Origin of the sequence: Syntrophomonas zehnderi OL-4 (assembly GCF_000983115.1) — a bacterium.
In the GTDB taxonomy this organism is placed as follows: Bacteria; Bacillota; Syntrophomonadia; order Syntrophomonadales; family Syntrophomonadaceae; genus Syntrophomonas_B; species Syntrophomonas_B zehnderi.
Window position 1 is genome coordinate 1 of the sequence record NZ_CGIH01000027.1, and the last position, 115,343, is coordinate 115,343.

Annotated in this window: 108 protein-coding genes and 1 other RNA gene (1 of these 109 running past the window's edge); 99 read left to right on the plus strand and 10 right to left on the minus strand. The window is 44.7% G+C overall.

The features are described from left to right. Window positions 1-210, minus strand: a 210-nt coding sequence (locus tag AAV90_RS07360; protein ID WP_207642033.1) for a helix-turn-helix domain-containing protein, incomplete at its 3' end; no start/stop codon positions are given. A 133-nt stretch (window positions 211-343) separates the two neighbouring features. Between AAV90_RS07360 and AAV90_RS07365 the strand changes: the two genes are divergently transcribed. Further along, complete coding sequence (locus tag AAV90_RS07365) at window positions 344-538, plus strand: hypothetical protein (protein ID WP_046497248.1); 195 nt, start codon at window positions 344-346, stop codon at window positions 536-538. A gap of 218 nt (window positions 539-756) precedes the next feature. Here the strand turns inward: AAV90_RS07365 and AAV90_RS07370 are convergent, their stop codons facing one another. The 5 genes from AAV90_RS07370 to AAV90_RS07395 all read right to left on the minus strand — a co-directional run bounded on the left by AAV90_RS07370 (window position 757) and on the right by AAV90_RS07395 (window position 8,606). Further along, window positions 757-1,587, minus strand: coding sequence for a formate dehydrogenase accessory protein FdhE (locus tag AAV90_RS07370; RefSeq protein ID WP_046497250.1), 831 nt, complete (start codon window positions 1,585-1,587; stop codon window positions 757-759). Window positions 1,588-1,688: 101 nt separating this feature from the next. Further along, window positions 1,689-2,375 carry a formate dehydrogenase subunit gamma gene (locus tag AAV90_RS07375; RefSeq protein WP_046497252.1) on the minus strand — a complete coding sequence of 229 codons (687 nt, stop codon included), beginning with the start codon at window positions 2,373-2,375 and terminating at the stop codon, window positions 1,689-1,691. Next, window positions 2,375-3,175 carry a 4Fe-4S dicluster domain-containing protein gene (locus AAV90_RS07380; protein ID WP_046497255.1) on the minus strand — a complete coding sequence of 267 codons (801 nt, stop codon included), beginning with the start codon at window positions 3,173-3,175 and terminating at the stop codon, window positions 2,375-2,377. Before AAV90_RS07380 ends, AAV90_RS07375 begins: the two co-directional genes overlap by 1 nt. A gap of 2 nt (window positions 3,176-3,177) precedes the next feature. Then, window positions 3,178-6,378 (minus strand): formate dehydrogenase-N subunit alpha, encoded by a 3,201-nt coding sequence (gene fdnG, locus AAV90_RS07385; protein ID WP_084691510.1) that lies wholly within the window; start codon window positions 6,376-6,378, stop codon window positions 3,178-3,180. A 308-nt stretch (window positions 6,379-6,686) separates the two neighbouring features. Beyond that, a complete protein-coding gene (locus tag AAV90_RS07395; RefSeq protein WP_046497266.1) occupies window positions 6,687-8,606 on the minus strand; it encodes a molybdopterin biosynthesis protein in 1,920 nt (639 codons plus the stop codon). A gap of 324 nt (window positions 8,607-8,930) precedes the next feature. On the opposite strand from AAV90_RS07395, the gene AAV90_RS07400 reads away from it, so the two are divergent. Continuing rightward, a complete protein-coding gene (locus AAV90_RS07400) occupies window positions 8,931-10,139 on the plus strand; it encodes a molybdopterin molybdotransferase MoeA (protein ID WP_046497272.1) in 1,209 nt (402 codons plus the stop codon). Window positions 10,140-10,178: 39 nt separating this feature from the next. Here the strand turns inward: AAV90_RS07400 and AAV90_RS07405 are convergent, their stop codons facing one another. Then, window positions 10,179-11,276 (minus strand): hypothetical protein, encoded by a 1,098-nt coding sequence (locus AAV90_RS07405; protein ID WP_052729663.1) that lies wholly within the window; start codon window positions 11,274-11,276, stop codon window positions 10,179-10,181. 277 nt (window positions 11,277-11,553) lie between these two features. On the opposite strand from AAV90_RS07405, the gene recJ reads away from it, so the two are divergent. The 13 genes from recJ to AAV90_RS14075 all read left to right on the plus strand — a co-directional run bounded on the left by recJ (window position 11,554) and on the right by AAV90_RS14075 (window position 27,383). Continuing rightward, entirely contained in the window at window positions 11,554-14,370 is a 2,817-nt protein-coding gene (gene recJ, locus AAV90_RS14070; protein ID WP_052729664.1) for a single-stranded-DNA-specific exonuclease RecJ, read from the plus strand. A gap of 5 nt (window positions 14,371-14,375) precedes the next feature. Continuing rightward, the gene (locus tag AAV90_RS07415) at window positions 14,376-16,550 is read left to right on the plus strand and encodes a RelA/SpoT family protein (protein WP_046497274.1); all 2,175 of its coding nucleotides are present in this window, start codon (window positions 14,376-14,378) and stop codon (window positions 16,548-16,550) included. Window positions 16,551-16,552: 2 nt separating this feature from the next. Next, window positions 16,553-17,002 (plus strand): D-aminoacyl-tRNA deacylase, encoded by a 450-nt coding sequence (gene dtd / locus AAV90_RS07420; RefSeq protein WP_046497278.1) that lies wholly within the window; start codon window positions 16,553-16,555, stop codon window positions 17,000-17,002. A gap of 13 nt (window positions 17,003-17,015) precedes the next feature. After that, the gene (locus AAV90_RS07425) at window positions 17,016-17,636 is read left to right on the plus strand and encodes an MBL fold metallo-hydrolase (protein ID WP_046497281.1); all 621 of its coding nucleotides are present in this window, start codon (window positions 17,016-17,018) and stop codon (window positions 17,634-17,636) included. A gap of 139 nt (window positions 17,637-17,775) precedes the next feature. After that, window positions 17,776-19,038 carry a histidine--tRNA ligase gene (gene hisS, locus AAV90_RS07430; protein ID WP_046497284.1) on the plus strand — a complete coding sequence of 421 codons (1,263 nt, stop codon included), beginning with the start codon at window positions 17,776-17,778 and terminating at the stop codon, window positions 19,036-19,038. A gap of 20 nt (window positions 19,039-19,058) precedes the next feature. Continuing rightward, window positions 19,059-20,819 (plus strand): aspartate--tRNA ligase, encoded by a 1,761-nt coding sequence (gene aspS / locus AAV90_RS07435; RefSeq protein WP_046497287.1) that lies wholly within the window; start codon window positions 19,059-19,061, stop codon window positions 20,817-20,819. A 133-nt stretch (window positions 20,820-20,952) separates the two neighbouring features. After that, a non-coding RNA gene (gene ssrS / locus AAV90_RS14445) (6S RNA) lies at window positions 20,953-21,127 on the plus strand. A gap of 123 nt (window positions 21,128-21,250) precedes the next feature. Next, entirely contained in the window at window positions 21,251-21,982 is a 732-nt protein-coding gene (locus AAV90_RS07440; protein WP_046497290.1) for an endonuclease III domain-containing protein, read from the plus strand. Beyond that, window positions 21,945-23,246 carry a phenylacetate--CoA ligase family protein gene (locus AAV90_RS07445; RefSeq protein ID WP_046497292.1) on the plus strand — a complete coding sequence of 434 codons (1,302 nt, stop codon included), beginning with the start codon at window positions 21,945-21,947 and terminating at the stop codon, window positions 23,244-23,246. Before AAV90_RS07440 ends, AAV90_RS07445 begins: the two co-directional genes overlap by 38 nt. Before the next feature lie 15 nt (window positions 23,247-23,261). Beyond that, complete coding sequence (locus tag AAV90_RS07450) at window positions 23,262-23,690, plus strand: ACT domain-containing protein (RefSeq protein ID WP_046497294.1); 429 nt, start codon at window positions 23,262-23,264, stop codon at window positions 23,688-23,690. A gap of 215 nt (window positions 23,691-23,905) precedes the next feature. Further along, on the plus strand, window positions 23,906-24,400 hold the full coding sequence (locus tag AAV90_RS07455; RefSeq protein WP_046497295.1) for a hypothetical protein: 495 nt from the start codon (window positions 23,906-23,908) through the stop codon (window positions 24,398-24,400). Window positions 24,401-24,416: 16 nt separating this feature from the next. Beyond that, window positions 24,417-26,372, plus strand: a complete 1,956-nt coding sequence (locus AAV90_RS07460; RefSeq protein ID WP_046497297.1) for a hypothetical protein — start codon at window positions 24,417-24,419, stop codon at window positions 26,370-26,372. Between the two features lie 30 nt (window positions 26,373-26,402). Then, window positions 26,403-27,383, plus strand: a complete 981-nt coding sequence (locus AAV90_RS14075; RefSeq protein ID WP_052729665.1) for a copper amine oxidase N-terminal domain-containing protein — start codon at window positions 26,403-26,405, stop codon at window positions 27,381-27,383. A gap of 104 nt (window positions 27,384-27,487) precedes the next feature. Here AAV90_RS14075 and tsaA read toward each other — a convergent pair whose 3' ends face one another. Continuing rightward, window positions 27,488-27,910 carry a tRNA (N6-threonylcarbamoyladenosine(37)-N6)-methyltransferase TrmO gene (gene tsaA / locus AAV90_RS07470; protein WP_046497300.1) on the minus strand — a complete coding sequence of 141 codons (423 nt, stop codon included), beginning with the start codon at window positions 27,908-27,910 and terminating at the stop codon, window positions 27,488-27,490. 456 nt (window positions 27,911-28,366) lie between these two features. On the opposite strand from tsaA, the gene modA reads away from it, so the two are divergent. From modA to AAV90_RS14080, 25 genes are all read left to right on the plus strand, one after another. Continuing rightward, window positions 28,367-29,182, plus strand: coding sequence for a molybdate ABC transporter substrate-binding protein (gene modA / locus AAV90_RS07475; RefSeq protein ID WP_046497302.1), 816 nt, complete (start codon window positions 28,367-28,369; stop codon window positions 29,180-29,182). A gap of 123 nt (window positions 29,183-29,305) precedes the next feature. After that, window positions 29,306-30,010 (plus strand): molybdate ABC transporter permease subunit, encoded by a 705-nt coding sequence (modB, locus tag AAV90_RS07480; protein WP_423229770.1) that lies wholly within the window; start codon window positions 29,306-29,308, stop codon window positions 30,008-30,010. A gap of 67 nt (window positions 30,011-30,077) precedes the next feature. After that, window positions 30,078-31,064, plus strand: coding sequence for an ABC transporter ATP-binding protein (locus AAV90_RS07485; RefSeq protein ID WP_052729666.1), 987 nt, complete (start codon window positions 30,078-30,080; stop codon window positions 31,062-31,064). Window positions 31,065-31,445: 381 nt separating this feature from the next. Next, window positions 31,446-31,877, plus strand: coding sequence for a division/cell wall cluster transcriptional repressor MraZ (gene mraZ / locus AAV90_RS07490; protein ID WP_046497307.1), 432 nt, complete (start codon window positions 31,446-31,448; stop codon window positions 31,875-31,877). A 2-nt stretch (window positions 31,878-31,879) separates the two neighbouring features. Then, window positions 31,880-32,806 carry a 16S rRNA (cytosine(1402)-N(4))-methyltransferase RsmH gene (gene rsmH / locus AAV90_RS07495; protein ID WP_046497310.1) on the plus strand — a complete coding sequence of 309 codons (927 nt, stop codon included), beginning with the start codon at window positions 31,880-31,882 and terminating at the stop codon, window positions 32,804-32,806. 27 nt (window positions 32,807-32,833) lie between these two features. Continuing rightward, window positions 32,834-33,319 carry an FtsB/FtsL family cell division protein gene (locus tag AAV90_RS07500; protein WP_046497312.1) on the plus strand — a complete coding sequence of 162 codons (486 nt, stop codon included), beginning with the start codon at window positions 32,834-32,836 and terminating at the stop codon, window positions 33,317-33,319. A 28-nt stretch (window positions 33,320-33,347) separates the two neighbouring features. After that, the gene (locus AAV90_RS07505; protein ID WP_046497313.1) at window positions 33,348-35,468 is read left to right on the plus strand and encodes a stage V sporulation protein D; all 2,121 of its coding nucleotides are present in this window, start codon (window positions 33,348-33,350) and stop codon (window positions 35,466-35,468) included. A gap of 35 nt (window positions 35,469-35,503) precedes the next feature. Beyond that, the gene (locus AAV90_RS07510; protein ID WP_046497318.1) at window positions 35,504-36,949 is read left to right on the plus strand and encodes a UDP-N-acetylmuramoyl-L-alanyl-D-glutamate--2,6-diaminopimelate ligase; all 1,446 of its coding nucleotides are present in this window, start codon (window positions 35,504-35,506) and stop codon (window positions 36,947-36,949) included. Continuing rightward, window positions 36,946-38,340, plus strand: a complete 1,395-nt coding sequence (locus AAV90_RS07515; RefSeq protein WP_046497322.1) for a UDP-N-acetylmuramoyl-tripeptide--D-alanyl-D-alanine ligase — start codon at window positions 36,946-36,948, stop codon at window positions 38,338-38,340. The genes AAV90_RS07510 and AAV90_RS07515 overlap by 4 nt, the downstream gene beginning before the upstream one ends. A 42-nt stretch (window positions 38,341-38,382) precedes the next feature. After that, a complete protein-coding gene (gene mraY / locus AAV90_RS07520; RefSeq protein WP_046497325.1) occupies window positions 38,383-39,357 on the plus strand; it encodes a phospho-N-acetylmuramoyl-pentapeptide-transferase in 975 nt (324 codons plus the stop codon). Window positions 39,358-39,371: 14 nt separating this feature from the next. After that, the gene (gene murD / locus AAV90_RS07525; protein ID WP_242847506.1) at window positions 39,372-40,739 is read left to right on the plus strand and encodes a UDP-N-acetylmuramoyl-L-alanine--D-glutamate ligase; all 1,368 of its coding nucleotides are present in this window, start codon (window positions 39,372-39,374) and stop codon (window positions 40,737-40,739) included. Between the two features lie 415 nt (window positions 40,740-41,154). Then, the gene (ftsW, locus tag AAV90_RS07530; RefSeq protein WP_046497330.1) at window positions 41,155-42,255 is read left to right on the plus strand and encodes a putative lipid II flippase FtsW; all 1,101 of its coding nucleotides are present in this window, start codon (window positions 41,155-41,157) and stop codon (window positions 42,253-42,255) included. 1 nt (window position 42,256) lies between these two features. After that, window positions 42,257-43,372, plus strand: coding sequence for an undecaprenyldiphospho-muramoylpentapeptide beta-N-acetylglucosaminyltransferase (gene murG / locus AAV90_RS07535; protein WP_242847507.1), 1,116 nt, complete (start codon window positions 42,257-42,259; stop codon window positions 43,370-43,372). Window positions 43,373-43,647: 275 nt separating this feature from the next. Then, on the plus strand, window positions 43,648-45,033 hold the full coding sequence (gene murC, locus AAV90_RS07540; RefSeq protein WP_046497336.1) for a UDP-N-acetylmuramate--L-alanine ligase: 1,386 nt from the start codon (window positions 43,648-43,650) through the stop codon (window positions 45,031-45,033). Window positions 45,034-45,059: 26 nt separating this feature from the next. Then, on the plus strand, window positions 45,060-46,316 hold the full coding sequence (gene murA / locus AAV90_RS07545) for a UDP-N-acetylglucosamine 1-carboxyvinyltransferase (protein ID WP_198142835.1): 1,257 nt from the start codon (window positions 45,060-45,062) through the stop codon (window positions 46,314-46,316). A gap of 104 nt (window positions 46,317-46,420) precedes the next feature. Further along, entirely contained in the window at window positions 46,421-47,170 is a 750-nt protein-coding gene (locus tag AAV90_RS07550; protein ID WP_046497342.1) for a cell division protein FtsQ/DivIB, read from the plus strand. Window positions 47,171-47,174: 4 nt separating this feature from the next. Beyond that, entirely contained in the window at window positions 47,175-47,879 is a 705-nt protein-coding gene (locus AAV90_RS07555) for a DUF881 domain-containing protein (protein ID WP_046497344.1), read from the plus strand. 16 nt (window positions 47,880-47,895) lie between these two features. After that, the gene (locus tag AAV90_RS07560) at window positions 47,896-48,231 is read left to right on the plus strand and encodes a small basic family protein (RefSeq protein WP_046497346.1); all 336 of its coding nucleotides are present in this window, start codon (window positions 47,896-47,898) and stop codon (window positions 48,229-48,231) included. Between the two features lie 113 nt (window positions 48,232-48,344). Continuing rightward, window positions 48,345-49,541: a cell division protein FtsA gene (ftsA, locus tag AAV90_RS07565; RefSeq protein ID WP_242847508.1), complete on the plus strand. Its 1,197-nt coding sequence runs from the start codon at window positions 48,345-48,347 to the stop codon at window positions 49,539-49,541. 19 nt (window positions 49,542-49,560) lie between these two features. After that, the gene (gene ftsZ, locus AAV90_RS07570; RefSeq protein ID WP_046497351.1) at window positions 49,561-50,628 is read left to right on the plus strand and encodes a cell division protein FtsZ; all 1,068 of its coding nucleotides are present in this window, start codon (window positions 49,561-49,563) and stop codon (window positions 50,626-50,628) included. A gap of 204 nt (window positions 50,629-50,832) precedes the next feature. Further along, complete coding sequence (locus tag AAV90_RS07575) at window positions 50,833-51,714, plus strand: sigma-E processing peptidase SpoIIGA (protein WP_046497353.1); 882 nt, start codon at window positions 50,833-50,835, stop codon at window positions 51,712-51,714. A gap of 57 nt (window positions 51,715-51,771) precedes the next feature. Then, window positions 51,772-52,455 (plus strand): RNA polymerase sporulation sigma factor SigE, encoded by a 684-nt coding sequence (sigE, locus tag AAV90_RS07580; protein WP_242847515.1) that lies wholly within the window; start codon window positions 51,772-51,774, stop codon window positions 52,453-52,455. 133 nt (window positions 52,456-52,588) lie between these two features. Beyond that, entirely contained in the window at window positions 52,589-53,359 is a 771-nt protein-coding gene (gene sigG / locus AAV90_RS07585) for an RNA polymerase sporulation sigma factor SigG (RefSeq protein ID WP_046497357.1), read from the plus strand. Between the two features lie 22 nt (window positions 53,360-53,381). Beyond that, on the plus strand, window positions 53,382-53,543 hold the full coding sequence (locus tag AAV90_RS14890) for a hypothetical protein (RefSeq protein ID WP_157609510.1): 162 nt from the start codon (window positions 53,382-53,384) through the stop codon (window positions 53,541-53,543). A gap of 631 nt (window positions 53,544-54,174) precedes the next feature. Next, window positions 54,175-55,611 (plus strand): DNA methyltransferase, encoded by a 1,437-nt coding sequence (locus AAV90_RS14080; RefSeq protein WP_084691513.1) that lies wholly within the window; start codon window positions 54,175-54,177, stop codon window positions 55,609-55,611. Between the two features lie 43 nt (window positions 55,612-55,654). Here the strand turns inward: AAV90_RS14080 and AAV90_RS14895 are convergent, their stop codons facing one another. Both AAV90_RS14895 and AAV90_RS14900 read right to left on the minus strand, forming a co-directional pair. Continuing rightward, window positions 55,655-55,819, minus strand: coding sequence for a hypothetical protein (locus AAV90_RS14895; protein ID WP_157609511.1), 165 nt, complete (start codon window positions 55,817-55,819; stop codon window positions 55,655-55,657). A gap of 13 nt (window positions 55,820-55,832) precedes the next feature. Then, window positions 55,833-56,009: a hypothetical protein gene (locus AAV90_RS14900; protein ID WP_157609512.1), complete on the minus strand. Its 177-nt coding sequence runs from the start codon at window positions 56,007-56,009 to the stop codon at window positions 55,833-55,835. Window positions 56,010-56,193: 184 nt separating this feature from the next. Between AAV90_RS14900 and dprA the strand changes: the two genes are divergently transcribed. The 59 genes from dprA to nusA all read left to right on the plus strand — a co-directional run. Continuing rightward, complete coding sequence (dprA, locus tag AAV90_RS07595) at window positions 56,194-57,282, plus strand: DNA-processing protein DprA (protein WP_046497359.1); 1,089 nt, start codon at window positions 56,194-56,196, stop codon at window positions 57,280-57,282. 433 nt (window positions 57,283-57,715) lie between these two features. Beyond that, window positions 57,716-59,788: a type I DNA topoisomerase gene (topA, locus tag AAV90_RS07600; protein WP_046497361.1), complete on the plus strand. Its 2,073-nt coding sequence runs from the start codon at window positions 57,716-57,718 to the stop codon at window positions 59,786-59,788. Between the two features lie 25 nt (window positions 59,789-59,813). Beyond that, entirely contained in the window at window positions 59,814-61,124 is a 1,311-nt protein-coding gene (gene trmFO, locus AAV90_RS07605) for a methylenetetrahydrofolate--tRNA-(uracil(54)-C(5))-methyltransferase (FADH(2)-oxidizing) TrmFO (protein ID WP_046497364.1), read from the plus strand. A 63-nt stretch (window positions 61,125-61,187) separates the two neighbouring features. Further along, the gene (xerC, locus tag AAV90_RS07610) at window positions 61,188-62,105 is read left to right on the plus strand and encodes a tyrosine recombinase XerC (RefSeq protein ID WP_046497366.1); all 918 of its coding nucleotides are present in this window, start codon (window positions 61,188-61,190) and stop codon (window positions 62,103-62,105) included. A 4-nt stretch (window positions 62,106-62,109) separates the two neighbouring features. Then, the gene (gene hslV / locus AAV90_RS07615) at window positions 62,110-62,643 is read left to right on the plus strand and encodes an ATP-dependent protease subunit HslV (RefSeq protein WP_046497368.1); all 534 of its coding nucleotides are present in this window, start codon (window positions 62,110-62,112) and stop codon (window positions 62,641-62,643) included. Window positions 62,644-63,016: 373 nt separating this feature from the next. Beyond that, window positions 63,017-64,420: an ATP-dependent protease ATPase subunit HslU gene (gene hslU / locus AAV90_RS07620; RefSeq protein WP_046497370.1), complete on the plus strand. Its 1,404-nt coding sequence runs from the start codon at window positions 63,017-63,019 to the stop codon at window positions 64,418-64,420. A gap of 12 nt (window positions 64,421-64,432) precedes the next feature. After that, window positions 64,433-65,215 (plus strand): GTP-sensing pleiotropic transcriptional regulator CodY, encoded by a 783-nt coding sequence (gene codY / locus AAV90_RS07625; RefSeq protein ID WP_046497372.1) that lies wholly within the window; start codon window positions 64,433-64,435, stop codon window positions 65,213-65,215. A 359-nt stretch (window positions 65,216-65,574) separates the two neighbouring features. Continuing rightward, entirely contained in the window at window positions 65,575-66,015 is a 441-nt protein-coding gene (gene flgB, locus AAV90_RS07630) for a flagellar basal body rod protein FlgB (protein WP_052729668.1), read from the plus strand. Window positions 66,016-66,019: 4 nt separating this feature from the next. Continuing rightward, the gene (gene flgC / locus AAV90_RS07635; RefSeq protein ID WP_076982623.1) at window positions 66,020-66,472 is read left to right on the plus strand and encodes a flagellar basal body rod protein FlgC; all 453 of its coding nucleotides are present in this window, start codon (window positions 66,020-66,022) and stop codon (window positions 66,470-66,472) included. A 10-nt stretch (window positions 66,473-66,482) separates the two neighbouring features. Next, entirely contained in the window at window positions 66,483-66,782 is a 300-nt protein-coding gene (gene fliE / locus AAV90_RS07640) for a flagellar hook-basal body complex protein FliE (protein ID WP_046497375.1), read from the plus strand. A gap of 28 nt (window positions 66,783-66,810) precedes the next feature. Continuing rightward, window positions 66,811-68,442, plus strand: a complete 1,632-nt coding sequence (fliF, locus tag AAV90_RS07645; RefSeq protein ID WP_046497378.1) for a flagellar basal-body MS-ring/collar protein FliF — start codon at window positions 66,811-66,813, stop codon at window positions 68,440-68,442. Between the two features lie 4 nt (window positions 68,443-68,446). Beyond that, window positions 68,447-69,457, plus strand: coding sequence for a flagellar motor switch protein FliG (gene fliG / locus AAV90_RS07650; protein ID WP_046497381.1), 1,011 nt, complete (start codon window positions 68,447-68,449; stop codon window positions 69,455-69,457). After that, a complete protein-coding gene (locus tag AAV90_RS07655; protein ID WP_046497384.1) occupies window positions 69,450-70,232 on the plus strand; it encodes a FliH/SctL family protein in 783 nt (260 codons plus the stop codon). The genes fliG and AAV90_RS07655 overlap by 8 nt, the downstream gene beginning before the upstream one ends. After that, on the plus strand, window positions 70,225-71,550 hold the full coding sequence (gene fliI, locus AAV90_RS07660) for a flagellar protein export ATPase FliI (protein WP_046497387.1): 1,326 nt from the start codon (window positions 70,225-70,227) through the stop codon (window positions 71,548-71,550). Before AAV90_RS07655 ends, fliI begins: the two co-directional genes overlap by 8 nt. 16 nt (window positions 71,551-71,566) lie before the next feature. Further along, complete coding sequence (gene fliJ, locus AAV90_RS14085) at window positions 71,567-72,022, plus strand: flagellar export protein FliJ (RefSeq protein ID WP_052729669.1); 456 nt, start codon at window positions 71,567-71,569, stop codon at window positions 72,020-72,022. A 14-nt stretch (window positions 72,023-72,036) separates the two neighbouring features. Next, window positions 72,037-72,615: a MotE family protein gene (locus AAV90_RS07670; RefSeq protein ID WP_046497389.1), complete on the plus strand. Its 579-nt coding sequence runs from the start codon at window positions 72,037-72,039 to the stop codon at window positions 72,613-72,615. Window positions 72,616-72,661: 46 nt separating this feature from the next. Then, the gene (locus AAV90_RS07675) at window positions 72,662-74,332 is read left to right on the plus strand and encodes a flagellar hook-length control protein FliK (protein WP_046497390.1); all 1,671 of its coding nucleotides are present in this window, start codon (window positions 72,662-72,664) and stop codon (window positions 74,330-74,332) included. Window positions 74,333-74,346: 14 nt separating this feature from the next. Continuing rightward, a complete protein-coding gene (locus AAV90_RS07680; protein WP_046497393.1) occupies window positions 74,347-74,871 on the plus strand; it encodes a flagellar hook capping FlgD N-terminal domain-containing protein in 525 nt (174 codons plus the stop codon). A gap of 108 nt (window positions 74,872-74,979) precedes the next feature. Continuing rightward, entirely contained in the window at window positions 74,980-75,138 is a 159-nt protein-coding gene (locus tag AAV90_RS14905; RefSeq protein WP_157609513.1) for a hypothetical protein, read from the plus strand. A 4-nt stretch (window positions 75,139-75,142) separates the two neighbouring features. Next, window positions 75,143-75,520 (plus strand): TIGR02530 family flagellar biosynthesis protein, encoded by a 378-nt coding sequence (locus AAV90_RS07685; RefSeq protein ID WP_046497395.1) that lies wholly within the window; start codon window positions 75,143-75,145, stop codon window positions 75,518-75,520. Between the two features lie 82 nt (window positions 75,521-75,602). Continuing rightward, the gene (locus AAV90_RS14090) at window positions 75,603-77,330 is read left to right on the plus strand and encodes a flagellar hook protein FlgE (RefSeq protein ID WP_052729670.1); all 1,728 of its coding nucleotides are present in this window, start codon (window positions 75,603-75,605) and stop codon (window positions 77,328-77,330) included. A 52-nt stretch (window positions 77,331-77,382) separates the two neighbouring features. Next, window positions 77,383-77,577 carry a flagellar FlbD family protein gene (locus AAV90_RS07700; RefSeq protein WP_046497397.1) on the plus strand — a complete coding sequence of 65 codons (195 nt, stop codon included), beginning with the start codon at window positions 77,383-77,385 and terminating at the stop codon, window positions 77,575-77,577. Between the two features lie 27 nt (window positions 77,578-77,604). Continuing rightward, the gene (locus tag AAV90_RS07705) at window positions 77,605-78,081 is read left to right on the plus strand and encodes a flagellar basal body-associated FliL family protein (protein ID WP_242847509.1); all 477 of its coding nucleotides are present in this window, start codon (window positions 77,605-77,607) and stop codon (window positions 78,079-78,081) included. 22 nt (window positions 78,082-78,103) lie between these two features. Further along, window positions 78,104-79,096 (plus strand): flagellar motor switch protein FliM, encoded by a 993-nt coding sequence (fliM, locus tag AAV90_RS07710; RefSeq protein WP_046497400.1) that lies wholly within the window; start codon window positions 78,104-78,106, stop codon window positions 79,094-79,096. Further along, a complete protein-coding gene (gene fliY, locus AAV90_RS07715; RefSeq protein WP_046497402.1) occupies window positions 79,089-80,258 on the plus strand; it encodes a flagellar motor switch phosphatase FliY in 1,170 nt (389 codons plus the stop codon). Before fliM ends, fliY begins: the two co-directional genes overlap by 8 nt. Window positions 80,259-80,278: 20 nt before the next feature. Further along, window positions 80,279-80,641, plus strand: coding sequence for a response regulator (locus tag AAV90_RS07720; protein WP_046497404.1), 363 nt, complete (start codon window positions 80,279-80,281; stop codon window positions 80,639-80,641). Between the two features lie 25 nt (window positions 80,642-80,666). Further along, the gene (locus AAV90_RS07725) at window positions 80,667-81,302 is read left to right on the plus strand and encodes a flagellar biosynthetic protein FliO (RefSeq protein ID WP_046497406.1); all 636 of its coding nucleotides are present in this window, start codon (window positions 80,667-80,669) and stop codon (window positions 81,300-81,302) included. Further along, a complete protein-coding gene (gene fliP / locus AAV90_RS07730; RefSeq protein ID WP_046497408.1) occupies window positions 81,295-82,071 on the plus strand; it encodes a flagellar type III secretion system pore protein FliP in 777 nt (258 codons plus the stop codon). The genes AAV90_RS07725 and fliP overlap by 8 nt, the downstream gene beginning before the upstream one ends. Window positions 82,072-82,105: 34 nt before the next feature. Next, entirely contained in the window at window positions 82,106-82,360 is a 255-nt protein-coding gene (gene fliQ, locus AAV90_RS07735; RefSeq protein WP_046497628.1) for a flagellar biosynthesis protein FliQ, read from the plus strand. 362 nt (window positions 82,361-82,722) lie between these two features. Next, window positions 82,723-83,487, plus strand: a complete 765-nt coding sequence (gene fliR / locus AAV90_RS07740; protein ID WP_052729671.1) for a flagellar biosynthetic protein FliR — start codon at window positions 82,723-82,725, stop codon at window positions 83,485-83,487. A gap of 4 nt (window positions 83,488-83,491) precedes the next feature. After that, window positions 83,492-84,601, plus strand: a complete 1,110-nt coding sequence (flhB, locus tag AAV90_RS07745) for a flagellar biosynthesis protein FlhB (protein ID WP_046497410.1) — start codon at window positions 83,492-83,494, stop codon at window positions 84,599-84,601. A 22-nt stretch (window positions 84,602-84,623) separates the two neighbouring features. Beyond that, window positions 84,624-86,687: a flagellar biosynthesis protein FlhA gene (flhA, locus tag AAV90_RS07750; protein ID WP_046497412.1), complete on the plus strand. Its 2,064-nt coding sequence runs from the start codon at window positions 84,624-84,626 to the stop codon at window positions 86,685-86,687. Next, entirely contained in the window at window positions 86,684-87,838 is a 1,155-nt protein-coding gene (gene flhF, locus AAV90_RS07755; protein ID WP_046497415.1) for a flagellar biosynthesis GTPase FlhF, read from the plus strand. The genes flhA and flhF overlap by 4 nt, the downstream gene beginning before the upstream one ends. Then, window positions 87,835-88,749 carry a MinD/ParA family protein gene (locus tag AAV90_RS07760; RefSeq protein WP_046497417.1) on the plus strand — a complete coding sequence of 305 codons (915 nt, stop codon included), beginning with the start codon at window positions 87,835-87,837 and terminating at the stop codon, window positions 88,747-88,749. Before flhF ends, AAV90_RS07760 begins: the two co-directional genes overlap by 4 nt. Window positions 88,750-88,766: 17 nt before the next feature. Continuing rightward, entirely contained in the window at window positions 88,767-89,417 is a 651-nt protein-coding gene (locus AAV90_RS07765; protein ID WP_046497419.1) for a flagellar brake protein, read from the plus strand. Window positions 89,418-89,448: 31 nt separating this feature from the next. After that, window positions 89,449-90,570: a protein-glutamate methylesterase/protein-glutamine glutaminase gene (locus tag AAV90_RS07770; RefSeq protein ID WP_046497421.1), complete on the plus strand. Its 1,122-nt coding sequence runs from the start codon at window positions 89,449-89,451 to the stop codon at window positions 90,568-90,570. Window positions 90,571-90,617: 47 nt separating this feature from the next. Beyond that, entirely contained in the window at window positions 90,618-92,645 is a 2,028-nt protein-coding gene (locus AAV90_RS07775; protein ID WP_046497633.1) for a chemotaxis protein CheA, read from the plus strand. A 14-nt stretch (window positions 92,646-92,659) separates the two neighbouring features. Further along, window positions 92,660-93,136 carry a chemotaxis protein CheW gene (locus AAV90_RS07780; RefSeq protein ID WP_046497423.1) on the plus strand — a complete coding sequence of 159 codons (477 nt, stop codon included), beginning with the start codon at window positions 92,660-92,662 and terminating at the stop codon, window positions 93,134-93,136. 15 nt (window positions 93,137-93,151) lie between these two features. Continuing rightward, window positions 93,152-93,778 carry a chemotaxis protein CheC gene (locus tag AAV90_RS07785; protein ID WP_046497424.1) on the plus strand — a complete coding sequence of 209 codons (627 nt, stop codon included), beginning with the start codon at window positions 93,152-93,154 and terminating at the stop codon, window positions 93,776-93,778. Further along, on the plus strand, window positions 93,778-94,263 hold the full coding sequence (locus AAV90_RS07790; RefSeq protein WP_046497427.1) for a chemotaxis protein CheD: 486 nt from the start codon (window positions 93,778-93,780) through the stop codon (window positions 94,261-94,263). The genes AAV90_RS07785 and AAV90_RS07790 overlap by 1 nt, the downstream gene beginning before the upstream one ends. After that, window positions 94,264-95,034: a FliA/WhiG family RNA polymerase sigma factor gene (locus tag AAV90_RS07795; RefSeq protein WP_046497429.1), complete on the plus strand. Its 771-nt coding sequence runs from the start codon at window positions 94,264-94,266 to the stop codon at window positions 95,032-95,034. 132 nt (window positions 95,035-95,166) lie between these two features. Next, window positions 95,167-96,630, plus strand: a complete 1,464-nt coding sequence (locus AAV90_RS07800; RefSeq protein ID WP_052729672.1) for a DUF342 domain-containing protein — start codon at window positions 95,167-95,169, stop codon at window positions 96,628-96,630. Between the two features lie 106 nt (window positions 96,631-96,736). Then, window positions 96,737-97,057: a hypothetical protein gene (locus AAV90_RS07805; protein WP_046497431.1), complete on the plus strand. Its 321-nt coding sequence runs from the start codon at window positions 96,737-96,739 to the stop codon at window positions 97,055-97,057. Window positions 97,058-97,151: 94 nt separating this feature from the next. Continuing rightward, window positions 97,152-97,940: a translation initiation factor IF-2 N-terminal domain-containing protein gene (locus AAV90_RS07810; protein ID WP_198142836.1), complete on the plus strand. Its 789-nt coding sequence runs from the start codon at window positions 97,152-97,154 to the stop codon at window positions 97,938-97,940. A gap of 418 nt (window positions 97,941-98,358) precedes the next feature. Further along, a complete protein-coding gene (rpsB, locus tag AAV90_RS07815) occupies window positions 98,359-99,060 on the plus strand; it encodes a 30S ribosomal protein S2 (RefSeq protein ID WP_046497434.1) in 702 nt (233 codons plus the stop codon). A gap of 452 nt (window positions 99,061-99,512) precedes the next feature. Then, window positions 99,513-100,163 carry a translation elongation factor Ts gene (gene tsf, locus AAV90_RS07820; protein WP_423229771.1) on the plus strand — a complete coding sequence of 217 codons (651 nt, stop codon included), beginning with the start codon at window positions 99,513-99,515 and terminating at the stop codon, window positions 100,161-100,163. Window positions 100,164-100,202: 39 nt separating this feature from the next. Further along, the gene (pyrH, locus tag AAV90_RS07825; protein ID WP_046497437.1) at window positions 100,203-100,934 is read left to right on the plus strand and encodes a UMP kinase; all 732 of its coding nucleotides are present in this window, start codon (window positions 100,203-100,205) and stop codon (window positions 100,932-100,934) included. Continuing rightward, on the plus strand, window positions 100,924-101,481 hold the full coding sequence (frr, locus tag AAV90_RS07830; protein ID WP_046497439.1) for a ribosome recycling factor: 558 nt from the start codon (window positions 100,924-100,926) through the stop codon (window positions 101,479-101,481). The genes pyrH and frr overlap by 11 nt, the downstream gene beginning before the upstream one ends. 224 nt (window positions 101,482-101,705) lie before the next feature. After that, entirely contained in the window at window positions 101,706-102,455 is a 750-nt protein-coding gene (locus AAV90_RS07835; RefSeq protein WP_046497441.1) for an isoprenyl transferase, read from the plus strand. A gap of 3 nt (window positions 102,456-102,458) precedes the next feature. Continuing rightward, window positions 102,459-103,244 (plus strand): phosphatidate cytidylyltransferase, encoded by a 786-nt coding sequence (locus AAV90_RS14095; protein WP_052729673.1) that lies wholly within the window; start codon window positions 102,459-102,461, stop codon window positions 103,242-103,244. 196 nt (window positions 103,245-103,440) lie between these two features. Further along, window positions 103,441-104,565 (plus strand): sporulation integral membrane protein YtvI, encoded by a 1,125-nt coding sequence (ytvI, locus tag AAV90_RS07845; protein ID WP_052729674.1) that lies wholly within the window; start codon window positions 103,441-103,443, stop codon window positions 104,563-104,565. Further along, window positions 104,558-105,715, plus strand: a complete 1,158-nt coding sequence (dxr, locus tag AAV90_RS07850) for a 1-deoxy-D-xylulose-5-phosphate reductoisomerase (RefSeq protein ID WP_084691515.1) — start codon at window positions 104,558-104,560, stop codon at window positions 105,713-105,715. The genes ytvI and dxr overlap by 8 nt, the downstream gene beginning before the upstream one ends. A gap of 90 nt (window positions 105,716-105,805) precedes the next feature. Beyond that, window positions 105,806-106,840, plus strand: coding sequence for an RIP metalloprotease RseP (gene rseP, locus AAV90_RS07855; protein WP_046497443.1), 1,035 nt, complete (start codon window positions 105,806-105,808; stop codon window positions 106,838-106,840). A 226-nt stretch (window positions 106,841-107,066) separates the two neighbouring features. Next, a complete protein-coding gene (gene ispG, locus AAV90_RS07860; protein ID WP_046497444.1) occupies window positions 107,067-108,122 on the plus strand; it encodes a flavodoxin-dependent (E)-4-hydroxy-3-methylbut-2-enyl-diphosphate synthase in 1,056 nt (351 codons plus the stop codon). Window positions 108,123-108,213: 91 nt separating this feature from the next. Continuing rightward, window positions 108,214-109,920 carry a proline--tRNA ligase gene (locus AAV90_RS07865; protein ID WP_046497445.1) on the plus strand — a complete coding sequence of 569 codons (1,707 nt, stop codon included), beginning with the start codon at window positions 108,214-108,216 and terminating at the stop codon, window positions 109,918-109,920. Between the two features lie 194 nt (window positions 109,921-110,114). After that, window positions 110,115-110,780: an MgtC/SapB family protein gene (locus AAV90_RS07870; protein WP_046497447.1), complete on the plus strand. Its 666-nt coding sequence runs from the start codon at window positions 110,115-110,117 to the stop codon at window positions 110,778-110,780. A gap of 21 nt (window positions 110,781-110,801) precedes the next feature. Continuing rightward, complete coding sequence (locus tag AAV90_RS07875; protein ID WP_052729675.1) at window positions 110,802-114,455, plus strand: PolC-type DNA polymerase III; 3,654 nt, start codon at window positions 110,802-110,804, stop codon at window positions 114,453-114,455. A 152-nt stretch (window positions 114,456-114,607) separates the two neighbouring features. Continuing rightward, window positions 114,608-115,060 (plus strand): ribosome maturation factor RimP, encoded by a 453-nt coding sequence (locus tag AAV90_RS07880; RefSeq protein ID WP_046497449.1) that lies wholly within the window; start codon window positions 114,608-114,610, stop codon window positions 115,058-115,060. Between the two features lie 12 nt (window positions 115,061-115,072). After that, window positions 115,073-115,343 carry the 5' portion of a transcription termination factor NusA gene (gene nusA, locus AAV90_RS07885; protein WP_046497451.1) on the plus strand. It continues 794 nt past the right edge of the window, so only the first 271 of its 1,065 coding nucleotides appear in the window; its start codon is at window positions 115,073-115,075; its stop codon lies beyond the right edge, outside the window.

A 115,343-nucleotide genomic window follows, 5' to 3' on the forward strand; every position in this document is an offset into this window, starting at 1 on the left:
CTCCAGGAACTGTTCCATTTCCTCGGGAGTCATGTCCAGGTATTTATACACTGTTGTTCGGGATAGATCCAAACGCCGGGATATCTGACTTATGTTAAAATGTTTGGCTTTTAGGTCCTGGATATCTAAATACATATTCCACCCTTCTGCTACGTTCATTTCTTCCTCCTCTGCTATGATCAAAGCTGTTTTTATTTCCAGCTCAATCATAGCCTTTTTGGAGGATTGTGGTAAATACTGTTCATTCTTATTTGTTGTTTTCTGTCCAATTTAGTTTAGCGGTTACAGCAATGCGCAAATGTAAACCTTGCCATGTCGTTTGTATGCGGGAAGGGGTGTTATTATGATAAAAATTCAGATAGTATGTCAACAGTGTGGAGCCAACATGGAATTATGTCAGAGAACGCCGCAAGAAGTATATTTCGATAATTTCGGCTATGCGGAAGAAAATAAACTGGAAGCGCTTGATGTGACTTTATATCAATTACAAATGGATATAGAAAGCAAGGAATTTAATTGTTTTGAGTATAGTCTTTAATTGTTATTTTTTTTATATGTATAACTTACAGATAAAATGAGCGGGTTTGTGCCTGCCGGCCTGATTATTCTGGGTTCGGGCAGGTTTTTTTTGGGGATATGTTTACAGTTAAAAAAAAGCCCCCTATCAGAAAATGATGGGGGACCGTTTATACGTATTTTTATACGGGTGGTTGGCAATTAACCATTTCTTTTCAAGATATTTGCCAGATGCGTTTTTTATTCATAATCATGTGTTACATAGCCCTTCTGTTGAGCCAGAATATCCAGGTAGATGGTTTCAATGTTGGCAATAAAAAGATCCGTAGTCTTGCCGCTTTCGCGTTCATCATAGGTCTTCAGGTAACCTTTGCACTTTTCGCAGGTATAGAGCTGATAGGAAGGGTCGTTTTCAATAGTCATATAATTGATGGTATTGGGTTCATCATTGCCGCAATGAACACAGTAAAGGTTGGGGGATTCCCATTCGGTAAAGCAGCGGTCACAGAACATGAACCTCCTGCCATCATCCAGGCGCAAGCGACTAAAACGTGACTTGCTCCCGCAGAAAGGGCAGATCGTTGGCTGATTCCAGTGGCGGAAATCATCGTTAGTAAATGCCTGATAATAGGGTTGGGCGAATAACCTTAATATGGGGCGCAAAGCATGGTCGACTGTAAAGACCAGCAACTCTGGCGGAACGTCCAGTCGGGAGGCCAGCGATGAAAAATAATTCTCATCATCATCCAGCAGCTTTCCAGGCAGTTCTGCAAAATCTAAGTTATGGGCCGCTTTTGTTAGATGGTTAAGGGTTTCAGTAATCCCCGATCGGTGTATTTTAAGTAATTCCAATAATGATAAGTAATTATTCTTGTATTGTTGCGGATCAATCACAAAGCGATAGAGTTTCATTAAGGACTTATTACTGTCGGCAATTTGCTGGACATCATGGACTGCTTCCGGGGAAAAGGTTTGTTTTAGTCTAATCTCTTGTTCGTTTTGCCAGTTCTCCAGATGCTTATAGAATTCAACATAGCCTTCGGGAAGGTCTACTGGAAATTCCCTGGTCATAATAATCCCCCTCTTAAATAATGTAAAAATATTTACTGCCTGGCAATAGCTTGATTAAAAATGAAGGGGAGTATTACTCCCCTTTTAAGATTTGATTATTTCTACTCTTTTTCTGCCGCCTTATCGCCATATGTTTCTTCGTACCAAATGGAATGGTGATGTTGGGCCCAATCTTCTCTAACGGTACCTTTCCACATTCCCCAGAAGGATTCACCTGATCCGGGATGGAAGGAGCCCAGATAACCGTGCATACATACCATGAAGGTAGCCAAAATCATGGCTATGTCATGGGTAGGATAAGCAACTCTTACCAGACCTGCAGGGAATAAGCTGGGGAACCACATGATATACCCGCTAATTACCAACAGAATAACCATGGTAGGAGTCAACATGGAGTTGCCTTTTTCACCCCCATTGAAACGGGTCTGGGGTGGCATTTTAACAGGAAAACCTAAAAACTCCAAGGGAAACTTCAGCACAAAGATAATATCATTGACCCCAAAGCGAAGGATATCTTTGATCCAATTGATGATTCCTTTGAAGTCAAATATGATAAAGAACACAATTATTAAAGTCATAAATACGGCTGATATCCTGTGCACCAAACCGGCAGCGGCATATCCGCCAAAAATAGCGGCCAGCCAGTCTACGCTATCCAGAAACAGAACCAGACCGGTAAAAAGACACAGCAAGAAGGTCACCGTATGACCCCAATGCGTAAAACGAGCCACGAAGTTAAAACGCTCGACTCTTTTTACATCTTCTCTATATTCGGGAACCAATTGCATTACTCATGCCCCCCTTCCTCGTGTCCACCGTGTTTGTTAGCTAATACACGTGTGCTTACAAAACTGAATGCTGATCCTGCCAGTGCCAGCGGAATTAACCAGCCAAAATAAGGTTGAATGATATTTTGCCAAGCGGTGATGTTCTTAGGTATATGCGGATTTACGGGTAAATCAAATTTATCTGGGGTATCGGTTAATACGTACAATTTGTTTAACCCACCCAATTCAAGTTTTCCGTAAATAGTTGCATTGGGGAAGCCGCTAGCCCGCAGATATTTAACCCTTTCTTCAGCTATTTGCAGAAGTTCTTCTCGGTCGCCGAATTTTAATGCTCCAGTAGGGCAAGTCCTGGCACAGGCTGGTTGCAAACCTTCGGCAGTCCGGTCGGCACACAGGGTACACTTGGAAACTTTGTCCTCTCTCTTACGATACTTGGGTATCTGGAAAGGACAGGCATAGGTGCAATACTGACAGCCAATACATCTATCGGGATCATGAACGGTAGCACCGGTATCGGTTTTGGTATAAGCACCCCGGGGACATACCTTTAAACAAGCCGGGTCAAAGCAGTGCATGCATTGGTATTTGATAAAGTTCCATTGTACACCGCTATATGCATCTTCCATTTCCAGAAACTTTACGATGGTATAGGTATCCCCATTAGTATCTTCATGGGTTTGGTAGTTACCTTTAAAAGGTTCAATTACAGCCGGAAGCTGGTTCCAATCCTTGCAGGCTACTTGACAACCGCGACAGGCTGTACATTTGCTAACGTCGTAGAGATTTGTCATATTAGCCATAGTTAAGCCCTCCTTATGTCGCATAGCCATGCTTTATATTCCGGACACATAGCATTAGCATCACCAATATGCGGGGTAAGCCGGTTGGCTGGATCGCCGGTAGCATAACCCTTGAAACCAAACTGCCATAATAAACCAATCTGATGTATATATTGGCCGTTAATGTTAAAAGGCTTGAAACGTTTGGTAACACAGGCAACTGCCTTAACATCGCCGCGGCTGGTGGAAATAACTACGTTGTGGCCGTTTTTAATCCCTTTTTCCTTGGCCAATTCTTCGCTTAGCTCAACCATCATGTCGGGCATTAATTCAGCCAGCCAGGGCAGGTTGCGGGTTAGAGCGCCAGTCTGCCAGTGTTCAACTACCCGGTAGGTCGTACCAATAATCGGATATTTATCGCGGGTACCCTGTTTGTCAGGTTCCCAGACTTTAACAGCCGGATTAAGGTTCTGTTTATTCATTATATTAACAGTGGGGCTTTCCCAGGGCTCATAATGCTCCGGAAAAGGCCCGTCTTTTAATGAGTTTTTAGCTGCAAACAAACAGCCCTTACCTTCCGGTCGCATGATAAAGGGGCTGGTAAAGGCTGCCTTATCCGGGCCGGTAGTCTTGATGAAGTCAGGCACGTCTACCCCCACCCAGCTTCCCAAGGAGGTTGGGTTTTTGGGATCGGCCAGGGCTAGGGGATCCCATTTGACCAACTGACGTTTAGCGTCACCCGGCCAGGGAGTTACTCCATCCGGTTGCACTGAGCAACGGTTGTATACTATACGGCGGTTCATAGGCCATGCCCAGCCCCATTCGGGATGGATTCCCAGGCCGCTGGGATCGTCTTTTTTACGCAGTTGTGGTTTATATATATTCTTTCCATCCTTGAAGGTCATGGCTCCGCAGTATACCCAGCAACCACAGGCAGTGGAACCGTCATCAGCCAGCTTGGCAAAACCTTCGACCGGTTTGCCATCGGCGACGTTATAGCCGCACAGCTCCAGGGCAACTTTCATAATATCATCGTGGCCATGTTCATCATCATAATCCCAGGTCATGTTAACTATGGGTTCGTCTTCCTTGCGCTTACTGGCGCCATATTTTTGCTTGATTTTTTTTACCAGCTCATTGTAAATCCAAAGGTCGGATTTGGAATCTCCAACGGGTTCGGCGCCCTTCCAGCGGTATTGTACCCAGCGGCCGGTTTGAGCAGCCGTTCCTTCTTTTTCATATACAGCTGCAGCCGGCAGGAAGAATACTTCTGTACCGATTTCAGCCGGTGTCATCCTAGGAACGTCAGGGTTTTTAACCGGTCTGTCCCAGGCTTGATGAGTCCAGAACTCGGCGGTTTCGTTGGCCCATAGATCAATTGACACCATCCATTTGAGTTTGGTCAAGGCCTCTTGTTCCTTATTGGAATTTGGGCCACCTACAACCGGATTGGAACCGTTTACGAAAAGGCCCTCGATCTCGCCTCTATGCATAGCTTCAAACATGGCGATATGAGAATAGTTTTTCTTTTCATCCCGTTTGGGAAGATAATGGTAGGCGAAGTCGTTCCCGGGTGTGGCGGCCTTTCCATACCAGGCTTTAAGCATACTGACCACCCATTTGGAGGTATGGATTTTCCATCCGGAGTTGGGGAATCCAGCCTTGACCAGTTCTCTGAACTCTGCCAGATTGGTAAACGGCAGTTTCGCAGCCCCCGGGGTAACTTTACGTATAAAGGAAATGAGATCTTTATTATCTGCAGTATTCATAGGTGAATCAACATAACCAGGGATGATATGGAACAATAAGGCCATATCGGTTGCCCCTTGAACATTGTTTTCACCGCGCAGGGCATTGATTCCGCCGCCCGGCCTGCCCATGTTGCCCAGCAATAGCTGCACAATTGCGAAAGCCCTGATGTTCTGAGCACCGACCGTATGCTGGGTAATCCCCATGGCATACAATATGGTACCGGTTTTGTCTGGGGCACCAGTGGCACAGAACGTTTTTAAGACTTCCAGATATTTGTTTTTGGGAGTACCGGTAATCTTGCATACTGTATCAATGTCATAACGTTCATAATGTTTTTTCATGAGTTGAAAAACACAACGGGGGTTCTGCAGACTGGGATCGGTTAAGGGTAAGCCGTTGGCATCTGCCTGGTAGTCCCAACTACTTACATCGTATTTTTTATTTTCTTTATCCCAGCCGGAGAAAAGGCCGTCATGGAAGTCAAACTCATCTTTGATCAAATATGAAGCGTTGGTGTAGTTGACCACGTAATCCCGGTGATAGAGTTCGTTATCAATAATATATTTTATCATTCCGCCCAGGAAAGCAATATCGGTTCCCGATCTTAAAGGCGTATAAAGATCAGCCCGGGCTGAAGTTCGGGTGTAACGCGGATCCACATGGATAATTTTGGCACCCCGAGTGTCGCGGGCTTTTAACAGCCAGCGCATGCTAATGGGATGGTTTTCCGCAGCATTACTGCCCATAATTAAAGCACAATCAGTATTTTTAAGGTCAACAATATGATTGGTCATAACACCACGACCAAACGAAGGTGACAGTCCTGCCACCGTGGAGGAATGTCAGATACGGGCCTGGGTTTCTAAATATACAACACCCAGGGAGCGCATCATTTTAGAAAGCACATAGGCTTCTTCATTATCCAGCCCTGAGCCGCCTAAAGATGCTATTTTTTCAGTACGGTTTACAATAATTTCACTGCCATCAGCAATTTTTTCCTTATGGATAAAGCTGCTGTCGCGGGTCTCTTTTATCCGGTCAGCGATTTTATCCAGCATCCAATCCCAATCTTTTTCTTCCCATTTGTCACTGCCTGGAGCTCTGTACATTGGTTTTTGCACCCTTTTGGGGTTAATAACCTGCTTGCCGGTCCCTTCTTCGTAAATCTCCCTAAGGTTGAACATGGCTGCACCTTTAGAACATGCTCCTCCTTGGTTAATAGGATTGTCCGGGTCTCCCTGCACACTCAACAATTTCACAAATCTGCCGGCTGCGTCCCGCTCGGAATAAACCATGAGGCCGCATCCTGAAGCACAATAGGGGCAAACTGTCGGTGTGGGAGTGACGTTTCTAGTTCTTACTCCCTTGATCGCACTGGCGGTAGCCGTCATGTCAAAACCTAGATCCACTACTGCCAGGGAAGCCGCAGTTGCTCCGGTTACCTTTAGGAACTGTCTACGGGTAACCCTCATTTGTGTAACACTCTCCTTCCCCCTGTTATTAAATTTTCTGAGCAAAATCCCACATTTTAAGTATATCATCCAGGAGACAATATAAAAACCAGCATTTAGAATAAATCGGCCTATTATAAAATATATCCCAATAAATGCTGGTTTTTCTTGAACAGTTTTTCCACCTCCTTATGTGATTATAGTTAGCTGCATTTTTGTGTGAAACATATCTTATTTGAAAATCTTAAATTTTATATTCGACATAAACAAAAAAAATCCTCGCTAAATATAAATGCAAGGATTTTTCATATAATTATGTAACACCATAATTACAAATCGTGCCTATATAATATTTGGCCGCATAAATCCAACTCATAACCACCGCAGATATTGACCTGTTTTTTGAATTCATCGCTGCGGATAGCCGCCAGCAAGCTATCTAACTGGTCGGGACTTACTAAATCAGCTAAGATACAAAGGTCGTAACGCTCTACGGCAATAGGGACAAAATCCAGTCCCATGGCTTTAGCGCTTGCATAAACGGCCAGCCCGGTGTCGCAACCATCATTTTTAACTGCTGCGGCAACGGCTAGATGGGTGTATTCTTCGCGGTTATAACCGTTAATTGCGCTTGGATGCAAGTTAGCCTTTTTTAACAGGTAATCCAGCAATATTCTGGTTCCGGCACCTTTCTGACGGTTAATATAGAGAACCCTTTTATCTGCTAAATCTTGGATATTTTTAATTCCCAGGGGATTGCCAGGGGCAACGATGAGCCCCTGATGCCTTTTAACCAGATTAACGAGCAGCCATTTTTGATCAGGTAAATATTTTTGCAAATAACTGGTATTATAGTCCCCGGTCTCATAATCCAAAAGATGCAGTCCGGCAAAATGTGTTTCTTTGCGCCTTAAGGCCATAATTCCTCCCATGCTCCCCACGTTGGCAGAAACCAGACGAACACCGTGTTCTTTGCCCAGAATATCGATTAGAAAATCAATTGTGAGGTCATGACTGCCTAGGGTTATCAGGGTGCGTTCAATTTCCTGGGGAGAACGATTTAAAATGATGTTGCAATTCGCCCCTGCTTCAAGGCCTTCCTGGCCTCTGGCAATATGCAGTACTCCGTCTGATTTTACCAGGGTGCTGCTTATGCCGGCGCCCCGGTTTAAGGGATAGGCCACGAGCCGGTCTTCAATTCGAGCGACATTAACCAGAACATATTCATCCACTCCCATAGGGGAGGGAATCTTTTTAGATATGGAACAGTTGAGCTGGTCATCCTCAGGGATTGCAACCCCCATTTTCTTATATAATATGGGGCGGGCCAGCAGGGAAAAGATTAACTGGGCGGAAACGGGATAGCCCGGAACGCCGATCACCGGTTTCTGGTCAATTACGCCTAATATGGCTGGTTTGCCTGGTCGGATGGCTAGTCCATGAACGAGCAGCTCACCCAACTCGCTTACTACAGCCGATGTATAATCCTCCCTGCCTGCCGAAGAGCCGGAGCAGATCACGATTAAATCAGCATCGGGCAATACATCTAGAACTGCTTGTTTAATAAGGAGCTGATCATCAATAACGATGTCATGGCGGATAGCGATGGCTCCCCATTCCTGGCAGAGCGACATAAGCATATAACTGTTGGATTCAACAATTTCGCCTGGAAGCATGTGCGGGGCGGCCTCTTCGATTAGTTCGCTCCCAGTAGGAATAATTGCTACCCGGATTTTTTTAACCACCGTTACATTATCAACTCCGGCTGTAATTAAAGAAGACAGTTCATAAGGCCCGATGCGGGTAGAACTAGGTATAATCATATCTCCTTCCACCAGGTCTTCGCCGATGGAACGAATATACTGCCAGGGAAAGGCTGCTTTTATGATCTGAATTCCTTCCGGCAGGAAATTTACATCTTCCACCATGATTACCGCATCATATTCTTTAGGAACGTAATCACCCGTATCTACTTCCAAATATTCATCAGACGGTATGATTATGGGATTGGTTTCGGTGGCCCCAAAGGTAGAACTGGATTTTACAGCCACCCCGTCCATGGCCGATGCTACATAGTGAGGTGATGATCTTCGAGCCATAACCGGTTTAGCTGTGATTCTGCCCAAGGCGTCTTTTACCGGAATATTTTCACTGTCCTGAGAAAACCAATTGCAGTTTTGCAGTTTTTCTGCAAAAAGTTGTTGGGCTTTTTCAAGCGGCATGTTGCTGATGTAGACATTTCTCTCCATAAGGTTTTATCCCCCCACATTTAGTAAAGTAAACAGATTTTAATTGACACAGATAACACAGATAAGACAGATTTGCACTGATTAATCTTTTATTAACGAAAAGCTATTAAAAGCATCACTGCATATGCCCCAAAACCTGATAATTTTGATTAGGAACCCTTGGTAAAATAGCGTAGCGGAAGCTTTAGCTTGCGGAAGGGAAGCAAGGCTTTCCCTCCGTATCATTAGCACCGTTCGACATCCTGCAAAATTTGTAGATGATATCTCGTTTAAGTATAATTGATTGATGATAACTAAACAAAATATTACTTAAGGGGTTTTATAATGGGGGAGTTCTTAAAGGTATTAACTTACCAACAAGCTCGGGATTTGCTCAATCAAAATTTTAGCTGGGCGGCTACAGAATTGTTGCCAATTGAGAAATGCGGTGATCGGCTTCTGGCCCAGGATATAATTAGCCCAGAGAATATTCCGGCATTTATCAGGTCTTCGGTTGATGGTTATGCGGTCGATTGTGAGGATACTTTCGGGAGCAGCGAAAGTCTGCCTGGGATGTTGGAGCATGCCGGAGAGATTTTGATGGGCAGCGGCTCGGATTTGACCATCGGTTCCGGGCAGTGCGCTTGGATTCCTACCGGGGGTATGCTCCCATCCGGCAGCAACGCCGTCATTATGGTGGAATACACTGAAAAACTGGATGATAAGACTATTTTGACATTCCGTCCGGTGGGGCCTTGGGAAAACGTGATGCAAACCGGGGAAGACATCGCCACAGGAGAACTGGTGTTTACCCGGGGAAAAAGACTGCGACCCCAGGATATTGGACTTTTGGCTTCGCTGGGAATCCATGAAGTTGAGGTTTCTAAACAAAACCGGGTAGGGGTTATATCAACCGGTAATGAAGTGATTCCTATACAACAAAAACCCGACCTGGGGCAGGTCAGGGATGTTAACTCCTATGCCATAAGCGCGGCTATACAATCCTGTGGTGCAATTGCGGATGTTTATCCGATTGTTCCCGATAGTCCGGCAGCCCTTAAAGATACGATGGCTCGTGGCCTAACGGAAAATGATCTGTTACTGGTATCGGGGGGGAGTTCGGTGGGTATTGCCGATTATACCCTGGATGCGATGCTGTCTTTCCCTGATTCAGATCTGCTGTTTCACGGTATTGCAATGAAACCAGGCAAGCCAACCCTGGCGGTACGCGTTGGCCAGCAGTTGATTATTGGTTTGCCCGGACATCCGGTTTCAGCTTTAATGGTATTTCACATAGTGTGTGCTTCATTATTGAGTTCGTTTAGACGGCAAACGGTTCAGGGGAGGCTGTTGCAAAATATCGCTTCCCAGGCTGGACGTGATGATTTCATTCCGGTACGGTTAATACCCAACGAACATGAGCTGACAGTTCAACCCCTACTGGGCAAATCCGGCTTAATGAACATTTTGGCCCAGGCAGATGGTTTTATTCATATAGAATATGAAAAACAGGGGTTATATAATTCGGAAATGGTTACGGTGACTTTATTCTAAATAGATTGGGGTGATTAGATGAATTGCCTGCTTTAGTGCCTATCCGGCCAGGTTTTTTAGCAAGGCTTCCGCTGTTTCCTGGCTTAATTCTTCAACCCTGGCAAAGTCCATGGCCGGAACATAATAAGTTTCCAATTTATCGTGGCAGGTCTTAGCGGTGTTAATAAAACTAACGGCCTCTGAAATTCCAACCGTAAAGCGTTCGCGGCACATAGCCATAAGTTTAGCATAGGGGTTTAGTATTTGCTTATCCAGGAACTGATCGAAATCCAGGAAACGTTTGAATTTACGATTAGGCAGGATTTTTTCGTAGTCGACTACATGAGATGAGATATCTATCAGAATCGATTTGTTTTCAGGGATAATGATCATGTCAATTTTTTTCGGATCAAAGGGACAGTGGTAGATTTCAGCATAGATGCCTTCTAACTGCAAACGCTTTTCTACATACGTAAACAGATCTTTACAGCCGCCGCCGGGACTGCCTTTAACTCCTGAGATGGCATAATCAGGATCTATCAGGCTGTCTGCCTTGGTAACTACTCCTTCGGGGCTTATGGCGGCGGCAAAAAGATGTCGAGGCGCAGCAGGTGCTTTGGAGCTATGCAGAAAATCTTCACCTAAGGCCAGTACATTACGATTTACTGAGGCATAGTCACAGGCTTCCTTTATATAGGTCTGCCATTCTTCCAAGGCCAAACGGGCTTCACTCAGCCGATTGTAGGCACGCTGAAAGCAAAGACCGATGTGGTCGGTCAAACCGATGATGCTGGCGCGGTTAGCGGCAATAATATCTTTATCCCAAAATTCTCCTAAATTAATTATGCGATCTACGGCTCCCGGATAACGCGGATCAACCACGTGCGGACTAGTTCCATCCAAAACACAAACCTGACGATTACCTCCTACCACGCCGTCCAGGGAATGATTGTCCGATGAACACCAGTGATACTCAACATCTATTTGCTGCTGGGTTAATATCTCCCCAATCTTTTTCATAAAAGTAGATTTTCCGACTCCCGGGCCGCCTTTGAGTATAATTTTTTGGTTGACAGTTTCAGGGACTATATGATTATAAAAAGAGAAAAAACCATAACAACTGTTGCCCCCCGGAAACATATTTCTGACTTTTGCCAAACGAGTCACCTCCGTAATATAATTTGCCTTTTTGCCCCTGATTTTAAAACAAAAACAGCCGAAATGAGATTTTTATTCAGCCAACATTATTAAATATGTAGGATATTTTGATTTATGTCTCTAATTAAATGGTTAATAATGGTATTAAGATTGGCTAGTCAATTAAAATGCTCCCTATAGAATATTTAGTAGTATATAATTTATTGGAAAGCTGCTAGTAAAACCTTAATTACCTGCAAGATTCAATACTTAAACCAGTATTCAGGAGGAAATACAAATGAACAGCATTTGGCTTTTAAATACTTGTGATGACCAGTTGGCACGAAAAATCAGTACTGACCTTAATATTTCCCTTATATTAGCTCGGCTTTTGGTTCAGCGGGGCATAGCCAGCCCGGAGGCAGCCAGGAAATTTTTGAATCCAGATCTAGTGAACTTGACCGATCCCCTGACAATGAACGGTATGCAGGCTGCGGCAGACATCATACTAAAAGCTCTGCATAATAAAGATAAAATCGTTATTTACGGTGATTACGATGTTGATGGAGTCTGCAGTGTCGTTATTATAAAAGAATGTCTACAGCGGCTGGGCTACAATGCTGACTACTATGTGCCCGATCGTTTTTTGGAAGGGTATGGGTTAAATAAGGAGGCGATCCTGGAACTGGCCGGGCTGGGCTATAAACTCATCATCACGGTAGACTGTGGGATAGCCTCAGTTGAAGAAACAGAATTGGCTCGCCAATTGGGTATGGATTTGATTATTACCGATCACCACACACCTCCGCCGGATCAACCCAATGCTAACGCAATTATTAATCCCAAGAATGATAATATACCCGCTATAAATGATCTAGCCGGGGTTGGGGTCGCTTATAAACTGGCTTGCGCTCTGCTGAATCTCCAAGGTAAGGGAGTTGGACAGGAATGGCTTGAGCTGGTGGCTCTGGCTACAGTGGCCGATATGGTACCACTTATTGAGGAAAACCGCATTTTAGTCAAATACGGACTTAAAGCCCTGGAGAAAACTGAGCGGCCGGGTTTACAGGCTTTAATTAACAAGACGTCATTATGCGGAAAAGAATTAGAAACCTGGCATGTTGGCTTTATGCTGGCTCCCCGTCTAAATTCTGCCGGTCGGCTGGATTCTGCCCGCACCAGTATAGAACTTCTGCTAAGTCGGGAAGAATCCCAGGCTGACCAATTAGCAGCCCGACTCTGTGCCCTAAATGATGAGAGAAAAACGATTGAAGATTCAATTTACCAGTTGGCTGTAGCTGATATTGAGAGCAATAAGGCGTATGTCAGTAAAGGCTATATAATTACGGGGGGGGAACACTGGCATGAAGGGGTTATCGGCATAGTAGCCTCACGTCTGGCAAATCATTATAATCTTCCGGCAATCGTCATTTCCTGGGATGGGGATAAAGGCAGGGCATCGGCCCGCAGCTCGGCTAATGTAAACCTCTATCAAGCCCTGACGCACTGTCAGGATACTTTGGAAAAATTCGGCGGGCATAAGATGGCGGCCGGTTTGAGCCTCAAGAAGGAGAATTTGGCTGCTTTTGAGCAAGCTTTCCGGGAATACCTAAACGATGTGGAATCAGGAAGACTTGATGGGGTAATTTATACGGTGGATATGGAACTTGATCAGGCTGCGATAAACCCGCATTTAATTAAAGAAATTAAGAGTTTAAGACCTTTTGGTGAAGGCAACCCAGTGCCCCGATTCATTTTAAGGGGCAGCGAAATACATGAGCCCACTTTGGTAGGAGCGCAAAAAGAACACTTTAAATTTAAAACCGGCAGCAATTATGTGGAGTCCATTGCCTTTCATAGATCAGATTTGATGACTCCGGTAATAAAAACCTGTAAACACGATATGGTATTTGAGTTAAGTGAAAACGTCTTTCGGGGACGCACCAGCATACAGTTAAAAATAAAAGATATGAAGAGTTCCTGCTGTCCGGATTACTTTCCAGGCAAGGATAATAAATCTTTGGAGTTATTGTCAGCCATTCAGCGGTCAGCTTACGAACTTGCTAAGGATCATCCGGTGCTTTTTGTCTATCCCGGTTACCGCAGCCTCAGAAAACATATTGATCTTTTGCAGGGATTAATAAAAGCGGATCAGTTAAAGGAAATGCATGGGTTATTGCCAGCGGGACAACGTAATTCTATCCAAAATCAGTTTGAATCCGGTCAGACCAAAATCTATCTGACTACCCAAGCCTTTTTGAATTATTACTGTGACCATAACCGGCTGCCGGAAAAGCTGCGCTACACAGTCTTTTTATGGACAACCGAAAAACCTAAGCTAGAGGCTTTTCAGAACACCTTTACGGAGATCTTTATTATCAACAATCATCAGCCCGAGATTTTAATATCACCTTCGGATTGGAATTCCCTTCCGACTGATCGAACGGTCATATATGCGAACCGCCCCTCTACAATCAAGAAGTTGTTTAAATCCCAAAATGGGATGATGATAGAATCAGGTTTAACTGATGTGTGGCAAAGGATGACAGTTAGGCAAAGGTTTAGCAAGGCTACAGCCGGGATGCTCCTGTTTGACGGAACTCACCCTACAGGCCTTGCGCAAATAGGGAAGATTGACAATTTTATTTTGGCCGACAGTCCTTTTGGCCACTATGAACTGGCGGCGGTGGCTGATTATTGGGATGGAGACGAGATCCCGCTTAAATTGTCTTTTACGAAACAGGATTTGCAAAAAAACCGAGCCTTTTTGGAGCGGATGTATCCGGAAGGCGAATTGGTAGAAAGAGTGTGGCGGCAGTTACGGCGTCAAATAAAAACCAAGCTGCGGATCACCGAAGCAGAACTGGCGGGGCGCCTTGAAAAAGATCTGCACAGGCCAATACATCCCCTGGAACTGAATTCAATACTGTGCATACTGGCTGATCTGGACTTGTGCCAATTTGAGAAAAGCGGTAGTATTATGGAAATAAAGCTGTTGCCAACCGATTCGGCTAAACGAAGCCTGCAGGAATCCCCCTACTACTTGGAAGGACGGGAAGAAAAAAAGCTGTTGGTAAAATGGGAACAACATATTAATACTAATCTGGTACGGTGATATTATTGGGAGTTCAGCTAATTAACGACAAAGTAAAGCAATATGATAGCAATGCCAATTTTGAGTTGATTGAGAAAGCCTACTACTATGCTGAAGCTGCTCATTTGGGTCAAAAGCGGATTTCCGGTGAGCCCTATTTTATTCATCCGGTTGAAGTGGCACTCGTTTTGACGGAAATTGAAATGGATACGGCTTCAATCTGTGCTGCTCTTTTGCATGATGTAATAGAAGATACTCACTACAGTTACCGTGACCTGGAGGAAGAATTCGGCGAGGAGATTGCCTTGCTGGTAGAAGGGGTTACCAAGCTTAGCCGCATTGAGTTCAAATCCCGGGAGGAAGCCCAGGCCGAAAACCTGCGCAAAATGTTCATTGCTATGGCCAAGGATATTCGGGTTATCCTTATAAAACTGGCTGATCGTCTGCATAATATGCGCACCCTGTCATATCAACCTGAACACAAGCAAAAGGAAATTGCCCAGGAAACCATGGATATATTCGCCCCCTTGGCTCACCGTCTTGGAATATTCAAATTCAAGTGGGAACTAGAAGACCTGTCCTTTTTATATCTCGATCCTGAAATGTACTATGAAATTGCCCGGCGTCTCAAAGCTAAACGTCGGGATAGAGAAGCATATGTCAACGAGTTGATTGCGCGTATTTACACAGGTTTAGATCAAATCGGCATTAAGGCGGATATTGCCGGCCGTCCGAAGAATATTTACAGCATTTATAAAAAAATGCTCAAACAAAACAAGAATATTGATGAAATATACGACAAAATCGCCATTCGGGTCATCGTAGACCATGTCCGGGATTGCTACGGGGTATTAGGGATTATTCATACCATGTGGAAGCCCCTGCCGGGTCGTTTCAAGGATTATATCGCTACACCCAAACCTAATATGTATCAATCCCTGCATACTACCTTGATCGGGCAGGGAGGAGAGCCTTTCGAGGTACAGATTAAAACCTGGGAGATGCACCGCACGGCGGAAACAGGTATAGCCGCCCATTGGAAGTATAAAGAAGGCGAGACCAGCAAAGATAAAAAATTTGATGAAAAGCTGGCCTGGCTGCGCCAGATTTTGGAATGGCAGCAGGATGTTAAGGATACCAGCGAATTTATGGAATCCTTAAAGATTGACCTTTTCGATGATACCGTCTTTGTCTTTACCCCTAAAGGGGCGGTTTTTGAATTGCCCAAAGGTTCCTGCCCGGTTGATTTTGCTTACCGCGTCCATACCGAAGTCGGACATAAATGTATCGGTGCCAAGGTAAACGGCAGGATTGTTCCTCTGGATTATATATTGAGCAATGGCGATATCGTTGAAATATTGACTTCTAAAAATTCCAATGGCCCCACCCCGGACTGGCTTAATTTTGTCAAAACTTCTTCGGCTAAAAACAGGATAAAGCATTGGTTTAAGCGGGAAAAACGCCAGGATAACATTATAAAAGGGCATGACTATCTGGAAAGCGAGTTGAAAAAGAAACACCTTGATCCCCGTGAATTAATGAAAGAAGCCAAACTGATAGAAGTAAGCGCCCGCTTTTCCCTTACTAAAGTTGACGATCTTTATTCTGCCCTGGGTGATGGCAGCCTGACTGCAAATCAGGTTATAAACAAGATAAAGGATATGTACTTTCAGGACACACAACTGGAAGATATCCTAAGTGTAACTGTGAATACCAGTGTACCAAAAGAACGGGAAACCGCATCAATCAAAATAAAAGGCGTAGACGATGTTTTTATAAGGCTGGCCCGCTGTTGTAATCCCCTGCCCGGCGATGACGTCCTGGGTTATATAACCCGGGGAAGGGGAGTATCAGTACACCGCCGGGACTGCCCTAACCTGCAGAATTATTTGCGTACAGAAAAAGACCGTATTATGCAAGTAGAATGGGCCAATGAAAAAGGGGTTTATGTGGTGGAACTGGAAGTCAAAGCGATTGATCGCGCCCGCCTGACCACGGATGTTATGAATGTTATTGCCGATAGCCGGGTACAGATAAATTCAGTGTTTTCGAGGGTAAGCAAAAACGACCTGGCTTTAATTAATTTAAAATTGGAAGTAAAGGATATGGGCCATTTTAATGCCGTAAGGCAAAGGATTCAAAAGGTAAAAGATGTACTGGAAGTAAGAAGGGTATTGCCGGGAGAGGTTAAAGGGGAATAATTATGAGGGCAGTCGTACAAAAGAGTCAACGCAGTAGCGTAAATATTAATAATGAGGAAATAGCCTGTATATCCTACGGTTTGGTGGTATTACTGGGAGTTAAAAAAGGTGACACGCGGTCTGACGCCGAATATATAATGGATAAAATAATTAATTTAAGAATTTTTGAGGATGAACAGGGCAAAATGAACCGCTCTCTGCTCGAGGAAGGCGGAGATCTGCTTATGGTAAGCCAGTTCACTCTGTACGGTGACACACGCAAGGGACGCAGACCGAGCTTTACTGCCGCAGAAGATCCCGAGCCAGCCCGAGAACTTTTTGCATACTGCTTAGAAATTGCCAGGAATCAGAATATCAGGGTGCAAGAGGGTGTTTTCGGCGCCCATATGCAAGTAAATATAAGCAATGATGGTCCCTGTACCATATTATTGGATAGTGAAAAAATATTCTGAAGGGAGTTTTAATGTGATCTTAACAGGTTTGGAAATCAGTTCTATGGGAGAAAATTGCTATATTGTGGGATGTGAAGAAACCAGAGAAGTAGCGGTTATTGATCCCGGCGGCAATCCCCGGGCTATAGTTAACCTGCTGGAAGAAAACAATTTTAAGGCAGTATATATTATAAACACCCACGGACATATTGATCATATCGGCGGCAATAAAGAGGTCAAGGAGGCTACCGGGGCCAAGATATTGATTCATGAAGCCGATGCTAAGATGTTAACCAGTTCCGCTGCTAATTTTTCCTTTCTATTTGGCAGCAAGATTGTCAGTCCTCCGGCCGACCAGTTCATCAAGGATGGGGATGTTGTAAAAATTGGCAATACGGTTGAACTGCTGGTCATCCATACACCAGGTCACAGTCCGGGCGGGATCTGCTTAAAAACCGGAAACATAATATTTGTGGGTGATACCCTTTTCCAGGGTTCCATCGGCAGAACCGATTTTCCCGGGGGCTCCCACAAGCAACTGATTCGGATGATCAAAGAAAAGCTCCTTTGCTACGATGATGACGTTGTCTGTTACCCCGGTCACGGTCCGGCCACTACTATTGGTTTTGAGCGGAAACACAACCCATTCCTGTAAAAACCATAGCAAACCATGAGTCAGGGTCGTTTCCTGGCTCATTTTTTTTGGTTAAACAGTACTGCCGGGCGGGGATTGCTGCAAAGTTGACAAGCTTTAGGCCTTAAATTAGAATTATCCCAGGAACGGAGGATGAAAGATGCAAGCAAAAGCTCCGCGGGGGACCTTTGATGTAATGCCAGGGGAAATATTTAAATGGCACCATATTGAGAAAACTATAAAGGAAACCGCTGAAATTTTTGGTTACTCGGAAATTAGAACCCCCATATTTGAACATACCGAACTGTTTGAACGGGGAGTCGGTGATACCACCGATATCGTCAGCAAGGAAATGTATACTTTTAAAGATCGATCCAATCGTAGCCTTACTTTGAGGCCGGAGAATACAGCTTCCTGCGTCCGTGCGTTCATTGAGCACAGTGTCGCCGGCGGTATATTGCCGGCCAAATGGTATTACCTAGGCCCCATGTTTCGTTACGATCGTCCCCAGGCCGGCCGCTATCGTCAATTTCATCAGTTTGGGGTAGAAGCCTTTGGCAGCAATAATCCCCAATTGGACGCGGAAATCATCAGCCTATTGCTGCAGATTCTTACCAAACTGGGTTTACAAGACTATGAATTACACTTAAATTCCGTGGGTTGTCCACAGTGCCGGGAAGTATACCGCAAGCAACTGGTAGGGTATATCGGTCCATTTAAAGATCAATTATGCGCCGATTGCCTGGCACGCTATGAAAAAAATCCGCTGCGGGTTTTAGATTGTAAAGTGCCTTCCTGCCAAGAAGCCATCGCGGGCTTTCCATATATTTATGACTATCTCTGTGCGGATTGTCTGGAGCATTATAGCAAGCTTAGAAATACCCTTGATGATAATCAAATCGATTACGTTCATGATAACCAATTGGTTAGAGGTCTTGATTATTATACCAATACAGCCTTTGAGGTTCATATCCCCCAGATAGGGGCGCAGAGTGCGATAGGTGGGGGCGGACGTTACAATGGATTGGTTAAAGCCTGTGGGGGGCCGAACATTCCCGGGATTGGCTTTGCCATGGGCCTGGAAAGATTGCTGCTGGCCCTGGAAAGTCTGGATGACCAACAATACAAAGACCATAAGTTGGATGTATTCCTGGCCGTAATGGATGGAAAATATGAAGCTCAGTCGGTAAAGATATTAACACAACTTCGCCAAGCCGGTATTAAGGCTGATAAAGACTATAATGGCCGCAGCGGCAAGGCTCAGATGAAATATGCCGATAAACTAGGGGCCCGCGGGGTCATATTACTGGGTGAAGATGAGATGCGGCGGAATATATATACATTGCGCAATATGGACTCTAAAGAACAGATTGAAGTACCAGCGGATCATTTAATTGATGCCATTAAGAAGTTTCTTATATAGAGTGGGAGGATAAAACAGTAATGAAAAGGACTCATAGTGCCACAAGTCTTAGTATGGAAAACGTTGGGCAGGAAGTTGTCGTAAACGGTTGGGTAAATACCCGCAGAGACCACGGCGGTCTTATTTTTATCGATCTTAGGGATCGCTCCGGAATAATCCAAATCGTTATTAACCCGGAACTAAATAAAGAAGCCTTTCATCTGGCGGAAAACGTTCGTAGTGAATACGTGATAGCGGCCCGGGGCAAAGTGCTGGCCAGGTCTGAAGCTACCGTTAATCCCAATCTGAAGACTGGCCGCATTGAAATACATATTGAACAGATGGAAGTTTTAAATACGGCTAAAACCCCTCCGTTCTATATCGAAGATGGCATTGAAGTTGATGAAATTCTGCGGATGAGATATCGTTACCTGGATTTACGCCGCCCGGAAATGCGAGACAACCTGATGCTGCGTCACCGGGTGATAAGTACCATGCGGGAATTTCTTGATAAAGAAGGATTTATCGAAATCGAGACTCCCATGCTGGGCCGCAGCACCCCGGAAGGCGCCCGCGACTACTTGGTTCCCAGCCGGGTGCATCCAGGTGAGTTTTTTGCCTTGCCCCAATCCCCTCAGCAATACAAGCAAATCCTGATGGTAGCCGGTATGGAGAAGTATTTTCAGATAGCGCGCTGTTTCCGGGATGAGGATCTGCGGGCAGACCGGCAACCGGAATTTACTCAGTTGGATATAGAAATGTCTTTTGTCGATGAAGAAGATATTATAACCTTAATCGAAGCCCTAATGAAAAAAGTGTTTAAAGAATCAAACCAGATTGATATCACCACACCTTTCCCCCGCATCACCTATGACGAGGCGATGTTAAAATACGGAAGTGATCAGCCCGATCTGCGCTTCGGTTGGGAAATTCAGGACATTACCGAACTAGTCAAAGATGTAGATTTTAAAGTATTTTCCAGTGCCATTGCCGCCGGAGGAGTGGTACGGGTGTTAAATGCCAAATCATGTGGTTCCTTTACCCGTAAGGAAATCGATGAATTGGGCAGGATAGCCGTTGCCCACGGTGCCAAGGGCCTGGCCTGGATAAACGTACGTGAAAACGAGCTAAACTCTCCCATCATCAAGTTCTTTAGTGAGGAACAAATTCAGTCCATCCTGACGGCTTTGGATGCTCATCCGGGTGATTTATTGCTGTTTGGAGCTGACCAGGCAGAGGTGGTTGCGAAAGTCTTGGGCTCGCTGCGCCTGGAACTTGGTAAACGCCTAAAACTATATGATGAAAGTACGTTTTCTTTTAATTGGGTAGTTGATTTTCCCATGTTTGAGTTTGACAAAGAGGAAAGGCGCTTTGTGGCAGTTCACCATATGTTCACTTCTCCCCGGAATGAAGATATTCCGTTATTGGATACTGCACCTGCCCAGGTAAGAGCTCGATCCTATGATCTGGTCTTAAACGGGATTGAAATTGGTGGAGGCAGTATAAGGATTCATCGCCGGGATTGGCAGGAAAAAGTATTTTCCCTGCTAGGTTTAAGCCCAGATGAAGCCCGTGATAAATTCGGATTTATGCTGGAGGCTTTCGATTATGGCACCCCTCCGCATGGAGGGATTGCTTTTGGCGTAGACCGTATGGTGATGTTGATGCGACAACGGGATAGCATCCGTGATGTAATAGCTTTTCCCAAAACCCAGAGCGCTTCCTGTCCTATGACATCTGCACCTTCGGCAGTAAGCCCTCGACAACTAAGGGAATTGTCCCTTAAGATAAGGGACAAATAATTATTACATACTTGGCAGTAAAGGCAGCAAGTTATGGGGAATATTTCCTGAGCTGATACGTGATTGCCTACGTTGAAGCCTACGACAATTTATGATATACTGACTTCAGGAAAAAACATATTTACGTTCAGGACTATCCCTGCTGCGTACGTGATAGCCGTGTAGTTTTTGCCAACACAAAAACTATGGGAGTCCGTACTTCGTATCTGACTTGCATGCCCATCTGCTGGGACACAAACAGGACACGAGAGGACACCCACCTGCATTGCAGGTTAAAACTTGCGGCGCCACGGCTCAGTGGGGTTTTTTTGTGGAGAAACGCTCCTGAATAAGTTTATTAAAAGAGCAATTTGATTGCCTAAGTATTGTCCCCATCCCGTGCGTGTGATAGATATAATAATCACAGAAATATTAATTATAGGAGTATATTTATGACAACGCGTGATGATAAAATAATAGATATTTACCGGTTGTTGTTGGGGCATTTTGGACCTCAAGGCTGGTGGCCGGCCGAAAGTACCTTGGAGATAATTCTAGGGGCCATACTCACCCAGGCAGTAGCCTGGAAGAACGTAGAAAAAGCCTTGGAATCTCTAAAGACCAACCATAAGATATCAATTCCGGCTATTCTTAATACGCCTCAAGACGAGCTGGCAGAGCTCATTAAACCAGCGCTATATCATCGCCAAAAAGCCAAAAAGGTCATCATAATGATGGATTTTATTGATAAAAACTACCATGGTGATTTTGAGCTGATGTTTCAGGAACCGATGTTAAAGTTGAGACAGGAACTTTTGGCTCTATGGGGGATTGGTGAGGAGACGGCAGATTCAATATTGTTGTATGCAGGAAATTACCCTGTCTTTGTAGTAGATACATATACCTGCAGGATATTTTCCCGCTTGGGACTGGTATCGGAGAAAATCAGTTATGGTAAAATGCAGGGATATCTTATGGAGCGTCTTCCTGAAGAGGTACCGTTATATAACGAATATCATGCTTTGCTGGTTGCTTTGGGGGCTAATTACTGCCGAAAAACCACACCTTTATGTTCGCAATGTCCCCTTATACTAATTTGTAATTATTACGAAATCATGCAGGAATATACCGAAAGGAGTAGAACTAATGATATATTGGGATCAGGAAAAGGAATGCATGTCTAGGCAGAGCTTGGCAGAGCTTCAGCTAAGAAGGCTTAAAGAAACCGTTTTTCGGGTCTATGCCTTTGTCCCGGCATATCGAAACAAGATGGATGCCCGGGGGATTAAGCCGGATGATATTAAATCATTGGAAGACATCAAACATCTGCCCTTTACGGATAAGCAGGACTTAAGAGACAATTATCCTTTTGGATTATTTGCAGTTCCCATGTCAGATGTGATTAGAATTCATTCGTCCTCCGGCACGACCGGCAAGCCGACCGTAGTGGGCTATTCCAAAAGAGATTTGGATACCTGGTCGGAATTGATGGCCCGGGCTCTTACAAGCGCCGGAGCCACCAAAAAATCAATTATTCAAAACGCTTATGGTTATGGACTTTTTACCGGGGGATTAGGTGTCCATTATGGAGCTGAGAGGGTAGGAGCTTCAGTTATACCAAGTTCGGGTGGTAATAGTAAACGTCAGATTATGCTGATGCAGGATTTTGGCACTACCCTTTTGACTTGCACCCCATCGTATGCCTTATTCATGGCTGAAATCATGGAAGAAATGGGAATTAATCCCACGGATTTAAAACTGCAATCCGGCTTATTTGGGGCCGAACCATGGTCTGAAAATATGCGTCGCGAAATAGAATTAAAACTAGGAATTAATGCCTTTGACATTTATGGCTTAAGCGAGATTATTGGACCTGGCGTGGCAATCGAGTGCGATTGTAAATGTGGGCTACATATTGCAGAAGATCATTTTATCCCAGAAATCATTGATCCAGTAACGGAAGAAATATTGCCGGACGGTTCCCAGGGTGAATTGGTGATTACCACGATAAGCAAAGAAGCCCTGCCGATTATTAGGTATCGAACCCGTGATCTTACCACCTTAAATACTGATGCCTGTGCCTGTGGCAGAACCCATGCCAGGATGCAAAAAGTTTTGGGACGTTCAGATGATATGGTGATCATAAGAGGCGTGAATGTATTTCCGTCCATGGTAGAAAGCGTTCTGCTGGATATCCCTGGAGTAGAACCCCATTATCTTTTGATCGTGGACCGTTTAGGCAATCTGGATGTACTTGAAGTCCAAGTAGAAGTATCAGAGCAGATATTTAGTGATGAAGTAAGAAAACTTGAAGATCTGGGCAAACTTATTACCCGGGAACTAGAAAGTGCTTTGGGGGTAAATGTTAAAGTTCGTTTGGTAGAACCAAAAACGATTGAACGCAGTGAAGGCAAGGCTAAAAGAGTAGTTGACAGAAGAAATATTTAAAGGAGGTATGGACTTATGTCTAAACAGCTTTCAGTTTTTTTAGAAAACAAAGCAGGCAGATTATCCAGCGTTACCAAGGCATTGGGAGAAGCTCGTATTAATATCCGGGCCCTGTCTATCGCTGATACGTCTGATTTTGGCATTTTGAGATTGATAGTCAATGATCCCAATAGAGCCTATCAGATACTGAAAGATGCAGGTTTTACAGTCAGTGAAACTGAAGTAATCGCGGTTCGCGTCCAGGATACCCCAGGTGGTTTGGCAACAGTTCTGGAACAAATGTCTGATGCCAACCTGAATATAGAATACCTATACGCCTTCCTAGGTACGTCTGAAGATGATGCTCTGGTTATTTTTAAAGTAGAAGATATTAAGAAGGCCCGCATCGCTTTTAAAGAAAAAGGAATTCAGTTTCTTGAAGAACAGGAATTATACCAGCTTTAAAACCCCAACCGAGTATCTTCCTGCAGACATACCTGCAGGAAGATACGAATCCTCGTACACATCTAATTATCACAGACTCTCATCACAGCATTGCTAGTATTAATACTAATACCTATTAAAGATATTAAGTTTATTTTTAGTGCCCCTTAATAGCAGCAATATTCAGACTATTTACGCACCAAAAGTCAGAAAAATGCTACAAAGGAGGTGAATCGATGAAAAAAGCTATTGGTCTTGGTTTGCTGGTAGCAGTATTTTTTGCTGCATTCATTATGGCCAAAGATTTTATCGCTGTGAGCTCATTTTATATGGCTGCTGTGGCCATGGCTATGTTTGCTGTGCTGGGTCCGTTTGGTGATTATTTTAAAACGGCTATTTCCATGCTTTTAGGGGTTGTTACAGGTCTGGCAGGTATTCTGGCTCTGGTAGCCGCCATGCCCCTTCCGCCTGATAATCTGATTTATGTAGCCCTGGTCAGCGGGTTATCCTTATTCGTACTTGTCTTACTGTCTACCGTAGGACTAAGAATTGACGGAATGTTCTTAGGCTGGGCGGCCTACTTTGCTTCTGTCTATGGTACCTATACCACCAATGCGGCATCCCTGGCAACCGGTGCTATACCAGCTGCGGTAGGAGTGTGTGTATCTCTGCTGGTGGGCCTTATCATGGCAAATCTGATTATTAGGATTGCCATGGCCACAAATCAATAAGGAAGGAGGGAAAAGCATGCTACGACACAGTAAAGTAAAAAGCTACATAATCCTGTTGCTCGCCCTGTTGCTGGTTATGGCTCCGGTTTTCTCAGTAAATGGAGCCGGTGGCGCCAATGTGAGCAAGGTACAGGATAATGAACTTGTAATATCCACCCTTAACGATACCGGCAGTATTGACGATATCAAGGTATTATCGCATATGCGGGTTTCGGGAAACGGTAATGTAACGATTCAAGATCAGAGTCAATACAAGTTAAAATCGGTACGAAATCTCTATGGTTCAGAAAAAATCACCCAAAAAGATGGAGCTCTGGGAATAAACTTTAAACTGGGCAGTGGTGAAGGCCACCAGGATGTCTACTACCTGGCTGCCCTGGATAAAAATGAAATATCTCGGGCAACTATGCCGGTGAGCATCAAAGTTAGCTATTTCCTGGACGGACAGCAGATTAAGCCATCCAAATTAGCAGGCAAAAGCGGTCATTTAAAGATTGTCTGCGAGGTGGAAAACCTCACCGGCAGTAAGAAAACACTGGAGTTTAAGAACAATAAGGGTGAAATGGTCAAGAGTGAAGCCATGGTTTATACACCTTATGTCGTATCTTTGTCCGGTTGGGAATTTGACAACAAAAAATTCTCCGCCATTCAAGCTCCTGGAGTAGCTGAGGAATCACCGGAAGGAGTCATAGTGGATGTACAGGGCAAAACCTCGGTAAGTTGGTCGGTACCCTTGGTTCCGCCCAAATACCCGGCCAAGCAATATGTTGTACTGGAAGCCGATGCCAAAAAGATTGAGCTCCCCAGCTACAAGATTGCTGTGATCCCTATCGTTCCAACCACTTCGGAAATTGATTCCCTAGGGACAGTGCAGGAGAGCTTCGGCAAGCTTTATGATGCTTTTGACAAGATTCAAGGCGGAGTTGGAACCCCTGCGCAAGATGCTACCCTGTTAAATGGGCTGAATGCGGTTAAAAACGGCCTAGGGCAGGTAAGTGATGGTATGGGTTCGCTGGTTGAAAAATTAACCGCAATTCGTTTAGGCTTATCAAACCCCAAATTTGATGTTGGCACTTATAATTCAGCTACCGGAACCGATGCCAAAGGCAACACGCCCGCGGTTCGCGAAGCTATTACGATAAGCAAAAACGCTCTGGATGAAAAGATTACGCCCGCCCTGGAAGGCCAAAAGAAAGTGCTGACGGTTATGGAAGCTACTATGGGCAAGCCAGGCGGTGAAGTGGTGCAACCCAGTTTAAGTACGAGTCTGTATAATGATGTGAGTTTCATGCAAGGCCTGGTTAAAGGTACTCCGGCTGAAGATGTTATAACCAAGGCTATGGCTCCCAAAATAATGGCCATGGGAGCAAATCTGGGTGTATTAAGAGATGGCGGCAACCTGGTTACAGCGGGTGGGAGCATGCCTTTCCCGGCCAGTATTAATGCTATTGCAGCCGGAGTGGAACAGATCTCGTCAGGTCTTGGCAAAGCCAATAGTGGCGTAGGCATGATAGCCCTGGGATTAGGTCAAATTGGTGCAGATGGCAAGCCGGTTAAAGTAATGATGGATGGAAAGCCCGGCAGTATTTTATATGCCCTGGCTTATCTGCAGGAATCGATCGACGGCAAGATGGTTCCCGGAATCGACATGCTCAGTGAAGGAACGGCCAAGATCGGAGATGGTTCCAGCCAGGCTAAGGAAGCCATTACCGGCGGATTAGAAAAAATGATGGCAGCTCCGGCGATAGTGTCCGCACTAAAAGACAATGCGAGCCAAGCCAATAGCTTCCTGGGTAAACCGGAAGGTGCCGAGGGCACAGTTGCTTATGTGTTCCAGACCCCGGAAGTCAATACCGCAGCTTCTGCTATGAATTACGGTTTGGGAGCCATTGTGCTGGCACTCATTATCCTGTTTGCCATCGGGCGGCCCAAATCACCAAGTCAGTTTACCGAAGTGAACAAGGAAATGTAGAGTATTATTTGGATGGGGGGAAATAATCTAATGAAAAAGAGATGTGCAATTTTACTATGTCTGGCAATGGTAATGGCCATGCTGGCCGTACCTGTTTTGGCAGCCGAGACCGGCCCTTCAGTAGTAATTGATGGGCAAGCCGTAACGTTTACCGATGCTGCTCCAATCATTGAAGATAGCAGAACCCTGGTACCTTTAAGAGCTATCTTTGAAAAGATGGGCGCTAAAGTAGAATGGAATCAGGATACCCAAACGGCAATAGCCGTGAAAGCTGACATCAAAGTAGTTATTAAGATTGGTTCGCTGGAACCAACCATCAATGGTGAAGTCAAGAAAATCGATGTTCCTGCCAAAATCGTTAATAACAGAACTCTGGCTCCCATGCGTTTTGTTTGTGAAGCCTTCGGCGGCAAAGTAACCTGGGATGATGCTACCAAAACCGCTTCGGTAACGTCCCCTGCGCCCCCGGCAGACAAACCTGCAGATCCAGGGACTCCTGCAGCTCCAACAACTGCAGCTGATTTAGCTAAAGCGGTTGTTGCTAATTTCGCACCAGTTAAAGTAAAAACTAATCTTACCGGGACTGTGGCAGGTATCGTTCAGGTTGGCGGACAAGCCGAATCAACGATTGATGCTGCAGGTGTTGCTTCTTCCACTATCCAAGGTGATTCCGGGCCACTGGGTAAGTCCACTAGTACTGTAGCAGTATGTCCCTATTCAGAAATTATTTATGGCCCTGAAGCGGAAGCATTAAAACTGCTTGCTAACGCCACTATGAAAGATACTGTACTGAGTGTATCCGGGAATCTGCCCACATCGTTGATTAATTTCTTAAACGGTGTTAACAAAGATGTAAAGTGGTCTAATGTTACAGGTGATGTTTCTATAACAGTTGATAAAACCACTAAGCAAGTAAGCAAAATCATCGTTAAGAATGGCAAAGCTAAAGTGGCAACTCCACTAGGTGACAAAGAGGCAGTATTTGAAGCAACTTTCGAATATGCTTATTAATTAAGATTAAAATTCCATAAAAAACTTTAAAATATTATGAGGGTTGGGGCCTAAATGGCGTCCAACCCTTTTTTAGTCCAGGTACGGCCAGATCCCTATTAAAATCACTTATTCGATGATTCAGGGGGATTCAAGCCGGCACTATATGGTTTGATGTCCAGCACCGGGGTACCGTCCAGCATATCAACCCCCTCAATTTCCAGCCAGTTTTCAGTGATTCGTACCAGCTTGACGATAGTCATGCCAATAGGGTTGGGACGGCGTGGGGAACGGGTGGCAAAAACGCCCCGCAAGGTTTCATCATGACGGGAACGCTGTTGCAGCAAACATTCCCCGGCCTGATGAAAGAAAAAAAGTACCACGATATAAGGAGATTCATCCAGGGTATAAAGGCCTGCCCGGAGTTCTTCCTTCAGCTCAATGAAGGCTCGGGTATCGGCCGCATAAATACTCTGCCGGGGAATTTCATCGACATTTTTAAAAGGGGAATGAATAACCCCGATTGGTTCAAAATAAACAGGTTGCATCTCATTCTCCTTTAAATAGAGTAAAGGTTGACCAAGGTGCTATCGGTCAGCATCAGCAATTAATTCCACTGCTGCACAGTTTTTTATGCTTTGTCCGTCCTTTTTTTTAGTATACCATACGCAAATTGCCTGATAACCAAAAAAGTGATCTTATCCGGTTCCCATAGGGTTTACAAGCGACCCAACTAGACAGATGACAACCATTTGCAACTTAAATATAATTAATCACGTGTCTTAAATAAATTGTTATGTTATATTATGTTATATATTAAGACATTCAGTTTTAATCATAGATAAATAGTGACAAGAACATATCCCTTGATTTTTAATAAACTGTCTATTTTTATTGCTAGAAACAACTTGCGATCTAGAAAAAGAAAAATGTAATAACGAAGGGGGGTAATTTAGCGAGTTTCGGTTGAGGAGTAAGTTAAGAATTATTAGGGGGAATAGAAAATGCGTAATTTTAAATCTGCATCCCAAAAGTGGTACATAGTTGGCCTTATGATGGTGTTTTTATCGGTTGCTCTAGTTGGCTGTGGCACCGAAAAATCCAAGGAACCAGCACCGCAGCAGAACGCGCAGCCAGTGACCCTGTTGGTGTCTGCCGCAGCAAGTCTAACTGATGTTCTGGCAGATATTGAAAAGGAATATCAGAAAGAGCACCCAAATGTAAGTTTTGATTTTAACCTAGGTTCGTCCGGTTCTCTGCAGGAACAGATTGCCAATGGAGCACCGGCTGATGTATTTATTTCCGCCGCTAAGAACAAAATGGACGCCTTAGAGGAAAAAGATTTGATCGTAAAAGAAACCCGAAAAGACGTTGTTAAAAACACCCTGGTTTTGATCGTAGCTAATGACAACGATAATATTAAGAACTTTGCGGATCTTGAAAATGCCAAAACCATTGCCATGGGCGAACCGGAATCAGTGCCGGTAGGCAAATACGCTACCGAAGCTCTGACCAGCCTGAACTTAATCGACAAGCTGAAAGCTAAAATGGTTTATGCCAAGGACGTGCGCCAGGTACTGGCCTATGTCGAAAGTGGCGATGCCGAAGCCGGTTTAGTATATCAAACTGATGCCAATATATCCCAAAAAGTAAAAGTGGCTGCAGTCGCCGATGAAAATCTGCACTCAAGCTTGGTCTATCCTGCGGCAGTAGTAAAGGAAAGCAAAAATCAAGCCGAAGCCAAAGCATTTGTCGATTTCTTGAGCAGTGATAAGGCAACAAAGCTTTTTAAAAAATACGGCTTCACAGTAATAGAATAATCAAATGACACCACTCGGCACTTCTGCCTTCCCATCCGAATCACGCAGCTATTTTAAAAGGTGGTTGCGTCCTCCGGACATGGGGGGGTGATAAGTAAGAACTTAAGGAAACAGGTAAACATAATGACGGCAATGAATCTTAGTCCTCTTTGGATATCATTAAAAACAGCATTGGTAGCAACCGCCATTACTTTTATCCTAGGTATTATAATAGCCCGCTGGATGGCCAAGTCTGAATTCAAGGGTAAAAGCATTTTAGACGGGATTTTCATTCTTCCCCTGGTTTTGCCACCAACGGTAGTAGGCTTTATCCTGCTATGGATTCTGGGAAGAAACGGCTGGCTGGGCGCATTCTTTTTTGAGATTGGACGGCCGGTGGTGTTTTCCTGGTCAGCTACGGTTATTGCAGCCACAGTAGTGTCATTTCCCTTGATGTACCAGACTGCCCGGGGAGCCTTTGAACAGATTGATAGTAACATTGAAGATGCCGCTCGAACCCTAGGGGCTTCGGAATGGAATATTTTCTGGCAGGTTACTACGCCTATGGCCTGGCCGGGAATAGCGGCTGGAACTATTCTAGCTTTTGCGCGTTCCCTGGGGGAATTTGGGGCCACCCTGATGCTAGCCGGTAATATTCCGGGCCGAACCCAGACTATACCAGTAGCCATTTATTTTTTGGTGGAAGGCGGCAGGCAAAAGCAAGCCTTGATTTGGGTACTGGTAATCTTATTAATTTCATTTGTCAGCATCGTAGCTTTAAACTATTGGAAAAAATATCAGCGCCGCTTTAGCAGCCACCCGATCGGGGAGGTGGTAAGCGATCCTTAGTATCGATATTAGAAAATCCCTGCCTGAGTTTAAATTAGAGGTTAACTTTGCAATCGATCAGGAAATAATGGCTATCCTGGGACCTTCCGGTTGCGGTAAAACTTTGACTTTGAAATCCATAGCCGGATTAATGCAACCCGATCAAGGCAGGATTACTCTCAATGAAAAGATATTATATGATAGTCGGCAGGGGATTAACCTACCTGCCCAAGAACGCAATATTGGATTTCTCTTTCAAAACTATGCCTTGTTTCCTCATCTAACAGTTCATGATAATATAGCCTTTGGCATAAAGAGGCTCACGGATTACCAAAGGAATAAAAGGGTGGAAGAGCTGTTAGGCAAGATGAGATTGCAAAGTTTCGGACACCGTTATCCTGCGGAATTATCTGGGGGACAACAGCAAAGGGTAGCTCTGGCTCGTGCCTTAGCCCCAAAGCCGGAAGTATTATTACTGGATGAGCCGTTTTCCGCCCTAGATACCCAGGTAAAGTCCCGTCTGGAAGCAGAACTGCTGGAAATTCAATCTGATTTTAAAGGCCATATTTTATTCGTTACCCATAACTTAGCAGAAGCCTACCGTATAAGCAGTAAAATAGCCGTTTATGAGGCTGGGGGTTTGCTGCAATGGGGCGATCGCCACAGTATTATTGAACGTCCGGCGAATAAAAAAGTAGCTCGATTAACGGGAATGGAGAACATATTTGACGGAATTGTGATTGGGGTCGATGATCCCAGGCTCAAGGTTCGCTTGGGCACAGATCACTTATGTCTATACCCGGATAATCTGGACAACTTAAATGTCGATGAGGAAGTATCAATAGCTATACGTCCGGAATATGTAAAACTAGCAGATAATGGAGACGAAAACGCTTTAGAGGCTGAGCTGATTGATATAACTGAGGAGCTGATTTTCAACAGTTATACCTTTCAGACAAAGCAAGCAGTAGCTATTAAAGCCAGCATTCCTAAAGATATAGGTCGGAGGCTGGTAGTGGGAAAATGCTACAGTCTCTGTCTGCCTCCGGAAAATTTGATAGTGATTGGGATATAGTATTAAGCGGGAATTATTCTCCCGCTTGTTTTTTAAATACCCTTCCTGACTTCAATTCGATCCATTTACACCTACCCAGAACCTACCACGCCCTTCGTCTACACAGGCAAGCTTTCCCGCCAGCCAAAAGAACCGTCCCCTTGGCCGTAACGACAATAGGACTTAAAGTTCATTTTCAAGGTAAATTATACAGGACATCGGGGCATAAATGCGATTAAATAGGGGTATAAGTCGTTTCCTGACGGGGGAAATGTCGTAGTTTTTAGATTGTTATATATTTCACAAAGAAGGATACTGGGTGGTAGAGTAGAAATAATTGTGGAGGAATGTGGGGGGATGTGGAGAGCAATCCCATGTATTTGAGTTAAGGGAGCAAAACGTATGTTCTTGGGTGAGTATCAACATTCTTTGGATACCAAAGCAAGAGTAATTATTCCTGCTAAATTTCGCGAGGAATTGGGCTTAAAGTTTGTTGCCACCAAGGGCTTGGACAACTGTATCTTTATTTACCCGCTGGATGAATGGCAAGTTATTGAAAAGAAATTGCGCGCTCTGCCTTTTACCAGGGCCGATGTCCGTTCGTTTGCTCGATTTTTCTTTTCCGGCGCTTCTGAGTTGGAAATAGATAAGCAGGGCAGGGTACTGTTGCCCCAGAATTTAAGGGAATATGCTAACATAGACAAGGAACTGGTAATTATTGGGGTAGGAGCACGGTTGGAGATTTGGTCCAGTGAGAACTGGGTATCCTATAATCAGACTGCCGAAGCATCTTACGGCACTTTGGCAGAAAGTTTGGTAGATTTGGGATTATAGGAGTGATTTATTTGCACCAAGCCGTGTTATTGCCACAGACCGTTGATTATTGGCTGACAGATCCCTGTGGAACCTACGTAGATTGCACCCTGGGCGGTGGAGGCCATCTGCGCTGCCTGGCCGAAAAATTAAGTGATAATGCCCAGGTAATAGCTCTGGATAAAGATCAGGATATCCTGCAAAAAACAGCCTTAACTTTGAATATACCCCGGCTGACCATGATACATGGAGATTTTAGAAATTTGCAGGAGATTATGGACAACCTGGGCATAAAATTAGTAGATGGGATTTTAATAGATCTGGGGGTTTCTTCTTTTCAATTGGATATTGCCGAGCGCGGATTTAGTTTCCATGAAGATGCCGCTTTGGATATGCGCATGAACCGACAACAATCATTAAGTGCTTGGGATATTGTAAACAGTTATAGTGAAGCAGACTTAACCAGAATTCTTTATCAATATGGAGAAGAGAAATATGCCCGTTCTATATCGCGGGCGATTGTAAACTACCGTGAGCACTCTCCTATTGACAGCACTCTGGAACTGGTAAGCCTTATACAATCCAGCGTGCCAGCCAGTTACAGGCGCGAAAAGCATCCCGCCCGTAAAACTTTTCAGGCCTTAAGGATTGAGGTCAATGGCGAACTGGACGCTTTAATAGAGGTTCTGCCTCAAACGGTTGATTTATTGAAACCAGGCGGTCGCATCTGTGTTATCAGTTTTCATTCTCTGGAGGATCGCATCGTAAAGCAGTTTATGCAGGATAGAGCCAAAGATTGCATTTGTCCGCCTGGTTTGCCGGTATGTACCTGTAACCACCGGGCAGAGTTGAAAATCTTAACGCGTAAGCCGGTAACAGCCAGTACTGAAGAATGTGAGCATAACCCTCGCGCTCGAAGCGCTAAATTACGGGCAGCGAGTAAAATATAGTTCTAAATACCGGGGAGGTCGAATAGTATGCAACAGACAGCAAGCAGATATACAACCTGGAATCAACCCAAGGATAATAAAACCGATCTGAGTATAAGGCAGGTTACCAGGGTCACCAAAAAAACCAACCATCACCGCAAACTGATGGTTAAATGCGGCCTGGGCGTTTTTGTCTATTCGGTATTACTGGTATTTCTTTGCGCAAAAAGCGCCAGTCTGGGATATGAAATTGAAGGATTAAACAAAGATATAAGCAAGCTGGAAACAGCCAACAAACGTCTAGAATTTCAAATTTCTCAAAACAGTTCTTTGCCCCAAATAGAAGCTATAGCTGTCAGTAACCTGGGTATGGAAAAACTGGACATAAATAATTCCTTAGCTGTAAAAGCAGAGCCCCAGCCGGTTCAGATAGCGAAACAAAAAGAAAAGAATACGGCTGATAATACGGCTAGCCAAAAACCTTTATATAAAATCTATACCAGCTTATCAAAATTGGCTCAAAACAGCTTGTGAAAATTCCTGATAAATGAGGGGGCATAAAATGCAAACTACAAGTTTGCTGGTAAGAAAGCGTATAGCAGCGCTTTTTTTCTTATTTACAGTAGGGTTTTTTATGCTTGTAGGAAGGATATTCTGGGTTCAGTTTGTTAAAGGCGCAGATTTATCCGCCAAAGCTACCCAAAACCGAATGCGGGACGTACCGGTGGAGTCCAAGCGCGGGGTGATCTATGACCGCAATCACCGGGAATTGGCTATTTCCATAAGCACCGATTCAGTCTATGCTATACCGGCAGAGGTACTAAGATCCAATCGGCAGGAGGAGATTGCCAAAAAACTTGCCGCAACACTTGAAATGGATCAAGATAAAATCTATGCACGCATAACCCGGCGCAGTTCTTTTGAATGGGTTAAACGTCAGATTGATCCGGCAACCGCACAGAAAATCCGGGCCATGGATCTACCCGGGATAGATTTAACTGAGGAAAGCCGACGCTTTTATCCTAAAGGCACCTTGGCCAGTCATGTTCTGGGGATATCCGGTACGGACAATACGGGCTTGGAAGGAATTGACAATTACTACAATAAACTAGTGGGTGGCACCAAGGGGCGAATTATTATTGAACATGATGCCACTGGGGCAGATATACCTGAAGCCATGCATAAGTACATTCCGCCGGTTGACGGGGCAAATCTTATACTGTCGCTGGACGAAACGATTCAATATATTACCGAACGTGAACTGGATAAAGCCTTTAAAGAGCGTCAGGCGGCCCGGGCAGCAGCAATTGTCATGGATCCCAAAACTGGTGAAATACTAGCGATTACCTCGCGTCCGACCTTTGACCCCAACCACTATAATGATTCACCTGCTCAAAACCGCCGTAATTTTGCCATCAATGATGCCTTTGAGCCAGGTTCAACGATGAAAATAACTACTGCAGCCATGGCTATGGAGGAAAACATCGTTAACGAACAGAGCCGCTTTTATTGTCCCGGTCATATAAAAGTCGGTAAGGAAACCATATCCTGCGCAGGCGGCAAAGCCCATGGCGAACAGACTTTTGCCCAAATTGTCGAAAAATCTTGCAATGTAGGTTTTGTGCAATTAGGATTAGAGTTGGGTATAGATAAGTACTATCAGTACCTTAATGCTTTTGGGTTTGGTCGGGCAACCGGTATTGATCTGCCCGGTGAAGCTCAGGGCATAACGGTTCCTAAAAGCCGCTGTAAGCAGATTGACCTGGCAACCATGGCTTTTGGGCAGGCCAATGCAGTCACTCCTATTCAGCTCGTGACTGCCGTATCTGCCGTTGCCAATGGGGGCAACCTAATGAAGCCGCATCTGGTCAAGGAGATTGTGGATAGCCAGGGCAAGATTGTCCAGAAATTTGAACCCGAAGTAGTAAGGAGAGTCATTTCTGAAAAAACGGCTCGGGATTTATGTGTTATCTTGGAAGGTGAGGTCACCCTGGGAACCGGAAAAAATGCCTTCATTGAAGGTTACCGTGTGGGCGGCAAGACTGGCACTGCCCAGAAAATTAAACCGGGCGGCGGCTATATGGCCAATGAGTATGTATCTTCCTTTATCGGGCTGGCTCCGTCAGATAACCCTCGTTTGGTATGTCTGATAGTCGTCGATGCTCCCAAGGGTTACCCTTATTATGGCGGCACTGTTGCTGCTCCGGCGGCTAGGGAGATATTAAAGGATGCCTTGCATTACCTGGATGAACCATTGCGAACTGATCCAAATAAAGCCGCTTCTGAGGCCAAACCGGATAATGCCGTACTGGTGCCTGATTTAGTTAACCTGCCTCTTAATGAGGCGCTGGCAAGTCTTAACAGGCGAGGACTGAATGCCAAGGTTGAAGGCAGCGGTGATTTGGTTTGGCAGCAAACCCCGCGGGCGCAAAGCAAATTAAACAAAGGTTCTCAGGTTATAATATATTTATCGCCATTCTCGAAAGATAAAGAGGGTGGAGAAGTAACCGTTCCTGATTTGCAGGGTAAATCTCTGAAAGAAGTTGCCAAAATACTGGCCGATCTGGGTTTGCACCTATCTCCAGAAGGTTACGGCCTGTCCTGCGACCAGTCGCCTCGGCCCGGCAAAGTAGTCAGCAGCGGATCGAATATCAAAGTGAAATTTCAACCGATTGACAGGTAGTTAAAGGAGGGATAGGCATTAGGATTCAGGAACTTATGTCAGGTATAGATTATGAAACGGTGCAAGGTTCTGCTGCTGTTGAAGTGTCCGGCATCAGTTATGATTCCAGGCTAATCAAACCAGGTTATCTGTTTATCTGTATCCCCGGATTTAAATTAGATGGTCATGGATTTGCCGGACAGGCGCTTGAAAATGGTGCCTGCGTCATCTTAGCCGAAAAAAAACTGGACGTGCCAGAAGGCGTTACTCTGCTGTTGACGGATGATACCAGAAAAGCACTGCCTTTGCTGGCGGCTAATTTTTATGGGGAACCTTCTCGGGATTTAAGGGTTATCGGTGTTACCGGCACGAACGGGAAGACCACCACAACCCATCTTATTAAGGCTATTCTGGAAGAAGCAGGCAAAAAAACCGGCATTATAGGTACACTCTATGCTCAATTCGATGAGATAAAAATAAATATGGGTCATACCACTCCGGAATCACTTGATATTGAGGCTTTTATGAACACGGTGCGGAACCTAGATGGTCAGTATGTAGTGATGGAAGTCTCCTCCCATGCACTGGATCTAGGACGGGTTGATCGTATTGATTTTGATGGGGCAGTTTTCACCAACTTAACCCAGGATCATCTAGACTACCATCAGACAATGAACCGGTACAAGGAATCAAAACTCAAACTATTTAGAAGGATGGCTGATGAAGGCAAATATGCCGTAATCAATGGTGATGACCCTTATGCAACGGATTTTATCCGTGCTTCAGGAGATAATTGTCACACATACGCTATCAAAAATCCGGCAGAAATTAGGGCTATGGATCTTAAGACAGACTTAAAGGGTAGCAGTTTCCGAGTAGTAGCCGAAAAAGAATTTGATATTGAGGTTAACCAGATCGGTCTGTTTAACGTTTATAATACCCTGGCGGCGATTAGTCTTGCCCTGCAGGAAGAGATAGATCCTTCTGCAATCAAGTCAGCCCTGAAGAAAGTAGTTGGGGTAGCCGGAAGGTTTGAACAGGTGGACTGCGGACAGGATTTTACCGTTGTGGTGGATTATGCACATACACCGGATGGGTTGGAGAATATTCTCAAAACCGGTCGTCAGCTTACCGAGAATCGCTTGATAACTGTTTTTGGATGCGGTGGTGACCGGGATCGAACCAAGCGCCCGCAGATGGGTAAAATCGCTGCTAAGTACAGTGATTTTTGTATTGTGACTTCGGATAACCCACGCAGTGAAGAACCTGAAGCGATTATAGATGATATCGTCCCAGGCTTGAATGAAATCAAGGATTCCCGTTATGCCAGGATCGCAGACCGCCGGGATGCGATTGAGCATGCTATGCGGTTGGCCCGTAAGGGCGATCTGGTAATCATAGCCGGCAAGGGACATGAGACTTATCAGTTGGTAAAAGACCGGATTCTGGATTTTGATGATCGCCAGGTGGCGCGGGAGATATTGAAAGGATTAAAAAAATGAAACTGGGTCTGGATTTTATCATTGCTGGAACCGGCGGGCAACTGCTGTCAGGATCTGAAGAGGTCGTAATAACTGGAGTCAGCACCGATTCCAGGACAATTATGCCCGGAGAACTTTTTGTTGCTTTGACCGGGGAAAGATTTGACGGACATGACTTTATCCCTGATCTTGTCAACAAAGGGGTTACAGCCGTGCTGATTGACCGACCGGATTGCATTTCCTCTGTCGCTCCCGACACGGCGGTTATACTGGTCAAGGATACCCTTGAAGCTTTGCAGAAGCTGGCGGCAGTCTATCGCCAAACGTTTGCTCTGCCGGTAGTGGCGGTCACAGGTAGTGTGGGTAAAACAACGACTAAGGATATGCTGGCAGCATGTATGGCACAAAGTTTTAATGTCCTTAAAACCTGGGGGAATTATAATAACGAAATCGGCTTGCCGTTAACTTTGCTTAAACTGAATGAAAAGCATCAGGCCGCCGTAATAGAAATCGGCATGCGCAATACTGGGGAGATACGACACCTATCCTCCTTATTGCAGCCCGCTTATGCTATTATTACTAATGTTGAGGCGGTTCACCTGGAAACCATGGGTACGCTCTTAAATATTGCCAGGGCAAAATGTGAGGTTTTAGAGTTTATCAGTGAAGACGGTTTTGCTTTGCTCAATGGCGATAATCAATTATTGTTAACCACTGCGTCAGACTTTCCCTGCCGGATCTATACCTTTGGATACCAGCCCCACAACGATATCCAGATATTATCGGTTGAAAATGATGGCAGCCAAATAAAAGTTGACTTAAAGCTTTTTGCCTGCCGGGAGTCTTTCCGTCTGCCCCTGCCGGTTAACCAACTAGCCGGGAACTTGGCTGCGGCAGCAGGAATGGCGTTTCTTATGGGGATTGACCGAAAAGAGATAAAAGCAGCCTTAGCTGGTTTTAAGACCGGTGATAAGAGGATGAACCTTATTCCGCTCAGCTCAGGGGGAGTAGCCGTTGATGATACCTATAACGCTAATCCACAGTCCATGATGGCAGCCTTGGATGCCTGCCGGGAAATGAAACAGGAAAGACGCTTTGTGGCTGTGCTTGGAGATATGCTGGAATTAGGGGATTTAGAAAAAGAGGGGCATATGCAAGTAGGCGGCCATGCTGCCCAAATGAATTTAGATCTGTTAATCACCATTGGCGACCGGGCTAGGTATTATAGAGAAGGTGCCATAAAACAGGGGATGTTAGCTGGAAAAATACACCATTTCAACCACCAGAAGGAAGCTTTAAAATGGTTAACGGAGAATATCGGCCCGGCTGATCTGGTTTTGTTTAAAGCATCCCGGGGTCAGCAGTTTGATATACTGCTGGCAGATTGGATGAGAGAACTGTCAACCAGTTAACGTATTGCCAAAATCGCCTTAAGTCTTATGGGAGGAACAGTAATGCACGATTTTATTGTTAATGGATTGTTGGCAGCAGGTATTGCTCTGTTAGTTTCTATTGCGATGGGGCCTTTTATGATACCATTTTTGACCAGGCTTAAAGTGGGGCAGAGTATCCGTGATGATGGTCCAGAGCGCCACTTAAGCAAGGCGGGAACACCTACTATGGGCGGTATTATTATAATTACTGCCATAATGGTAGCCAGTTTTGTAATGGCCGGCAGCAGCCAACAGGTGCTGGTATCAGTTTCGGTCATGCTGGCAGTTGGAGCTTTAGGCTTTGTGGACGATTACATAAAAGTAGTACTGAAACGTTCCTTGGGTCTGCGGGCTCGGGATAAACTTTTTTGGCAATCTGTCATAGGATTGCTTTTGGGGTTTATTCTGGTATATTATCTAGGCCGTGGTACCGAGATTATTATACCTTTTAGCGGATCCAGGATTGATCTGGGCTATTTTTATATTCCCTTTGTTATGTTGGTCCTGATTTCTTGTACCAACGGGGTGAACCTTACAGATGGTCTGGATGGATTGGCTTCTGGAGTTACTTTATCCGTTGTACTGGCTTTTGCCTTAATTTCTATCATGATGGGACATTTTAATATGCTGGTTTTCTGCGGTGCCTTAATGGGAGCTTGCCTCGGATTTCTGGTTTTTAATCATTATCCAGCTCGGGTGTTTATGGGGGATACCGGCTCGCTGGCAATCGGCGGGGCCATAACTGCCATAGCGGCAATTAACCGTGCGGAGATTGCTTTGATAATCATCGGCGGTGTCTACGTTATTGAAGTCCTAAGCGACATTATTCAGGTAGCCTCGTTTAAAACCACCGGCAAACGGGTATTTTTAATGGCACCGCTGCACCATCATTTTGAACTGAAAGGCTGGTCGGAACGCAAAGTGGTATGGTTTTTCTCTTTGCTGTCGCTTGGTTTTGCTCTCCTGGGATTACTGGGCTATAAAAATATTGGATAGGAAGTGCGAATATTTTGTTTAAAGGTAAAAAGATCCTGGTGGTGGGTTTAGCTAGAAGCGGTATGGCAGCGGTAAAGGCATTGCATAAAAGGGGAGCCGTTCTATTTGCATATGATGCCAAAACAGAAAAGGAATTGCCCGCTGAAGCAGCCTGGCTAAAAGATTTGGGGGTCAAAATCTTTTTGGGTACATATCCCCCTTTACATCAAGGGATAGATTTATTGGTAGTAAGCCCCGGGGTACCCCTAGATATTGACCCCGTACAAGAGGCTTATCGGAGAGGAATCAGGGTTATTGGTGAATTAGAACTGGCTTTTCTCTTGAAGTCCCCTCAAGTTGAAATGCTGGCGGTAACCGGCACGAACGGCAAAACGACCACGACTGCTTTGTTGGAGATGATTTTAAAAACAGACGGCAGGAATGCTGCAGCGGCCGGTAATATAGGCGTGCCTTTGTGCAGCCTGATAGAGGAAATGGAATCAGGATATATTGCTGTTGAAGCCTCCAGCTTTCAGCTGGAGAGCACCCAATCTTTCAACCCCCATGTTGCCGGTATTTTAAACATTACTCCAGATCATCTGGATCGGCATAAAAGTATGCAGGGATATATACAGGCTAAGAGAAACATCTTCAAAAACCATACTGCCGCTGATTATTTGATTCTTAATTACGATGATGAAATAGTCAGAAACCTGGCTCTATCTGCCAATTCGCAGGTTATTTTCTTCTCGGTGGAACAGGAATTGGCCGAAGGGTTCTATATCGCTGAGCAATCCATACAGGTTAATTGGGGCGGCGAGCATTGCAGCTTGTTGTCCCTCCCAGAAATACGCCTGCGGGGTAAACATAATCTGGAAAACATTCTCTGTGCGGCTGCCATGGCTTGGGCAGACGGGGTAAGTCCGGCTAGTATAATAAGCTCTTTAAGAAACTTTGGCGGGGTAAGACACCGCTTGGAAGAAGTGACCATTCATAACAACATACTGTATATTAATGATTCCAAGGGGACTAACCCCGAATCTACAATGAAAGCACTGCAAGCCTTTGACGATCCGATAGTGTTAATTGCCGGGGGTCGCTCTAAAGGCGGCAGTTTCACTGCCTTGGCCGAACTGATCCCGGGAAAAGTTAAGGAATTAGTGCTTTTGGGGGAGGCTCGGGAACAGATTAAATCTGCGGTAATGGAATTAGGTTACCGGAATATACATGAGGTAGAAGACTTTCCTGCGGCAGTTTACCTTGCCCAACGTCTGGCTGAACCGGGGGATGTGGTATTGTTATCCCCAGCGTGCGCCAGTTGGGATATGTTCCCTAGTTATGAACACCGGGGCGATTTGTTTTGCGAATTAGTAGGGCAACTGGTAAATGAGACTTTTGCTTAGCAGGAAAAAAGATTTTTAATAGACGCGGATTTACGCGGTTAAAATAGACACAGATTATACAGACAGATTTACACAGCAACCTTAATTATGAACGAAGTTCATATCAGTAGTGCCCGTAGGGTGCAACCTTAATTATGAACGAAGTTCATATCAGTAGTGCCCGTAGGGCGCAACCTTAATGGTGACCGTTAGGGAGCAGCAGTAGTCCCTGCAAGGGGATTTTGTCTTTGATCAACCAACCGCTATTAACAGTATCGTCGTAACGCTAAAATAAACCGGCAATTTGTAGGGGCGACCTGTGGCCGCTCCAATGCAGAGGAAGCTTCAGCTTCCGCGTCCACGCAACTATTTTCATAGGTGGTTGTGTCCTTTTCAAGATTAATGATTTTTACTAATTACAGGGGGTGTTAGGGCAGTGCGGCTAAAAAAAGGTCCTCCCGACTTTGTATTGTTTATTACCACGCTTGCCCTGATAGGCATTGGATTGGTTATGGTTTTCAGCTCCAGTGCGGTTACCGCCAATATCGATTATGGGGACTACTATTACTTCTTTAAAAAACAGTTGCAATGGACATTAATTGGTTTAGTATTCATGATTTTAGCCATGAAGATCAACCTCGAAAAACTTAAAGCTCTGGCGATTCCTTTGATTATTATTGCATTTATTTGCTTGATCGCGGTTATAACCCCGCTGGGGATTGATGCCAAAGGGGCTTCGCGACAATTGGGGTTTGGCCCGATGCGCTTTTCCCCCTCGGAGTTTACCAAGCTGGCTATGATCATCTTTCTTGCCAAAACTATGGAAATTAACTTGAATAAAATTGGTTCGTTCACCAAAGGGGTTTTACCCTATATGTTTATACTGGCTTTGGCCTGCGGACTTATAATGATGCAGCCGGATCTGGGATCATCCTTTGTACTGGCCGGAACAGTTTTCTTTATGTTGGTGGTAGCCGGGGCCAAATGGTCACATTTAGGCTATATTTCCCTGGCCGGTTTTACGGCAGTGGCAGCGGCCATAATATTGGAACCTTATCGTTTTGAAAGGGTAGTGGCCTTTATCGATCCCTGGAAATATGCCAGCGATGAGGGCTTTCAAACTATTCAGTCCCTATACGCATTAGGTTCAGGGGGGCTTTTTGGGCTGGGATTGGGAAAGAGCCGCCAAAAATTTTTTTACCTGCCCGAGCAACATACGGATTTTATTTTTGCTATTTTAGGTGAGGAGCTTGGTTTTATCGGCATTAGCCTAGTAATTATTCTGTTTTTGCTGTTTGCCTGGCGAGGGTTTAAAATAGCTTTAAATGCACCTGATAATTTCACCAGTTTGTTAGCGGCCGGGATTACTACCCAGATCGTATTTCAGGCGGTTATAAATATCGGGGTCGTATCAGGGGCGTTGCCGGTTACCGGGATAACCTTGCCATTTATTAGTTACGGCGGAACCTCCTTGCTCTTTTCCATGGCCAGTGTAGGTTTACTATTAAATATATCCAGATATAGTTCTTACAGGTGAGGTGTGTACATTGAGAGTAATACTTACCGGCGGCGGTACTGGCGGACATATCTACCCGGCGCTGGCTATTGCCGCTGAATTAAGACAAAGGGACCAGGATGTAGAACTGCTCTATGTAGGTACGGCCAAAGGATTAGAGAGCAGGATCGTCCCGGACAGTGATATAGCCTTTAAATCCATAGATATAAGCGGTATTGACCGCTCCTCGATGCTTAAAGCCAGCAAATCCATGATTAAATTTCCAGCCAGTTTTTTTCAGGCCCGCACCATTATAAAGGAATTTCAGCCGGATATAATTGTAGGAACGGGAGGCTATGTTTCTTTTCCTATAGTATTAGCCGGTACTTTTTTTGACGTAAAAACCATTATTCATGAACAAAATGCTTTTCCTGGCTTGGCTAATCGCAATTTGGCCAAAAGGGTTGATCGTGTCCTGTTAACGTTTGCGGAGGCTGCTTCCTATTTGCCTGCCCACAACCTCAAGGTTACCGGTTTGCCCGTGCGCAAAAAAATTATGACGGTTGATAAAGAAAAGGCTCGTATAAATTTGGGCCTTAATAAAAACCTGTTTACCATGGTGGCATTCGGAGGGAGTCTGGGAGCCATGACTATCAACCGGGCCATGCTGGATTATTTGGATTTAAGCCGGAACGAGGAACTGCAGATTGTTTGGATTACCGGGGAGAGTGCCTACGAGGAGATCCAAGCAGAACTGGAGCGCAGGTTTGATAGAAGCAAAATGCGTGTCAGATTAACCATGTTTCCTTATATGTATAATATCGAAGAAGCCCTGGCCGTAGCAGATTTGGCTGTTTGCCGGGCGGGTGCCGGCACAGTCTGCGAATTGAGTATCCTGGGTCTACCTGCTATATTAGTTCCGTACCCTTATGCTGCGGACAATCATCAGGAAAAGAATGCCCGGGCATTGGTCGATAAAAATGCTGCCTTGATGGTTATCGATGAGTTTTTTGATGGTTATACTCTATATCAGAAGATCCAGGAACTAAAAAATAACCCACAACTATTAAACCAAATGGGGAAGAATATACATAAAGAAGCCAAACCCGATGCCCTAAACGCCATTGTGGATGAAATAATTAGTTTAGCGAGTAGTTAACTAAAATTTTAATTAATAGACGCAAATTATTCTTGTCTATGTGATTAATTAGAAAACAATACTGACCGGGGGATTATAGTAAGGATTCCCCATAATGAACTAAATAAAAAAGTCGCAGAAACTACGTGATCTGTATCAATCACTTGTGGTGATGTTCGGTCAACTATGCGTCTGACCTGGACAGGCTTTAAACCATAAATGTAACCACTTTTGTTAATAACGCATACTATAAAGTGTATTTAGGGATTTTTTCAAATGATTAAGGAGATGAGGATATGACCACAGATTCCAGTCAATGGGTTCACATGGTAGGAGTAGCTGGAGCAGGCATGAGCGGAATAGCCAGGGTATTGAAAGAACAAGGCATTAAAGTAAGTGGTTCAGATCTGCAAAACAATGAAATAACCAAAAAACTAACCGACATCGGCGTGGAAATAAAGCAGGGTCATTCATCCGCATACCTTCAGGAGGGGGTTGATTTACTGGTCATATCCTCGGCCATTCCCGAGGACAATGTTGAGGTACAGGAAGCCAGAAGGCGCGGCATTCCCGTACTTAAAAGGGGTGAAATATTGGCCCGCCTGGCTAATGCCAGTAAAGGGATTGCCATAGCGGGTGCGCATGGTAAAACCACCACTACCTCCATGTTGTATACAGTATTGGAGGCCTGTGGCCTGGATCCAACTTTTATTGTAGGAGGAGAAATTCAGGGCAGCGAACTTAATGCCCGTTTAGGTCAAGGAGAGTATTTTGTGGTTGAGGCGGATGAGAGTGATGCTTCGTTTTTGGAATTGCGGCCCTTTATATCGGTTGTAACCAATATCGAAAACGACCATCTGGATTTTTATAAGTCTTTTGATCGTATTAAAAAAGCCTTTGAACAATTTCTCGACCAGGTTGATCCGGACGGCTTTGCTTTGATTTATGGCGCTGACCAATGCCTGCAGGAAATTCAACGTAATCTGTCCGGCAGGGTGATTACCTACGGTGAAGACAGTAGGTTTGATTATTGTCTTAAAAACTGGCAGGTGCAGGGAATGGGCTCCAGTTTTGATGTCTATCGCCATCAGGATTTTCTGGGCAAGATAGAACTTTTGGTTCCTGGCCGACATAATGCCCTAAACGCATTGGCTGCAGTTGCGGTAGCTTTTGAATTAGGTTATTCGTTCCAATCTGCAGCGGCCGGCTTGTCTAATTTCCAGGGTGCCAAACGGCGTTTCCAAGTGCTTGGCACCCTGGAAGGAAGGAGTATGGTGGTTGATGATTACGCGCATCACCCTACGGAAATAAAAGCGACCATCAGTGCGGCCCAAAGTTTAAATTATGATCGGGTAGTGGTGGTTTTCCAGCCTCATCGTTATTCCCGGACCGGTTTGTTGGCCGAACAGTTTGGGGCTTGCTTCAAGGAAGCCGATTTAGTTATCATATCCGATGTTTATTCCGCCGGTGAAAAACCCATTAATGGGGTTAGCGGAGAATTGATTTATCAAATGGCTCGTAAAGTCGGCTGCAATGCCTTGTATATTCCTACCCTGGATGATATTGAATCTTTTCTACACCAAGAGATTCGTGATAATGATCTTTTAATAACAATGGGGGCCGGTGATATATGGAAACTGGGAGTTAAGCTGGTTAATAATTATTCTCCATCAAAATTATAGACTTAATTCCTGGCGGAGGTGTTATTTTGGAAGAACGTTTGTTGGTCAGGGGGGGCCGAAGTCTAAAAGGCCAAATAAGCATAAGCGGATCCAAAAATGCTACTTTGCCTATTATGGCAGCCAGTTTGTTATCATCAGGTGAAGTGCTCCTAAACGATGTTCCTGACCTGGAAGACATAAATGTTATGTCCGATGCCTTATCAATATTAGGGGCTAAAGTAAAACGCGAAGGTAGAGGTCTGATTATAGACGGACGTTCGGTTAATAGTTTTGAACTGCCCGAGTATATTTCCCGGCGTATGCGCGCGTCCAATCTAGTAATGGGTGCTTTGCTGGGGCGTTTTAAGGAAGCCCGGGTTGCTTATCCAGGCGGGTGCGCGATCGGTTCGCGTCCCATGGATTTGCATATTAAAGGTTTCAATAGTCTTGGGTATGATATCACCGAAGGGTTTGGCTACATGTACGGCAAGGAAGTGTCAGCCCGCGGGAAAGAAATTATGCTGGATGTACCCAGTGTGGGGGCGACCGAGAATATTATGATGGCAGCCGCCTTGACGCCCGGGACTTCCATTATCCGCAATGCGGCTCGGGAGCCGGAAATAGTTGATCTGCAAAACTTTTTAAACTGCATGGGAGCTAAAATTAGGGGAGCCGGGCTCGATACCATAAGGATTGAAGGGGTAAAAAAACTCGGTGGAGTTGAACATTCAGTCATACCTGACCGTATTGAAGCAGGTACGTTTATGGTTGCTGCGGCGATTAGCCGGGGGGATGTATGGATAGAGAACGTAGTAATGGAACACCTGCAGCCGGTTGTCTCCAAACTTAGCGAAGTTGGGGTGGAGATTCTGCCCTGGTCAGGAGGAATACGCCTGATAGGTAAGAACCATTATAAACCTACCGATATCAAAACCATGCCCCATCCTGGTTTCCCTACCGATATGCAGGCCCAAATGATGGCTTTGCTGGCTACCATACCGGGTACCAGCGTAATGGTGGAAACGATCTTCGAAAATAGGTTTATGCATGTGCAGGAATTTCGAAGGATGGGGGCGGATATTAAAGTAGAAGGCCGGGCCGCCATAATAAAAGGCGGAGAACTTGAAGGGGCGATCGTGGAAAGCACAGATTTAAGAGCCGGAGCCGCACTTATCCTGGCGGGTCTCTGGGCGGCCGGCGAAACAGAGATATCTCGTTTGGATCACATTGATCGGGGTTATGAAAATATTCATGAAAAATTAAAGCGATTAGGAGCGGATATTGAAAGGAGACTGGTGCATTAAGTCACCGGTCTCATTATTTGTTAGCTATATTCTTGTCAGAAAATTTGATATAATTCTTACTGAACTCTTTAGAGAATTTGGCAACTTAAATCGAGGTAATGAATATGGCGAAAACCAATAACACTCACAAAGCTTTTAAAATTTCTCTGCTGATATTGGCGGTGTTGGTATGTGTATATATATTCCTGCACAGCTCTGTTTTCAATATTGCCACTATCAAAGTCAGCGGTAATGAAAAGGTATCCCGTAACGAAATATTGGCTTTGGCTGGAGTATCCCCTGGAACCAATATATTCCAAGTTAACCGGGAGTTAACCCAGAATTCAGTAAAGATTCATCCTATGGTTAAAGATACTCAGATAATAAGGCACTTTCCCCAAACTATTGAAATCAAGGTAACGGAGCGTCAGAGCTGGGCCATATTACCATATCAAGATATTTTTTTGCTGATTGACGAAGAAGGCATCTGTATTGATAAAATCAATGAGATGCCTAAAAATTATATACCCATTATTACTATGGATAAGTTTCCAGAACGGGTGAACCTGGGACAGGCTGTAAATAAAAAGGCCACAGATATGATCTGGGAAGTCTGGCAAGCCTTTAGCGATTCAAACCGGAAAAACATATCCCAATTCCACTATTCCAATAAAGATCAATCATTATTTATTTATACTATGAAAGGTACTGAGGTTCGTTTTGGTAATATGGATAGGCTAGAACAAAAAGCCAAGGACTTTAGTGAGGTAATCAAAATAGAAAATAATTTACAGGAAGAGGGCAGGGATATACTTGATTACGTTGATTTAAGATTTAAAGGTCAGCCCGTTGTTAAAACCAGATATAGGGGGTGATTGAGTGCGCAATAAAAGTGGACAAATTTCCATTATGATAGTATGTTTAATTCTTGGCATCATGCTGGCAGTGCAGTTTAAAAATACCCAAAATTCTGATTTACACCTCCGCGGAGCCAGGTCTGATGAACTTTTATTTACGCTAAACAATGTAACTCAGGAGAGGGATTCTCTAGCCCGGGAAGTAATATCCCTAAGGGAAAAAATCGCTTCTGTACAGAATAATAACGATGCTACGGCCGGAATACAGGATGAACTTAAAAAAGCCAATATGGCAGCCGGCCTGCTGGCCGTTGAAGGGCCGGGGGTTGTAGTAACTTTAAATGACAGTACACGAACGGTGCAGGTGGATGAAGATCCTAACTCGTATATCATACATGACAAAGACATTCTAAGGGTAGTCAATGAATTAAAGGCCGCTGGTGCCGAAGCTATTTCGGTTAATAATGAACGAATCATAGCCATGTCTGAAATCCGATGTGCCGGAACGACTATTCTGGTTAATTCGAATAAAATTGGCCCTCCTTTTATCATAAGAGCAATCGGCGATCCTCAGATTCTGGAAAGTGGACTAGCCATAAAAGGCGGTATTGTTGAGGAACTTAAATACTATAGCCTGCAGGTGCAAATCCAAAAGAACGATCGGGTTGAAATTCCCGCTTATGGTAGTGCCGTAAAGTTTAATTTCAGTAAACCGAAAAAACAGTAAAGGCGGAATTAAATTAATGTGGTTATTAACGTTTTTTTGTCTTTTGATAGGTGTGCTAATCGGTTTCCAGCTACCTATCCTTCTGCCGGTGATATATGTAAAGTATATGTCGATTGGGGTATTGGCTGCCCTGGATTCGGTTTTTGGCGGGATTCGTGCCTACATGGAAGATTCTTTTGATAATATTATTTTTATCAGCGGCTTTGTTACCAATACATTATTAGCCGCCGGTCTAGCTTATCTGGGTGACCGGCTGGGTTTGGAGTTATACCTGGCCGCAGTGATAGTATTTGGATCTAGACTATTTCAAAATTTAGGGATTATTCGTCGATATCTTTTGAAAAAATACTGATAAAAATTATTCGGTAAAAGAGGGATTGTATATACGTTTGTGGTATTTAATGCAAGAAGGAACTTAAGGGGTGTTTTGGCATTAACAAACGGTATATACGAGTTGGTTTGGATGTGGGTTCAAGTTCAATAAAGGCTGCCCTGGGTGAGGTAATTTCCCCCGGTAACGTTAATATTCTGGGATTATCCCAGGTGGTTTCGGTCGGCTTGCGCAAGGGCAACATTGTAGATATTGAGAATACGGCCCGTTCCATAGATCAATGCCTAAACGAGTTGGAGAGATTAACTGGTATTGAAATAGCGAGTGCTTTAAGCGGTTTTTCCGGAATAAGCCTGACTGCTGTACATAATCATGCCGTAATTGCAGTAGGCAATCCTAACGATGAAATAACTGAAGAAGATAAACAACGGGTGCTGCAATCTGCCCGGAATATCGCGTTGCCGCCGGATAAAATAATTGTGCAGGTAATTGAACGTCAGTATATTGTAGATGGTTATGATGGTGTAAAAGACCCGGTTGGCATGATGGGCAGCCGTCTGGAGGCCGAGGTCGTGATTATAATTGCCGCCGCTGCCGCAGTACAGAACCTGCAAAGGTGCAGCAACCGCATTAACCTTCAACTGGAAAGGCTTGTATACAGCCCTCTACTTATGGCCGAGTCAGTGTTGATGCCGGCTGAAAAGGAGATGGGTGTGGCGCTTGTTGATATGGGTGGCGGTACAACCGAAATCAGTCTTTTTGAGCAGGGAAGCTTATCTTCCACTGCTGTTTTGCCCATAGGGGGAGAATATATAACCAGAGATTTAGCCATTGTTCTCAGAACATCCATTGAAGAAGCCAGTCGGATCAAGGAAGAAGCCGGAGTAGCATCAACCACTTTAGCCCGTTCTGATATTACCGTTAATGTTCGAAACATACAGGGAAATGAACTAAAACAGGTTTCCCAGCATGTAATCGCTGAAATAGTTGGTGCCCGGGTTTTAGAAATGGTGGAGATGATTCAGGCCGAATTAAACCAAAACACCTGCATTGATAACCTCCCCGGAGGATTAGTGATTTCCGGAGGGGGTGCTCAACTGACAGGGATTGCGGAAATGATGGAGTCCTATCTTAATATTCCGGTTCGACTGGGGGTACCAGATAACATAAAGGGTTTACAGCGGGAGTATAACCAGCCGCAGAATTCGGTTGTCTTAGGGTGTATATGTTATGGAGCCAATTTGATCGACCTGGCTGCGACCGATAATTATCAGGGAATGTCCAACATCTTGGCTAGAATTAATTACTGGCTTAAAGATTTATTCGGTTAATAACAGAGGAGGTTTAGTAATGCCATTGGATTTTGATGTGGAAATGCAACAATTTGCAGATATCAAGGTAATTGGTATTGGCGGTGGGGGTAATAATGCGATAAACAGGATGATTGAAGCCGGCCTTAAAGGTGTGGAGTTTATTGCCGTGAATACTGATGCTCAGGCATTATTTCTTTCAAAAGCGGAAAAAAAAATCCAGGTAGGTGAAAAACTCACCAAGGGATTGGGTGCAGGTGCTGATCCCGATATTGGCATGAAGGCCGCCGAGGAAAATGAAGATGAGATCATTAAAGCCCTGCAGGGTGCCGACATGGTATTTGTTACGGCTGGAATGGGCGGAGGAACCGGTACTGGCGGAGCTCCGATTATTGCCAAACTGGCCAAACAGGTGGGTGCGTTAACGGTTGGGGTCGTCACCAAGCCATTTGGTTTTGAAGGTCGCAAAAGAAATCAACAAGCCGACCGCGGCATCCAGGCATTAAAAGATGAAGTGGATAGCCTTATAACCATTCCCAATGACAGACTGCTGCAAGTTGTGGAGAAAAATACCGCTTTTAATGATGCCTTCCGCATCGCCGATGATATTCTCCGTCAGGGTGTGCAAGGTATCTCGGATCTAATTGCGGTTCCCGGCGTTATAAATTGTGACTTTGCTGATGTCCAGACCGTAATGAAGAACACCGGTTCGGCTCTTATGGGAATCGGCAGGGCTACGGGGGATAATCGGGCGTCTGAAGCGGCCCGCTTAGCTATATCAAGTCCCTTATTGGAGACTTCCATTGAAGGGGCTCGGGGAGTCTTGTTCAACATTAGCGGTGGCAGTAATCTGACTTTGTTTGAAATTAACGAAGCGGCCGAGATTATTCATCAATCGGCCGATGTGGAAGCCAATATCATTTTTGGGGCCAATATTGACGAAAGTTTGGAGGATGAAGTTCGGGTAACTGTTATTGCGACAGGCTTTGACACACCCAAAGTAGTTGTCAATGAACCCCAGGTACGCCCAAGAAGTTTGGAAAGTCCCCATACGTTCCTGGACAAAAATGATTTGGAAATACCTCCGTTTTTAAGACGTAACCGCTAAAACGCTACTTTTACATATGATTAGATAATGGCCGAGGAAGGAATTCCTCGGTTTTTTTCATTTTCTCAAAAAAAACGTCTTAGGAAGATACCTAAAAACAACAATTTGCTGCCCCATGATTACCTATAATTTGGAATACATACTTTAAAAAAGAAATCATATAAAAATAGGAGACATAGATATGGCTTCAAATGAAAAAACATCATGAATGAACCTAAAGTTTATGCCGACCTGACCTTCTTAATCAATTTTATCCTGGATTTTTTAATCTTATGGGCCAGTGCCAGGTTAAGCCGCATACGAATAAAATATCCCCGTTTGTTGTTGGCGTCTTTTTTAGGCGGTGTATACGCAGTAGGGTATCTTTTCGACTTTCTGATGCTACTATACTGCCTGCCGGCTAAATTAACCGCGTCAGTAGTACTTATTTTATTAGCCTTTGGATTTCACAACTGGCAGAAATTTAAGCAAGTTTGTCTGTACTTTTACGGGATAAGCTGTGCAGTAGCCGGGGCCAGCCTGGCTGTTCCTTATTTGCTGCCCCATGGGAGCCAGCCGGTTTCCTGGTCGTATCTCTATTTACTGGCGGGTATTATATGTGTATTAATAATTGGTTTCTGGGCTGAGAAATACTTGAATCAGACCCTGATTCCGGCCTTGTTGAAATATCCGGTCAGCATTCGTTTTGGCGATCTGATTTGTCGGGGGGAGGGTTTTTTGGATACCGGCAATGGGCTGCGTGATCCTTTGACCCAGCGTCCCATTGTGGTGGCTGAATATGCCCTGCTTAAAACCTGTCTGCCGGAAGATTTCAAGCTGGCCCTGGAAAACCATCCGGATGAAAATGAACGTCTGGAAGCTATCAGCATGAGTACCTGGTCCAACCGGATGCGTTTAATCCCCTTCTCTTCAATCGGCAAGAAAAACGGGCTGTTAATTGGAGTGCGTTGTGATGAAATGGTGGTAAATCTGGGCAAAAAAAAGCTCCAGCATAAAAACCTGGTAGTGGGCATCTATCCTCATAAACTAACCCTGGAGGATGATTATCAAATGTTGATTCCGTCTGAAGTCGTGTATAAAGGGTAAAGATAGGGGGGCTGAGCATTGAACTTACAGGCCAGACTTGCTTCACTAAGACTCGGTATTATCAAGTGGTATATTAGAAAAAAACTACCCCGGTTTGTTCATTATATTGGTTCAGCGGAGGTTTTGCCACCTCCGTTGAAAGAAGGAGAGGAACTCAAGCTGATATCCCGGCTTGATCAAGGGGATGGCACCGTAAAATCTACTCTTATTGAGCACAATCTGCGTCTGGTGGTCTATATAGCTAAGAAATTTGAAAATACAGGCATAAATATTGAAGATTTGGTGTCTATAGGCACGATCGGTTTGATCAAGGCGGTCAATACCTTTGAACCCAAAAAAAATATTAAATTAGCTACATATGCGTCTCGCTGCATCGAAAACGAAATCCTTATGTATCTGCGGCGCAATTTAAAAAACCGGGTGGAGGTATCCCTGGATGAACCCTTAAATGTAGATTGGGATGGGAATGAATTATTGTTATCAGATGTACTGGGTACGGATGGAGATATGATTTATAAAACGATTGAAAGCGAGGTGGAAAAATCGCTGCTTTGGCAGGCAATGCATAAATTGAATAGCCGTGAAAAAACCATCATTCAATTACGTTTTGGACTAAATGACGGTGCTGAGAAAACCCAAAAAGAAGTAGCCGATATCCTGGGGATATCACAATCCTATATATCCAGATTGGAAAAAAGGATACTAAAAAGGCTGCAACGGGAGATAAGAAAAATAGAATAGACCGGGCCCGTATCGGGCTTTTTTTAAAATTGACTTAACCTATACCCCACTCCTTCGAGCTAGTTTTTTAAGAAGAATAATAATTAACAGATAAGTAAATAATTAAAAAAGAAATGCAGGAAGGGGTGAACTTTTGATAAACAAAGTTGAGATATGCGGTGTCAATACCTCCAAGTTACCTGTATTAAAAAATGAAGAGATGAGAAAACTCTTTGCCGAGATGCAGTCCGGGCAGATGGAAGCCAGGGAAAAATTGATCCAGGGGAATTTAAGATTAGTTTTGAGTGTGATCCAGCGTTTTAGTAATAGGGGCGAGTTTGTAGATGATTTATTTCAGGTAGGCTGCATCGGATTAATAAAGGCCATTGATAATTTCGATCTGGGCCAGAATGTGCGTTTTTCAACTTATGCCGTGCCCATGATTATCGGCGAGATAAGGCGTTATCTGCGGGATAATAATGCCGTAAGGGTATCCCGTTCCCTCCGGGATATCGCCTACAAGGCCTTGCAGGTAAGGGAAAAACTCTTATCCGATAATTCCGCAGAACCTACTATTGCCCAAATGGCTGAGCAGCTTAATGTACCCAGAGAAGAAGTCGTTTTTGCTCTGGACGCCATACAGGAACCGGTATCGCTCTTTGAACCTATTTATAATGATGGCGGAGATCCTATCCTGGTGATGGATCAGATCAGCGATGACCGTAATACGGACGAGCAATGGCTGGAAACCATAACGATTGACGAAGCTTTAAAAAGACTCAATGAACGGGAAAAACACATCGTTTCTTTAAGGTTTTTTAATGGCAAGACCCAAATGGAAGTTGCCGAAGAAATAGGCATTTCCCAGGCTCAGGTATCACGTCTGGAAAAGGCAGCCTTAAAGCAATTAAAGAAGTATGTATAAAAGTATGAAGGGGGAGATGGCTATGAAAAACAATCTATTGATAATGGTGTTGCTGGCAGTTATTCTAGCCATGGCAGTGCCTTTTTCCGTGTATCTCTCCCACAGTGAAACTGCTTTTACCTACGATAATATAATCCGGGTTGGCCCGTTAGATGTAAGCGGCAAAAACTACACGCACCAGTAATTAGGCCATACTGAGACAGAAAACCTGGACTAAATGTTCAGGAATAGAAATGACGATCTGCGCAGCCAGCGGGATCAGCGTCTGGCAGACCCAAAAACCAGCGGTAAAAGCATAAGCTGCTTGGCATAGGGAACATTCAATTAGGGACAACCAGTTGTATTACAGGCGCAAAAAACTGCGTATGAACTAAGTTAATAAAAGTCATCAGTGAAGTGGCTCCCCGGAAGTAGAGTGGGGAGCCATTCCCAAAAGCACCTTTGGTTAGGCTATTACTTATTATGGTTATTTTTTCGGTTAATTTTTCAAATTAATGAATCAAAGATAAAAAACCAAAAACCGCCAACGCGTTTTTTGTTGCTGAAGGTTTAATATGCTAGTATAAAATAAAGAGAAAAAGACACAGATTAACACAGTTTTTTTAGTTACTGAGTGACACTTAAATAAAATAACGTATTATGAACACTTAAGCGGTTGCCTTAATTTTAAACGAAGTATGCCAGCATTTCCCGAAAGGGAGGGTATCCCCGCCGATGCTCAAGTGACGGTTGGAATTTTCCACTCTGCCATGTCTTTAATAACTTAACTTTAGTGTCAATCATAAAAAATCAGTGTTAATCAGGGTCAAAAATCTATGTCTGAGAAAACCGCGTCAACAAGCGTCTATTTTAATCACGAAAGCAGGGATAATATCAAACCATCAGCCAATACTGTCAGGTTGATGTGGCAGGGTAAGGATTCGCCTGCACCGGTCGAAAACAAACCTGATTTTGCCCTCCTGGAAAGGGTTTTTCCCCACACCCCAGATGAACCGACTCAATCGGGCGGGGTTGATTTCAATTCCGCTGCTGATCTGGATTCTGCCATTTTGAATCAATACTACTGGGGGGATAACCTGGATGTGCTCGAATATCTTTTGGGAAGTCCGGACACCCCGCGTCCGCGAATGATATATATCGACCCCCCTTATATGAGCCAGGCCCGATATCGCTCAGTTATTAAAGGCAAAAAAGCAGGACAACCCAGTTTTGAACGAAATGCCTTTACAGATCAATGGGATATCGATGCTTACCTATCCATGCTCTATCCGCGTCTTAAACTAATGCAGCAAATACTCCACGAACATGGCAGTATTTTTGTGCATGTGGATTGGCATGTCAGCCATTATGTGAGGGTGTTGCTGGATGAAATATTTGGCCGTGGCAACTTTATCAATGAAATTGTCTGGTGCTACAGCGGTGGGAGCAATACCAAAAAACACCTGCAGCGCAAACATGATATGATTTTTTGGTATGCGCGCAGTCAAGAATACACCTTTCAGCCCCAATACCGTCCCTATACCCAGGGTACCCTGGCAAGGGGCCTTACAGCCATCAAGGGCAGCAACTACCGTTTATCGGAACGGGGCGCAATATTGCAGGATTGGTGGACGGATATCAATAAAATTCTAAGTCCTACGGCTTTTGAAAATCTGCACTACCCCACCCAAAAACCGCGTCAATTACTAAGGCGTCTGATTGATATGGCCACTAGCCCCGGGGATCTGGTGGCTGATTTTTTTGGTGGATCAGGTACAACAGCAGAGGTTTGTGAGCAATCAGACCGCCGCTGGCTGATCTGTGATAACAGCCAGCTGGCTTTGCAAACCAGTCTGAAGCGGCTGATAAAAGCCCAAGCGGGTTCATTTTTAATCTTTGCTAACCCCTTGACAAACACAATCCCGAACCAAAAACAAACAGGAGTTATTCTAATCAAAACCCCTGTTATTAAAGATTGCGGCAGTAATTATTATTGGCTGAGTGTGGGCATAGACTTTTTTAAGCCTCCCCAATTACCTGATAACTGGAATGAACGAAACTTTGCGGATTGTATTGAATTCTGGGAAATCGATATTGATTACAACCAGCCCGTATTTAATTCCTGTTATCAGGTGGTACGAAAAAAGAAACAAGCTGAGATAGAGCTTGACATTTCGTTTTATCTGCCTAAAAAAAACGCCTACACGATAGCTATCAAAGTATATGATTACCATGCCGATCAGACAATCAAGCTGCTTCATTTTCTACCTTAACCAATGTTATGATAATAAAGCGGAAATGTGTTCCTCAGGCCGTCTAGCCCTTGCGTATCCGCCCTTGAGCGATTAGGTGAGCCACATCGGCTTCCTTATCATCTCCAATGGGAAGCCATACGTCTTCAAAAACACTTTGATCCTGGATTACTTCCAGCTTTAAAACTGACGGCCTTAGGATTGATTTTTTTTGATCAGCCTCTTTCATAAATAATTACCTCTTATTCATATTCACGCCGCCCCATTTTTACACCTAAAGCATAAACTCCGGCAATAGCCGCGGCATGAAAAAGCCACCAGCCGGTTTCGCCTATACTGAAGGCTCCTGGATCGATCCTGTCGCCGCCGGTCACTTTCTTAATAACCGTATTTTTATAATCCTGCATACCATTCAACATATTAAACACCTCCGTTTTTTAGTCATTAAATATTTTCCCCTGAACCCCCGTATTTTAGGAAAGCAATATAAGACAAAAATGTAATTAAAGGGGTATATTCTATATATACCTTGCATAGTGGTTTTTTTTATGCTATCAATGGCTGTAGAGTTATTCAGACTAGCAAGATTAGAGGTGGGGGTCGATGGAACCAAATGAAATAGCCTGTCTGGTGGCTTTGCACAGCCTAGAAGGCATCGGCAGTCGCAGCCTTTGCAAAATAAAAAAGTATTTTGGCAGCTTTAAGGATTGTTTTTTTGCGCCTAGCCAGGAGTTGCATTCTTCCTTTTTAAAGGCTGAAATATGTAATAATATAGTTAAAGTTCGCAGCGAATCTGAGCCAGCGCGTTTACTGAATGAAATTACTGCCCGCGGAATTAAAATAACTACACTAGATGATAAAGATTATCCATCTAAGCTGAGCGAGATTTACGATCCCCCATATATTCTATATTACCAAGGACAGATAGAAACCCTAGAGCAGGTATGCTTGGCAGTGGTTGGTTCCCGCCAAGCCAGCAACTATGGAAGAAGCCAGGCGCGGCGCTTTGCCCGTGAATTGTCTCTTCAGGGTATGGTAATAGTAAGCGGCATGGCTAGAGGCATTGATACCGAGGCACATCGGGGAGCTTTGGAAGCAGGCGGTAAAACCGCAGCTGTACTGGGTAGCGGTCTAAACGTTATCTATCCTCCTGAAAATGCCCGCCTGTATACCGAGATAATCAGTCAGGGCGTTGTCATTAGTGAGTTTCCTCCCCAGGCACATCCTGAACCTGGTCATTTCCCGCTAAGGAATCGGGTTATATCAGGACTCAGCCGGGGCGTACTGGTGATCGAGGCTCAAGAGCGCAGCGGCGCTTTAATCACAGCCGACTTCGCGCTGGAACAGGGTCGTGATGTCTATGCCCTACCGGGACCGGTGGACAGAAAGAGCAGTATTGGAACCAATAGATTAATCAAACAGGGAGCTGAACTGGTTACCGAGCCGGAGGATATTTTGCTTGAATATCGGCCTGACTATAAGAAAATAAGCGAATTAATACAGGAGCAACTGTTTGTCTTAAGTGAAATAGAAAAAAAGATAATTAATTATTTGGATGATGCCACTGTGCATATTAATGATATTATTTATAATACTGGTTTAGATATGGGAACATTAAGCAGCTGTCTGCTGCAGATGGAATTTAAAGGCATAATTAAAGCCCTCCCAGGTAATTACTATCAAAGAACGTAAACCCGGCTATAATTGTAACCATCGTTTCCGATGGGAACTTAAGTAATAGGTAATAAATAGACGCAGATAACGCGGCAACCATAATAGCGACTTTTAGGAGAGGATCAGAAGTAACTAAATGGTGATTTGCGCAGATTTACGCGGTTCTTTTTGGACACTGAAGAACACTGGGTTTGTTATTTAGGGTTTTGCTTAATTTTCCTTTTTCCGAAATTGGCAACTTTAAACCAGGTTTTTAAGTGTATACGATGATGTTGCAGATAGCGTATAGTTAATTGAAACTAAAGTATTACTTCGGGGATTCCCCGCCACTCAGCCCGACCTTGAACCGGGTTAGAGCTACACTGCTGTTGAGTGCCGGGTGTTTGAATAAAAATTTAAAAACCGCGCAAATCACGTTATTCGCGTCCATAAAAAACAAAGAGGTGATATTTTGGCAGAGACTACACTTGTGATCGTTGAATCGGCTGCCAAGGCCAAAACTATCGGAAAATTCCTGGGAAAAAATTATAAAGTCAAGGCATCGGTTGGACATATCAAGGATCTACCAAAAAGCAAACTGGGTATAGATGTAGAAAATAATTTTGAACCCCAGTATATAACGATTCGTGGCAAAGGCGATCTGCTCAAAGAGATTAAAAGTGAGGCCAGCAAGGTTGATAGAGTTCTACTGGCTACTGACCCTGACCGGGAAGGGGAGGCGATCGCCTGGCACTTGCAAAATGCCATGAAAATACCGGACGGCTCCAATTGCCGGATTGAATTCAATGAAATCACAAAAGATGCAATAAAACAGGCTCTCAAAAAATCTCGGCCGATTGATATGGACAGGGTGAATGCTCAGCAAGCCCGCCGGGTACTAGACCGATTGGTGGGTTACAATCTGAGTCCCCTGCTGTGGGCTAAAGTGCGCAAGGGACTATCGGCCGGCCGGGTTCAGTCCGTAGCTGTCAAGATGATATGCGACCGGGAAAAGGAAATCCAGGCTTTTACGCCTGAAGAATACTGGACGATAGAGACTCAGCTTAAAACCGCAAAAAATGAAAGTTTTACAGCCAAAGTTAATAGTTATAAAGGCGAAAAACTGGAAATCAATAGTGCGGCGGCCAAAGACACGGTGCTTGAATATTTGCAAAAGAGCAAGATTAAGACGACTAACATAGAAAGAAAAGAAAAACGCAAAAAGCCCCATCCGCCATTCATCACCAGTACTCTACAGCAAGAAGCGTCCAAACGATTAAATTTCTTTTCTAACCGAACGATGCGGGTTGCCCAGGAATTATATGAAGGCCTGGCGATTGGGAAGGAAGGCACTGTGGGTTTAATCACCTATCTGCGAACTGATTCGACCCGTATTGCGACTGAAGCCCAAAATGAGGCCCTAGGTTATATTAAAGATAACTTTGGCGGGGAGTATGCGCCGGAAACACCGAACCAGTATAAAGGCAGAAAGTCTGCCCAGGATGCGCATGAAGCTATAAGACCATCGTCCGTGGGGAGAACTCCAGATAGCATCAAGGAGTACCTAAGCCGCGATCAATACCGGCTCTATAAGCTTATATGGGAACGTTTCGTGGCCAGCCAAATGACGCCTGCACTGTATGACACTATCGGGGTAGAAATACAGGCGGGTGATTATGGATTAAGGGCGCATTCATCGCAGTTAAAATTCCCGGGTTATAAAAAAATCTATACGGAGAATGACGAGGAAGAAATAAAAAATCCAATACCTCAGTTAAAGATCGGCCAGATTTTAAAACTGGATGATATTATTGCCGAGCAGCATTTCACTCAGCCTCCGCCCCGTTACACAGAGGCCAGTCTGGTTAAATTGCTGGAAGAAAAGAGTATCGGCAGACCCAGCACCTATGCGCCCATTATTGATACTATTCTTAAGCGACATTATGCCGAGCGCCAAAACAAACAGTTTGTCCCTACCGAACTGGGGTTTATAGTTGTTGAACTTTTAGATGAACATTTTGGAAATATTATGGATGTAGATTTTACCGCTAAAATGGAAGAAGACCTGGATATGGTTGAAGAGGGAGAACTGGATTGGAAGCTAGTGGTTCGTGATTTCTATGGCCCCTTCAAGGAAGATCTAGACAAAGCCCAGGAACTAATAGAAAAAATTGAGATAAAGGATGAGGAAGCCGGTAAGGATTGCCCCCAATGCGGGAAACCTATGCTTATCAAATATGGCCGTTTCGGAAAGTTTGTGGCCTGTTCCGGTTTTCCTGAATGTCGTTATACCGAATCTCTTAATGAAGAAGTCGGGGTTAACTGTCCCCTCTGCAACGGGCCGATTATTGCCCTAAAATCAAAAAAGGGACGCAGGTATTATGGCTGCAAGAATTATCCTGATTGTGAGTTTCGCTCCTGGAACAAACCTACGGGTGAGAAATGTTCAGTATGCGGTGATGCTATGGTAGAAAAAACGAACCGCGCCCAGGAAATTCAGATCATATGCCAGAACCCTCAATGCAAACAGGTCAAACAGGCGTAAAGACCAGGAAAGAGGTAGCAGCTTAATGGAAGCAGTCAATGTAATTGGCGGGGGACTGGCAGGTTCGGAAGCTGCCTGGCAGATTGCCCAGGCCGGCATAAAGGTAAAATTATGGGAAATGAGGCCGGTAGTGCCAACACCTGTACACCAAACCGACCATTTAGCAGAATTGGTGTGCAGCAATTCCTTAAAATCTGCTTTGCCGGATACAGCTCAGGGATTGTTAAAAAATGAAATGAGGATCCTGGGTTCTTTGACCCTGGCGTGCGCTGAGGAAGCCAGAGTTCCGGCCGGGTCAGCCCTGGCAGTTGACCGGGAGATTTTTTCCTCCCTGGTAACCAAACGATTGGCGTCACACCCCCAGGTGGAGATTATCCGCCAGGAAGTAAAAACCATCCCCCGGGGGGGAGTGAACATCATAGCCACCGGACCGCTGACTGCCGGGGGAATTTTCGAAGATATGGCTCAGCTGACCGGAGCGGATAACCTCTACTTTTATGATGCCATTGCTCCCAGTGTAACCTTAAATAGTTTAAATCCTCATAAAATCTTTCGGGCCTCCCGTTATGGCAAAGGGAACGATGATTATATTAACTGCCCATTAAATAAGGAAGAATACGAGAATTTCTGGCAATCTTTAGTCGATGCGGATACGGCCGCCGGGCACGATATAGATAAAAAAATGTTTTTTGACGGCTGTATGCCGATTGAAGTAATTGCCCGTCGTGGTATAGACACCCTGCGTTATGGTCCCATGCGTCCGGTGGGACTTATAGATCCACGCACGGAAAGGAGAGCCTGGGCGGTTGTACAATTGCGCCAGGAAAACCAAGCCGGGACGGTCTATGGATTGGTAGGATTTCAAACCCGGCTCAAGTGGGGAGAACAGGATCGGGTTTTTCGGATGATTCCGGGATTGGAAAACGCAGAATTCGTAAGATATGGAGTTATGCATCGAAATACGTATATAAACAGTCCCCGTACCATGCAAAAGACCCTGCAATATAAAAACGACCCCGGGATTTTCCTGGCCGGACAGATTACGGGAGTGGAAGGTTACATGGAATCAGCGGCAACCGGTATTCTGGCTGGGATTAATGCGGTTCGTTATATTCGTAATCAGCACCCGGTATCACTAAGTTCTTATACCATGCTGGGTGCGTTGGTGGATTTTATCTGCCATTCTAATCCCGATGACTTTCAGCCTATGAACGCCAATTTTGGGATTCTTCCTCCCCTGGATAATAAGGTAAAAGATAAAAGGCTTAGATATCAGCAATATGTCCAACGATCAGAACGGGAAATGTCCAAGTTTTCAGAATTGTATTTGCAATAGGTTGTCAAAAATTACAGGTTATGTTACATTTTTTATAGGAATGAAAGACAGGAGCGGAACTCCATGCTTTATCAACATATAGAAGGTTTCCTGACCCACTTGCGGGTTGAAAAAAGTGCCTCCAATTTAACCTTGGTCAGCTATAAAACTGATTTAATTCAGTTTTTTGACTTTTTATCACAGGAATACCAGATACCGCCCGAACAGGTTTCGGCCCAGTTATTAAACCATAAAACCGTCCGGGAATACCTGGCTAATATGCAGGACAATGGCTTAAGCAGAGCTACCATGGCCAGAAAGCTGGCCGCTCTGCGCTCTTTCGTAAAGTACCTGTGCCGGGAGGATTTACTGCCCGGTAATCCTATCGCTAATGTCTCCACTCCTAAACAGGAGAAAAAATTGCCCCGCTTTTTATATCCATCGGAAATAGAACTCCTTATGGATGCACCCGACCCACAAAAACCGGTCGGTTTAAGAGACAAAGCCATTCTTGAGACCCTTTATGCGGCCGGTATGCGGGTAAGTGAGCTGGTAAATATGGATGTGTCCGATATCGACTGGGATGAAGCGTATATCAAGCTAAAAGGCAAAGGCAACAAGGAGCGCCTGGCACCTTTAGGCAGCCAATCCCAGGCCGCACTACTTAATTATGTGCAGTACGGCAGACCTAGTCTGCTACAAAAAAACCAGACCCGTGAAGATAGCGATGCTTTATTTCTCAATAAATATGGAACCCGGTTATCAAGCCGCAGTGTAAGGAATATCATTAATAAATACGTTGATGAAGTGACGCTCAATCAAAAGGTGAGTCCCCATACGCTTAGGCATTCATTTGCGACCCACCTGTTAAACGGCGGGGCTGATTTAAGGTCAGTACAGGAGCTTTTGGGACATGTCAAGCTTTCCACCACCCAGATTTATACACATCTGACTAAAGAGAAAATAAAGGCCATATATAACGAAAGCCATCCGCGGAGGTGATTTTATGTTTTCTGCCACGACCATAATCGCAGTAAGAAAAGGACAAGAAACTGCGATAGCCGGTGATGGACAGGTTACATTCGGGCAAAATGCCATCATGAAAAACAATGCCGTAAAAATTAGAAAACTATACGATGGGCAAGTTTTAGCGGGTTTTGCTGGATCGGTAGCCGATGCATTTACCCTTTTTGGCAAGTTTGAAGATAAACTGCGGGAAAGCGGAGGTAATTTAACCCGTGCAGTCGTTGAAGTAGCTAAAGAATGGCGCAGTGACCGGGTGCTACGTAAACTGGAAGCCCTATTGATCGTAGCTGATAGCCATACTATGTTTATTATTTCCGGTAATGGGGAAATAATTGAGCCGGAAGATGGGATTACGGCGATAGGTTCAGGCGGCAGCTATGCCCTGGCCGCCGCGCGCTCCCTGGCTAGGTTTACTGATTTATCGGCTAGGGACATCGCGTATGAGGCCTTGAAAATTGCTTCGGAAATATGTGTTTATACTAATGACCATATAAACGTTGAAGTATTGGAGTAGTATTGCCTATAAGTGAAAACCCGGATTTTATCAGACACGATAACAAAGACTTTTCCAGTTTAATTTAACTTTCGAAGTGATTAGTTTATTTAATCCCTAAAACATGATTTGGGACAATAATGTCAGTTCCTATAGTAAATAAGTCCCCTATCCAGGATATGATTAAAGGGAAGAAACGCAAATCATAAAACATCGGTGTTATCAGTGTCAAAATTCATTTCACTTTGCCTGTGGCATGATTCTTAGCAATAGATCCTATACTTGATTTGTATATTTTTTTAATAAGATTATGATAGTCTGTCAAAATACCTTAAACCATTGTTAACTGTGCATTTTTCCTTTCCATTACCATATTTAAAGAGAGGTTATTGATTTGAAAAACAGTCTTACCCCTAAACAGATTGTGGAAGAATTGGATAAGCATATTATCGGGCAAAATGCAGCCAAAAAGGCTGTGGCTATTGCATTGCGCAACCGATACCGGCGCAAGCTTTTACCGGAGGAGCTCAGTGAGGAAATATATCCCAAAAACATTATCATGATTGGCCCTACTGGAGTGGGAAAAACAGAGATTGCCAGACGGCTGGCCAAAATGGTTAAAGCTCCGTTTATCAAGGTAGAGGCCAGCAAATTTACTGAAGTCGGCTATGTGGGGCGGGACGTGGATTCCATGGTACGGGATTTGGTTGAAACCGCCATTCGCATGATAAAACAAGAAAAACTAGAGGAGGTGGAAGACAAAGGACGCATACTTGCCGAAGAAAGGATTGTGGACTACATATTGCCCTTGCCCAAACGAAAAAATCGCAACATAAAAAACCCCTGGGATCTTTTTATGGGTTCGAACCAGGAAGCTGATTCCCGGGAAGAAGGCTTCGATCAACGTATTCAAGAGGTCGAACAAAAACGGGAAATCCTTAGGCAGAAGCTAAACCGTTTGGAACTGGAACAGGAGATAATCGAAATTGAAACGGAAGAGAAAAATCAATCTTTTATGGAGATTATCTCCGGCTCAGGGGTCGAGGAGATGGGCATAAATATCCAGGAGGCCTTTGGGGGGCTGCTGCCCAAGACAACTAAAAAACGTAAGGTTACGGTTGAGGAAGCCCGCCGGATATTAACATACGAAGAAGCCCAGCGATTGATTGATATGGATCAGGTGAAAGGGGAAGCCATCAGACGGGTGGAAGAAGATGGCCTGATATTCTTAGACGAAATTGACAAAATAGCCAGCAAGGAGAGCAATTATGGCCCGGATGTTTCCCGCGGTGGTGTTCAGCGTGATATACTGCCGATTGTTGAGGGATCAACGGTTATTACCAAATATGGTCCGGTGAAAACAGATCATATCCTTTTTATCGCCGCTGGAGCTTTTCACGTCTGCAAACCTTCGGATCTAATTCCAGAATTGCAGGGGAGATTTCCGATTCGGGTTGAACTGGAAAGCCTGCAAAAGGAAGACTTAAAAAGGATACTGACTGAGCCTAACAACTCCTTGATAAAGCAGTATGTAGCTCTGTTATCAACGGAAGATTTGGAACTGGTTTTTACCCCGGAGGCCATAGATTATATTGCGGAAATTGCCTATGAGGTGAATGCCCGGACCGAAAATATTGGTGCCCGGCGCTTACATACGATTATGGAAAAAGTCCTGGAGGATCTGCTTTTTGAATCAGCCTATATGCATGGCCAAAAAGTAGTTATTGATCGGACGTATGTAGAGCAGAGACTTAAAACAATCGTGGCCAGCGATGATCTCAGCAGGTACATTTTATAGGAGGTTATTTATGTGAAAACAATGTTAGAGAAGTCCCGAGCGATTAACCGCATACTCCAAAAAATCTCAGGGAATCCTGTTGATTTTTTTGAAATGGCCGAGGTTTTATCAGAAAACATGGAGTGTACGGTATTTATTGTAGGCAGGAGAGGCCACATAATAGGTTATGCATTTGCAGAAGGAGTACATTGTGCGGAGATAGACCGCTTGATTAATCATGCCGAGCGTTTCCCGGAGAGCTTTAATCAAGAATTACTGAATATTCAGGAAACCAAGAGTAATATTACCTTCCAGGACGGACGTAAATGTATTTTCAATATGGATAATCCCAACTGTACGGGCTGCTCCACGCGTATTTGGACTATCTGCCCCAATTTTGGCGGTGCTAGACGGATAGGGACTTTGATCCTGACTCGTGAAAACAAGCTTTTTACTGATGAGGACATAGTGCTGGCGGAATATGGGACTATAGTTGTAGCCAATGAAATTATGCGTATGCGCACTGAGCGGATTGAAGAAGATGCTCGTAAAAAAGCATCGGTGCAAATTGCCCTGGCAACCCTATCTTATTCGGAGCGGGAAGCCATAGAGAGCATTATGGCTGAACTTGATGGTGACGGAGGTTTGCTGGTGGCCAGCAGAATAGCTGACAAAGTAGGTATCACCCGTTCGGTAATCGTTAGTGCTTTGCGCAAATTTGAAAGTGCCGGGGTGATAGAATCCAGATCACTGGGGATGAAGGGTACACATATCAAAATACTAAACGATTATATTTTTGACGAATTAAGAAAATGAATTTCACAAAATACCGGGCAAGAAGCACTATTTGGTTTAGGTCAAGATATTAAATTTGGAGCGTAAATCATGTATAAATCAAAGATAATTAAATAAATACAAACCTTCAAAAATAGAAGCCGAAGGTAGGATTTGAACGATTACTGGCATTTACGAGGAGTGAGCCGGCTGCCGATTTCAAATTTACCAAGTCAATATTTTCGTTGGGTTATTTATTTGGAAAAAGCAGACTAGCCTTTAGGTTAGTCTGCTTTTCGATAAAATTAAGAGAAAATCATGATAATTTAGACAAAAAATTCTAAGCAAAAAGAGGAATTACTGTAAAGGGAGGAGAAACTATAAAAGCTAATGAGCATGAAATGGGAAGTGATGAGATGTTAAACAGTATACTAAATAACCGCACCCAGTTAATTCTAAACAAATCCATGGACGCGGCCAGTTTAAGAAACGAGGTTATTGCCCATAACATAGCCAACGTAAATACACCCAAGTTTAAACGTAGTGAGGTTTTGTTCGAGGACAAGATGAAAAAAATACTATCTGGAAACATTAACCAGGATAAGCTTAGCTGCACCAATCCCCGGCATATGCAAATTAATCAGACGGGCTTAAACCTAAAAGAATACCAGCCCGATATAAAAAAGCTAAATGATTTGAGCTATCGTAACGATGAAAATAATGTGGACATTGATGTTGAAAATGCTAACCTAACCAAAAACAAGATTTACTATGATTCAGTCAGCCAAAGTATGAGCAACGAAATCAAACTGCTGAGGATGGCAATTGTTGGAAGGGGGTAGTTAAGTGAAATTTCTAAGCAGTATAGATGTCAGTGCTTCCGGTTTGACCGCCCAACGGCTTAAAATGGATACTATCGCCAGTAATATGGCCAATGTTGAAACCACCAGGGTTAGCGGAGGTCAAGGGCCGTATCGGCGCCAGGTGGTAGTGCTGGAAACCCAGCCACCTAAAATTTCTCGTCCCTTTAAAGGGGTGCTGCAGAACGAAATCGATGCTCTTACCGGGGTCAGGGTCAAAGAAATCCGCGAGTTGGATGATAACGAGGCTCCGTTTAGGAAGGTCTACGATCCTTCTCACCCGGATGCGGATGCTGCAGGGTATGTGAACTACCCCAACGTTAATGTGGTGGAAGAAATGATAAACATGATAGCCGCAACCAGAGCTTATGAAGCCAATGCCAAGGTTATAGAATCTACGCGCAGTATGGCCTTAAGAGCCCTGGATATTGGAAGATAGGAGCGTTGAAATGATTATTAACGATGTAAGCAGTAGACCTCTCTTACTGAACGCATCCCCTCCTGAGACCCAGCCCGGTCAAAATAATCAGCCCGGCTTTATCGACTATCTGAAGGGCGCACTAGGCGAGGTGGATGCCCTGCAGAAAGAAGCTGCCGCCAATGCGGAAAAGCTGGCCTTAGGTGATGAAAGTTATCTGCATAATACCATTATTTCTTATGAAAAAGCCACCCTGGCCTTGCAATTAACGATTGAAGTTAGAAACAGGATGGTGGAAGCCTATCAGGATATAATGCGGATGCAGATGTAAATACTATGATGTGTTGGGGAGTTAATGGATGGAAACTTTTGTTGCGAACGTTAGGTCAGGAGCGGCCAAGATCCAAGCGACATGGCAAAAGCTTGGCCTGAATCAGAAATTGCTGATTGGTGGGGCTGCCCTGATGATAATAGTTGCCTTGGTTTTTCTAATCAAGGGAACGGGCACCAAATACGAAGTGCTATATACAGAATTGGATTCTAAAGATGCAGCCGCAGTGACTGCAAAATTAGATGAGTACAAAACCCCCTATGAACTACAGGATAATGGATCAACCATCCTAGTCGATCCGGACGTTAAGTACAAAACCCGTCTTAAACTGGCAGGTGACAACCTGCCCCGCAGCGAGACCGGGTTTGAGTTGTTTCAGAAGAACAATTATGGAGAAACCCAGAGTGACAAGAAAGTTAAATATCAGGTGGCTTTGCAGGGGGAATTGGCCCGTACCATACAAAGCCTCGATAAAGTAAAATCAGCCCGGGTGCATTTGGTTATCCCGGAAAAAACCCTCTATACTGAAAAAGAAGAACCGCCCAGCGCCTCGGTAGCTATAACGACCAAAGACGGCGAGACCTTGACTGGCAAGGAAATAAAGGGCATCGTCAACCTTATTGCCAATTCCGTGGCAGGTTTAAGCCCGGAAAAAGTCGTGGTTATTGATCATAATGGCAACCTTATCTCCCAAAACCTGCCGGGGGAAGGAACCTCTACCGAAACCCTGCAGAGCCAGTTGGCCATGAAAAAAGCCTTTGAGTTGGAAAAACAACAGGCTATCCAAAGCATGCTGGATCTTACCCTGGGAAAAAACAATTCGGTGGTTCGGGTAAGTGCGGAGCTTGATTTTAGCAACAAGCAGGAAAAAAGTGAACAGTACAGCCATGATCCTGATGGCCCTTTTACCCGCAGTGAGCATCTTTTAAGGGAGTCCACTACCAGTACCACTAATCCTGTTGAGGGCGTGCCAGGAACTGACACCAACATAACCCAGTATACCCAGGTAAACACAGCTCCAACCACTTCCACCTCGGATAAAAGTGATACGACCCGCAATTACGAAATAAATCGCAAGGATACGATTATTGATTACGCCGCGGGTGATACCAAATACGATTACTTAACAGTCTCGGTTCTGGTAAATAATGATGGTACCACTCAGTCCAAGTTAGGCGATACCGAGGAAGAGAAGATAGAAAAGATCAGAAATATAGTGGCCACGGCTTGCGGTCTGCGTGAAAACCGCAAAGATGAGACCGTCAGGCTAAATGACAATATTTCGGTTGCTTTTATTGATTTTTATACCGAGCCGGTTCCGGAACCGGCCCAAGGCATCAAGAAAATGTTGACATCACCATATGCACCACTGCTGTTTGCCATCCTGATACTGTTAGTTGTGCTTTTAACTTGGCTGCTTCTGTATAAACGCAGGAAAGCTGCCCAAGAGGAAGCGGCTGCCCGCGAAGCGGAAATGTTGGCCGACTTCGAATCGGTGGTACAGGATGATATAGATATGGCAGAAATCCTGGAGAAGAATCTAACCCCGGAAGAAAGAGAAAAACAACGTATCCGTAAGGAAATAGACAGAATCATAGATAACAGTCCTGAAAATGCGGCCCAGGTCATTAAAACCTGGTTGATGGAAGATCTGAGGTGATGTTATGGCAACCGTTAAACCATTAAACGGCAAACAAAAGGCAGCTAATTTTCTGGTGTTTCTGGGGCCGGAAAAGTCTGCCCGTTTATTAAAGTACATGAATGAAGAGGAAACAGAACAATTAACCCTGGAGATTGCCAACCTTAGGAAGGTTTCCACCGATAAGATGGATGAGATCTTTAGGGAGTTTTTCGAAATGTGCCTGGCCAATGAGTTTATTGGTCAGGGCGGCATTGAGTATGCCAAAGAGGTTCTGGAAAAGGCGTACGGTCAGGAAAAAACCATGGAAATTATTGGTAGAATTTCCGCATCATTGCAGGTGCGACCCTTTGATTTCATTCGTAAGGCCGAGCCTACCCAGCTACTTAACTTTATTCAAAGCGAGCATCCCCAGACTATAGCTTTGATATTAGCTTATCTGGAGCCGGAAAAAGCCTCGGCGGTACTGTCGGCATTACCCCCTGAGCGTCAGGCTGAAGTTGCCAAACGTATTGCCATAATGGACACCACCTCGCCTGATGTAATTAAAGAAGTGGAGAGGGTCTTGGAGAGAAAACTATCCTCTATTGCTCCCCAGGAAATGCGCGTGGCCGGCGGTGTCAAATCAGTTGTGGAGATTATCAACCGGGTTGACCGCGCCACCGAAAAAACGATCATGGAATCTCTGGAAGTACAGGATCCCGAATTGGCCGAAGAAATCAAGAAACTCATGTTTGTATTTGAAGATATTGTTATTATTGATGACCGCTCCGTGCAAAGGGTATTGCGGGAGGTTGAGAGTCAGGATATGGCTCTGGCTCTCAAAGGAGCCAGCAATGAAGTGTCCCAGAAGATCTATTCAAACATGTCATCTCGGGCAGCCGATATGCTGCGGGAAGACATAGAATTCATGGGGCCGGTGCGTCTGCGTGATGTGGAAGAAGCGCAACAGCGTATTGTTAATGTTATCCGCCGCCTCGAAGATGCAGGTGAAATAGTAGTATCCAGAGGTCAAGGAGATGAAGTAATTGTCTAAAATTATTAAAAACTCTGATCTAATACTAACTCACCCTAAAATAATAGAGGTGCAAATAGAAAGCCCGCTAGAAACGGCGGCATCATTAGAGCCTCAGGAAGATCCCCTGGAAAAAATTAAGGCAGAAAGCCAGAGTATTTTAGTCGAGACGGAACAAATCGTTTTGGACTTACTGGAAAAAGCCCGGGCTGAAGCCAGGAATATTATCAGCACTGCCCAGGAAGAAGCCGACCATGTGCGGGCTCAGGTCTTTGAAGAGTCTAAAGCAATACGCGAAGAATCAGCTAAACAAGGCTATGCAGAAGGTCTGAAACGAGCCCAGGAGGAGATTGAGGCCGATCGGCAAATGGCTATGGAGCAGGCTCAAATCATAGTAGAGGACGGCCGCCGTTTAAAACATGAAATGCTGAGCAATGCAGAAGGGGATATGGTGCGCCTGGTTCTGGCTATTGCCAGAAAAGTGGTGGTGGCTGATCTTAGTATTCAGCCGGAAGCCATTACCAGCATTGTCCGTGAGGCTATTACTAACCTTGATAATCCGGATTCTGTAAAGGTATATGTTAATCCCGAGGATATGCATGCTCTGGTAGAATCACTCGACTGGGAAGGCTTGACTGAGATAGGCAGCCGGGAAGTTGAGGTCGAGGTTAAAGGCGATAAAAGAATTTGCCGGGGCGGATGTGTCGTTGAATCATCCGGCGGCATGGTGGATGCCCGCCTGGAAAAACGCCTGGATGCGGTTGAAAATATGATGTTGGATGTAGTCAATGAATAATCAATACCAGATTGATACACATAAATATTTTTCAGTACTGGACAAGACCAATCCTTGCACGTTGCGGGGCAAGATTACCCAGGCCATCGGTCTGACTCTGGAGGCCACGGGACCCCGGGTGAGTATTGGCGAACTCTGCATGGTCGGAACCAACCAGGCGGATCGGGAGATGGTTCCTTGTGAAGTTGTCGGTTTTCGCAATAACCGGATCCTTTTGATGCCCTTGGGTAATCTGGAGGGAATAGGCCCCGGCAGTGAAATGATCGCCAGCGGAACCAGCCTTAAGGTTAACGTAGGCATGGATCTTAAGGGCCGGGTGTTAAATGGCATGGGAGAACCGATTGATGATGGCGGTCGCGTGAATTTCCAGACCACCTATCCGGTAATGAATCCGGCTCCCAATCCTTTAAAGAGAAAACGAATCCAGGAAATCCTGCCGGTAGGCGTTAAAGCCATTGACGGGCTTATAACCGTTGGCCGGGGCCAAAGATTAGGGATAATGGCGGGCAGCGGAGTAGGCAAAAGCACTCTTTTGGGCATGATTGCCCGCAACACTGAAGCCGATATCAACGTAATCGCCCTAATCGGCGAACGCGGCCGCGAGGTACGCGAGTTCTTGGAAAGGGATTTGGGGCCGGAGGGCTTGGCCCGTTCAGTGGTGGTAGTGGCTACCTCCGATCAGCCTGCTCTGGTAAGGCTGAAAGGAGCTTTCGTGGCAACCAGTATCGCCGAATTTTTCCGGGATCAGGGCCTGGATGTGCTTTTATTAATGGATTCTCTGACCAGATTTGCTCTGGCTCAGCGTGAAGTTGGACTGGCTATAGGTGAACCACCTGCCACCAGAGGTTATACCCCCTCGGTGTTTGCCCTGATGCCTAAGTTGCTGGAACGGGCCGGAACATCTGAAAAGGGGACGATTACCGGGTTATACACCGTACTGGTGGAAGGCGACGATATGAATGAGCCGGTTACCGATGCGGTGCGTGGGATTGTCGATGGACATATCGCTTTAAGCCGCGATATTGCCGCTTTAAATATGTATCCGGCCATCGATATTATGCAGAGTATCAGTCGGGTCATGATCGATATCGTTGAACCCGAGCACTTGGAAAGAGCCAACCGTTTTCGTTCCATCCTGGCAATCTATGAAGAAGCCCGGGATCTGATTGATATCGGAGCTTACAAAAAAGGATCCAATGCCCGTATCGATGAAGCCGTACGCCTAATCGAGAATTGCTGGGATTTTTTAAAACAGGATATATATGATCAGGCGCCTTTTACGTCTACCCTGGAGGCGTTGGCTCATTGTATCGAGTAAGAGGAGTTAAGTTTTAATGAAGCCTTTTCATTTTCGTCTGCAAACCAAGCTGGATTTATCCTGCCGGGAAGAGAGTCAGGCCCGGGAAGAACTGCATATATCCATCAATTATCGCAACCAGGTGCAGAATGAATTGGACGAAATCATGCGCCGTTCCAGGGAGACCGAAGCAGAAATAAAAGCGATGATGCAGGAAGATTTTAATCTGCCGCAGTTTTTCATCTTTAAAGATTACCTGCCGGTTTTAAAAACCCTGCAAAAATCCAAGGCTGATGATTTGCTGCAGGCCGAATCAAAGGTCACACAGGCCCGGGGCATACTGATCGACAAGATGCAGGAAAGTAAAACCCTGCAGAAATTAAGAGACCGGGAGTGGTCAAACTATCTGCTGGAACTTAATAAAGAGGAACAGAAAACGATTGATGAACTGGCGATTAACAGTCATTTCCGCAAAAATATCAAACAGGCATAGCCGGGGAGGGCAGCATGGCTAATCTAAAAACCATTTTTAAAAGCTTATTATTTATCGTGCTGGCGGCATTTTTGGCGGCAGCCTGCTATGTTCTTTTGGTAAAATTTCATGTTATTACCCCGCCGGCCTTTATGCCCGCAGTTCCCTATATCCAAGAATCCACTGGTTCAGAGAAAAATATGACTGAACTACAGAAAGTCAAGCGAGAAAACGATAAATTAAAAAGGAAACTGGTAGCGCAGGAATCGGAAATAGAGCTTTTAAAAAACGATATAAAAACCATCGAGACCAAACATCTGGCCGCTCAGAAGGCCGATGAGGAATATAAAAACGAAATCTCAGAATTAAACGAGCAGCTCCATGATTCCCGTCAGTCCAAGACAGATCAGGAAGGTGCCTATAAAGATATAGCTAAATACTTTGCTTCCATGAAAACGAAAGATGGGGCTGAATTGTTGGCCAGATTAGATGAAAACGATGCCATAGGTATATTGGAGCATATCGATACCGATACGGCCGCTGAAATACTGCAGAAGATGCCCAAAGAAAAAGCCTTAGCCCTAACCAGGAAGATGCTGGTTACCACCCCCTAGGGTGATGCCTTCATCTATATAAAAAATAGTAAAGGAGGTGAGAAAAATGTCAATGCTTGAACCCAAGGCCAGCAGCCCGTCAGCCGGACAATTTGTCGGAATACGGCCAGTCGGCCCGGGTCTTTCCAGGGGCAGTTCTACCGTTAAATCCCAGAGCTTTAATCGGGTGCTGGATAAAGCTGGCCGATTTCAATCCGCCCCCAATAAGACGCCCGGCCGAACTGATAAATCTAACCTGTCAGGTTGCGAAACCAACTTAACGCTAGCAGGCCAGGATACAGGTGCAGTAGTTAAAACCCTGCCATCACCGGAATCATTTTCAGCGGATAAGATGATTGCCGCTGTGGAAGAATCTAACCCCGAACCGAATCCCGATGGTTTTGACTGTGCCGTAGTGCCGGAGGATTACCAGTCGGTCACTTTAGCTGCCGCTTATCCTGCAACGGCTCAATTTACGGCAGTAGACGAGCAACTTTCCGCTGAGCCGGAAATTAACCCTTTAAACCGGTTGGGAAGCGAATCTGCCGCTAAAACACAGGCACTGTCAGATGCAGGGTTATTAATCAATCCGCCCTCGCCGGACAGTTTCAGTGATTCCGAGCGGCCGAACCAAACCAATCCAAGCTTCGCCTTTTATGCGCTGAAGTCAGCTGCCGAACCAGCGGATAGTCTGGCCAGGATTGAAAAAACACCCGATCAGGCAGCGCCAGGATCGTCCGGAGCGGCCATAGGCCAGAAAAATGAACTGTTGAAGCTGGACGAGTCCAGTCCGGTTAAGGATACCGAAACGAATCTGGGCAGTTTTAATACAAAACCAGCCCCTAACATAACAACTGGTTCGCCTGCTGCTAATCAAGCCAAACCCGAACAAACAGCAGCCCCGCCGCCGCTCATTTTCGGGGAAGCAGAAGCCGCAACTTCGGAATCAGGGCAGATAAACAAAGCGGTCAGCCCAGAGGATATCCGTTTCCGGTTAATGTCCAAAACCCAGGTCAACCCCGGATTAAATCAGGTACCTGTCGAAACCGATGTAAAAGCCTTGTTGGGCGAGGAAATCAAACGTTTGCGGATGGAAAAGCCCAGCCCGGAAAGTGGTGTAAATAAGGCTGCCGAGCCATTGCCAGCCAAGACTCAGCCGGAGATACACCCGCCCGAAATAGGGGTAAATCGGCCAGGCATAAACCTGCCGCAGCCGGAGCTGGAATTGGTAACGTCTCGTCCCCCGGGAGCTGGAGTCGTTGACCCCCAGGATCTGATTGAACAGATTGTCAAGAAAGTGGAAATGGTAAACAAAGCCTTTAATACAGAGATGAAAATACAGCTAAAACCGGAATTTCTAGGCAGAATGGTGATTAAAATAGCGGTTGAGGAAGGTATAGTAACGGCTCGCTTTATCACCGAAAGCCATCAGGTGAAACACCTGCTGGAAAACAACCTGGGTGCCTTAAGGCAGAATCTGGAGTCCCAAGGTCTTCGGGTAGACCGCACAGAAGTAAACGTGCAACTGCCAAACGGCGGAGCTTTCCAGGGAGATGACAGCGGCCGCCAGCAGATGTGGCAGGAATATGCCGAAAGAAACAGTTATAACCATTTGCCTAACCAAGCCGAGGACGATTATGAAACAGCCCGGGAAACCCTCCCGGAATCATATGGCGAAACCGATTCAACCCGCAGATTTTCCTTATCCGGTGAAGGCAGATTCGATTTTACCATATAGGAGGTGTAAAAAAAATGACGGTAGAATACAGCAGACCCGCTCCCATATCCTGGGGAGTCAGTTCCACTCCAACCAAGGCAGCGGAAAACAAACCTGGCCAGTTGGGAAAAGACGATTTTTTGAAACTTTTGATAACCCAGCTTAAGTATCAGGATCCCACCAATCCCATGGACAACCAGGAATTTATTGCCCAGATGGCTTCTTTTAGCGCCTTGGAACAGATGAGTAATCTGAATACCGGTTTTACCAACCTGGTGGATAGTATTAACAACCGACTGGTTCCTGGCTTCATGTTGCAGCAGTCCAGCCAGATGATCGGTCGGCAGGTCAGCTATCTAAAACCTACCACGAACCCGGATGGCAGTACCAGCTATGAAACCTTATACGGTATTGTCCAGTCGGTAGTCATGAAAGAAGGCGTACCCTATTATGTAATCAACGGTCAGGAAATTGCATTCACTGATATTACCCAGTTGGGAGATAAGTTGCCAACCGTTGGTGAACAGGTACTTTTAGACATCCTGGATGCACTAATATAGCAGTCCGGTAACCTGATCGGCAAAAAAGTCAGTTATTTAAGCCCTGTTACCAATCCGGACGGAACTACCGGCACGGAAACGAAAAGTGGAGTAATCCAGTCGGTTATCATGAAAGAAGGTATCCCTTATTATGTTATCGATGGGCAGGAAGTGGAGGCCGGCAATATAACGAAAATTGAGCCGGGCGGTTTAAACGATCAGATATTGGCGCAAATTTTAAATGCGCTGCAAGAGTTAAAAGAACTTATGGAATCACAAAGAGGGTAGATGTATGGATAATCGCATTTATTTTCCGCAGCCACCTATAAATCCGGTACCGCATAACAAGCCGACCCGGGCCAAACCGGTTAACGCCCAGACACCTTTTAGCCAGGTGCTGGATCAGAAACTGCAGGGCGAACTGAAATTCTCCCAGCATGCGCGGGAGCGTTTGCAGGCTCGCAATATTAAACTTAGCGATGACGACCTAAGCAAACTAAACGAAGCCGTTGACAAAGCCCGCACCAAGGGTTCCCGGGATTCCCTGATCCTGATGAATGATATGGCTCTGGTGGTCAGCGTGAAAAACAATACGGTCATAACAGCCGTCGATCAGGAAAATATCAAGGAAAATGTATTTACCAATATCGACAGTGCCGTTATTATTTAAGGGCTGGACCTCTTTTGAGGAAGCCCCGGGATGCAGAACGAAGGATGCATCCCCACAATATAAAAAGGGAGGTCATTAACATATGATGCGTTCCATGTACTCTGGTGTTTCAGGACTTCGCAACCACCAGACACGAATGGATGTTATAGGCAACAATATCGCCAATGTCAATACGGCCGGATTTAAGAAAAGCCGGGTGGTATTTAAAGATGCCTTCTACCAGGTCAGCCGCGGCGCGTCCAGGCCGACTGCGGAGCGGGGAGGTACGAATCCCATGGCGGTCGGACTGGGTATGATGCTGTCCAGTATTGACCAGATCCATACCCCGGCACCAACGACAACCACCAACAAAACTACCGATATGGCCATTGACGGCAACGGCTATTTTGCTGTTAATATTGGCAACAGCCGCTACTACACCCGGGCCGGTGCCTTTGATTTTGATACCGATGGCAAACTGGTCAGCACCGCCAACGGCTATCAGGTTCAGGGCTGGATGACCGACCGGGTAGTTAATCCGGATACAGGCGATTGGCGCATAGATACGAGTGCCGATCCCACCGGGATAAGCCTGCAAAATTATAAAATTCTGGAACCAAACGCTACTACAAAGATGCAGTTTGCCGGCAATCTAGACTCAAATACTGCCCAAACCCCAGCACTCAATGAAATACAGACTTTGAGTTTCGAGAATACTCCCACAACGGGTAGCTTCCGTCTACAGATCGGCGGACATACTACGGACTGGATCGCTGGAGATGCTGCAGACCCTGCTGCTGCAATTCAATCCGCACTGGAAGATTTGCCCAACGTGGGTGCGGGTAATGTAGCAGTGGTTTGGGATGCTGCCAATAACCGCTACAATATTACCTATCAAAATGCTCTGGCAAATACAGACGTGCCTCAGGTGCAGTTTGTAGACAGTAAAGACAGTTTTGATGGCGGAAAGGTTACCACCACGACTGTGGCTCCGGACTATAATGAACTGACCGTACCTACGGCAGCCAATTCAGTCGTGAAATCCCGTGATGTCTATGATTCGCTGGGTAATAAAAGAACGGTATACTTTCGTTTTATCAAGTACAATGTCGATACTTCCAACCCAGGTAATCCGGTCAGCAACTGGGCCTGCGACATATCCTTAAATCCGTTGTTTGAAGCCGCACCAGGCTATGATGCCGCTAATGATTTGAAAAAAGTAGATCTGAATGCGGCTGCCCCGGCTTCCGACCTGCCTGCCAACAGCAACCGCATACTGCGGGTAACAGGTCTGGATTTTGACAAAATGGGCAAGATGTTAGGTCAACAGCCCGATCCTGATCCGCTTACCTTGACTATTGAACGGGATGCGATCGGGGCCGATGACATTAAATTTACCATTGATTTTAATTCTATCAACCAGTTTAACGGCCAATCCACGGCCTGGGCGGAAAAACAGAACGGTTATAAGCAGGGCAACCTGACCAGCTACTCCATAGGTACCGATGGCACCATCATTGGCATATATGATAACGATGAAGCCCGCAGCCTGGCCCGGGTAGCTCTATTTACCTTTGAGAATCCGGCCGGCTTAAAGCAGGCTGGCAGTAGCCTGTTTTCAGAAAGCTCTAATTCCGGTCTGGCTAATATGGGGGTGCCTGGTGAGGGTGGCAAAGGCACCATTATCCCCAGCAGTCTGGAAATGTCCAATGTGGATCTCTCGGAAGAGTTTACCGATATGATCGTCACCCAAAGAGGTTTTCAGGCTAATTCCCGGATTATTACCACCTCTGATGAGATGCTGCAGGAACTGGTCAACCTGAAACGCTAGTATAATAACCCTCCAGGGCCTGGCCCTGGAGGGTATTAGCCGAGGTGAATAAATGATTGAAATAACCCGTCTAAACGGTGAGAAGATGATGTTAAATATAGATCTGATCGAACTGATAGAAGAAACCCCGGATACGATTATCACCCTTACGACCGGCAGGAAGGTGCTGGTCAAGGAATCGGCCCGCCAGATCCGGGCAGAAATAATTAAATTCCGCAAACTGGTCTATAGCGATTTAAAAAAATAAATTAAAATAAATGGTAAAGGAGGAAAGGTGTTGACTGAGGAGAATAACAGCGAAGTAAAGCAAAAAATTGGCTTGGATTTAAAAATTATCTTAATCGGTCTGATTATATTTTTAGTCGCCATGGGTGCCTCTTATTTCCTGATGAAAAGCTTAATGGCTCCTTTGCTGCCGCAGAAGGAGGAGAAAAGCAATCCGGCGGTAGTTAGCGGGGGATTGGTACCGGTTGGAGAAATTGCCACTAATATAACCGATGTGGCAGGAAATCGCTATTTAAAGGTAGAAGTAACTATTGAAGTCAAGGATAAAAAATCCAGTGAGACAGTTGCTGAATATATGCCCGTAATCCGTGATAAGATCATAAGCATACTATCGTCTAAGACGGCGGCCGATCTCGATCCGGTTAACCGTGACAATCTTAAAGAAGAAATTAAGTCCGAACTTAACCAGAAGTTTGGCAAAGGTTGCATCCAGAGCATATATTTTAATAACTTTATTATGCAGTAGCCATACCCTAGGAGGGGCTATAATGAGTGATGTTTTATCGCAATCAGAAATCGATGCTTTGCTTTCCGCGCTTAGTACCGGAACCGTTAGTGCCCACGAATTAAAAGAAGAGCAAAGCAAAAAAAAGGTAAAAATATATGATTTCCGCAGGCCTAACAAGTTTTCAAAGGATCAGATTCACACCCTGCAGGTGATCTTTGAAAACTATGCCCGGTCTCTGGGGACTTTTTTGTCCGGTCAATTAAGGGCAGCGATACAGGTGGAGGTACTTTCGGTGGAACAGGTGACGTACGAGGAATTTATCCGTTCCATACCCAGTACTACGATTTTAAATATCTTTTCCATATATCCCCTGGAAGGTAATGCTATCATGGAAATAAACCCGAACCTGGGATTTGCTTTTTTAGACCGGATGCTGGGCGGACCTGGGAATACACTGGACAGAATTCGGGGGTTGACTGAAATTGAACAAACCGTGATGGAGAAACTGGCTCAGCGTATGCTGGACTTCATGCAGGAGCCATGGAGCAGCATAGTTGATTTAGAGCCCCTTATTGAAAGGGTAGAAACGAATCCTCAGTTTACTCAGCTGGTATCTCCCAGTGAAGTAATGATGATTGTATCATTGGAAACAAAAATGGGAGACTTGATGGGGGTTATGAATATCTGTATACCTTTTCTGGTATTGGAACCAATCATTAGTAAACTGAGTGTTCATTATTATTATTCGACTTCGAGCAAGGCATCTACGCCGCAGAATACTGCCAAAATCCAAAAAAAGCTGGAGAACAGCTATGTACCGGTCAAGGTTATATTAGGCAAAACCGTTATAACGGTTAAAGATCTGCTAGGATTATCTGTTGGTGATGTAATTCCCCTGGAACGCAATTTTCAAGAAGATCTGGAGGTACAGATAGGCCAGCGCACCAAATTTTTGGGGCGGCCGGGACTGGATGGCAACAAAGTAGCTATTCAAATAAACCAGGTAGTAGAGGAGGGAAAAGAAGATGAATGACGGTATATTGTCCCAGGAGGAAATAGACGCTCTTTTAAAGACAGACAGCAACGCTACTGAAGATGAACCAATACAAACATCCACTGTAATAAGTGATTTTGAAAAGGATACTATTGGAGAAATAGGCAATATAAGCATGGGGACTGCAGCTACTACCTTATCCACGCTATTAAGAAAAAAAGTCTCCATTACGACTCCCAACGTTTCCGTTACGACTCCGCAGCAGTTTCAATCTGATTATCCGCTGCCCTATCTGGTTATTAGGGTGAAATACATGGAAGGGATTAGTGGAACTAACGTCTTGGTGGTGCGGGAAGAAGATGCCTGTGTGATTGCCGATCTGATGATGGGAGGCGATGGTACGGATGTCGATCCGAATCTGGATGATCTAAGACTCAGTGCCGTAAGTGAAGCAATGAATCAAATGATGGGTTCAGCTACCACCAGTTTATCTTCTATGTTTAACAAGCGCATTGATATCGGGCCTCCCGAGGTAAATCTGATAGATCTGGGGGAGCAGGATTTGGAGGTAGACACCAGCTACCAGGAACTGGTGCGGATCAAGTTTAAAATGGTAATCGAAAATCTTATCGACAGTGAAATAATGCAGGTACTCCCTATAGAATCGGTTCGCGAAATGATCGATATCTTGACCGGAACCAGTGATACCAGTGATATCGAAGATATCATGGAAACCCCGTCAACCGCCCCGCCTGCTCCTGAACCTGAACCGACTTACGAGCAACCGTTGCCAGCTAGCAGCGCTCCTCAGTATGCTCCTCCTGCTCAGGAGAGGTTCGAACAGTATGCAGCAATGGAACCAGGGGGCAGAAAGGGTGGTCCGTTTTCAGTTCAATCGGTGCAGTTTGCGCCTTTGCAGCCGACTGTGAGCAGTAGCCTGCCCCAAAATATTGGCTTGATCCTTGATGTTCCACTGGATGTGTCCGTGGAATTGGGCAAGACCAGAAAAACTATTAAAGACGTTCTGGAACTATCCCAAGGTTCCATCATCCAGCTGGATAAGTTAGCCGGTGAACCGGTGGATTTGATGGTTAATGGCAAACTCATTGCCAAGGGCGAAGTCGTCGTAATCGATGAGAATTACGGGATCAGGATTACCACCATATTAAGTCCTATGGACAGAATGAATAAACTACAATAACAATTTTAGGAGGTTCATAGATGGGTAAGAGGGTACTGATAGTTGATGATGCTGCATTTATGAGGATGATGATCAAGGATATTCTCACCAAAAATGGTTATGAAATCGCCGGTGAAGCTGAAAATGGTCAGGTCGCCGTTGAAAAATATAAGGATGTCAAACCGGATTTGGTAACTATGGATATAACGATGCCGGAAATGGATGGCATAGCTGCGGTTAAAGAAATAGTAAGCTATGATTCGGCAGCCCGGGTCATAATGTGCAGTGCCATGGGTCAGCAGGCCATGGTTATCGATGCGATCCAGGCCGGTGCCAAGGATTTTATTGTCAAGCCTTTCCAGCCTGAACGGGTACTTGAAGCAGTGAGCAAAGCGCTTAGTTAAGGCATTTTCCTTGGGAAGTGAATTTATGAGATTAATAAATAAGAGACGCTGGTTTTTACTGGTGTTTCTTGCCGTATTTATAGTGATTTTGGTCGGGTCTGCTGCGGCCGTAGATGTAGATAACTTTAAGGAATTTGACCAAAAAATGAGCCAGCAGCAGCCTCAAGAAATTAAGTCTTCGAATCTGTGGCTTAGCCTTTTGCAGCTATTGTTGGTATTGGGAATAATAGTTGCCGTAGCCTGGTCAATCATACGCCTTTTTGGCAGACAGGTAAATGCCAAAATGCAGGGTACCTGGATTAACGTAGTGGATGAGGTTGTTCTAGGCCAAAATCGCGGCATATTGCTCTGTGAGGTGGGCGGCAAATTATATGCCCTGGGGGTTACGGATAAAGAGATAAGTCTGCTGTTTGAAGTAGATAACCCCAAGCTATTAGAGGAAATCAGCCAGGGCAGTTATGAATTTGCCACGGGTGAGACGAAAACCTGGCCCGACTGGTGGACGCAATTATCCTCCAGGTTTATTAATAAAAATCGCCCCTTAGCGTCTAAGAAGTTTCAAAATCAAATGCAAACCCAAAGCCAAAAGATAAGAGAAATAGCATCCCATAGTAATTACAGCAGAGAATCAGCTACAAAGCGAAGTGGTGACGATGAATAAAAAATGGATTGCCTTCTGGCAATGGCTGGGACTTATTATAGGTGTTTTAGCCTTTATAGGAATTTTTACATACCCGGTATCTGCTGAGCCTTTACAGATACCTAACATTAATTTACAAATCGGCGGTTCAGACCAACCCCAGGATATTTCCCAGACATTGCAGCTGATTATTCTGTTGACGGTATTGACACTGGCACCTGCCATACTGATACTATTGACATCCTTTACCAGGATAATAGTCGTATTATCATTTTTGAGAACTTCTCTGGGCACTCAGCAGATGCCACCTAATCAGGTTCTTATCGGCTTGGCATTATTCCTTACATTTTTCGTTATGGCTCCAACCTGGCAGGAGGTCAACCGGGAAGGTCTGCAGCCCTATATGAAAGGCGAGATTACCCAGCAAGTAGCCTTTAAGCGCGGAATGGAACCTATGCGGACTTTTATGCTAAAGCAGACCCGCGAAAAAGACCTGGCGTTATTTGTGAAAATGTCGAAGATGGAACGCCCCCGAAATTTCAATGACATACCTAATTACGTATTGATTCCCAGCTTTGTAATCAGCGAGCTGAAAACGGCGTTTCAGATAGGTTTTATCATATTCATCCCGTTTCTGGTCATCGATATGGTGGTGGCCAGTGCTCTGATGTCTATGGGTATGATGATGCTGCCGCCGATGATGATTTCCCTGCCGTTTAAGGTGCTGCTTTTCGTGTTGGTTGATGGCTGGAACCTGGTTATTCACTCTTTAATGATGAGCTTCGGATGAGGAAGGGGTTAGGAAAGTGTTTGAAGATATTGTCATGGGCATTGCCCACGAAGCGCTCTTTACCATGCTTTTGGTATCAGCTCCGATTCTGGGGGTAGCCTTATTGGTTGGGCTTTTAATCAGTATTTTTCAGGCTACCACGCAGTTACAGGAAATGACCCTGGTCTTTGTACCCAAGATAGTGGCGGTTTTTATTGTTATGATCCTGTTTGGGCCCTGGATGCTAAATATTATAACGAGTTTTACGTATAATCTCTACGCTTCCATACCCAGTCTGTTGTCGATGTAGTTGACGGCAGCGTATCCGAAATTAGAAAATAGGCGCGGATAACGAGGAGGCAAGTCAGTCACAGATTTACACAGATTTTAAAAATATTAACCCTGATTTTAGTTTTAATTTACAATACGCTATCTGCCGCATCATCGCATATACTCAAAAACCCTGGTTTTATGAGCGTCAGCCATAGCACAAATTACCGCAATGCTTCTTTTAGATCAATCATCGTAATACGTAAATTGCGCTATTTTTTTATAGTGGTTGTGGTCGGGAAAATTAACCTAGATAACACAGCTTTATTTATATATGTTGGTACCGGCAGGTGATTAAAAGGGTTTACGGGGGATTAACCCAGTTATAAGGATGGTAGAGTTGTGAATTTTGTATGGGACGGCTTTTTTATGGTTTTGGGAAGATTATCGGGTTTGTTTCTCATTGCCCCGATCTTTGCCAACCGCCAGCTGCCCGGCAGGCTTAAGATACTAATCCTGATATTGCTGGCAGCCGTCATGTCGTCCTTTGTCCCGGTCAACGTGGCGGTATCTTTAAATAACCCGGTTATTTTCATCGCCGCCTTCGTTGCTGAGATCATCATAGGTTTTGCGATTGGGTTTGTAGCCTATGTCTTTTTCGCCGCGGTTCAGTTAGCCGGACAGTTGATGGATACCCAGATGGGGTTTGGCATCGTAAACGTAATGGATCCATTGTCCGGGCTGCAGATACCTTTGATGGGAAACTTTAATTATCTTATGGCCCTGATGATCTACCTGGGTATGGATGGACATCATTATCTGTTGCAGGCAGTAGCCCAAAGTTACCAGGTTATCCCGGTTTTGGGAGCCAATTTTTCGCAGGGCTTTTTTGAACTCATTGTCTCCGTAACCGCCTATATGGTGGTTATTGCGGTAAAGATTGCGGCCCCCATTGTGATCGCCGTACTGATTACGGATATCTCGATGGGTTATATATCCCGCACGGTTCCGCAAATGAATGTATTCATGGTGGGACTGCCCCTGAAGATTTTAGTGGGGCTACTGTCCTTTATAATTATAATGCCGGTCTACATATGGTTTTTCGGCCTGCTTCTAGGGCAGAGCATGGATTATATAGATCTAGTCGTACGAACTATGGGGTTATAAACTTATGGCGGACGTAAACAGGTATTACCTTATTAATTTACAGCTTTTTGCTGATGACGGAACCGGGGAAAAAACTGAAAAAGCCACTCCCCGCCGCCGGGAAGAGGCCCGTAAGAAAGGCCAGGTATTTAAAAGCGCCGATTTGAACTCGGCGGTTATATTGATGGCCGGTACCATAGCCATATTGGCAACTTTTCCTGCAATGGTCAGCAATCTGGGAGATTTTACCCGGCTATATATTCTAGACCGCACCTTGGTTGATTTTGACAGCGGTTATGCCTTTTTTTTGCTGCTGGAAACCATGAAGATAATAGCTAAAATTGTGCTACCAATTCTAATGGTAACCTTTTTAGCGGCTTTAATGATCAGTTATCTGCAGGTAGGTTTTGTTATGAGCAGCGAGGCCCTGACTCCCAAACTGGAGCGGCTTAATCCTATCGAAGGTTTTAAAAGGATTTTTTCCAAGCGGGCTTTGGTGGAATTAGCCAAGTCATTAATGAAAATCGGGGTTACAGGTTATATCGTATATACCGTTATAAAAAAAAATCTATTTATCCTGCCGCGATTTATTGATATGGAATTAACGGCCGCCATGAGTGTTTTAGGCAGTATTATTGTCGAAGTGGCCTTTAAGATAGGCATCGTCTTTATAATTATTGGAGTATTGGACTATATATTCCAGTGGTCTGAATATGAAAAATCTATCATGATGAGCAAATACGAAGTGAAACAGGAATACAAGCAAACTGAAGGTGACCCGCTGATTAAATCCAAACAGAGACAGATTCAACGGCAGGCTTCTATGCAGCGGATGATGGCCGAGGTACCTAAAGCCGATGTCGTCATTACCAATCCCACCCATTTTGCTGTAGCCCTGCAATACCAGGCTGATGTCATGGAAGCACCGCAGGTTATTGCCAAAGGACAGGATTATTTGGCCTTTAAAATACGGGAAATTGCTCAAGCCCATGATGTTACTATAGTAGAAAACCCACCCCTGGCTCGAACCCTTTTTTATACGGCCGATATCGGGGATCTGGTGCCGGAGGATCTGTACCAGGCTGTTGCTGAAGTATTGGCATTCGTTTACAAACAGAAGAAAAAAGCTTTTTAAACCTTGCTTGGAGGTTGTTTAAATGCAGAAAAGAGCCAAGTGGCTGGAATTTATATTAAACAGGAGTGACGCGTTAATAGCGGTAATCGTAATCGTAATCGTTATGATGATGGTTATCCCTGTCAAACCGGCTATGCTTGACGTCCTGATAACGTTTAATATCAGTTTTGCCCTAGTCATCTTGCTGGTTGCCATGTTTAATACTGATCCTCTGGATTTCTCTGTATTTCCGTCCTTGCTGCTGGTAATGACTCTGTTCAGGTTATCCCTTAACATATCTTCGACCCGGCTGATTTTGCTTAATGCCGAAGCCGGACAGGTGATAGCCTCATTTGGACAGTTCGTAATCGGAGGCAATACGGTAGTTGGCTTGGTAATATTCCTCATCCTGGTTGTAATTCAATTTATCGTAATTACTAAAGGCGCGGAGAGGGTATCCGAGGTCGGGGCCCGCTTTACACTGGATGCAATGCCGGGCAAACAGATGGCGATTGATGCTGATTTAAATGCCGGTTTGATTGATGAGGACACAGCCCGCCTGCGCCGTCAAAAGATTCAGGATGAAGCTGATTTCTATGGGGCCATGGACGGGGCCAGCAAGTTTGTAAAAGGCGATGCTATTGCCGGGATAATAATTATCATTATAAATATTGTGGGCGGTTTGATTATCGGTATGGCCCAGAAGGGAATGGAACTGGCTCAAGCCGGCCAGATTTATACCATTTTGACGGTTGGTGACGGCTTGGTTACCCAGATCCCAGCCTTGTTAATCTCTACCGCTACCGGTATCGTTGTGACCAGGAGTGCTTCTGACGACAGCCTGGGGCGGGAAGTGTCGGAACAGTTGCTTGGCAACGTAAAACCCCTGGGTATTACCGCTATTATTCTTTTGGTTCTAGGAACAATCGGCTTGCCTAAGGCACCCATGTATGCACTGGCTGTTTTCTTCGGCATACTTTACGCTGTATTTCGTTTTACCACCATTGAAGAGGAAGAAGATACAGTTCTGGAAGAAATGCGGGAAGCTGAAGCCATTAAAAAACCAGAAAATGTTGTAGAACTGCTGCAGGTTGAAAAAATGGAAATGGAATTAGGATATGGCTTGATACCTCTGGTAGATGCCGACCAAGGTGGTGATCTGCTGGAACGTATCGTCATGATTCGGCGTCAATGCGCCATTGAACTGGGTTTTATTGTCCCGCCCATACGTATCCGGGACAATATGCAGCTAAAGCCCAACGCTTACGCCATTAAGATAAAAGGCATGGAATTAGCTGCGGGTGAATTAATCCTGGACAGCTACCTGGCAATCGGTCCGAATATAGACAATGATACGGAATTACCGGGTATAGATACGGTGGAACCCGCTTTTAACCTACCGGCTCGCTGGATCGAGGCTACTGAAAAAGAAAGGGCGGAAATGAAAGGTTATACGGTGGTAGATCCGCCTTCTGTGGTAGCCACGCACCTTACAGCGGTGCTCAAGTCGCATGCCTTTGAACTCCTGGGACGCCAGGAACTACAGGGTATAATTGACTTTGTCCGGGAGCAGAATCCCGCGGTAGTCGATGAATTACTGCCGGATCTGATGAACTTGGGTGATGTCCAAAAGGTTCTCTCCAACCTGTTAAAAGAGCAGGTGTCAATCCGGGATATGGTCACGATTTTAGAGACTTTGGCTGATTATGCCAAGATAACCAAAGACACCGATGTTCTTACCGAATACGTTCGCCAGGCTTTAAAAAGGCATATCAGCCGCCAGTATGCCGGAGAAGACAGTCGTTTGTCGGTATTAACGCTTGATCCGAGCCTGGAAGAGATTTTGCGCGATTCTGTGCAGCAGTCGGAATTTGGCTCATATCTGGCCTTGGATCCGGGTACGGCGCAATCCATGATAGATAAACTGGTCAGTCAGTATGACAACCTGACCCGCAACGGGGTCGTTCCCATCATACTCAGTGCTCCGGTTTTAAGAATTTATTTAAAACGATTGTTGGAGCGTTTTATCCCTGGGTTGGTGGTTCTTTCTTATAATGAGATAGAATCAGGAGTTGATGTTGAAGTGATAGGGATGGTTACAGCATGAGGGTAAAAAAGTATTTGGCAGATGATTTCCAAACGGCTATTTTAAAGGCCAAAAATGAAATGGGTCGGGATGCGATTATTCTTAATTCCCGCCAGATAAACAAAAAAGGCTTCATGGGTCTTTTTAAAAAAAGTCAGGTGGAGATAACGGTTGCCCTGGATGATGATCTGCGCCTGGAAAGTGATAATTTAAGAAGAACCGCCCCGGTTTTTCCTACAAACAATCAAAAATCGTTTGCGGTTGGAGAGGTCAGTCCCCAGGAAAACCAATTATTGCTGGAAATGAGCCGGGTGCAGGAATTAATGGCCGATATTAAAAACAAGATGTATGAAGTCGAAATGCTCAAAGGATTTAATGAATCGGTGCAGGATTTTTATAATCTGTTGCTTAAGAATCAGGTGGATAAGGACATCGCTTTAAAAATAGCCCACAGTGTTGAGACCCGCCTGCCTGGTGAAAAATGCGCAGACAGTAACTGGGTTAGGGATGTCTGTCTACATACCCTGCAGGATTATATAAATGAAGTTAAACCGATTAAAGCAGATGGAACCAAAAGGCCGCAAATAATTGTTATGGTAGGGCCCACTGGAGTTGGCAAGACGACTACCATTGCTAAACTGGCGGCGAATTTTACCTTTGTTGAATTTCAAAAAGTCGCTTTTATCACCTTGGATACTTACCGGGTATCGGCCGCAGATCAGTTAAGAACCTTCGCCGAGATTATCGGTATCCCCATCAAGGTAGTATTTAGCCCGGCTGATTTGGATGAAGCCATAAAAGGCTTTAAGGATTGCGATCTCATATTTATCGATACCGCCGGGCGCAGCCCATACAATCAAGAGCAAATGCATGAATTGGCTCAGTTTTTGGATGTGGCTCAGCCGGACGAGACGATTCTGGTTTTAAGTGTGAATACCGAAAGCAATGATTTAATAAATATTTATGAGCGCTTCAGCCGGGTTAATATTGACAAGCTCATTTTTACCAAATTTGACGAGACGATTTGCTACGGTCAGCTGCTAAACGTATTTAATAAAATCGATAAGCCGGTTGCCTATATTACCAATGGACAAAGCGTACCTGAAGATATTGTTGTTCCTGATGCACAGCATATTGCCGGTATGATGCTGGGAAAGGATGAGGTTATATGAGGGATCAAGCCGATAAACTTAGAGAAATGGCCCTCAACTTAAAGAACCAAATCGAAGCCGAAATTGGCAAAGATAATAAAAAACAAACCCGGGTTATCGTGGTGTCAAGCGGAAAAGGAGGAGTAGGCAAAAGCACGTTGGCGTTAAACCTTTCCCTAAGTCTCAGTATTCTTGGGAAAAACGTTATTTTATTGGATGCCGATCTGGGTATGGCCAATATAGATATTATGCTGGGTCTGGTTCCCCAGTATAACCTCTACCATATAATTAAAGGAAACAAAACCTTAAAAGATATCATAGTAAACGGTCCAGCCGGTCTTAGAATTATCCCAGGCGGATCCGGCTTAGACGAATTGGCCAATCTTAATGATGAAGAGCTAAACCGGATATTAGTGGAAATGGGTAAGTTGGATGGAGAATGCGATTTTATGATCGTTGATACCGGGGCCGGTATTTCCAATAATGTAATTCGTTTTCTGTTGGCCGCTGATGATGTAATTATATTAACCACCCCGGAGCCTACTTCCTTAACCGATGCCTACGGTACCGTAAAAAGTATCGCCCGTAATGGATTTAACGGCAGCGTGTTCCTGGTTGTAAATCGTGTCAGCAAGGAAACAGAAGGTGTATTGGTGGCGCAAAAGTTTAAACTGGTGGGCGAGAAGTTTTTGGATTTGGATATTAAAATCCTGGGGCATATCCTGCATGACCCCCAGGTTGAATCAGGAATCAGGCGTCAGGAAGCCTTCATTCAAGCATATCCTAATAGTATAGCGGCCAAAAACATTATGTATTTGGCTGAAAAACTCATTGATGAGGACAACGCGGATAACGTGGTTAAGCCCTTACCGGTTAAAAAAGGTGGTATCCGCGGCTTTTTCAAAAAAGTAACATCATATAAGCAGCCATAATTACCCAGGAGGTAGCGATGCAAGCGAGTGAACTAAAAGTTAATCAACGTATTGAAATAACCGTTGATGAGGAAGGAACTGAATACAAAAACCTGCCCAGCCGTATTGAAGAGGTTACCGACCAACATCTATATATTGCCATCCCCATGAAATGGGGTCAGCTCATACCTGTGAGGGTCAGGCAAAAGCTGATTGTTAGCTTTAATCAGCAAGGGCGTTTTTTTCAATTTGAAACCGTAATTATGCATAGACATCTTAAGCCGATTCCAATGCTGGCAGTTTTAAAACCGGACAGTATCCGAGAAATACAAAGACGTCAATGGGTCAGAGTGCCGGTCAGCATTCCGCTTAAATTTGGATTACTTAATGAGGATGAGAGTACCACCGTCCATGAAACGACCACGGTAGATATCAGCGGCGGTGGGGTTTGTTTTCTGACTCGAAATCCGCTGGCCGCAGGCCAATTGTTGGACGCAGAGATTGATTTGCCTAATCGAGAACCTGTATACTGTCAGCTAAAGGTTCTGCGGGTGTTGGAAACCAAGACAGAAGGTTCGGTAAATAAAGCGTTTAGCGAATACTATGATATTAGCGAAAGTCAACGGGAACGCATCATCGCTTACGTATTTGAAAAACAACGTGAATGGATAAAAAAAGGCCTTATATAAAGGGGCATACATATAAAGAAAGGAGCGCATTATGCAGCCTATAAAAGTGCTTGTTGTGGATGATTCAGCATTTATGAGAAAAGCAATAAGTGATTTGATCAACAGCGATTCCGCGTTACACGTAGTTGGAACTGCACGTAATGGGCGAGATGCTCTGCTTAAAATTGGGGCCCTGCAACCGGATGTCGTTACCCTGGATATTGAGATGCCGGAATTAAATGGCCTTATGGTTTTGGAAAGGGTTATGAACTCCCAACCGCTTCCCATAATTATGTTGAGCAGCCTGACCCAGGCTGGTGCTGAACAAACGGTTCAGGCTTTGCAGTTAGGGGCGGTGGATTTTGTTGCCAAGCCTTCAGGACAGATATCCCTGGATATTGATAAGCTGCGGGATGAAATTATTAGAAAAATTAAAATGGCAGCAGGTACTAAGAATAATTTGGAGAATTTTAATATAAAAAGCGATATTAATACAATAACGGTTCCTAAAGAAAAGATAGCTCCCCCAGCCGATAGAGTGGGAAACGTTGCCAGAAACACAAAAACGGTAAAACCTCTGCCCATTGAAAGGCAGCTTAACAAATTAATCGTCATTGGTACGTCTACGGGAGGACCTAAGGCTTTAAATCAGGTTATACCGAAATTACCGGCCAACCTGGATGCCGGTATTCTGATTGTGCAGCACATGCCGGCTGGTTTCACTAAATCCCTGGCCGAACGGTTGGATTCCATATCGCAGGTCAAGGTGAAGGAGGCGGAAGACGGGGAATATATACTGCCTGGATGTGCGTATATTGCACCTGGAGATTACCATCTTAAGGTATTGGGACAGAAAACCGGCCCTACTCAAAAATTGCTGGTAAAGCTGGGTCAAGATCCCCCCCGAGGTGGGCATCGGCCTTCGGTGGATGAAATGCTGGTTTCTGTTGCAGAACAATTCTGGGGTCAGATTGTAGCAGTGATTATGACCGGTATGGGTCATGACGGAACGGCGGGTCTTTCCCCCTTGAAGGCTCTAGGAGCCAAGGTAATAGCTGAACACCAATCCACTTGTGTCGTCTATGGTATGCCCAAATCTGCAGTCGCATCAGGTAATGTTACCAAAGTAGTACCTTTGCAGGAGATTGCGGATGAGGTTTTAAAAATGCTATAGCTTCCCCGTAGGTGGTTTATTTTTTAAGGAGGTGGTCTCATTTGAAGATGGACATGTCGCAATATCTGGATGTTTTTCTCGAGGAAAGCAAGGACCATTTAAGGAATCTTAACGCAAGTTTATTGAATTTGGAGAAAAACCCGCGCGATAATGCCGGTTTAAATGAAATATTTCGGGCTGCGCATACCTTAAAAGGTATGTCTTCGACTATGGGTTTCAACGATTTAGCTGACTTAACCCACCATATGGAAAACGTCTTGTCGGATCTAAAGGAAGGCCTGCTGGAGGCTAATTCCTATGTGGTTGACACTCTGTTTGAGTGTGTTGACCGCCTGCAGATTATCATAGACGGTATTGAGAGCGGCACAAGAGTAGATGCGGATAACAGCGAACTGATCATGAAGCTGGAGACGATTAAGTCCGGAAATTATGAAGCAGCCGCCGTACTGGAAAATGAATTGCCGACTATAGAGCCGGGGGAATCAACATCAATTAATGATGATAATGTCTTTTCTTTCAACGAATATGATATCACCGTTATGAAAGAAGCTCTGAGTAATGGATATAGTATTTTGCATTTTAAAATCGGCATTGACCCGGATTGCATGATGAAGGCAGTACGAGCTTTTATGGTATTTAAAACCCTGGAAGAAGACGGGGAGATTATCAAAACCAACCCCTCCGCTCAGGATCTTGATGAAGGCAAGTTCGACAAAGAGTTTGATCTGGTCTTGCTAACTCGGGCGGATGTCAGCAATTTGGCGGATAGAATCAACAATGTATCCGAAGTAAAAGTAATGGCGAGCAAAACGCTGAACCTGGATGCTCTGCTAACCTCCGGCACTTCTCTCCGAACGGAAAATAAATCTGAAGTGGCTTCTTCGGCTGCCACTGCCAATGATGCGGACAACAACAAAAAGGCCCACAAGATCAAACAAACGGTACGGGTTGATATTGACCGTCTGGATAACCTTATGAATCTGGTCGGCGAATTGGTCATGCATAAAGGACGTCTGGAACAAATCGGGGCTACCCATAAAGTGACAGATTTAAATGAGACTATTGAACAGATTGATCGCATCAGTACGGATTTACAGTCAGTCGTAATGAAAGTTCGAATGGTTCCAATAGAGCAGGTATTTAACCGCTTCCCGCGTATGGTCAGGGATCTGGCTAAGGAGCTGGACAAGGAAGTAGATTTCTTGATCGAAGGCAAGGAAACCGAGCTGGATAGAACGGTGATTGATGAAATAGGGGATCCTTTGGTACATCTGTTGAGAAATGCCTTGGATCACGGTCTGGAGTCCTCCTCGGAAAGAGTTGCCAAAGGCAAACCTCGCCAGGGTAATCTTATCCTTAGAGCCAGACACGAAGGCAATAATGTTTATATAGAAGTTGAAGACGATGGAGCCGGAATCGATCAGGACAAAGTTATTGGCAAAGCCCTGGAAAAAGGACTGATAACCGCCAAAGAGGCCGAAAACTTAACCAGGGAAGAAAGTATCAACCTGCTCTTTTTACCCGGGTTCAGCACCGCCAACAACGTAACTGATGTTTCCGGGCGAGGAGTCGGGCTGGATGTTGTTAAAACCAAAATCGAATCCTTAAATGGCGAAATAAACGTTGATTCCCGTCCTGGACAGGGAACCATGTTCAGGATAAAACTGCCGCTGACCCTGGCAATTATTCAGGCCCTGATGGTGTCTGTAAAAGATGAAATATACGCTATACCGCTGACCTCGGTCGATGAAACCACCATGATTACCAAACAGGATATTAAGATGATTCAGAGCCAGGAAGTAATCATGCTAAGAGGAAACGTTTTACCCCTCTTCCGTTTGGCCCGTTTAATTGACTTGCCCGATGATCTGACTGAGGATGCGGAGATGTACGTTGTAGTAGTTCGCAAAGGTGATCGTCAAATCGGTTTGGTCGTTGATACCTTGATCGGACAACAGGAGATTGTTATTAAAGCCCTGGGGAAAATATTAGCCGGCATTTCCGGTATTGCCGGGGCCATCGTAGCCGGGGACGGCAACGTACGGCTTATCCTTGATATTACCACACTTTTTTAGAAAGGGTGAAGCATATGGATACTGCGATAGATTATAAAGACCAAGAGCAACAGGTTACAGATGATGTCGTTCAGGTTGTTGCTTTTCAGCTGGGCGACGAAGAATATGCCGTAGATATTTTGAATGTTCAAGAAATAAACCGTCTGCTTAACGTTACCCGGGTTCCCCGTTCCCCGGACTATATTGACGGGGTCGTCAACCTGCGGGGGAGTATCATACCGGTTATAAATCTGCACACCAAGTTTAATCTTAACAAAAATGGTGAAGATGAGGACACCCGCATCATTGTTTTTCAGTTTGAGGATGTCAAAGCCGGTATTATAGTAGACAAGGTTTCAGAGGTTTTGCATTTACACCGCAGCGATATAGAAGAAACTTCCAAGGTTTATAATTCCATGGATGCAGAAATGATTAAGGGCGTAGCCAAAGTTGAGGATAGGCTGCTTATTTTGTTAGATCTGCAAAAACTGCTGGGTATTGATATAATTTAATAGGAGTGAAGCAGTGTGGTGGAGGATTTTAGCAAGCTTTCAGGAATCCAGGTAGACGCCCTACGGGAAATTGGAAATGTAGGTGCCGGGAATGCAGCCACAGCTTTGGCGCAGATGATAAATTCCAGAATAGACATGAGCGTCCCCCGGGTTAATATCCTGCCCTTTGCCGAGGTTCCCGACCTGATAGGCGGTGCGGATTTGCACGTGGCCGGAATATACCTGCAGGTTGATGGACCTGCTCCCGCCAGTATACTTTTTATACTGCCAATCGAACAGGCCAGTCGACTCGTTCAGATGTTGATGGGCTTACCGGCCGGGGAGAGCAAAACCAGTGATTTTTCGGAGATGGAAATGTCAGCCATGATGGAACTGGGTAATATCATATCGGCAACCTATTTAAATGCCTTGTCGATGTTTACCCAGCTTGATTTTATTCCTTCCGTACCAGCCTTGGGAATGGACATGGCCGGCGCGTTATTAGATGCAGTATTGGCTCAGTTTGGAGAAATAGCAGATCATGTTCTGGTATTGGAAACTGTGTTCAAAAAGGATAACGAAGATGTGGTTGGAAATTTCTTTTTAATGCCGGAACCGGGAGCATTAAATACCATACTTAAAGCGCTTGGAGTGAGTATTTAATGAGTAAAATAATTCAAGTAGGAATGGCAGATCTAAAGGTGGCACGACCTCCGGATAAACTTGTAACGGCTGGACTTGGCTCGTGCATAGGGATCTGTATTCTGGATAAAAGCACCCAAATAGCCAGTTTGACACATATTATGCTACCTTCCAGTCTGCAGGCAAAAAACACAGATAATAAGGCCAAATTTGCCGATACAGGCATCGCCATGGTAATTGACGAAATGCGCAAAACAGGTGCCAACCTCAATGGGATGGTTGCTAAGATTGCGGGTGGCGCTCAGATGTTCAAGTTTTCAGGAGAAAATGACATTTTAAAAATCGGCGAACGCAATGCTGTGGCTGTCATGGAAAACTTGGAAAAACACAAAATACGTCTCCTGGCAAAAGACGTGGGCGGAAATTACGGCCGTACCATTACTTTTGATCCGCAAACTGGTCAACTTTTAGTACGCACTATCGGCCACGGAGAGCAGGTAATCTAAATGGAAACCAGCATCAGCAGTCTTTGGATTCAGTACAAGGAAAAAAATGATACCGAGGCGCGCGATAACCTGATACTGAACTATGCCCCTATGGTAAAATATCTGGCTAATCGTCTGGCTATTAGTCTATCCTCGGTCGTTGAAACAGATGAATTGATTTCCTATGGCATCGAGGGACTTATTGATGCGATTGAGAAATATGACCATAAGAGAAATATTAAATTTGAAACTTATGCCATCACCAGGATCAGAGGCTCTATGATAGATGGCCTGCGGGCTATGGATTGGGTTCCGGTATCCCTGCGCCAGAAGGGCAAGGAACTGGAAAAAACCTATGCCGTGCTGGAAACCAGGTTGAACCGGGCGGTCACCGATCAGGAACTTGCCGACGAAATGGGAATTAGCCTGGATAACCTTATGGTCCTATTTAGGGAATTAGCGGCAACAACGATAATATCATTAGACGACTTTATAAGCGGAGACGATACCAATAATAATAAGAGATTTATCGATATGCTGGAAGACGAGGCGGCGGCCGATGCTTTGGATATGGTAGAACTGGCCGAAGTGAAAAACCTATTGAAAAACTCCATCGAGCGTCTTCCGGAAAAGGAAAAAAGGGTCGTATATCTTTATTATTATGAAGGTCTAACCTTAAAAGAAATCGGTGCTGTACTCAGTCTGTCGGAGTCGCGGATATCCCAGCTGCACACCAAGGCAATTCTTAGGTTACGGGGCAGCCTTAGCAAAAAGAAATACCTGCTGCGCTAATCAAGCAGCCGCATTAATGGCGAATTACAGATAACCTTGATAATTCAAGAGGTTATGTAGATTAGTGACAAAGTTCACATAAACGGTTCAAAAAGAGTCGCAACGACTCATTTTACCAAGGGAGGGGTATGTGTGGCAGAAATAAATAAAGACAATCCAGCGGAAAGCAACAATAATGAGAACCCAACTGAAAGCACCAACATTGTAAGTTCTGATGGAAGTGCCTATATTTACCTGGACAAGGATAAAATGAAAGCCTATGTGGAGATTAGCCCCCCCACCGGGGAAGGAATCCCCTGTGACCTGGAAAAAGCTAAAGCTGCCCTCCATGAAGCCAAAGTAGTGTTTGGAATTGATGAAAGCCAGATAAAAAAAGCGCTTTTGGAAGAAAACTGGGGCCGCAAAGTGCTTGTTGCCCAGGGTGTGCCGGCTATAGATGGAAAAGATGCCATCTTAAACCTGAAATATTTTGCTTCCGATAAAAAGCTGGCTCCCCGGGAAGATGACAAGGGTAACGTTGATTATCGGGAATTGGGACTCGTACATAATGTAAAAAAGGGAGAAGTATTAGCCGAGAGAATTCCTCCCCTGCCTGGCATCAAAGGAACGAATGTCCTGGGCAAAGAACTAATGCCGCGCAATGGCAGGGATTTTCCGCTTCCGCGGGGTAAAAACACCGTTTGTAATGAAGACAATACCAAACTGTATTCCGTTATTGACGGACATATCACCATGGTGGATCGTAAACTGCAGGTGCAGCCTGTTTTTGAATTGAACGGGGATGTCGATTATTCCTCCGGCAATATTGATTTTGTAGGTAATGTTATAATACGCGGCAGTGTCATGAGCGGCTTTACCGTCAAAGCTGCCGGAGATATCGAAATCACCGGATTTATCGAGGGTGCTGAGGTTATAGCCGAAGGCAATATTCAAGTTAAAGGCGGAATAAAATCAAGTTACAAGGGGCTTGTCAAGGCGGGGCAAAATATTTCGGCTCGTTTTGTTGAAAATTCGAAACTGGAAGCCGGCCAGGATATCCTTATCAGAGAAGCGATTATGCAATCCTTCGTTCGGGCAGGCGGCAACGTAATGGTTAGTGACCGCAAGGCCACTATAGTTGGAGGAGTTATTCAAGCCTCCCATACAGTGGAAGCAAAGATTATCGGTTCGCAGTTGGCTACCCAAACCATTATTGAAGTGGGTGTGAATCCTTATCACCGCGAAGAATACCAAAAATTAGTAAAATCCAGGAATGAAACCAAAAAACATCTCGATAATTTGAGCAATAATTTGCAGATATACCAACGGGGAGGTATTAATCCACAGGATATGCCGGAAAGGAAAAGGCTTACGATAATTGCGATGCTGGATGAATACAAAAAGGTTAGGCAGGAATTAGGAGAAAAGGAAGCCAGGCTCAAAATCCTGGAGGAAGGATTTCAGCGGGTCAGTACTGCTCGAGTAAGGGCGCTGGAAGTAGCCTATCCAGGTGTTAAAATTAGCATCGGTTCATCTGTCTATGCAATTAATGATACCACCAGATTTGCCCAGTTTATCCTTGAAGACGAGGAAGTGAGGTTAACTTCCTTGACATGATTATAGACGGGTTGGATTTTGAAAAACAAATATTTGCCCAGTTAACTTACTTCCTGCCCAGTCTAACTGCTGTTATCAAAAGACTTCTTAGGATGGGGGGTCAAATATGAGCATTAGAACCATGGATATGCAGGTACTTGTACAGAAAACAGGCGATGTAGCCAAGATTCAGCAGATCCAGAATCAAGGAAATAATCTGCGGCAGCAGGAAATAAGCAGTAATATCCTGCAAGATACCAATAAAAATACCCATACCGTAAATAAAACCCAGGCTAGTGAAGGGAAGCAGGTCTATAAGAAACAGGACAAAGAAAAAAATCCCCCAAACGATAAAAATAAAAAAGGAAATAGTACTAAAAAAGAGAATAAAGAAGAAGATCAGCAATTAGATCCACATCGCGGAACTAATTTGGATATACTAGCTTGAAAGTTGGTGAACGGCAATTACCTCTTTTTTCATATCATTGGCAATTTTGCTGCTGGCTGCGGCTTTAATCAGTATCAGCAGGCAGAATAATCTTATGATCCGGTGTTCACAGGAAATAAATGAGGCCGTTAATGAAGCCCTCAGTGTTCGCCAGGAATTGGAAGATATTATGCAGGAAGCGGTGGGGATATCTACAACGATCGTTAACGGTTTGGAGGATAAAATCAGCGTGACTAATAACCCTGATTTTAAAGCCGGGAATTTATCCCCTGAAGAAAATATAGCCGGACAGGCAGTTGCTGCAGTTAGAGCCGACACCTTTTCACCTGATCCGGGATTATCACCTATTAAGCAGAAGAAAACCCGGGTCTACGAATTAGCCCAAGACCTGGGTATTACAAGCAAAGAGCTGCTGCTAATTCTTAGGGATCTTGATATCAAGGCTAAAAGCCATATGAACATACTGGATGAAAAACAAGTGGATCTTATTAAAAAACATCTTGACTACCCGGGCAGTAATGTTTCCGGCGGACTAGACGAGAAGCTGGCTGTCAGTCGCCCGTTGCCCTTGGAATCCATCAGTACCGGTATGGTTTTAGATTTTTTGGCCGGTGATGCTGTTAGCAGGGAGGATATTTTTATAGACACCTGCCAGATGGATAATTGTGATATTCGGGTGACTCCAGATAAAGACAGTCAGTTTATAGATAACGTTGCTGATTTCAGTTTAACCAGTATTCAGGCGGCTCACCCATACATTGCAGTCAATATGCTGCATGAAAAAGGCTATTCGATAAGGGAGATAGCCAAACTCCTGGACAAAGGCCAAGGAGAGGTAAGCCTGATTCTAAAACTGGCCCAGAAAAAACAGTCCGCTATATGAACGACAAGACCGGGGTATAGACACAGATAACACAGATCGTACGGATTTACACTGATTTTTTTATTACTATAAAACCGAACAACGTTTATTTTCTTGTTAGCAACCTTAACTATGAACTACACTTTATGTTTATAGTTAAGGTTGCTTTGTTATATGTGTATATTTTCCTCCCTGCCGCGTCTACTGGTGCTCCCTTCCAATTGGAATTAAGACCGCAGTGTTAAACAAACAAAAAATAGTGACTAATTAATACAGGTCTATTTTAATTAAAATTGTTCAAATCTTGCCAAGGTCTAGGTATTTGTGATATATTATGCAGTGGTGATTACACACGTTGCTGGATCGGTCGGGATTGTGCTTAAAGGTCTCCCGCCGGGATGATACAACGGAGGAATAAAACGAAAAAGGAGGTATTTTGATGTCAGTGATTACCATGAAACAACTGCTTGAAGCAGGTGTTCACTTTGGACATCAAACCAGAAGATGGAACCCGAAAATGGATACCTACATTTACATGGAGAGAAATGGTATCTACATTATTGACCTGCAACAGACCGTAAAGAAATTTGACGAAGCCTATGCTTTTATTAAGGAGGTCGCAGCCGAAGGCAAAGGGGTTTTGTTTGTAGGAACCAAAAAACAGGCCCAGGAAACCGTTAAGGAAGAAGCTATTCGCTGCGATATGTACTATGTTAACCAGCGCTGGCTGGGCGGGATGCTGACCAACTACAAGACCATCAAAGACAGAGTGATGCGTCTTAAAGAGCTTGAAAAAATGGAAACAGATGGAACCTTTGAAGTTCTGACCAAAAAAGAAGTAGCCAAGCTAAGAAATGAAGCCGAAAGATTGGAAAGATTTTTGGGCGGTATCAAGGATATGGATAAGTTGCCGGGTGCCATTTTTGTAGTCGATCCCCGCAAAGAGCGGATAGCGGTGGCTGAGGCTCGCAAGCTTAATATCCCGGTGGTAGCGATAGTTGACACCAATTGTGATCCGGATGAAATTGACTATGTTATTCCCGGTAATGATGACGCGATCAGAGCCGTTAAATTAATTTCGGCTAAAATTGCCGATGCTGTATTGGAAGGCCGTCAAGGAGAACAGGTTGCTGCCGAATAAGTTGAGACCAAAGGGGTGAATAGGTTTTCCTGTACACCCCATTTTTTGTATTAACCATCCTGGTCCAGAGATTACAACAGCCTGTGAAAATAGTAGCCGGGTTACGAAATTTAGAAAGCTAAATCAGAACCCATCGGGTAATTCCGATACCGACTTCGTTCATAATTAAGTTACCGTTGCGGAATATTGCCCGGTAACTTATGCTAAAGCTCCTGCACAAATTACCGGTTTTTCAAGTATATTTGCTGATGCCGCATATAGTAATTTATTAATTTGACTGATCCCCCTTCAGGCAATACTGATATGAACTTCGTTTATGATCAAGGTAGCACCCTTCAGGTACTACAGATTTGAATTTCGTTCCTACTTAATTTAAGGTAGCCGTGTACCTGCGTCTATTTTATTACTAAAGAGTCAAAGATTAATGATAAGCGTTTAGGAGGTTTGATATTATGGATATTACTGCTGGAATGGTTAAAGAATTGCGAGAGAGAACCGGTGCTGGCATGATGGATTGCAAAAAGGCTTTGGTGGCTACCGAGGGAGATATTGAAAAAGCCATTGATGAATTAAGAACCAAAGGGCTGGCCAAAGCAGCTAAAAAAGCTGGCCGCACTGCCAGTGAAGGGGTCGTTATATCATATATTCACGGCGGCGGACGGATTGGTGTTTTAGTTGAAGTTAACTGTGAAACGGATTTTGTTGCCAAGACTGATGATTTCAAACAACTGGCCTATGATATAGCCATGCAGGTTGCGGCCTCCAATCCTGATTACGTTAGCCGGCAACAGGTACCGGCGGAAATTCTGGAAAGGGAACGTGAGGTGCTAAAGGCACAGGCTCTGGAAGAAGGCAAGCCGGAGAAAGTGATTGAAAAAATGGTAGAAGGGCGTATTGATAAATATTTTAAAGAACATTGCCTATTGGAACAGCCCTATATTAAAGATCCTGACAAGAGTGTTGAGACTATGATCCATGAAACCGTTGCCAGAATTGGTGAGAACATATCGGTTAGAAGATTTGCTCGTTTTGAAGTAGGAGAAGGAATCGAAAAAGAAGCAACTGATTTCGCTGCCGAGGTTATGTCGCAGATTAAATCGTAATAACCCGCAGATTTGAAAACGATTTGGGAGGTCTTCCACTTGCAAAAACCCAAATATAAGCGTGTAGTTTTAAAGCTTAGTGGGGAAGCCCTGGCTGGTGATAAAGGGTACGGTATTGAACACACCACCATTTCATCTATCGCCAGACAGATTATTGAAATTGTCGGTAAAGGTACCCAAGTAGCCATAGTGGTTGGTGGGGGAAATATTTGGCGTGGTGTAGCCGGCAGCCAAAGAGGTATGGATCGGGCGACTGCCGATTATATGGGTATGCTGGCTACAGTAATAAACGCCTTGGCATTACAGGATGCACTGGAGAATATCGGCATGGATACCCGGGTTATGTCGGCGATTGAGATGAAAGAGATCTGTGAACCCTATATTCGCCGCCGGGCTATTCGTCACCTGGAAAAAGGTCGGGTGGTAATCTTCGCAGCCGGAACCGGTAATCCGTATTTTTCCACCGACACTACTGCAGCTTTGCGTTCAGCTGAAATTGAGGCCGAGGTAATTCTTATGGCCAAGAAAGTAGATGGAGTATATGACTCTGATCCTATAAACAATCCGGATGCCATAAAGTTTAATTACCTTGATTACATTGAAGTTCTTAACAAAGGGCTGGCGGTAATGGATTCAACAGCCGCCTCCCTGTGTATGGACAATAAAATACCGATTATAGTGTTTAACTTAACCGAAGAAGGTAATATACTTAAAGCGGTAATGGGTGAGAATATCGGTACTTATGTAGGGAGGCAAGAGCATGCTCAATGATATTATTGCTGATTCTGAAGATAGAATGAAAAAAACAATTGATCATTTGACGGGAGACTTTGCCGCTTTGCGGGCAGGACGTGCTAATCCTGCCTTGCTGGAGAAGGTCATGGTTAACTATTACGGCGAACCAACGCCAATCAATCAGCTGGCCAATATTAGTGTTCCGGAGGCTCGGCTGCTCGTAATCCAGCCTTGGGATAAATCAAGTATAGCTGAAATCGAGAAGGCGATCATGAAGTCCGATCTGGGGATTACCCCCACAAATGATGGCAATGTCATCCGTCTTGCCATACCTATGCTTACTGAGGAGCGCCGCAAGGATCTGGTCAAGGTCGTAAAGAAACGGGCTGAAGAAGCCAAAGTGGCCATTCGCAATATTCGCCGTGATGCCAATGATCTGATTAAGGCCGCTGAAAAAGACAAAATGATACCCGAAGATGAGAGTAAAAAGGGAATGGATAGTATTCAAAAGGTGACTGATAAGTTTATAAAAGATGTTGATGTGCTTTTACAAGCCAAAGAAAAGGATATCATGGAGGTCTAACCGATACTATATAGCCCGTTACACTTAAAAAGGATTTTTGGATAAAAATTTGTTAAAAAATTGCCCCCGTCAAGGGGGTTTTGTTATACTGGCATAGATAAATAAATACTTTAAAAATCAGACTAAACCCGAACCCCGCTCCCAGCTGTGTGGTTTTATAGCTTGGTTGTTGTCGGGGGGGGCGTGCACGGGGGTAAATTACTTTAGCAAAGAGAAGTGTAAGCATGGCAAACTCAACTCGAGATATAGTGGATATAGAGAGACTGCCCCAACATGTCGCCATAATAATGGACGGAAATGGGCGCTGGGCCAAAAAAAGGTTTATGCCCCGAACCATGGGGCATCGAGCTGGCATGGCTTCCCTGAAAAAAACCGTTCAGGCCTGCAATGAGTTAGGAATCCCTATACTGACGGTTTTTGCATTTTCGACTGAAAACTGGAAAAGGCCTCAGAGCGAAGTTGATTATTTGATGCAGCTGTTAATTGAGTTTTTACATAAGGAAATAAATGAATTGCATGCCAAAAATGTTAGAATAAAAATGTTCGGTGACTATAAAACCATACCCCCTGAATGTCAAGTGGAGATTAAGCAGGCTATCGATCTGACTAGCAACAATAACGGCCTAAGGTTTAATATCGCCCTGAATTACGGGGCGCGTCAGGAAATTATAGATGCGGCTAAAAAGTTAGCCCTAAAGATACAAAACCAGGAAATAGCCGTATCTGACCTTGATGAGGAAATTTTTTCCGGTTTACTGTATACTGGTGGTATGCCGGATCCAGATTTATTGATACGTACCGCCGGGGAGATGCGCGTAAGCAATTTTTTGTTGTGGCAGATTGCTTACGCAGAATTAGTAGTAACCAACACCTTGTGGCCTGATTTTACCCCTCAAGATCTTCGGGATGCGATCATAGAATATCAGAAAAGGGATCGTAAGTTCGGCGGTCTATTAAACAGACAGGATGGTTAGAAAATGCTAAAAACCAGAATAATAACGGCTTTGATTGGGATTCCTTTATTGTTGGGGCTTCTGTATTGGGGTGAAATTTCCTGGATTATTGTTTTTACCCTGATGGGGATGATAGCATTATATGAATATCTGAATATGATGAAAGCCGCAGGCTTAACTCCCCTTGTTTTAACTTCTTACGGCCTTTTGGGCGTCCTTATGTTCCGTGAACAGTTGGCGGCTCTTGGTTTGCCCCTAATGTTTGCAACTATGTTTTTAATGATTGCATTGTGCGTGCTGATGTATCCCCGGAGCAAATTTGATGATCTGGCTCTGGGCTTTTTTGGTGCCTTTTATATCGGATTTATGTTGAGCTTTGCGTTGGCAATGCTAAGTTTTAGCCAGCCCTTTATAGTAATGGTTTTGACTTTTGTTTTGACCTGGTCTGCTGATATCGGCGGTTATTTGTTTGGTCGTCTGTGGGGACACAGCCAGCTGACACCCTATTTAAGTCCGAACAAAACCTGGGCCGGCTCCATTGGTGGCTTGGCATTGACTGTAATCATGGCCTTGCTTTTTTGCCTGGGCTGGCCCAAGCTGCCTCTGAACATTAATCAAATAATAGGCTTGGGATTGATGGCAGGTATTGCAGCCCAATTCGGTGATTTGTTCGCCTCGGCAATGAAAAGATATTTTAGGGTCAAAGATTCCGGGTTTATCATTCCTGGTCATGGCGGAGTCTTGGATCGGTTTGACAGTTTTTTGCTGGTTCTGCCGGTGGTTTATTACTGGGTAACGTTCCTAGGCTAAGCGGTCTTATTAAGGGAGTTAAAAGAGGCAGTTTTGTATGGCAAGACGTTTACACCAATACCGAACGTATCAGCAGTTCTGCGGGAAAGTTTGCCAAATTATAGTACAGGATCACGAATTGTCCATATCACCCTTAACCGGATCTCCCTCATTAAATTCGCAAGCGATGAATAAAATAAAAAGCGAGGTGAATTAATTGGATGCCGACATAAAAAGAGGCCTTAATATCCTGATTAAATTGAGTATTTTCGTGATGGCTCTGGTAGCCTTTTATTTGCTGTTTACATATGTTCTGCCGGTAATAGGTAGATTTTTGGCCTATATTCCGGTTTTATTCATGCCCTTTATTTTGGCCTTGTTGCTGGCACTGATTGTAGAACCAGTGGTGGGATTCTTCGAAAAAAAACTGCGTTTAAAAAGGGTTCCGGCAGTTGTAGTGAGTCTGCTTCTAGTGATAGGCGGTTTTATTTATATTGTATCTTCCCTTATCATAGTAATCATAAGACAAATGACCTCCCTTTATTATATGGCTATAAAACATTCCGATCAAATCGTGGGAATGCTTATGTCAACTTTAACTAATATGCGTTTATACTATGTTCGCTTGGATCTACCTCCGCAAGTTCAGGAAACGCTGCATACCAACCTGCAAAAAGCCCTGGGGTCTGTGCAGTCGTTAATGGACACCAGTATTAAAGGTTTGATTGAAGCCTTGAGCGCTCTGCCGGGTTTGATGATTTTTCTTATGATTGCTACGGTAGCGACCTTCTTTATAATCAAAGACCGGGCATTATTAAGGAGCTTTGTGTTACATATTCTACCTGCCGATGCCCAATCAACCGGACGTAATGTGATAGGGGAATTGTTTAATGCTTTTGTCGGTTTTGTGAAAGCATATGGCATACTAATCTTTATTACTTTTGTAGCTACCCTGGTGGCACTTAAGATATTGCAGATCAAATATGCCTTAACCATTGCTTTGATAATTGGTTTGCTGGATATATTACCGGTTTTAGGCCCGGGGACGTTTTATTTACCCTGGATACTATGGGAATTCATTGCCGGTCGAACCGGTTTGGCAATTGCCTTGCTGGTGGTCTACATTACGATTTCCGCTATCAGGCAGTTTTTAGAACCCAAGATCGTTGGAGACAATATCGGCTTGCACCCCCTAGCTACCTTGGTATCCTTGTATGTGGGCTTGAAGCTGGGAGGAATAGTCGGTATGATATTAGGGCCGGTTTGTGTAGTAATTTTAATTGCTATGTATCGGGCTGGCTTGTTTGCTCGTTTTGACTGGAGGAAAAAGAAAATTGAATAAGACTGTTAATCATCTGGTTATTCTCGGATCAACCGGATCTATTGGGCGCCAGGCCCTGGAAGTCGTTGATCAGCATCCGGATCAATTCCAGGTAATGGGTTTGGCAGCCAAGGATGAACTGGATCTTTTGTATGAACAGGTGCAAAAATACCGGCCCCAGGCAGTTGCTTTAGGAGATGATAAGGAATATAGAAAATTCCAGGAAATGGTTGGTAGCACGCTACAAGTAATGTGTGGACTGGAGGGAATGTGCGAATTAGCTTCCCTGGACAATGTGGATACGGTTTTAGTGGCCCTAAGCGGTGCCGTTGGGATTGAGCCGACCCTGGCCGCTATTAAAAAATCGCGTCGCATATCCCTGGCCAACAAGGAAACCCTGGTAGCCGCCGGAGATTTAGTCATGCAAGCGGCTTGGGAGTATCAATCTGAAATCATCCCGGTTGACAGTGAACATTCAGCTATATTTCAGTGTTTACAGGCTGATAAAGCATATGTCAAGAAAATTTGGTTAACGGCCTCGGGAGGACCGTTTCGAGACTTTAGCCAGGAACAGTTGGATGAAGTAACTGTGGAAATGGCCTTGAGCCATCCGAATTGGAGTATGGGACCCAAAATTAGTATCGACTCGGCGACCATGATGAATAAAGGGCTGGAAGTTATAGAAGCCCATCATTTGTTTGGCTTGGAATACGATCAAATTCAGGTTCTGGTACAAAAAGAGAGCGTTATCCATTCCATGGTGGAATTAATAGACGGTTCATTTCTGGCTCATTTAGGTGTGGCGGATATGAGAATACCTATTCAATATGCCTTGACCTACCCGCACCGTTATGTATCACCCGCTGCGCATCTGGATTTCACCCAATTAGGTTGTATACATTTTGCGGCGGCTGATGAAAAGCGTTTTCCAGCTTTGGCATTGGCAATCGCCGCCGGACGTCAGGGCGGAACGATGCCAGCCGTTATGAATGCCGCCAACGAAGTGGCTGTTCATGCTTTCCTGGATAGAAAGATTGCCTTTCGGCAGATACCGATACTGGTGGAACAGACTATGCTGGCTCACCAGAATATATATGTACCGCAGCTTGAGGATATTTTGACGGCGGACAGATGGGCTCGGGAGTATTGTCGGCATTTAATGCAGCAATAGACACAGATAACATAAGTTTTAAGGATTCGCCCAGATTAAATATTACTAAATCTCAGCTACTGTTGGTGATTGTTTTTAAAAGGGGGTATTATGTTGGCTATAATAATTGCGCTAATAATTATAGCTGTTTTGATCCTGGTACATGAGTGGGGCCATTTCATTGCTGCCCGGCGCGTTGGAATTCCAGTGCATGAGTTTAGCTTGGGGTTTGGTTACCTACTGTTTTCTACAACCCGGGACGGTACTCAATATTCGCTGCGCCTAATTCCTTTGGGAGGATATGTGCGGATGGCTGGCGAGGAGCCAGGTGACACAGAAAACCCGGAGGGTTTTAATACCCGTACACCACTGGAAAAAATGCGGGTTGCATTTGCCGGGCCTGTAATGAATTTCGTTTTAGCCATTATTATCTTCATCATAACGTTTGCGGTTATTGGTGTAACCAAACCTATTGACGAAGCTGTTATCGGTGAAGTTATCAAAGATAAACCGGCTTATACAGCGGGATTAAAAAGCGGCGATAAAATCCTGGCCATAAATGGTCAGGACGTTGCCAGTTGGAATGAATTCATGACCATAATTCAAAAAAGTCCGACCAATAAACCTCTGCAACTTAAAATCAGCCGGGGTGAGCAAACTAAAATCATGGTAATGACCCCGGTACTTAATGAATCCACCGGCAAACCTATTATCGGTGTGGTGAACAAGTATACCTTTGAACGGGTGGGGGTTATTACGGCCGTTAAAATGGGGTTTGTTCAGACCTATCAGTTGACCGTGGCCCTCTTGAGCGGTCTGGGTATGTTATTTACGGGTGCGGCCTCCACCGCTGATCTGGCCGGGCCAGTCGGTATAACCAACATGATCGGGGATGCTGCACGAGGCGGAATGGTCTATCTATTAAGTTTTACAGCTTTCTTAAGTATAAACCTGGGAATTTTAAATCTGCTCCCTATTCCCGCTCTGGACGGAAGCCGGATCGTATTTGCAATGGTGGAAGCCATCCGCAGAAAACCTATGGATCCAGAAAAAGAAGGCTTTATCCATTGGATAGGTTTCATGTTCCTGATGCTTTTGATCGTAGTAGTGACGTATAACGATATCCTGCGACTTATCAAAGGTTAGCCGGTGGCAGATAGAATCGGACAGCTCAGTCTTGTTTTTTTGGATATTGCAGGTTATGGATTAACCGGATTGTTGATATTAACTTAAGAAGCAGCCGCAGGGTAAGGGGCTTTGGTCTTCCAGGGGATTCTTCAGTCGGCTTATATAGGCTGCATAATATAACGCTTTGGGTTTCAAAGTCATTAGTGCACATTATGTGTCTTTTTTAAAAATGGGGTATATGTGTATGCGCAGAAAAACTCGGGTGGTGAAGATTGGTTCTTGCCTGGTGGGGGGAGACAACCCTATTGTGGTACAGTCGATGACCAGCACCGATACCCGTAATGTTGAGGCAACGGTTCAGCAGATTCTGGACTTGGAAGAGGCAGGCTGCGAGATTGCTCGCGTAGCTGTAATCGATCAGGAAGCCGCTCAGGCTATAAAAAAAATTAAGAGACGGATATCCATACCCCTGGTAGCCGATATCCATTTTGATTATAGACTGGCCCTTGAGAGCCTGGCCGGGGGAGCTGATGCCCTGCGTATCAATCCAGGCAATATCGGTGACAAGAAAAAGGTGCAAACGGTCGTCAAGGCCTGTCAGGATAAACAGATACCCATACGAATCGGTGTTAATGCCGGCTCCCTCGATAAGGAGATACTTAGAAAATATGGAGCCGTTTGCAAGGAAGCCCTGGTCGAAAGTGCTATGGAAAATGTAAAGATCTTGGAAGATATGTATTTTCAGGATATCAAGATCTCCTTAAAAGCATCTTCAGTCATGCTAAGCGTGGAGGCTTATCGTCTAATGGCCAGCAAGGTTGATTATCCGTTGCATATTGGTATTACGGAAGCCGGTACTAAGGATCGGGCTTTAATCAAGTCGGCCCTGGGTCTGGGAATGATGCTCAATGAGGGTATAGGTGATACTATCAGGGTCTCCCTGACTGGCAATCCTGTCGATGAAGTATGGGCCGCCTATGAGATTCTGCGTAACCTGGGGCTGCGCAACCGGGGAGTGGAATTAATCTCCTGTCCTACCTGCGGACGGTGTGAGATAAATATGATACCCGTAGCTGAAGCTGTTGATCAGGCCATAAGAACGATACCTGATCCACTTAAAGTTGCGGTAATGGGCTGTGTCGTTAACGGTCCCGGAGAAGCCCGAGAAGCCGATGTGGGTGTGGCGGGCGGACGAGGTTTCGGGCTGATGTTTCGTCATGGAGAAGTAGTTAGAAAAGTACCCGAGGCTAACATGGTGCCGGAACTGTTGCAGGAGATTAACAGGTTAAGGGAAAAATAATTTTTTTATTTCTTGGCGGCCGATTTTAATTGGCAGGCAATTATAAGCTGCAATTAACGGTCAACATGCCAAAAACAAGGAGGATGGAATTTTGAAGGCGTCACAGTTGTTTTTTCCGACATTACGAGAAGTGCCCAGTGAGGCCGAGATCATTAGTCACCAGTTGTTGCTCAGGGCAGGTTTCATGCGTAAAACCAGCGCCGGTGTCTACACGTATCTGCCCATGGCCCTACGGGTTTTGAAAAAAATAGAAAATATCGTGCGTGAAGAAATGGATAAAGCCGGTGGACAGGAGATATTGATGCCGATTATCCAGCCGCAGGAAATCTGGGAAAAATCAGGGCGCTGGTCGCTGTATGGTAATGAAATGTTCAGATTGAAAGATCGCCACGACCGGGGATTTGCCTTGGGGCCTACCCACGAAGAGATAATTACCACCCTGGTTGATGGCGAAGTCCACTCCTACCGAGATCTGCCTTTGCTGTTATATCAAATTCAAAACAAATACCGGGATGAGATCAGACCCCGCTTTGGACTTATGCGGGGTCGGGAATTTATTATGAAGGATCTGTATTCCTTTGATCTGGATGAAGCAGGCCTGGATGTTTCCTATAAAAAGATGTATAAGGCATATAAAGCGATATATGATCGTTTAGGTCTTGATTATAGAGTGGTCGAGGCAGACAGCGGGGCCATTGGCGGGAATGAGAGCCATGAATTTATGGTGCTGGCCGAGAGCGGAGAATCGGTTATCGTTTATTGCCAAAAATGTGATTATGCCGCCAATGTTGAAAAAGCCGAATGCGGTTTGGAAAAGCAAGAACCGCCGGTTAATAATCAGCAGGAAATGATAAAAATATCTACCCCCGGTCAAAGAACGATTCAGGATTTGGTGGATTTTACCGGCCGTCCCGCTAGTGAACAGATCAAGACCCTGATGTATGTCGCCGATGGAGAATTAGTGGCGGTTATATTACGCGGAGACCGGGAACTCAATGAGATTAAATTAAAAAACGTCTTGCAATGTCAGGATTTGTTTATGGCAGATGAGATGACTGTTCGGGAGAAATGTCAAGCTGGATTTGGCTCATTGGGCCCGGTAGGCCTGAATGTACCGATCTATGCCGATCTGGAAACAGAACGGCTGCAAAATTTCACCTGTGGGGCCAATGAAGATGATTACCACTTCACTAATGTTAACCTGGGCAGGGACTTTGTGCCGGAGATAATTGCGGATCTGCGCAACGCTGAAGCCGGAGATATCTGTCCGGTCTGCGGAGAACCCCTCTATACCATACGCGGTATTGAAGTAGGGCATATATTCAAGCTGGGAACCAAGTATTCCGATGCCCTGGATGCAACCTACCGTGACCAAAACGGACAGGATCAAGCGATCGTTATGGGTTGTTATGGTATAGGAATTTCCCGTACCCTGGCGGCGGCCGTTGAACAGAAAAATGACGCCGATGGCATCATCTGGCCCCTGGCAATTGCTCCCTATCAGGTTATTATCATACCAGTCAACAATAAAAAAGACGATCAGGTAGAGGCCGCCAATTACTTGTATAAGGAACTTTTGAACCAAGGCGTGGAAGTAATCCTGGATGATCGCGATGAACGCGCCGGAGTAAAATTCAAAGATGCCGATTTAATTGGTATCCCGCTTAGAATTACCATTGGCCCCAAATCCTTGCAGGAAAATAAGGCCGAAGTGAAGAAAAGATGGGATGAGGAAATATTACTGGTAGAGATGGATCACGTCGTCCAGCATGTACTGGATACGATAAAGAACGTTTAAACCAACCATAGCCGTCATCTATACCCAATAATAATAACGAAGTGAACAAGATAGTCGTTGTTTTTGATTTGCCCTCTACCTCATACACATCTTTTTAAAAGGGTAAATCTGTTTATATACGTTGAATCAGTGTTATAAGGGGCTACTCCTCTTCTCCCTAAGGACGGGATAATTTACTTGCAGGTGAGTGATTCATGCAGACTTTTGAAATCGTTTTTAAACTGACTCTGGCTTGCATCCTGGGAGGGTTGATTGGGCTGGAAAGGGAAAGCCTTAACCGCCCGGCGGGTTTTCGCACCTATACCCTGGTTTGTGTCGGTTCTGCCCTGGCGATGGTGGTGTCCATCGACATGTACTATCAGTTCTATAAATCGGTAAACGCTGACCCGGGACGTATCGCCGCTCAGGTTGTCAGCGGAATTGGTTTTCTTGGTGCCGGCACAATTCTGAGAGAAGGGGCAACCGTCAGGGGTCTGACCACTGCGGCCGGACTCTGGGTGGTGGCCTGCATCGGTCTGGCTGTGGGTGCCGGAATGTACATACCAGCTATAACCACCACCGTATTAATTCTCTTTGTGCTTATTTATTTTTACAAACTCGAAGAAAGATTTACCGGGATGCGTCTTTATAAAGGGCTTGTTATGGTGGTTGACGATCAGCCCGGGCAAGTCGGCGTAATTGGTTCCATTCTAGGGGATATGGGGGTACTGATAAAAAACATAGAGCTTAACCGGCTGGATCTTGAGGATCAGTTGGAAGTGGAATTACTTTTGCAATTACCCGCCGAGGTGACGATTGAGCATGTTATGGATATGCTTACCAGAGTCAAAGGCCTGCATCATATTGACCGCCTGAATTAGATTTGATGTACGGAGGTTACCATGAGCATTTCTTTTCCTGCCTTTTTGGCCGACAAGGTTGAGCCTGGACTGGCTGAAGCCTGGGGAGCAAGCTATATAGAAAAAGTCGAAGTCTTTAGCCTGAACAACTGGTGGAAATTATACATACGCTTGTCTGAACCTATTCCGGCTGCCGTTATTCTGGCGACTGAACAAGCCTTAAAAAACCGCCATACCTTTTTGGAGCAGGTTGACCTTATTTTACGTCTTAATAACGATATCGAAAGTCTAAACAGTATTTTGGCAACTCGCCATGATGATATATGCTCCCGGTTTTTCGCCGACCTCGATTGGCCAAAATCCGGAGAACTGCCCCGCTGCCAGCTAGCCCCTAACCGTATAGATCTCATCGCCGAAAGTGCCAGACATTATCAGCTGATTTTGGACCAGGAGGTTTGTCCCAAACTGGCCGACTGGTTTTGGCAAGAATACCGCTTGCGGGTGTTAATCAGGGTTTTATGTCAGGAACAGCTACAGTTACCTCACGAAAAAACCATATTTATTCAACGTCAGGAGGTTGAAACCATAGCACCCCGGATCGAATCAGGGGTTAAGAAGAAGTATGCTTCCCAGCGCGACAAAAAGCCCCGGGAACAGATCATCAATTCCCCCTCCCTGGCGGTTAATGAATTGCAGGAAGGACTAAAAACTGCGGTCACCGCAGGCGAGATATGGCACAAGGAAAGTACCCTTCTCAGGGACGGACGGCTGGTAATCAGTTATTATTTGACCGATTTTTCTGATACAATTGTGGTCAAATCCTTCCTGGATGCCAATGAACAAGATCAGATTAATATAGGAGATCGTATCAAGGTAAAGGGCGGGGTGCGTTATGATCCCTTTTTAAAAGAACCTGCCATGTTTATGGATGCTTATACAACCCTGCCGAATATACCACGCCAGGAAGAAAGCGCTGAAAAAAGGATCGAATTGCATCTGCATACCAAAATGAGTGCCATGGATGGACTAACTGAAGTCAAGGAACTGATAAAAAGGGCGTCTGATTGGGGTCATCCTGCAATTGCGATAACCGATCACGGCTCCACCCAGGCCTTTCCGGCGGCCTTTGAGGCAGTTCAAAGTTTAAAAGGCCATAAACCTAAAATCATCTATGGGGTAGAGGGTTACCTGGTCGATACAGATAAAAGAGGGAAATCACATCATATTATCCTTCTGGCCCGTAACCGGGTGGGTTTGAGGAATCTCTACAAACTCGTAAGTCTCTCCTATATGGAGCATTTCTATCGTAAGCCCCGTATGTTAAGGGCTGATATTGAAACTTATCGCGAGGGAATACTACTGGGAACGGCCTGCGAGGCCGGGGAGTTGTACCGGGCAATTTTAAACGGAGCCGATGAAGATATACTGGACACCATCGTGGATTTTTACGATTATCTGGAAATCCAGCCCTTGGACAACAACCAGTTTTTAGTCAAAGAGGGGCGGGTAGATTCGATTGCCCACTTGGAGGACATTAACCGCCGGATCATCGCCCTGGGAGAAAAGCATGGCAAACCGGTGGTTGCCACTGGGGACGTCCATTTTTTGGAACCCCATCATGATATTTTCCGAACCATTATCCAATCCGGGCAGGGTTATGATGATGCAGAGAACCAGGCTCCCCTCTATTTCAAGACTACAGCGGAGATGCTGGCCGATTTTGCTTATCTTGGTGAAGAAACGGCCTACCGGGTAGTTGTTGAAAACACCGCTTTGATAGCCAATCTGGTGGAAGAATTACAACCGGTGCCCGATGGTTTCTATCCACCTAAAATAGACAGTGCCGAACAGGAGATTATAGAATTGACCTGGCAAAATGCCCATAACCGCTACGGGGAAAACCTGCCTGCCTTGGTCGAAGAAAGGATTCAAAGGGAATTGGATTCAATTACTAACCATGGGTTTTCGGTATTGTATTTAATTGCCCATAAGCTGGTCAAAAAATCCAATGAGGATGGCTACCTGGTGGGTTCCCGGGGATCGGTAGGCTCATCCTTGGTTGCTTTTTTTACCGGGATCACCGAGGTCAATGCCTTGGCTCCCCATTACCTTTGTAAAAATTGTCATTACAGCGAATTTTTCACTGCTGGAGAAGTTGGCTCCGGGGTGGATTTGGAAGACAAGGCCTGCCCCAACTGCGGAGCCGATTTATCTAAAGACGGTTTTAACATCCCCTTTGAAACTTTTTTAGGTTTTGACGGTGACAAAACTCCGGACATCGATCTGAATTTTTCGGGTGATTACCAGAGCCGGGCTCATCAATATGTGGAAGAGTTGTTCGGTAGTGAAAATGTCTTTCGGGCCGGAACTATTTCAACGGTTGCCGAAAAAACCGCTTTTGGATTTGTGAAAAAATATGCCGAAGAAAAAGAACTTCAGCTCAAAAACTCCGAAGTCAGCCGTCTGGCCCGAGGTATTACCGGGGTTAGGAGAACCACGGGGCAGCATCCGGGAGGGCTTATTGTGGTTCCTAGGGATCATGATATTCTGGAATTCACACCTTTGCAGCATCCCGCCGACAACAAGGATTCCGGCGTCATAACCACCCATTTTGAATATCATGCCATCGGTGACCAATTGGTCAAATTGGATATTCTGGGCCATGACGATCCCACGGTTATTAAAGAACTAGAAGATCTAACCGGGGTGAAGGCTCATAGTATAAGCCTGTCCGAAAAAGAAACCATGCGAATTTTTTCCGGGGTTGAACCCCTGGGGGTAAAACCCGAGGATATTGATTCATCGGTCGGGACTTTCGGAATACCGGAATTCGGCACCCGCTTTGTACGCCAGATGCTTGAGGTAACCCGGCCGGATACCTTTTCCGGGCTGGTACGTATTAGCGGCCTGTCACATGGTACGGATGTCTGGCTTAATAACGCTCAGACTTTAATCGAAGACCGGGTTGCAACCCTAAATGAAGTGATCTGTACCCGGGATGATATAATGACCTATCTGATTAATAAGGGTTTGGATAAAAAACAGTCCTTTAAAATTATGGAAAACGTCCGCAAGGGCAAAGGCTTAACTGAAACAGAAGCAGGTTTAATGCTTGATAACCAGGTACCTAATTGGTATGTGGATTCCTGTCAAAAGATAAAGTATATGTTCCCAAAAGCCCATGCGGTTGCCTATGTTACCATGGCCTTTCGTATTGCCTGGTTTAAGGTCTACTATCCCCTGGAATTTTATGCCTCCTTCTTCGGCATCCGAGCGGAAGATTTTGATGCCGAGACTATCCTGGGCGGTTATGAGCCGGTACGTCAAAAAATCAAGGAGATTGATAAAATGGGTCATACCGCACCGGCCAAAGATAAAAAAATAGTCAGCATCTTAGAAGTTGCCTTGGAAATGTATGCCCGCGGATATCATTTTAAGCCGGTGGATATTTATTCATCCGATGCCCATAAATTTAAGGTAGCAGGCAACGGCTTGCTGTTGCCTTTTTCGGCCCTGCCGAATATTGGTGCGGCCGCTGCCCAGGGAATAATAGAAGGACGCCGGAAAGGGCCGTTTATTTCCGTGGAAGAATTCCAGGTACGCACCCGGCTGAACAAAAGTGCCATGGAATTATTGCGTCGGGAGAACTGTTTCGCCGACTTACCTGAAAAGAGTCAGATGAGCCTTTTTGCATAAACCTCCGTTAAAAACCTGCATTAACTTGTATATATTATTATCTGTGTGTTATACTCTTATTGTAGCGAACTAATATTGCCGAAAAAGAGTGGGTAAGCGCCCACTCTTTCTATTGTAATATCTTAAAGATTTACAAATCGGAGGTGCAGCGAATGGCAAAATCTATAGCCAGGCGGATTGAGTACCTTATCAGCGATATACTTCAGGAAAAAGGCATTGAATTACTTGAAGTAGAGTACAAAAAGGAGCACGGCGATCAAATGCTAAGGATTTATATTGACCGGGATGAAGGGGTTGATCTAAACACCTGTACCATTGCTACCAGGGCTGTCCAGGATATAATTGATCAGGATAATATAGATTACGACCACCTGGAAGTATCATCACCTGGGATCGACCGACTGCTCAAAAGGGATAAAGATTTTATAAAACACCAGGGCGAAAGGATCAGGATCAAAACACTAAAACCGCTGGATGGACAAAAAACATTCGTGGGCATACTACTTGATACAAGTAATGACGTTTTAAAAATTGAAATAGACGGTAATAGCAGATCCATACCCAGAAACATAATTTCCCAGATCCGCTTACATCCAGAGATATAAGGAGGAAGTGCAATGTCTAACGAACTTATGCAGGCATTGGTGGAATTGGAAAAAGAAAGAGGCATACCCAAAGAAGCTCTGATTGATGCAATCAGAACTGCCTTAAACACTGCCTATAAAAAGAACTATGGGACGTCTCAAAACGTAAGCGTAGAATTGAATGAAATAACCGGGGAATTCCAGGTTTATGGTCAGAAGCGCGTGGTTGAGGAAGTAAAGGATAAGTTTCAGGATATATTGCTGGAAGAAGCTTTGGAATTGGATCCCGATGCTAAAACCGATG

What these genes read in the sequence shown, in the direction of transcription:
- AAV90_RS07365 (WP_046497248.1), top strand. Translation starts at nt 344, where the DNA reads ATGATAAAAATTCAGATAGTATGTCAACAGTGTGGAGCCAACATGGAA.
- AAV90_RS07370 (WP_046497250.1), bottom strand. Translation starts at nt 1,587, where the DNA reads ATGACCAGGGAATTTCCAGTAGACCTTCCCGAAGGCTATGTTGAATTC.
- AAV90_RS07375 (WP_046497252.1), bottom strand. Translation starts at nt 2,375, where the DNA reads ATGCAATTGGTTCCCGAATATAGAGAAGATGTAAAAAGAGTCGAGCGT.
- AAV90_RS07380 (WP_046497255.1), bottom strand. Translation starts at nt 3,175, where the DNA reads ATGGCTAATATGACAAATCTCTACGACGTTAGCAAATGTACAGCCTGT.
- AAV90_RS07395 (WP_046497266.1), bottom strand. Translation starts at nt 8,606, where the DNA reads ATGGAGAGAAATGTCTACATCAGCAACATGCCGCTTGAAAAAGCCCAA.
- AAV90_RS07400 (WP_046497272.1), top strand. Translation starts at nt 8,931, where the DNA reads ATGGGGGAGTTCTTAAAGGTATTAACTTACCAACAAGCTCGGGATTTG.
- recJ (WP_052729664.1), top strand. Translation starts at nt 11,554, where the DNA reads ATGAACAGCATTTGGCTTTTAAATACTTGTGATGACCAGTTGGCACGA.
- dtd (WP_046497278.1), top strand. Translation starts at nt 16,553, where the DNA reads ATGAGGGCAGTCGTACAAAAGAGTCAACGCAGTAGCGTAAATATTAAT.
- hisS (WP_046497284.1), top strand. Translation starts at nt 17,776, where the DNA reads ATGCAAGCAAAAGCTCCGCGGGGGACCTTTGATGTAATGCCAGGGGAA.
- aspS (WP_046497287.1), top strand. Translation starts at nt 19,059, where the DNA reads ATGAAAAGGACTCATAGTGCCACAAGTCTTAGTATGGAAAACGTTGGG.
- AAV90_RS07440 (WP_046497290.1), top strand. Translation starts at nt 21,251, where the DNA reads ATGACAACGCGTGATGATAAAATAATAGATATTTACCGGTTGTTGTTG.
- AAV90_RS07445 (WP_046497292.1), top strand. Translation starts at nt 21,945, where the DNA reads ATGATATATTGGGATCAGGAAAAGGAATGCATGTCTAGGCAGAGCTTG.
- AAV90_RS07450 (WP_046497294.1), top strand. Translation starts at nt 23,262, where the DNA reads ATGTCTAAACAGCTTTCAGTTTTTTTAGAAAACAAAGCAGGCAGATTA.
- AAV90_RS07455 (WP_046497295.1), top strand. Translation starts at nt 23,906, where the DNA reads ATGAAAAAAGCTATTGGTCTTGGTTTGCTGGTAGCAGTATTTTTTGCT.
- AAV90_RS07460 (WP_046497297.1), top strand. Translation starts at nt 24,417, where the DNA reads ATGCTACGACACAGTAAAGTAAAAAGCTACATAATCCTGTTGCTCGCC.
- AAV90_RS14075 (WP_052729665.1), top strand. Translation starts at nt 26,403, where the DNA reads ATGAAAAAGAGATGTGCAATTTTACTATGTCTGGCAATGGTAATGGCC.
- tsaA (WP_046497300.1), bottom strand. Translation starts at nt 27,910, where the DNA reads ATGCAACCTGTTTATTTTGAACCAATCGGGGTTATTCATTCCCCTTTT.
- modA (WP_046497302.1), top strand. Translation starts at nt 28,367, where the DNA reads ATGCGTAATTTTAAATCTGCATCCCAAAAGTGGTACATAGTTGGCCTT.
- modB (WP_423229770.1), top strand. Translation starts at nt 29,306, where the DNA reads ATGACGGCAATGAATCTTAGTCCTCTTTGGATATCATTAAAAACAGCA.
- AAV90_RS07485 (WP_052729666.1), top strand. Translation starts at nt 30,078, where the DNA reads ATGGCTATCCTGGGACCTTCCGGTTGCGGTAAAACTTTGACTTTGAAA.
- mraZ (WP_046497307.1), top strand. Translation starts at nt 31,446, where the DNA reads ATGTTCTTGGGTGAGTATCAACATTCTTTGGATACCAAAGCAAGAGTA.
- AAV90_RS07500 (WP_046497312.1), top strand. Translation starts at nt 32,834, where the DNA reads ATGCAACAGACAGCAAGCAGATATACAACCTGGAATCAACCCAAGGAT.
- AAV90_RS07505 (WP_046497313.1), top strand. Translation starts at nt 33,348, where the DNA reads ATGCAAACTACAAGTTTGCTGGTAAGAAAGCGTATAGCAGCGCTTTTT.
- AAV90_RS07510 (WP_046497318.1), top strand. Translation starts at nt 35,504, where the DNA reads ATGTCAGGTATAGATTATGAAACGGTGCAAGGTTCTGCTGCTGTTGAA.
- AAV90_RS07515 (WP_046497322.1), top strand. Translation starts at nt 36,946, where the DNA reads ATGAAACTGGGTCTGGATTTTATCATTGCTGGAACCGGCGGGCAACTG.
- mraY (WP_046497325.1), top strand. Translation starts at nt 38,383, where the DNA reads ATGCACGATTTTATTGTTAATGGATTGTTGGCAGCAGGTATTGCTCTG.
- murC (WP_046497336.1), top strand. Translation starts at nt 43,648, where the DNA reads ATGACCACAGATTCCAGTCAATGGGTTCACATGGTAGGAGTAGCTGGA.
- AAV90_RS07550 (WP_046497342.1), top strand. Translation starts at nt 46,421, where the DNA reads ATGGCGAAAACCAATAACACTCACAAAGCTTTTAAAATTTCTCTGCTG.
- AAV90_RS07560 (WP_046497346.1), top strand. Translation starts at nt 47,896, where the DNA reads ATGTGGTTATTAACGTTTTTTTGTCTTTTGATAGGTGTGCTAATCGGT.
- ftsZ (WP_046497351.1), top strand. Translation starts at nt 49,561, where the DNA reads ATGCCATTGGATTTTGATGTGGAAATGCAACAATTTGCAGATATCAAG.
- AAV90_RS07575 (WP_046497353.1), top strand. Translation starts at nt 50,833, where the DNA reads ATGAATGAACCTAAAGTTTATGCCGACCTGACCTTCTTAATCAATTTT.
- AAV90_RS14890 (WP_157609510.1), top strand. Translation starts at nt 53,382, where the DNA reads ATGAAAAACAATCTATTGATAATGGTGTTGCTGGCAGTTATTCTAGCC.
- AAV90_RS14080 (WP_084691513.1), top strand. Translation starts at nt 54,175, where the DNA reads ATGTCTGAGAAAACCGCGTCAACAAGCGTCTATTTTAATCACGAAAGC.
- AAV90_RS14895 (WP_157609511.1), bottom strand. Translation starts at nt 55,819, where the DNA reads ATGAAAGAGGCTGATCAAAAAAAATCAATCCTAAGGCCGTCAGTTTTA.
- AAV90_RS14900 (WP_157609512.1), bottom strand. Translation starts at nt 56,009, where the DNA reads ATGTTGAATGGTATGCAGGATTATAAAAATACGGTTATTAAGAAAGTG.
- dprA (WP_046497359.1), top strand. Translation starts at nt 56,194, where the DNA reads ATGGAACCAAATGAAATAGCCTGTCTGGTGGCTTTGCACAGCCTAGAA.
- trmFO (WP_046497364.1), top strand. Translation starts at nt 59,814, where the DNA reads ATGGAAGCAGTCAATGTAATTGGCGGGGGACTGGCAGGTTCGGAAGCT.
- xerC (WP_046497366.1), top strand. Translation starts at nt 61,188, where the DNA reads ATGCTTTATCAACATATAGAAGGTTTCCTGACCCACTTGCGGGTTGAA.
- hslV (WP_046497368.1), top strand. Translation starts at nt 62,110, where the DNA reads ATGTTTTCTGCCACGACCATAATCGCAGTAAGAAAAGGACAAGAAACT.
- flgB (WP_052729668.1), top strand. Translation starts at nt 65,575, where the DNA reads ATGGGAAGTGATGAGATGTTAAACAGTATACTAAATAACCGCACCCAG.
- fliE (WP_046497375.1), top strand. Translation starts at nt 66,483, where the DNA reads ATGATTATTAACGATGTAAGCAGTAGACCTCTCTTACTGAACGCATCC.
- fliF (WP_046497378.1), top strand. Translation starts at nt 66,811, where the DNA reads ATGGAAACTTTTGTTGCGAACGTTAGGTCAGGAGCGGCCAAGATCCAA.
- fliG (WP_046497381.1), top strand. Translation starts at nt 68,447, where the DNA reads ATGGCAACCGTTAAACCATTAAACGGCAAACAAAAGGCAGCTAATTTT.
- fliI (WP_046497387.1), top strand. Translation starts at nt 70,225, where the DNA reads ATGAATAATCAATACCAGATTGATACACATAAATATTTTTCAGTACTG.
- fliJ (WP_052729669.1), top strand. Translation starts at nt 71,567, where the DNA reads ATGAAGCCTTTTCATTTTCGTCTGCAAACCAAGCTGGATTTATCCTGC.
- AAV90_RS07670 (WP_046497389.1), top strand. Translation starts at nt 72,037, where the DNA reads ATGGCTAATCTAAAAACCATTTTTAAAAGCTTATTATTTATCGTGCTG.
- AAV90_RS07675 (WP_046497390.1), top strand. Translation starts at nt 72,662, where the DNA reads ATGTCAATGCTTGAACCCAAGGCCAGCAGCCCGTCAGCCGGACAATTT.
- AAV90_RS07680 (WP_046497393.1), top strand. Translation starts at nt 74,347, where the DNA reads ATGACGGTAGAATACAGCAGACCCGCTCCCATATCCTGGGGAGTCAGT.
- AAV90_RS14905 (WP_157609513.1), top strand. Translation starts at nt 74,980, where the DNA reads ATGAAAGAAGGTATCCCTTATTATGTTATCGATGGGCAGGAAGTGGAG.
- AAV90_RS07685 (WP_046497395.1), top strand. Translation starts at nt 75,143, where the DNA reads ATGGATAATCGCATTTATTTTCCGCAGCCACCTATAAATCCGGTACCG.
- AAV90_RS14090 (WP_052729670.1), top strand. Translation starts at nt 75,603, where the DNA reads ATGATGCGTTCCATGTACTCTGGTGTTTCAGGACTTCGCAACCACCAG.
- AAV90_RS07700 (WP_046497397.1), top strand. Translation starts at nt 77,383, where the DNA reads ATGATTGAAATAACCCGTCTAAACGGTGAGAAGATGATGTTAAATATA.
- fliM (WP_046497400.1), top strand. Translation starts at nt 78,104, where the DNA reads ATGAGTGATGTTTTATCGCAATCAGAAATCGATGCTTTGCTTTCCGCG.
- fliY (WP_046497402.1), top strand. Translation starts at nt 79,089, where the DNA reads ATGAATGACGGTATATTGTCCCAGGAGGAAATAGACGCTCTTTTAAAG.
- AAV90_RS07720 (WP_046497404.1), top strand. Translation starts at nt 80,279, where the DNA reads ATGGGTAAGAGGGTACTGATAGTTGATGATGCTGCATTTATGAGGATG.
- AAV90_RS07725 (WP_046497406.1), top strand. Translation starts at nt 80,667, where the DNA reads ATGAGATTAATAAATAAGAGACGCTGGTTTTTACTGGTGTTTCTTGCC.
- fliP (WP_046497408.1), top strand. Translation starts at nt 81,295, where the DNA reads ATGAATAAAAAATGGATTGCCTTCTGGCAATGGCTGGGACTTATTATA.
- fliQ (WP_046497628.1), top strand. Translation starts at nt 82,106, where the DNA reads ATGGGCATTGCCCACGAAGCGCTCTTTACCATGCTTTTGGTATCAGCT.
- flhB (WP_046497410.1), top strand. Translation starts at nt 83,492, where the DNA reads ATGGCGGACGTAAACAGGTATTACCTTATTAATTTACAGCTTTTTGCT.
- flhA (WP_046497412.1), top strand. Translation starts at nt 84,624, where the DNA reads ATGCAGAAAAGAGCCAAGTGGCTGGAATTTATATTAAACAGGAGTGAC.
- flhF (WP_046497415.1), top strand. Translation starts at nt 86,684, where the DNA reads ATGAGGGTAAAAAAGTATTTGGCAGATGATTTCCAAACGGCTATTTTA.
- AAV90_RS07760 (WP_046497417.1), top strand. Translation starts at nt 87,835, where the DNA reads ATGAGGGATCAAGCCGATAAACTTAGAGAAATGGCCCTCAACTTAAAG.
- AAV90_RS07765 (WP_046497419.1), top strand. Translation starts at nt 88,767, where the DNA reads ATGCAAGCGAGTGAACTAAAAGTTAATCAACGTATTGAAATAACCGTT.
- AAV90_RS07770 (WP_046497421.1), top strand. Translation starts at nt 89,449, where the DNA reads ATGCAGCCTATAAAAGTGCTTGTTGTGGATGATTCAGCATTTATGAGA.
- AAV90_RS07775 (WP_046497633.1), top strand. Translation starts at nt 90,618, where the DNA reads ATGGACATGTCGCAATATCTGGATGTTTTTCTCGAGGAAAGCAAGGAC.
- AAV90_RS07780 (WP_046497423.1), top strand. Translation starts at nt 92,660, where the DNA reads ATGGATACTGCGATAGATTATAAAGACCAAGAGCAACAGGTTACAGAT.
- AAV90_RS07790 (WP_046497427.1), top strand. Translation starts at nt 93,778, where the DNA reads ATGAGTAAAATAATTCAAGTAGGAATGGCAGATCTAAAGGTGGCACGA.
- AAV90_RS07795 (WP_046497429.1), top strand. Translation starts at nt 94,264, where the DNA reads ATGGAAACCAGCATCAGCAGTCTTTGGATTCAGTACAAGGAAAAAAAT.
- AAV90_RS07805 (WP_046497431.1), top strand. Translation starts at nt 96,737, where the DNA reads ATGAGCATTAGAACCATGGATATGCAGGTACTTGTACAGAAAACAGGC.
- AAV90_RS07810 (WP_198142836.1), top strand. Translation starts at nt 97,152, where the DNA reads ATGATCCGGTGTTCACAGGAAATAAATGAGGCCGTTAATGAAGCCCTC.
- rpsB (WP_046497434.1), top strand. Translation starts at nt 98,359, where the DNA reads ATGTCAGTGATTACCATGAAACAACTGCTTGAAGCAGGTGTTCACTTT.
- tsf (WP_423229771.1), top strand. Translation starts at nt 99,513, where the DNA reads ATGGATATTACTGCTGGAATGGTTAAAGAATTGCGAGAGAGAACCGGT.
- frr (WP_046497439.1), top strand. Translation starts at nt 100,924, where the DNA reads ATGCTCAATGATATTATTGCTGATTCTGAAGATAGAATGAAAAAAACA.
- AAV90_RS07835 (WP_046497441.1), top strand. Translation starts at nt 101,706, where the DNA reads ATGGCAAACTCAACTCGAGATATAGTGGATATAGAGAGACTGCCCCAA.
- AAV90_RS14095 (WP_052729673.1), top strand. Translation starts at nt 102,459, where the DNA reads ATGCTAAAAACCAGAATAATAACGGCTTTGATTGGGATTCCTTTATTG.
- rseP (WP_046497443.1), top strand. Translation starts at nt 105,806, where the DNA reads ATGTTGGCTATAATAATTGCGCTAATAATTATAGCTGTTTTGATCCTG.
- ispG (WP_046497444.1), top strand. Translation starts at nt 107,067, where the DNA reads ATGCGCAGAAAAACTCGGGTGGTGAAGATTGGTTCTTGCCTGGTGGGG.
- AAV90_RS07870 (WP_046497447.1), top strand. Translation starts at nt 110,115, where the DNA reads ATGCAGACTTTTGAAATCGTTTTTAAACTGACTCTGGCTTGCATCCTG.
- AAV90_RS07875 (WP_052729675.1), top strand. Translation starts at nt 110,802, where the DNA reads ATGAGCATTTCTTTTCCTGCCTTTTTGGCCGACAAGGTTGAGCCTGGA.
- AAV90_RS07880 (WP_046497449.1), top strand. Translation starts at nt 114,608, where the DNA reads ATGGCAAAATCTATAGCCAGGCGGATTGAGTACCTTATCAGCGATATA.